Origin of the sequence: Pseudomonas sp. PvP089 (genome assembly GCF_017875165.1) — a bacterium.
Lineage (GTDB): Bacteria > Pseudomonadota > Gammaproteobacteria > Pseudomonadales > Pseudomonadaceae > Aquipseudomonas > Aquipseudomonas fortuita.
Map to the genome: position 1 here is coordinate 56,383 of NZ_JAGGME010000001.1, position 112,578 is coordinate 168,960.

General features: G+C 63.0%; 105 protein-coding genes and 3 pseudogenes (2 of these 108 cut by a window edge). 53 read left to right on the forward strand and 55 right to left on the reverse strand.

Going from position 1 to position 112,578, the window contains the following annotated elements:
- The 3 genes in view from J3A71_RS00270 to J3A71_RS00280 are tightly spaced (at most 12 nt apart) and all read right to left on the reverse strand, a layout consistent with a single transcriptional unit that may run on beyond the window.
- On the reverse strand, window positions 1-91 hold the start of the coding sequence (locus tag J3A71_RS00270) for a GNAT family protein (protein ID WP_016489865.1). Its footprint begins 581 nt before the window's first position; the window shows 91 of its 672 coding nt (coding positions 1-91); the start codon lies at window positions 89-91; the stop codon falls past the left edge of the window.
- A gap of 7 nt (window positions 92-98) precedes the next feature.
- A complete protein-coding gene (locus tag J3A71_RS00275; protein ID WP_016489864.1) occupies window positions 99-545 on the reverse strand; it encodes a GNAT family N-acetyltransferase in 447 nt (148 codons plus the stop codon).
- 12 nt (window positions 546-557) lie between these two features.
- Entirely contained in the window at window positions 558-1,187 is a 630-nt protein-coding gene (locus J3A71_RS00280; protein WP_060519721.1) for an FMN-binding negative transcriptional regulator, read from the reverse strand.
- 90 nt (window positions 1,188-1,277) lie between these two features.
- On the opposite strand from J3A71_RS00280, the gene J3A71_RS00285 reads away from it, so the two are divergent.
- Complete coding sequence (locus J3A71_RS00285) at window positions 1,278-2,027, forward strand: GntR family transcriptional regulator (RefSeq protein WP_209953606.1); 750 nt, start codon at window positions 1,278-1,280, stop codon at window positions 2,025-2,027.
- Window positions 1,919-2,977, forward strand: a pseudogene (locus J3A71_RS00290) (PLP-dependent aminotransferase family protein); the annotation flags it as partial. The gene J3A71_RS00285 and the pseudogene J3A71_RS00290, both read left to right, overlap by 109 nt.
- 31 nt (window positions 2,978-3,008) lie before the next feature.
- On the opposite strand, the gene J3A71_RS00295 reads toward J3A71_RS00290, so the two are convergent.
- The 4 genes from J3A71_RS00295 to aspA form a co-directional block, all read right to left on the reverse strand.
- Entirely contained in the window at window positions 3,009-4,112 is a 1,104-nt protein-coding gene (locus tag J3A71_RS00295) for a polyamine ABC transporter substrate-binding protein (RefSeq protein WP_016489861.1), read from the reverse strand.
- Window positions 4,112-5,155 carry a histone deacetylase family protein gene (locus tag J3A71_RS00300; RefSeq protein ID WP_096426917.1) on the reverse strand — a complete coding sequence of 348 codons (1,044 nt, stop codon included), beginning with the start codon at window positions 5,153-5,155 and terminating at the stop codon, window positions 4,112-4,114. The genes J3A71_RS00295 and J3A71_RS00300 overlap by 1 nt, the downstream gene beginning before the upstream one ends.
- 163 nt (window positions 5,156-5,318) lie before the next feature.
- The gene (locus tag J3A71_RS00305; protein WP_095116253.1) at window positions 5,319-6,311 is read right to left on the reverse strand and encodes an AraC family transcriptional regulator; all 993 of its coding nucleotides are present in this window, start codon (window positions 6,309-6,311) and stop codon (window positions 5,319-5,321) included.
- A gap of 171 nt (window positions 6,312-6,482) precedes the next feature.
- The gene (gene aspA / locus J3A71_RS00310; protein ID WP_024717848.1) at window positions 6,483-7,907 is read right to left on the reverse strand and encodes an aspartate ammonia-lyase; all 1,425 of its coding nucleotides are present in this window, start codon (window positions 7,905-7,907) and stop codon (window positions 6,483-6,485) included.
- A 182-nt stretch (window positions 7,908-8,089) separates the two neighbouring features.
- Between aspA and J3A71_RS00315 the strand changes: the two genes are divergently transcribed.
- From J3A71_RS00315 to J3A71_RS00335, 5 genes are all read left to right on the forward strand, one after another.
- Complete coding sequence (locus J3A71_RS00315; protein ID WP_161775561.1) at window positions 8,090-9,022, forward strand: LysR substrate-binding domain-containing protein; 933 nt, start codon at window positions 8,090-8,092, stop codon at window positions 9,020-9,022.
- Window positions 9,023-9,193: 171 nt separating this feature from the next.
- Window positions 9,194-9,685, forward strand: a complete 492-nt coding sequence (purE, locus tag J3A71_RS00320) for a 5-(carboxyamino)imidazole ribonucleotide mutase (RefSeq protein ID WP_016489856.1) — start codon at window positions 9,194-9,196, stop codon at window positions 9,683-9,685.
- A 10-nt stretch (window positions 9,686-9,695) separates the two neighbouring features.
- Window positions 9,696-10,778 (forward strand): 5-(carboxyamino)imidazole ribonucleotide synthase, encoded by a 1,083-nt coding sequence (locus tag J3A71_RS00325; RefSeq protein ID WP_060519719.1) that lies wholly within the window; start codon window positions 9,696-9,698, stop codon window positions 10,776-10,778.
- Window positions 10,779-10,886: 108 nt separating this feature from the next.
- Window positions 10,887-11,132, forward strand: coding sequence for a GlsB/YeaQ/YmgE family stress response membrane protein (locus J3A71_RS00330; RefSeq protein WP_010955824.1), 246 nt, complete (start codon window positions 10,887-10,889; stop codon window positions 11,130-11,132).
- A 48-nt stretch (window positions 11,133-11,180) separates the two neighbouring features.
- Window positions 11,181-11,714, forward strand: coding sequence for a DUF3299 domain-containing protein (locus J3A71_RS00335; protein WP_161775560.1), 534 nt, complete (start codon window positions 11,181-11,183; stop codon window positions 11,712-11,714).
- Window positions 11,715-11,775: 61 nt separating this feature from the next.
- On the opposite strand, the gene J3A71_RS00340 is transcribed toward J3A71_RS00335, so the two are convergent.
- Window positions 11,776-12,672, reverse strand: a complete 897-nt coding sequence (locus tag J3A71_RS00340) for a D-hexose-6-phosphate mutarotase (RefSeq protein WP_096426916.1) — start codon at window positions 12,670-12,672, stop codon at window positions 11,776-11,778.
- Window positions 12,673-12,743: 71 nt separating this feature from the next.
- Entirely contained in the window at window positions 12,744-13,142 is a 399-nt protein-coding gene (locus J3A71_RS00345; RefSeq protein ID WP_016489852.1) for an acyl-CoA thioesterase, read from the reverse strand.
- Window positions 13,143-13,502: 360 nt separating this feature from the next.
- Here J3A71_RS00345 and J3A71_RS00350 point away from each other — a divergent pair, with 360 nt between their 5' ends.
- The 8 genes from J3A71_RS00350 (at window position 13,503) to J3A71_RS00385 (ending at window position 24,011) form a co-directional block, all read left to right on the forward strand.
- A complete protein-coding gene (locus tag J3A71_RS00350; RefSeq protein WP_060519715.1) occupies window positions 13,503-14,792 on the forward strand; it encodes an MFS transporter in 1,290 nt (429 codons plus the stop codon).
- A gap of 218 nt (window positions 14,793-15,010) precedes the next feature.
- Entirely contained in the window at window positions 15,011-16,009 is a 999-nt protein-coding gene (locus J3A71_RS00355) for a phosphate ABC transporter substrate-binding protein PstS (protein ID WP_016489850.1), read from the forward strand.
- A gap of 139 nt (window positions 16,010-16,148) precedes the next feature.
- On the forward strand, window positions 16,149-18,437 hold the full coding sequence (locus J3A71_RS00360; protein ID WP_096426915.1) for an ABC transporter permease subunit: 2,289 nt from the start codon (window positions 16,149-16,151) through the stop codon (window positions 18,435-18,437).
- A 71-nt stretch (window positions 18,438-18,508) separates the two neighbouring features.
- A complete protein-coding gene (gene pstA / locus J3A71_RS00365; RefSeq protein ID WP_172455922.1) occupies window positions 18,509-20,125 on the forward strand; it encodes a phosphate ABC transporter permease PstA in 1,617 nt (538 codons plus the stop codon).
- A gap of 72 nt (window positions 20,126-20,197) precedes the next feature.
- Window positions 20,198-21,031: a phosphate ABC transporter ATP-binding protein PstB gene (gene pstB, locus J3A71_RS00370; RefSeq protein WP_016489847.1), complete on the forward strand. Its 834-nt coding sequence runs from the start codon at window positions 20,198-20,200 to the stop codon at window positions 21,029-21,031.
- A gap of 73 nt (window positions 21,032-21,104) precedes the next feature.
- Window positions 21,105-21,875 (forward strand): phosphate signaling complex protein PhoU, encoded by a 771-nt coding sequence (phoU, locus tag J3A71_RS00375; protein WP_016489846.1) that lies wholly within the window; start codon window positions 21,105-21,107, stop codon window positions 21,873-21,875.
- 164 nt (window positions 21,876-22,039) lie between these two features.
- Window positions 22,040-22,936 carry a response regulator gene (locus J3A71_RS00380; protein ID WP_095116246.1) on the forward strand — a complete coding sequence of 299 codons (897 nt, stop codon included), beginning with the start codon at window positions 22,040-22,042 and terminating at the stop codon, window positions 22,934-22,936.
- A gap of 178 nt (window positions 22,937-23,114) precedes the next feature.
- Window positions 23,115-24,011: a peptidoglycan DD-metalloendopeptidase family protein gene (locus tag J3A71_RS00385; RefSeq protein WP_016489844.1), complete on the forward strand. Its 897-nt coding sequence runs from the start codon at window positions 23,115-23,117 to the stop codon at window positions 24,009-24,011.
- 117 nt (window positions 24,012-24,128) lie between these two features.
- Here J3A71_RS00385 and J3A71_RS00390 read toward each other — a convergent pair whose 3' ends face one another.
- From J3A71_RS00390 to phoB, 3 genes are all read right to left on the reverse strand, one after another.
- Window positions 24,129-25,469 carry a hemolysin family protein gene (locus J3A71_RS00390; protein ID WP_016489843.1) on the reverse strand — a complete coding sequence of 447 codons (1,341 nt, stop codon included), beginning with the start codon at window positions 25,467-25,469 and terminating at the stop codon, window positions 24,129-24,131.
- A gap of 172 nt (window positions 25,470-25,641) precedes the next feature.
- A complete protein-coding gene (gene phoR / locus J3A71_RS00395) occupies window positions 25,642-26,949 on the reverse strand; it encodes a phosphate regulon sensor histidine kinase PhoR (RefSeq protein ID WP_023046971.1) in 1,308 nt (435 codons plus the stop codon).
- Window positions 26,950-26,997: 48 nt separating this feature from the next.
- Window positions 26,998-27,687 carry a phosphate regulon transcriptional regulator PhoB gene (phoB, locus tag J3A71_RS00400; RefSeq protein ID WP_003253341.1) on the reverse strand — a complete coding sequence of 230 codons (690 nt, stop codon included), beginning with the start codon at window positions 27,685-27,687 and terminating at the stop codon, window positions 26,998-27,000.
- 173 nt (window positions 27,688-27,860) lie between these two features.
- Here phoB and J3A71_RS00405 point away from each other — a divergent pair, with 173 nt between their 5' ends.
- Window positions 27,861-28,232: a hypothetical protein gene (locus J3A71_RS00405; RefSeq protein WP_016489841.1), complete on the forward strand. Its 372-nt coding sequence runs from the start codon at window positions 27,861-27,863 to the stop codon at window positions 28,230-28,232.
- Between the two features lie 113 nt (window positions 28,233-28,345).
- Here J3A71_RS00405 and ubiA read toward each other — a convergent pair whose 3' ends face one another.
- Together ubiA and J3A71_RS00415 are read right to left on the reverse strand one after the other, a co-directional pair.
- On the reverse strand, window positions 28,346-29,242 hold the full coding sequence (ubiA, locus tag J3A71_RS00410; RefSeq protein WP_016489840.1) for a 4-hydroxybenzoate octaprenyltransferase: 897 nt from the start codon (window positions 29,240-29,242) through the stop codon (window positions 28,346-28,348).
- On the reverse strand, window positions 29,242-29,799 hold the full coding sequence (locus tag J3A71_RS00415; RefSeq protein WP_096426914.1) for a chorismate lyase: 558 nt from the start codon (window positions 29,797-29,799) through the stop codon (window positions 29,242-29,244). The genes ubiA and J3A71_RS00415 overlap by 1 nt, the downstream gene beginning before the upstream one ends.
- Before the next feature lie 129 nt (window positions 29,800-29,928).
- Between J3A71_RS00415 and J3A71_RS00420 the strand changes: the two genes are divergently transcribed.
- From J3A71_RS00420 to J3A71_RS00435, 4 genes are all read left to right on the forward strand, one after another.
- Window positions 29,929-30,096, forward strand: coding sequence for a rubredoxin (locus tag J3A71_RS00420; RefSeq protein ID WP_016489838.1), 168 nt, complete (start codon window positions 29,929-29,931; stop codon window positions 30,094-30,096).
- A gap of 16 nt (window positions 30,097-30,112) precedes the next feature.
- The gene (locus J3A71_RS00425; RefSeq protein ID WP_023046968.1) at window positions 30,113-31,261 is read left to right on the forward strand and encodes an FAD-dependent oxidoreductase; all 1,149 of its coding nucleotides are present in this window, start codon (window positions 30,113-30,115) and stop codon (window positions 31,259-31,261) included.
- Between the two features lie 187 nt (window positions 31,262-31,448).
- Window positions 31,449-31,754, forward strand: a complete 306-nt coding sequence (locus J3A71_RS00430) for an HU family DNA-binding protein (protein ID WP_096426913.1) — start codon at window positions 31,449-31,451, stop codon at window positions 31,752-31,754.
- 147 nt (window positions 31,755-31,901) lie between these two features.
- Entirely contained in the window at window positions 31,902-32,276 is a 375-nt protein-coding gene (locus J3A71_RS00435; protein WP_016502241.1) for an SCP2 sterol-binding domain-containing protein, read from the forward strand.
- A gap of 33 nt (window positions 32,277-32,309) precedes the next feature.
- Here J3A71_RS00435 and J3A71_RS00440 read toward each other — a convergent pair whose 3' ends face one another.
- From J3A71_RS00440 to exbB, 6 genes are all read right to left on the reverse strand, one after another.
- On the reverse strand, window positions 32,310-33,713 hold the full coding sequence (locus tag J3A71_RS00440) for an aminoacyl-tRNA deacylase and HDOD domain-containing protein (protein WP_096426912.1): 1,404 nt from the start codon (window positions 33,711-33,713) through the stop codon (window positions 32,310-32,312).
- A gap of 78 nt (window positions 33,714-33,791) precedes the next feature.
- Window positions 33,792-35,870, reverse strand: a complete 2,079-nt coding sequence (recG, locus tag J3A71_RS00445; protein ID WP_016489833.1) for an ATP-dependent DNA helicase RecG — start codon at window positions 35,868-35,870, stop codon at window positions 33,792-33,794.
- A gap of 3 nt (window positions 35,871-35,873) precedes the next feature.
- Window positions 35,874-36,800 carry a hydrogen peroxide-inducible genes activator gene (locus tag J3A71_RS00450; RefSeq protein WP_016489832.1) on the reverse strand — a complete coding sequence of 309 codons (927 nt, stop codon included), beginning with the start codon at window positions 36,798-36,800 and terminating at the stop codon, window positions 35,874-35,876.
- 94 nt (window positions 36,801-36,894) lie between these two features.
- Complete coding sequence (locus J3A71_RS00455; RefSeq protein WP_016489831.1) at window positions 36,895-37,626, reverse strand: energy transducer TonB; 732 nt, start codon at window positions 37,624-37,626, stop codon at window positions 36,895-36,897.
- A complete protein-coding gene (gene exbD / locus J3A71_RS00460; protein WP_003253367.1) occupies window positions 37,623-38,051 on the reverse strand; it encodes a TonB system transport protein ExbD in 429 nt (142 codons plus the stop codon). Before exbD ends, J3A71_RS00455 begins: the two co-directional genes overlap by 4 nt.
- 3 nt (window positions 38,052-38,054) lie before the next feature.
- The gene (gene exbB / locus J3A71_RS00465; RefSeq protein WP_209953608.1) at window positions 38,055-39,023 is read right to left on the reverse strand and encodes a tonB-system energizer ExbB; all 969 of its coding nucleotides are present in this window, start codon (window positions 39,021-39,023) and stop codon (window positions 38,055-38,057) included.
- Between the two features lie 191 nt (window positions 39,024-39,214).
- Between exbB and J3A71_RS00470 the strand changes: the two genes are divergently transcribed.
- Window positions 39,215-40,072 (forward strand): SDR family oxidoreductase, encoded by an 858-nt coding sequence (locus J3A71_RS00470; protein ID WP_016489829.1) that lies wholly within the window; start codon window positions 39,215-39,217, stop codon window positions 40,070-40,072.
- A 110-nt stretch (window positions 40,073-40,182) separates the two neighbouring features.
- On the opposite strand, the gene J3A71_RS00475 is transcribed toward J3A71_RS00470, so the two are convergent.
- From J3A71_RS00475 to J3A71_RS00495, 5 genes are all read right to left on the reverse strand, one after another.
- Entirely contained in the window at window positions 40,183-40,914 is a 732-nt protein-coding gene (locus J3A71_RS00475) for a hypothetical protein (protein WP_016489828.1), read from the reverse strand.
- Between the two features lie 56 nt (window positions 40,915-40,970).
- The gene (locus J3A71_RS00480; RefSeq protein ID WP_016489827.1) at window positions 40,971-41,351 is read right to left on the reverse strand and encodes a RidA family protein; all 381 of its coding nucleotides are present in this window, start codon (window positions 41,349-41,351) and stop codon (window positions 40,971-40,973) included.
- A gap of 23 nt (window positions 41,352-41,374) precedes the next feature.
- Window positions 41,375-43,483 carry a bifunctional GTP diphosphokinase/guanosine-3',5'-bis pyrophosphate 3'-pyrophosphohydrolase gene (spoT, locus tag J3A71_RS00485; RefSeq protein WP_016489826.1) on the reverse strand — a complete coding sequence of 703 codons (2,109 nt, stop codon included), beginning with the start codon at window positions 43,481-43,483 and terminating at the stop codon, window positions 41,375-41,377.
- A 59-nt stretch (window positions 43,484-43,542) separates the two neighbouring features.
- Window positions 43,543-43,806: a DNA-directed RNA polymerase subunit omega gene (rpoZ, locus tag J3A71_RS00490; RefSeq protein WP_003253383.1), complete on the reverse strand. Its 264-nt coding sequence runs from the start codon at window positions 43,804-43,806 to the stop codon at window positions 43,543-43,545.
- A gap of 241 nt (window positions 43,807-44,047) precedes the next feature.
- Complete coding sequence (locus J3A71_RS00495) at window positions 44,048-44,920, reverse strand: LysR family transcriptional regulator (RefSeq protein WP_016489825.1); 873 nt, start codon at window positions 44,918-44,920, stop codon at window positions 44,048-44,050.
- A gap of 205 nt (window positions 44,921-45,125) precedes the next feature.
- Between J3A71_RS00495 and J3A71_RS00500 the strand changes: the two genes are divergently transcribed.
- The 3 genes from J3A71_RS00500 to J3A71_RS00510 all read left to right on the forward strand — a co-directional run bounded on the left by J3A71_RS00500 (window position 45,126) and on the right by J3A71_RS00510 (window position 48,941).
- Window positions 45,126-46,508, forward strand: coding sequence for a glutamine synthetase family protein (locus J3A71_RS00500; RefSeq protein WP_016489824.1), 1,383 nt, complete (start codon window positions 45,126-45,128; stop codon window positions 46,506-46,508).
- 4 nt (window positions 46,509-46,512) lie between these two features.
- A complete protein-coding gene (locus tag J3A71_RS00505) occupies window positions 46,513-47,286 on the forward strand; it encodes a gamma-glutamyl-gamma-aminobutyrate hydrolase family protein (RefSeq protein ID WP_023046965.1) in 774 nt (257 codons plus the stop codon).
- A 113-nt stretch (window positions 47,287-47,399) separates the two neighbouring features.
- Window positions 47,400-48,941, forward strand: a complete 1,542-nt coding sequence (locus J3A71_RS00510; RefSeq protein WP_016489822.1) for an APC family permease — start codon at window positions 47,400-47,402, stop codon at window positions 48,939-48,941.
- Between the two features lie 135 nt (window positions 48,942-49,076).
- Here J3A71_RS00510 and gmk read toward each other — a convergent pair whose 3' ends face one another.
- Window positions 49,077-49,697 carry a guanylate kinase gene (gene gmk, locus J3A71_RS00515; RefSeq protein ID WP_016489821.1) on the reverse strand — a complete coding sequence of 207 codons (621 nt, stop codon included), beginning with the start codon at window positions 49,695-49,697 and terminating at the stop codon, window positions 49,077-49,079.
- A 13-nt stretch (window positions 49,698-49,710) separates the two neighbouring features.
- Window positions 49,711-50,574, reverse strand: coding sequence for a YicC/YloC family endoribonuclease (locus J3A71_RS00520; protein ID WP_095116238.1), 864 nt, complete (start codon window positions 50,572-50,574; stop codon window positions 49,711-49,713).
- Between the two features lie 228 nt (window positions 50,575-50,802).
- Here J3A71_RS00520 and rph point away from each other — a divergent pair, with 228 nt between their 5' ends.
- Window positions 50,803-51,525, forward strand: coding sequence for a ribonuclease PH (rph, locus tag J3A71_RS00525; RefSeq protein WP_016489819.1), 723 nt, complete (start codon window positions 50,803-50,805; stop codon window positions 51,523-51,525).
- Between the two features lie 409 nt (window positions 51,526-51,934).
- Here the strand turns inward: rph and J3A71_RS00530 are convergent, their stop codons facing one another.
- A complete protein-coding gene (locus J3A71_RS00530; protein WP_003253401.1) occupies window positions 51,935-52,714 on the reverse strand; it encodes an exodeoxyribonuclease III in 780 nt (259 codons plus the stop codon).
- A gap of 80 nt (window positions 52,715-52,794) precedes the next feature.
- Here J3A71_RS00530 and pyrE point away from each other — a divergent pair, with 80 nt between their 5' ends.
- A complete protein-coding gene (gene pyrE / locus J3A71_RS00535) occupies window positions 52,795-53,436 on the forward strand; it encodes an orotate phosphoribosyltransferase (protein WP_003253405.1) in 642 nt (213 codons plus the stop codon).
- A gap of 180 nt (window positions 53,437-53,616) precedes the next feature.
- Here the strand turns inward: pyrE and argB are convergent, their stop codons facing one another.
- The 4 genes and pseudogenes from argB to coaBC all read right to left on the reverse strand — a co-directional run bounded on the left by argB (window position 53,617) and on the right by coaBC (window position 57,733).
- The gene (gene argB, locus J3A71_RS00540) at window positions 53,617-54,522 is read right to left on the reverse strand and encodes an acetylglutamate kinase (RefSeq protein ID WP_004575216.1); all 906 of its coding nucleotides are present in this window, start codon (window positions 54,520-54,522) and stop codon (window positions 53,617-53,619) included.
- A gap of 30 nt (window positions 54,523-54,552) precedes the next feature.
- Window positions 54,553-55,920: pseudogene (locus J3A71_RS00545) on the reverse strand (phosphomannomutase/phosphoglucomutase); the annotation flags it as partial.
- Window positions 55,921-56,060: 140 nt separating this feature from the next.
- Window positions 56,061-56,516, reverse strand: coding sequence for a dUTP diphosphatase (gene dut / locus J3A71_RS00550; RefSeq protein WP_016712700.1), 456 nt, complete (start codon window positions 56,514-56,516; stop codon window positions 56,061-56,063).
- A 5-nt stretch (window positions 56,517-56,521) separates the two neighbouring features.
- Window positions 56,522-57,733, reverse strand: coding sequence for a bifunctional phosphopantothenoylcysteine decarboxylase/phosphopantothenate--cysteine ligase CoaBC (coaBC, locus tag J3A71_RS00555; protein WP_016489816.1), 1,212 nt, complete (start codon window positions 57,731-57,733; stop codon window positions 56,522-56,524).
- Between the two features lie 128 nt (window positions 57,734-57,861).
- Here coaBC and radC point away from each other — a divergent pair, with 128 nt between their 5' ends.
- The gene (radC, locus tag J3A71_RS00560) at window positions 57,862-58,542 is read left to right on the forward strand and encodes a DNA repair protein RadC (RefSeq protein WP_023048208.1); all 681 of its coding nucleotides are present in this window, start codon (window positions 57,862-57,864) and stop codon (window positions 58,540-58,542) included.
- A gap of 120 nt (window positions 58,543-58,662) precedes the next feature.
- Here radC and J3A71_RS00565 read toward each other — a convergent pair whose 3' ends face one another.
- Entirely contained in the window at window positions 58,663-60,270 is a 1,608-nt protein-coding gene (locus J3A71_RS00565; protein WP_016489814.1) for an ABC transporter substrate-binding protein, read from the reverse strand.
- A 361-nt stretch (window positions 60,271-60,631) separates the two neighbouring features.
- Here J3A71_RS00565 and rpmB point away from each other — a divergent pair, with 361 nt between their 5' ends.
- Window positions 60,632-60,868: a 50S ribosomal protein L28 gene (gene rpmB / locus J3A71_RS00570; protein ID WP_003253504.1), complete on the forward strand. Its 237-nt coding sequence runs from the start codon at window positions 60,632-60,634 to the stop codon at window positions 60,866-60,868.
- Window positions 60,869-60,879: 11 nt separating this feature from the next.
- Complete coding sequence (rpmG, locus tag J3A71_RS00575; protein ID WP_003253507.1) at window positions 60,880-61,035, forward strand: 50S ribosomal protein L33; 156 nt, start codon at window positions 60,880-60,882, stop codon at window positions 61,033-61,035.
- A gap of 67 nt (window positions 61,036-61,102) precedes the next feature.
- Here rpmG and J3A71_RS00580 read toward each other — a convergent pair whose 3' ends face one another.
- Window positions 61,103-61,462 (reverse strand): cupin domain-containing protein, encoded by a 360-nt coding sequence (locus J3A71_RS00580; RefSeq protein WP_016489813.1) that lies wholly within the window; start codon window positions 61,460-61,462, stop codon window positions 61,103-61,105.
- A 196-nt stretch (window positions 61,463-61,658) separates the two neighbouring features.
- Between J3A71_RS00580 and J3A71_RS00585 the strand changes: the two genes are divergently transcribed.
- Entirely contained in the window at window positions 61,659-63,152 is a 1,494-nt protein-coding gene (locus J3A71_RS00585) for an aldehyde dehydrogenase (RefSeq protein WP_016489812.1), read from the forward strand.
- Between the two features lie 202 nt (window positions 63,153-63,354).
- Complete coding sequence (locus tag J3A71_RS00590; RefSeq protein ID WP_209953610.1) at window positions 63,355-64,494, forward strand: MFS transporter; 1,140 nt, start codon at window positions 63,355-63,357, stop codon at window positions 64,492-64,494.
- 129 nt (window positions 64,495-64,623) lie between these two features.
- Here the strand turns inward: J3A71_RS00590 and J3A71_RS00595 are convergent, their stop codons facing one another.
- Both J3A71_RS00595 and J3A71_RS00600 read right to left on the reverse strand, forming a co-directional pair.
- Entirely contained in the window at window positions 64,624-66,177 is a 1,554-nt protein-coding gene (locus J3A71_RS00595; protein WP_016489810.1) for a phospholipase D family protein, read from the reverse strand.
- Between the two features lie 59 nt (window positions 66,178-66,236).
- Window positions 66,237-67,667 carry a PLP-dependent aminotransferase family protein gene (locus J3A71_RS00600; protein WP_161775551.1) on the reverse strand — a complete coding sequence of 477 codons (1,431 nt, stop codon included), beginning with the start codon at window positions 67,665-67,667 and terminating at the stop codon, window positions 66,237-66,239.
- 178 nt (window positions 67,668-67,845) lie between these two features.
- On the opposite strand from J3A71_RS00600, the gene J3A71_RS00605 reads away from it, so the two are divergent.
- Window positions 67,846-68,076, forward strand: coding sequence for a DUF1127 domain-containing protein (locus J3A71_RS00605; RefSeq protein ID WP_016489808.1), 231 nt, complete (start codon window positions 67,846-67,848; stop codon window positions 68,074-68,076).
- Window positions 68,077-68,121: 45 nt separating this feature from the next.
- Here the strand turns inward: J3A71_RS00605 and J3A71_RS00610 are convergent, their stop codons facing one another.
- Entirely contained in the window at window positions 68,122-69,414 is a 1,293-nt protein-coding gene (locus J3A71_RS00610) for an FAD-binding oxidoreductase (protein WP_096426911.1), read from the reverse strand.
- Between the two features lie 147 nt (window positions 69,415-69,561).
- On the opposite strand from J3A71_RS00610, the gene J3A71_RS00615 reads away from it, so the two are divergent.
- Window positions 69,562-69,915 carry a YkgJ family cysteine cluster protein gene (locus J3A71_RS00615; protein WP_016489806.1) on the forward strand — a complete coding sequence of 118 codons (354 nt, stop codon included), beginning with the start codon at window positions 69,562-69,564 and terminating at the stop codon, window positions 69,913-69,915.
- A 2-nt stretch (window positions 69,916-69,917) separates the two neighbouring features.
- Here J3A71_RS00615 and dadR read toward each other — a convergent pair whose 3' ends face one another.
- Window positions 69,918-70,406, reverse strand: coding sequence for a transcriptional regulator DadR (gene dadR / locus J3A71_RS00620; protein WP_003258963.1), 489 nt, complete (start codon window positions 70,404-70,406; stop codon window positions 69,918-69,920).
- A 156-nt stretch (window positions 70,407-70,562) separates the two neighbouring features.
- Here dadR and dadA point away from each other — a divergent pair, with 156 nt between their 5' ends.
- The 5 genes from dadA to J3A71_RS00645 all read left to right on the forward strand — a co-directional run bounded on the left by dadA (window position 70,563) and on the right by J3A71_RS00645 (window position 76,390).
- Window positions 70,563-71,867, forward strand: a complete 1,305-nt coding sequence (gene dadA, locus J3A71_RS00625; RefSeq protein ID WP_016489805.1) for a D-amino acid dehydrogenase — start codon at window positions 70,563-70,565, stop codon at window positions 71,865-71,867.
- Window positions 71,868-72,013: 146 nt separating this feature from the next.
- The gene (gene alr / locus J3A71_RS00630) at window positions 72,014-73,087 is read left to right on the forward strand and encodes an alanine racemase (protein WP_016489804.1); all 1,074 of its coding nucleotides are present in this window, start codon (window positions 72,014-72,016) and stop codon (window positions 73,085-73,087) included.
- Between the two features lie 109 nt (window positions 73,088-73,196).
- The gene (locus J3A71_RS00635) at window positions 73,197-73,745 is read left to right on the forward strand and encodes a cupin domain-containing protein (RefSeq protein WP_016489803.1); all 549 of its coding nucleotides are present in this window, start codon (window positions 73,197-73,199) and stop codon (window positions 73,743-73,745) included.
- Between the two features lie 154 nt (window positions 73,746-73,899).
- The gene (locus tag J3A71_RS00640) at window positions 73,900-74,304 is read left to right on the forward strand and encodes a c-type cytochrome (protein WP_033731233.1); all 405 of its coding nucleotides are present in this window, start codon (window positions 73,900-73,902) and stop codon (window positions 74,302-74,304) included.
- A gap of 229 nt (window positions 74,305-74,533) precedes the next feature.
- Complete coding sequence (locus J3A71_RS00645) at window positions 74,534-76,390, forward strand: acetyl-CoA hydrolase/transferase C-terminal domain-containing protein (RefSeq protein ID WP_016489801.1); 1,857 nt, start codon at window positions 74,534-74,536, stop codon at window positions 76,388-76,390.
- Window positions 76,391-76,513: 123 nt separating this feature from the next.
- On the opposite strand, the gene J3A71_RS00650 is transcribed toward J3A71_RS00645, so the two are convergent.
- The gene (locus J3A71_RS00650) at window positions 76,514-77,086 is read right to left on the reverse strand and encodes a xanthine phosphoribosyltransferase (RefSeq protein WP_003253535.1); all 573 of its coding nucleotides are present in this window, start codon (window positions 77,084-77,086) and stop codon (window positions 76,514-76,516) included.
- 64 nt (window positions 77,087-77,150) lie between these two features.
- Entirely contained in the window at window positions 77,151-79,160 is a 2,010-nt protein-coding gene (rep, locus tag J3A71_RS00655; protein ID WP_016489800.1) for a DNA helicase Rep, read from the reverse strand.
- A 294-nt stretch (window positions 79,161-79,454) separates the two neighbouring features.
- Between rep and J3A71_RS00660 the strand changes: the two genes are divergently transcribed.
- Window positions 79,455-81,122 (forward strand): bifunctional diguanylate cyclase/phosphodiesterase, encoded by a 1,668-nt coding sequence (locus tag J3A71_RS00660; protein WP_016489799.1) that lies wholly within the window; start codon window positions 79,455-79,457, stop codon window positions 81,120-81,122.
- 81 nt (window positions 81,123-81,203) lie between these two features.
- Here J3A71_RS00660 and J3A71_RS00665 read toward each other — a convergent pair whose 3' ends face one another.
- A complete protein-coding gene (locus J3A71_RS00665) occupies window positions 81,204-82,592 on the reverse strand; it encodes a NorM family multidrug efflux MATE transporter (protein ID WP_016489798.1) in 1,389 nt (462 codons plus the stop codon).
- A 154-nt stretch (window positions 82,593-82,746) separates the two neighbouring features.
- On the opposite strand from J3A71_RS00665, the gene J3A71_RS00670 reads away from it, so the two are divergent.
- On the forward strand, window positions 82,747-83,673 hold the full coding sequence (locus J3A71_RS00670) for a LysR substrate-binding domain-containing protein (protein WP_016489797.1): 927 nt from the start codon (window positions 82,747-82,749) through the stop codon (window positions 83,671-83,673).
- A 52-nt stretch (window positions 83,674-83,725) separates the two neighbouring features.
- On the opposite strand, the gene J3A71_RS00675 is transcribed toward J3A71_RS00670, so the two are convergent.
- Together J3A71_RS00675 and J3A71_RS00680 are read right to left on the reverse strand one after the other, a co-directional pair.
- A complete protein-coding gene (locus tag J3A71_RS00675) occupies window positions 83,726-85,120 on the reverse strand; it encodes a VOC family protein (RefSeq protein ID WP_096426909.1) in 1,395 nt (464 codons plus the stop codon).
- A gap of 226 nt (window positions 85,121-85,346) precedes the next feature.
- A complete protein-coding gene (locus J3A71_RS00680; RefSeq protein WP_096426908.1) occupies window positions 85,347-86,237 on the reverse strand; it encodes a LysR family transcriptional regulator in 891 nt (296 codons plus the stop codon).
- Window positions 86,238-86,372: 135 nt separating this feature from the next.
- On the opposite strand from J3A71_RS00680, the gene J3A71_RS00685 reads away from it, so the two are divergent.
- Together J3A71_RS00685 and J3A71_RS00690 are read left to right on the forward strand one after the other, a co-directional pair.
- Window positions 86,373-87,863 (forward strand): aldehyde dehydrogenase family protein, encoded by a 1,491-nt coding sequence (locus J3A71_RS00685; protein WP_016489794.1) that lies wholly within the window; start codon window positions 86,373-86,375, stop codon window positions 87,861-87,863.
- 162 nt (window positions 87,864-88,025) lie between these two features.
- Entirely contained in the window at window positions 88,026-89,312 is a 1,287-nt protein-coding gene (locus J3A71_RS00690) for an FAD-binding oxidoreductase (protein ID WP_023047191.1), read from the forward strand.
- Between the two features lie 108 nt (window positions 89,313-89,420).
- Here J3A71_RS00690 and J3A71_RS00695 read toward each other — a convergent pair whose 3' ends face one another.
- Window positions 89,421-90,848: a mechanosensitive ion channel family protein gene (locus tag J3A71_RS00695; protein WP_209953612.1), complete on the reverse strand. Its 1,428-nt coding sequence runs from the start codon at window positions 90,846-90,848 to the stop codon at window positions 89,421-89,423.
- Window positions 90,849-91,168: 320 nt separating this feature from the next.
- Between J3A71_RS00695 and ycaC the strand changes: the two genes are divergently transcribed.
- The 3 genes from ycaC (at window position 91,169) to J3A71_RS00710 (ending at window position 94,322) form a co-directional block, all read left to right on the forward strand.
- Entirely contained in the window at window positions 91,169-91,798 is a 630-nt protein-coding gene (gene ycaC, locus J3A71_RS00700) for an isochorismate family cysteine hydrolase YcaC (protein WP_209953614.1), read from the forward strand.
- A 116-nt stretch (window positions 91,799-91,914) separates the two neighbouring features.
- On the forward strand, window positions 91,915-92,235 hold the full coding sequence (locus J3A71_RS00705; protein ID WP_016489790.1) for a hypothetical protein: 321 nt from the start codon (window positions 91,915-91,917) through the stop codon (window positions 92,233-92,235).
- 245 nt (window positions 92,236-92,480) lie between these two features.
- Window positions 92,481-94,322 carry an amidohydrolase gene (locus J3A71_RS00710; protein ID WP_161775552.1) on the forward strand — a complete coding sequence of 614 codons (1,842 nt, stop codon included), beginning with the start codon at window positions 92,481-92,483 and terminating at the stop codon, window positions 94,320-94,322.
- Window positions 94,323-94,461: 139 nt separating this feature from the next.
- Here the strand turns inward: J3A71_RS00710 and J3A71_RS00715 are convergent, their stop codons facing one another.
- Entirely contained in the window at window positions 94,462-95,373 is a 912-nt protein-coding gene (locus J3A71_RS00715; protein WP_016489788.1) for a LysR substrate-binding domain-containing protein, read from the reverse strand.
- 122 nt (window positions 95,374-95,495) lie between these two features.
- On the opposite strand from J3A71_RS00715, the pseudogene J3A71_RS00720 reads away from it, so the two are divergent.
- The 3 genes and pseudogenes from J3A71_RS00720 to J3A71_RS00730 form a co-directional block, all read left to right on the forward strand.
- Window positions 95,496-95,654 (forward strand): annotated as a pseudogene (locus J3A71_RS00720) (hydrolase); the annotation flags it as partial.
- Between the two features lie 494 nt (window positions 95,655-96,148).
- Window positions 96,149-96,427 carry a type II toxin-antitoxin system RelE/ParE family toxin gene (locus tag J3A71_RS00725; protein ID WP_080642829.1) on the forward strand — a complete coding sequence of 93 codons (279 nt, stop codon included), beginning with the start codon at window positions 96,149-96,151 and terminating at the stop codon, window positions 96,425-96,427.
- Between the two features lie 11 nt (window positions 96,428-96,438).
- The gene (locus J3A71_RS00730) at window positions 96,439-96,723 is read left to right on the forward strand and encodes a HigA family addiction module antitoxin (RefSeq protein WP_024717670.1); all 285 of its coding nucleotides are present in this window, start codon (window positions 96,439-96,441) and stop codon (window positions 96,721-96,723) included.
- 4 nt (window positions 96,724-96,727) lie between these two features.
- On the opposite strand, the gene J3A71_RS00735 is transcribed toward J3A71_RS00730, so the two are convergent.
- Both J3A71_RS00735 and J3A71_RS00740 read right to left on the reverse strand, forming a co-directional pair.
- Window positions 96,728-98,515 (reverse strand): monovalent cation:proton antiporter-2 (CPA2) family protein, encoded by a 1,788-nt coding sequence (locus J3A71_RS00735; protein ID WP_096426907.1) that lies wholly within the window; start codon window positions 98,513-98,515, stop codon window positions 96,728-96,730.
- Between the two features lie 199 nt (window positions 98,516-98,714).
- Window positions 98,715-100,205, reverse strand: a complete 1,491-nt coding sequence (locus J3A71_RS00740) for a YifB family Mg chelatase-like AAA ATPase (RefSeq protein ID WP_024717669.1) — start codon at window positions 100,203-100,205, stop codon at window positions 98,715-98,717.
- Window positions 100,206-100,462: 257 nt separating this feature from the next.
- On the opposite strand from J3A71_RS00740, the gene J3A71_RS00745 reads away from it, so the two are divergent.
- On the forward strand, window positions 100,463-102,481 hold the full coding sequence (locus tag J3A71_RS00745; RefSeq protein WP_096426906.1) for a DUF4034 domain-containing protein: 2,019 nt from the start codon (window positions 100,463-100,465) through the stop codon (window positions 102,479-102,481).
- Window positions 102,482-102,486: 5 nt separating this feature from the next.
- On the opposite strand, the gene J3A71_RS00750 is transcribed toward J3A71_RS00745, so the two are convergent.
- From J3A71_RS00750 to J3A71_RS00760, 3 genes are read right to left on the reverse strand one after another with little or no spacing between them, the layout of a single operon-like run.
- Window positions 102,487-102,915 (reverse strand): TOBE domain-containing protein, encoded by a 429-nt coding sequence (locus J3A71_RS00750; RefSeq protein ID WP_016489777.1) that lies wholly within the window; start codon window positions 102,913-102,915, stop codon window positions 102,487-102,489.
- 37 nt (window positions 102,916-102,952) lie between these two features.
- Window positions 102,953-103,306 carry a gamma-glutamylcyclotransferase family protein gene (locus J3A71_RS00755; protein WP_016489776.1) on the reverse strand — a complete coding sequence of 118 codons (354 nt, stop codon included), beginning with the start codon at window positions 103,304-103,306 and terminating at the stop codon, window positions 102,953-102,955.
- Window positions 103,307-103,573, reverse strand: a complete 267-nt coding sequence (locus tag J3A71_RS00760) for an accessory factor UbiK family protein (protein ID WP_024717668.1) — start codon at window positions 103,571-103,573, stop codon at window positions 103,307-103,309.
- A 361-nt stretch (window positions 103,574-103,934) separates the two neighbouring features.
- Between J3A71_RS00760 and glnK the strand changes: the two genes are divergently transcribed.
- The 4 genes from glnK (at window position 103,935) to sutA (ending at window position 108,288) form a co-directional block, all read left to right on the forward strand.
- Window positions 103,935-104,273, forward strand: a complete 339-nt coding sequence (glnK, locus tag J3A71_RS00765) for a P-II family nitrogen regulator (RefSeq protein ID WP_002555808.1) — start codon at window positions 103,935-103,937, stop codon at window positions 104,271-104,273.
- A gap of 46 nt (window positions 104,274-104,319) precedes the next feature.
- Entirely contained in the window at window positions 104,320-105,651 is a 1,332-nt protein-coding gene (locus tag J3A71_RS00770) for an ammonium transporter (protein WP_016489775.1), read from the forward strand.
- A 589-nt stretch (window positions 105,652-106,240) separates the two neighbouring features.
- The gene (ltrA, locus tag J3A71_RS00775) at window positions 106,241-107,500 is read left to right on the forward strand and encodes a group II intron reverse transcriptase/maturase (RefSeq protein ID WP_020190400.1); all 1,260 of its coding nucleotides are present in this window, start codon (window positions 106,241-106,243) and stop codon (window positions 107,498-107,500) included.
- A 458-nt stretch (window positions 107,501-107,958) separates the two neighbouring features.
- The gene (gene sutA / locus J3A71_RS00780; RefSeq protein WP_016489774.1) at window positions 107,959-108,288 is read left to right on the forward strand and encodes a transcriptional regulator SutA; all 330 of its coding nucleotides are present in this window, start codon (window positions 107,959-107,961) and stop codon (window positions 108,286-108,288) included.
- Between the two features lie 157 nt (window positions 108,289-108,445).
- Here sutA and J3A71_RS00785 read toward each other — a convergent pair whose 3' ends face one another.
- The 5 genes in view from J3A71_RS00785 to lysA are tightly spaced (at most 13 nt apart) and all read right to left on the reverse strand, a layout consistent with a single transcriptional unit that may run on beyond the window.
- Entirely contained in the window at window positions 108,446-109,141 is a 696-nt protein-coding gene (locus J3A71_RS00785; protein ID WP_096426905.1) for an HAD-IA family hydrolase, read from the reverse strand.
- The gene (gene xerC / locus J3A71_RS00790) at window positions 109,138-110,037 is read right to left on the reverse strand and encodes a tyrosine recombinase XerC (RefSeq protein WP_016489772.1); all 900 of its coding nucleotides are present in this window, start codon (window positions 110,035-110,037) and stop codon (window positions 109,138-109,140) included. The genes J3A71_RS00785 and xerC overlap by 4 nt, the downstream gene beginning before the upstream one ends.
- A complete protein-coding gene (locus tag J3A71_RS00795) occupies window positions 110,037-110,747 on the reverse strand; it encodes a DUF484 family protein (protein WP_060519688.1) in 711 nt (236 codons plus the stop codon). Before J3A71_RS00795 ends, xerC begins: the two co-directional genes overlap by 1 nt.
- Before the next feature lie 13 nt (window positions 110,748-110,760).
- The gene (dapF, locus tag J3A71_RS00800) at window positions 110,761-111,591 is read right to left on the reverse strand and encodes a diaminopimelate epimerase (protein ID WP_096426904.1); all 831 of its coding nucleotides are present in this window, start codon (window positions 111,589-111,591) and stop codon (window positions 110,761-110,763) included.
- A 4-nt stretch (window positions 111,592-111,595) separates the two neighbouring features.
- On the reverse strand, window positions 111,596-112,578 hold the 3' portion of the coding sequence (gene lysA, locus J3A71_RS00805) for a diaminopimelate decarboxylase (RefSeq protein ID WP_209953616.1). It continues 265 nt past the right edge of the window; 983 of the gene's 1,248 nt are visible here — the last part of the coding sequence; the start codon falls outside the window, past its right edge — the gene reads right to left on this strand; its stop codon occupies window positions 111,596-111,598.

A 112,578-nucleotide genomic window follows, 5' to 3' on the forward strand; every position in this document is an offset into this window, starting at 1 on the left:
CCGGGTCGAGCTTTTCCAGGCGGATGAAGCGGCCTTCAATTGGCTCGGCCTGGGGCGTTGCGGCGGGTTTCCAGTTCAATGCGTCTGTCATGTTCGGCCTACAAGCCTTTGCGGAATTGGATGAAGCCCGACCGCTCGGCAACCTGCTGATACAGGCTGATGGCGGTGGCATTGGTTTCGTGGGTCAGCCAGTGCACCTTGATGCAGTTGTCGGCCTTGGCTGTGGTGTAGACGTGCTCGATCAGCTGGCGACCAATGCCCAGGCCGCGCTGCGAGCTGTCCACGTACAGGTCCTGCAGGTAACAAGAGTTTTCGATGCTCCAGTTGGAACGATGGTAGATGAAGTTGACCATCCCCACCGCCTTGCCATCGACCCAGGCCAATGCCGCATGGGTTGGCTCGCTCGGGTCGAGCAGGCGCTGCCAGGTGCTGAGGCTGACTTCATCGGCCAACTCGGTTTCATAGAAGTGCAGGTAGGCCTGCCACAGGGCGAGCCAGGCGGCATGGTCTTGGGCGCCGACAGGGCGCAGGGTAACGCTGGGCATGGGGCTATTCCTTCAGGGTTGGCGCATGTGCGCTGCGAGTTGGTTGTCCAGTTGATCGGGGCTGGCGGCCAGCCCGTCACGCACGCCGGCGATATCTTGCGCGGAGCGGTTCTGGCTGAGCTTGCGCGCACCTTGCAGGCGGGCGATGGGCAGGCGGATACCGACGATGGCGCGCAGCATGCCCTCGATGTAGTCGGCAGGGGCGTCGGTGACTTTCCACGGTTCGCTGCGACCGTGTTCGTGGCGATCGGTCAGGCGGCTCACGATGGCGAGCAGGGGCTCGGCTTCATGGATGACTTCGGCCGGGCCATACGCGTGGACGGCCAGGTAGTTCCAGGTCGGCACCACTTTGGGGTTATCGGCTTTGCTCGGGTAGTAGCTGGGGCTGACATAGGCGTCGGCACCGGGGAAGACCAGCAGGGCTTCGCTACCTTGTGCCAGGTCCTGCCATTGGCGGTTGGCCCGTGCCAGGTGGGCATAGACGGTGCCGAACTCGCCCTCGGTGATATCCACCAGTACCGGCAGGTGTGTGGCCAACAGGCCTTGGTCACCTTGGCTGACCAGCACGGCCAGGCGGGTGTCGAGCATGTGCTGGTGCAGGCGGCCGAGTTCGTGTTCCTGATGGGGTTTGCTGGTGTACATGCTCGGTTTCCTTGTGCAGTGGAGCCATCCTAGGCAGGCTATTGGTTCTGGGTAAGAGCCATTAATGCCTGTTTTCATAGGTCCAATGCCATGAATGATAGCCCCCTCGTTTTGCCTTTCGACCCTTCCGGGATCGCCCTGGACCGCCGCCGCGGGCTCAGCCAGCAGCTGTACCAGGCGCTGCGCGCGCGGGTGCTGGACGGGCGCTTGAGCAGCGGCACCCGGCTGCCGGCCACCCGCGAGTTGGCCACCATGCTGGTGTTGTCACGCAACAGCGTGGTGCGGGCTTACGACCAGTTGTACGCCGAGGGTTACATCGAAAGCCGTGTCGGCGATGGCACCTATGTAAGCCGGCTACCAAAACTATCCACACAAGTATCCACAGGGTTATCCCATGGGTTATCAACAGGGTTATCCACAATTTCAGAAGAATATACTGAGGATTTATCCAGCCACCGACGTTCAAGCGAAGCTTTGCGGCGTCTGAAAACCCATCACTTGTCGCCACCAAGGAGCGGTCAGCCGCGTGCTTTTCGCGTTGGCATTCCAGCATTCGACCTGTTCCCGTTTGACGTCTGGGCCAAGCTGCAGGCGGGTTTCTGGCGTAACCCGACCCCCGCTCAACTCGGTTATGGCAACCCGGCGGGCGAGCCGATGCTGCGCGAACTGATCGCTGCCTACTTGCGTCGCTCGCGCGGGCTGAATTGCATGGCTGAACAAATTGTGATCAGTTCCCGTTTGACGTCTGGGCCAAGCTGCAGGCGGGTTTCTGGCGTAACCCGACCCCCGCTCAACTCGGTTATGGCAACCCGGCGGGCGAGCCGATGCTGCGCGAACTGATCGCTGCCTACTTGCGTCGCTCGCGCGGGCTGAATTGCATGGCTGAACAAATTGTGATCACCAGTGGCGCGCAGCAGGCCATCAGTCTTTGTGCACAGTTGCTATTAGAGCCGGGCGACGGCGTAGCTGTGGAAAACCCGGGCTATCGGGCGGCCGGTCACGCCTTTGCACTGGCGGGTGGCCAGTTGTGCGGCGTACCGGTGGATGGGGAGGGGATGGATTGCAGCCGGCTTGGGCAACTGAGGGATTGTCGGATGGCCTATGTGACGCCTGCCCACCAGTACCCGACCGGGGTGACCATGAGCTTGGCGCGCCGCCTGGAATTGCTGGCCTGGGCTGACCGAAACGATGGCTGGATCATCGAGGACGACTACGACGGTGAGTACCGATACAGCGGCGCGCCCTTGGCCCCGTTGGCGGCCCTCGACCGGCACGGGCGCGTGCTGTACGTCGGCACCTTCGGCAAGATTGCCTTCCCGGCGCTGCGCCTGGGCTACCTGGTACTCCCGCCGCAGTTGGCGCAAGCGTTCAGCCAGGGCAAGGCGCTGGCGGTGCGGCATTCAGAGGTCAGCAGCCAATGTGTGATGGCCGAGTTCATGGCCCGCGGGCACTTTCAGCGGCACATCCGGCGCATGCGCAAGGCGGCGCTAAGCCGGCGCAATGTACTCAAGGCAGGCTGGCCTGAGGATATTCCCGGTTTGGGCGCCATGCCGGCAGTGGCGGCCGGGCTGCATGTGAAGGTTGATGTGGATAACTTTGCGCGGGAACAGGAACTGGTGGCCAAGGCGGAAGCGGTGGGAGTGGAGGTTACGCCGCTGAGTAATTTCTGGTTGACGGACAGCGAGGTGCCTGTGGATAAGCGAGCGGGGCTGGTGCTGGGGTTTGCGGCGGTGCCGGAGGGAGAGATTGCCGAGGCACTGATGAAACTGCGAAAGGCCTGGAGAAGGTGAATGGGGCCGCTGTGCGGCCCACGGCGCTATATCAGGTGCCGGACTTGATCCGCGTCCAGGCCCTGGTCCTGGCCCGTTCGGCATCCCGCGCAAGTGGCTTGAGGGTATACAGCTTGGCCATCGCCTCCGCAGTCGGGTACAGGTTGGGGTTGTTGCGAATCGCCGGGCTTACCTTGTCGGTCGCATCCTTGTTCGGGTTGGGGTACCCGACAAAGTCGCTGATCGGCGCAATCACCTCCGGCCGCAGCAGGTAGTTGATGAACGTATGGGCGTCTTCCGGGTTGGCCGCGTTTTTCGGAATCGCCAGCATGTCGAACCAGATCGGCGCGCCTTCCTTGGGCAGGCGCATGTCCACCACCACGTCGTTCTTCGCCTCGCGGGCGCGGTTTGCGGCCTGCGAGAAGCTGCCGCTGTAGCCCACTGCCACGCAGATGTCGCCATTGGCGATGTCTGCCATGTACTTCGAGGAATGGAAGTAGGTGATGTAGGGGCGAATCTTCAGCATCAGCGCCTCAGCCTTCTTGTAGTCGGCCGGTTTGTCACTGTTCGGTGGCAAGCCCAGGTACTGCAGGGCCAGTGGCAGAATCTCCGAAGGCGAGTCGAGCAGGGCCACGCCGCACTGCTTGAGCTTGGCAATGTTCTCTTCCTTGAAGATCAGGTCCCAGCTGTCGACCGGCGCGTTGTCGCCGAGTGCAGCCTTGACCTTGGCCGGGTTGAAGCCGATCAGCACGGTGCCGTACATGTACGGCACGGCAAACTTGTTACCCGGGTCGTTGGCCTCGATCAGTTTCATCAGCGCCGGGTCCAGGTGTTGCCAGTTCGGCAGCTTGCTGCGGTCTAGCGGCTGGAATACCCCGGCCTCGATCTGCTTGGCGAGAAACACATTGGAAGGCACCACCACGTCATAGCCGGAGTTGCCGGTGAGCAGCTTGGCCTCCAGTGCTTCGTTGGTGTCGAAGATGTCGTAGATCAGTTTGACGCCGCTGTCCTTCTGGAAGTCGGTCAAGGTCTGCGGGGTGATGTAATCGAACCAGTTATACACACGCAGGGTGCGCTGCTCGGCTTGGGCGTGCAGGGCACCGGTGAACAGGGTGGCAGCGATGAACGGGGCGAGCAGACGCTTGAGTCGGACCATTACCGGGCTCCTGGCTGGGCGCGCTGGAAGCCTTCCAGCACATTGACCGCGTTGATACCGATTTCTTCCACAGCGTAGCCGCCTTCCATCACGAACAGGGTCGGCTTGCCGAGCTGGCCGATGCGCTTGCCCATTTCCAGGTAGTCCGGGCTGTCGAGCTTGAACTGCGAGATGGGGTCGTCCTTGAAGGTGTCCACACCCAAGGAGATGACCAGCACGTCGGCGTCATAGCTGGCGATGCGCTGGCAGGCGTCTTCCAGCGCGGCGCTCCAGGCGGCCCAGTCGCTGCCGGCCGGCAAAGGGTAATTGACGTTGCAGCCCTCGCCGGCACCTTGGCCGGTTTCGTCGGCATAGCCGAGGAAGAACGGGAATTCGTCCTGCGGGTCGCCGTGGATCGAGGCGAAGAACACGTCGTCGCGGCTGTAGAAGATGTCTTGGGTGCCGTTGCCGTGATGGTAGTCAACGTCGAGGATGGCGACTTTGCGCTTGCCCTGGTCGAGGAACGCCTGGGCAGCGATGGCGGCGTTGTTCAGGTAGCAGTAGCCGCCCATCACTTCACCGGCGGCGTGGTGCCCTGGCGGGCGGCACAGTGCGAAGGCCGAATGGGCGCCTTGCTGGATCGCTGCCTGGGCGGTAAGGGCGACCTGGGCGGCGCTGTAGGCCGCTTGCCAGGTGCCGGCGGTGATCGGCGCACCGGCATCGAAGCTGTAGTAGCCCAGTTCACCGTGCAGGCCGGTGGGCTTTACCTGGCGCAGCGTGCGTGCAGGCCAGGTGAAAGGCAGCAGGTCGCCTTCCTGGCCCAATGCTGCCCAGCGTGCCCAGGCGCCTTCGAAGAAGTCCAGGTAATCGGCGCTGTGGACGCGCAGCAATGGCGCCCGGCCGAAGTCGGTCGGGCCCTGGATATCGCCGAGGTCGCGCTTTTTCACCTGGTCGAGTACATGGTCGGCACGCGAAGGCATTTCGAAACAGGGCATCAGCTTGCCGTCGATCAGCTCGCAGCGGCCATGGTGCAGGCGGTGGTCATCGGAATAGATCGTCAGCATTGTTGTTCTCCGGTGGGTACTGGCGTGGGTCCATTGTCATGGGCGGGTCAGTAGCGGAGAACGACGCAAGTGGCCAAAAGGGGATCGATCTGGCCAAGCTCTCTGGTCGTGCTTTCCTGTGCCGGCCTCTTCGCGGGCAAGCCCGCGAAGAGGCCGGTACAGGTCAACCGCGGAAGTGGCTGGGCGCCACACCACTCCAGCGCTGGAAGGCATGGCGGAAACTGGCCGTCTCGCTGAACCCCAAGGTCTCGGCAATACGGTAGATGGGCATCTGCTCATCGGCCAGCAACTGCTTGGCCCGCTCGAACCTGAGCTCGTCCAGCAGCTGTTGATAACTGCTGCCCAGCGCCTGTAGGTGCCGGCGCAAGGTGCGCGACGAGCAGTTCATTTGCCGTGCCAGGCCTTCCAGCCCAGGCGCGGCATCCAGTTGCTGGGTCAGCAGCTGACGAATACGCCCCAGCCAGGCCTGGCGGCCGGTGAACTCAAGGTTCAGGCGCCGGCAGCGCTCGCTCATGGCTTTGTGGGTAATCGGGTCGGCCAGCGGCAGCGGCGTATCCAGCCAGCGTCGTTCGAAGGCAAAGGCATTGTCTTCGGCGGCAAAACCGACCGGGCACTGGAATGCATCGGCATAGCGCACGTGGTAGCCGGGCCGAGTGTGCTCGAAACGGGCCCCCAGCAACGGCAACGGGCGGCCAAGCAGGTCATCGCAGATGACTTTCAGCGACACCAGGCAGAACTCGGCGTTGAAAGCGCTCAGTGCCGGGCTGTCGTGGTAGTCGCTGGCGCTGAACCAGACCCGCTGGCCATCGTCGAGCAAGCGCAGCTTGAAGACTGTTCCCAGCAGTGCCGGATACTGCAGCGCCAGGCGCAAGGCGTCACCCAAAGTGGCACTGGAGAGCAGGGCGTAACCCAGCATGCCGTAGCACGACACATGCATGCGCCGGCCCAGTTCCAGGCCGATGTCCTCGCGCCGGGCCACGGCGTTGGCGCACACCTGCAATTCCTGCTGGGTGGTGATGCGCGCATCCGCGTGCCCCAGGTCTGCCGGGCCAATGCCGCTGCCGGCCAGCAGCGCCGAAGCCTCGCAACCTTCTGCCTGAAAGACGTTGAGGATCAGCGAAACGGCATTGAGGGTAGTCAGATGGCTGTGCAGCATGCTGGGTAATCCCGTGGGGCTGGGACGCATTATGGAGCAAGTTGTGTGCCGATATCCGGGCGTTCGGGCAAATCCATCAGACAAAAAAAGGCCCGAAGCATTGGCTCGGGCCTTGAAAGGTTGAGAGGTGTCTAGTCCCTTAACCTGGTGAGACTGTTTGCAGCGGTCGGGTTACGCCTTCAGCGGAACCAGACGTGGAGCGATCATGTTTTCCGGACGCAGGATGTCGTTCAGCATCTCTTCGTCCAGCAGCTTCTCTTCGCGCACCAGTTCCAGCACGCCGCGGCCGGTTTCCAGGGCAACGCGGGCGATACGGGTGGCGTTTTCGTAGCCGATGTACGGGTTCAGGGCGGTGACCAGGCCGATCGAGTGCTCAACCAGTTCACGGCAGCGCTGTTCGTTGGCAGTGATGCCGACGATGCAGTGCTCGCGCAGCATGTCCATGGCACGTTGCAGCAGGCGGATCGAGTCGAAGATCTTGTAGGCGATCAGCGGTTCCATCACGTTTAGCTGCAGTTGGCCACCTTCGGCGGCGACGGTCAGGGCCAGGTCGTTGCCCATGATGGCGAAGGCGACTTGGTTGACGGCTTCCGGGATAACCGGGTTGACCTTGCCTGGCATGATCGAGCTGCCTGGCTGACGCGCTGGCAGGTTGATTTCGTTGATGCCGGTGCGAGGGCCGCTGGACAGCAGGCGCAGGTCGTTGCAGATCTTCGACAGCTTGACGGCAGTACGCTTGAGCATGCCGGAGAACAGCACGAAGGCGCCCATGTCGGAGGTGGCTTCGATCAGGTCGGCAGCCGGTACCAGCGGCTGACCGCTGATGATTGCCAGGCGTTGCACCGCGAGCATCTGGTAGCCCGGGTCGGCGTTGATGCCGGTACCGATGGCAGTACCACCCAGGTTGATTTCGGTCAGCAGCTCAGGCGCCAGCGAACGCAGACGGTTGAGGTCTTCGGTCATGGTGGTGGCGAAGGCGCGGAATTCCTGGCCCAGGGTCATCGGCACGGCGTCCTGCAGCTGGGTACGGCCCATCTTCAGTACGTGGTCGAACTCTTTACCTTTGGCTGCGAAGGCCTGGATCAGGCTGTCGAGGCTGGCCAGCAGGGCATCGTGACCCAGCAGCAGGCCCAGACGGATAGCGGTCGGGTAGGCGTCGTTGGTCGACTGCGCCATGTTCACATCGTTGTTCGGGTGCAGGTACTGGTACTCACCCTTCTGGTGACCCATGGCCTCCAGCGCGATGTTGGCGATGACTTCGTTGGCGTTCATGTTGGTAGAAGTACCAGCACCGCCTTGAATCATGTCTACCACGAACTGTTCGTGGTAGTCGCCCTTGATCAGTCGTGCGCAGGCTGCGCTGATCGCAGCGTGCTTGGCATCGCTCAGGTGCCCCAGCTCACGGTTCGCGTCAGCAGCTGCCTGCTTGACCATCGCCAGGCCGACTACCAGTTTCGGGTAGTGCGACAGTGGAACGCCGGAGAGGTGGAAGTTGTTGGCAGCGCGCAGTGTCTGGATGCCGTAGTAGGCATCAGCAGGAACTTCAAGGGTACCCAACAGATCTTTTTCGACGCGGAACGATGCAGCGGAGGACATGATGTATATCATCTCGATGTTGACCCGGCACATGCCGGAATGGCGCCAATCCTAGGCCTTAAGGTGATTTTGCGGCCAATGCTGTTGCACGCTAACCTATGCACAAACGGCATAGTGTTTCATGTGACGCCAATTGACATTCGAGCGTGTTCCATTTTGGTGCGCGCCGGGAGATGTGCTTCGTGAACCTTGAAAGCAAATGGCTGGAAGATTTCAGCGCACTCGCCGCTACCCGCAGTTTTTCACAGGCGGCAGAGCGGCGTTTTGTCACCCAACCGGCCTTCAGCCGGCGCATTCGCAGCCTGGAAGCGGCATTGGGCCTGCAACTGGTGAACCGTTCCCGCACGCCCATCGAACTGACTGAAGCCGGCCAGCTGTTTCTGGTCACGGCACGCACGGTTGTCGACCAGTTGAGCGAAATTCTGCGCCATTTGCATCATCTTGAGGGCGGGCAGGGCGAGGTGGTGCAGGTGGCTGCGGCACACTCCCTGGCGTCGGGTTTTTTCCCCCGTTGGGTTGCCCAATTGCGCAACGACGGTTTGAACATCGCCACTCGCCTGGTTGCGACCAACGTCGGAGATGCCGTGCATGCATTACGCGAAGGTGGCTGCGACCTGATGCTGGCTTTCTATGACCCGGACGCGGCCCTGCAGATGGATGCCGAGATCTTCCCCTCACTGCACATGGGCACCACCGAAATGTTGCCGGTGTGTGCCGTGGATGCCGAGGGCAAGCCGTTGTTCGACCTGGAAGGTGAGGGCAGTGTGCCGTTGCTGGCCTATACCGCTGGCGCATTTCTGGGCCGCTCGGTCAATTTGCTGCTGCGCCAGCGCAACCTGCGCTATACCACCGTCTATGAAACCGCCATGGCCGACAGCCTCAAGAGCATGGCGCTGGAGGGTATGGGTATCGCCTGGGTACCGCGCCTGTCGATGCGTGGCGAGCTGGAGCGCGGCGAACTGGCCGTCTGCGGCGGCAGCCAGTGGCATGTGCCACTGGAAATACGCCTGTACCGCTGCGCCCTGGTGCGCAAGGCCAACGTCAGGCTGTTGTGGCGCAAGCTCGAGGGTGCGGCGGCGGTTGACCCAAAAGTCAGCCAAAGCCCCGAAAAATAAGGCCCGACAGTTGGTCGCCGGGGTGCCTTAAACGCACCACCTTACGGTATACTGCGCGGCCTTTCGACCGGATGCGTCCGGTCCTGATCAGCAAACAAGCCACGCCGGTCGTCCCGCGTGGCTTGTTGTTTTTTGACGCGCCCGCGGGCGCACAAGCGAAGAGGCTCGACGATGAGTGCACTGGTTGGCGTGATCATGGGCTCCAAGTCCGATTGGTCCACCCTTAGCCACACCGCCGATATGCTGGAAAAACTCGGCATTCCTTACGAAGTGAAGGTGGTTTCTGCCCACCGCACCCCGGATCTGCTGTTCCAGTATGCCGAGGAGGCCGAAGGCCGCGGCATCGAGGTGATCATCGCCGGTGCCGGTGGCGCAGCCCACCTGCCAGGCATGTGCGCCGCCAAGACCCACCTGCCAGTGCTGGGTGTGCCGGTGCAGTCGTCGATGCTGTCGGGCGTCGACTCGCTGCTGTCGATCGTGCAGATGCCAGCCGGCGTGCCGGTTGCCACGCTGGCCATCGGCCGCGCCGGTGCGATCAACGCTGCGCTGCTGTCGGCCAGCATCCTGGGCGCCAAGTACCCGCAGTACCACGCGGCACTGAAGCAGTTCCGCACGGAACAGACCGACACTGTGCTGGACAACCCAGACCCGCGCCAGGCTTGAGGCTCAACCCATGAAGATCGGTGTAATCGGTGGCGGCCAGCTGGGCCGCATGCTGGCCCTGGCGGGTACCCCGCTGGGCATGAACTTCGCCTTCCTCGACCCGGCACCGGACGCCTGTGCCGCGCCGTTGGGCGAGCATCTACGTGCCGACTATGGCGACCAGGACCACCTGCGCCAGCTGGCCGACGAAGTCGACCTGGTCACCTTCGAGTTCGAAAGCGTACCGGCCGAGACCGTGGCTTTCCTCTCGCAGTTCGTGCCGGTCTACCCCAGTGCCGAAGCGCTGCGCATCGCCCGTGACCGCTTGTTCGAAAAGAGCATGTTCCGCGACCTGGGTATTCCTACCCCGGCCTTCGCCGACATCCTTTCCCAGGCAGACCTGGACGCCGCAGTGGCCAGCATCGGCCTGCCTGCCGTGCTGAAAACTCGCACCCTGGGCTACGACGGCAAGGGTCAGAAGGTGCTGCGCACGCCAGAAGACGTGGCAGGCACCTTCGTCGAGCTGGGTAGCGTGCCGTGCCTGCTGGAAGGCTTCGTGCCGTTCACTGGCGAAGTGTCGCTGGTGGCCGTGCGTGCCCGTGATGGCGAAACCCGCTTCTACCCGCTGGTGCACAACACCCACGAAAGCGGCATCCTGCGCCTGTCGGTGGCCAGCCAGGCGCACCCGCTGCAGGCATTGGCCGAAGACTACGTTGGTCGTGTGCTGCAGAAGCTGGACTACGTTGGCGTCATGGCCTTCGAGTTCTTCGAAGTTGACGGTGGCCTGAAGGCCAACGAAATCGCCCCGCGCGTGCACAACTCCGGGCACTGGACCATCGAAGGCGCCGAGTGCAGCCAGTTCGAGAACCACCTGCGAGCCGTCGCTGGCCTGCCGCTGGGCTCGACGGCCAAGGTGGGCGAGAGCGCAATGCTCAACTTCATCGGTGAAGTGCCGGCCGTGGACAAGGTCGTCGCCATCGGCGACTGCCACCTGCACCACTACGGCAAGGCCTTCAAGGTCGGCCGCAAGGTTGGCCACGCCACGTTGCGCTGCCATGACATGGCCACCCTTGAGCGCAAGATTGCCGAAGTAGAGGCTCTGATCAGCAACTGATCGGGCTACAAATCGAACTTCTGCAAGCGGCTTGCCCTCTGAACATGGCAACAAGCCAAAGCCCGTCTAGGCTTTGGCTTGCTCCATATTCACTGCAGAGGGATTGCCATGGGCATCATTGGAACCATTTTTATCGGCCTCATCGTCGGCCTGCTGGCCCGCTTCATCAAGCCGGGCGACGACAGCATGGGCTGGATCATGACCATCCTGCTGGGTATTGCCGGCTCCTTGCTGGCGACCTATGGCGGCCAGGCACTGGGCATCTACCAGGCCGGTCAGGCGGCGGGCTTCTTTGGCGCGCTGGTCGGTGCCGTGGTCCTTCTGGTGATCTACGGATTCATCAAGAAACGCTGAATACTGGTTAGAATGCCCGGCAATTCATTCGAGTTGCCGAGCATTGCCATGCGAGCCTTTTTTCTCGTCCCCCTGTTGTTGGCCAGTACCCTGGCCCATGCCGAACTGCCTGAAACCGACTGGCTGGAGCTTATGCCCAAGTCGGACCAGAAAGCGCTCGAGCAAATGCCCGAAATCGATCACAACTCGCCGGAAGCCATGGGCACCTTTACCGACAAGGGTGGGCTCAAGCAGAGCAAGGGCCTGCCAGCGGTGATGTATTCGACCAAGACCGTGGCTGCCATGAACGGCAAGGACATTCGCCTGGGTGGCTACCCGGTGCCGCTGGAAAGCGATGCCAAGGGCAACAGCACGCTGTTCTTCCTGGTGCCGTACCCGGGCGCGTGCATCCATGTGCCGCCACCGCCGCCGAACCAGCTGGTGCTGGTGCGCTACCCGAAAGGGTTGAAGATCGATGACATCTACACACCGCTGTGGGTCAGCGGCAAGCTGAAGGTGGAAAAGGTCAGCAATGACCTGGCCGATGCGGCCTATGCGCTGGATGCGGGGAAGGTGAGGGTGGTGGAAGACGCAGACCTCTGATACCTGGCCCGGCCTCTTCGCGGGCAAGCCCGCGAAGAGGCCGGCAAAACCATCGCAGGCCTCAGATCATTTCACAACCGATCTGTACACCCAGCGAATGACTCGCCCCAGGCTTCAATTCCACCAGATCATTCCACACATTCGCCGTCTCGATGCACAGCATCCGCTGCCAGCCATCATCAACCATGTCCGCCAGCTCCTTGGCCCGCTCGGTCCAGGGGTTCCAGATCACCGCCGAGCGCGAGCCACTGCTGGTCAAGGTAATCCGCCGGTTCCAGTGCGGGTCGACAATGCTCAGGGTCTGTGGGGTAGCGAGGTAGATCCGGTCAGTTTCCCCGGCAAACGCCAGTGCGCCCTGCTGCTCCCGCTGTTCCCAGTCGGCAAGGGTTTCGATATAGCCCAGGCCCTCGACGCCTTCGACCCGCGCCTGGCGCACATCGCTGACCGCGAAGTAGCTGTGCAAGGCCTGGCTGATGGTAACGGGGGTATTGCCCATATTGCGGCTGGTCAGGTTCAGCTTTAGCGCCTCATCCAGCTCCACCACCAGCTTCAGCTCGACCTCATGAGGCCAGCCGGGTAGATCGCCCTGCGCTTCAGGCAATTGGAATTCAATGCGCAGGCCGTTGCCCGCTTCCTCGATACCCAGCAGCTGCCAGTCACGCGAGCGCGCAAGCCCGTGAGCAGGCGCCTGCTCGCCGTGGTACATGGCCTGAACGGCCTGGGGGTTGCGCTGCAGGTTGCCGAACCACGGCCAGCACACCGGCACACCGGCGCGTACCGACTTGCCGTGGCGGAAGATGGCCTGGTCGCTCAGCCACAGCAGCGGCGGCTCGCCGACCCGCTGGTAGCTGAGGATCTGTGCGCCCTGCTGGGCGATCAGGAGTTCGGCGCGATCGCTGCTGATACGCCAGCAATTGAGTTCGCCATGTTGCTCGGTTACGACCTGAAAGGTAGCCATTGCGTTCATCTCATTGATAGCCAGTGGGCCTTGGACCCGGGCACATGCAATGAGTTTACCGCCCGCGTGGCTCAGCGACGAGGCACGGAACGGGTGCGGCCACTGCCGTCGATGGCGACGAAGACGAATGCCGCTTCGGTAACCTTGCGCCATTCACTGGACAGCGGGTCGTCGCTCCACACTTCGACCATCATCTGAATCGAGCTGCGGCCGATTTCCAGGGTCTGGGTATAGAACGACAGCTGTGCGCCCACTGCGACGGGTACCAGGAAGGCCATGCGTTCAATGGCCACGGTCGCCACGCGGCCACCGGCGACGCGGCTGGCCATGGCGGTGCCGGCCAAGTCCATCTGGGCAACCAGCCAGCCGCCGAAGATGTCGCCAAACCCGTTGGTTTCGCGCGGGAGTGCGGTGATTTGCAAGGCCAGGTCGCCTTGCGGGATTGGATCTTCTTGTTCGAGCTCAATCATGCGATGGGGCCTCTGACCCGTGACGCTTTTCGTTGGTGTGGCGCGAAGGCCGGGTAAACGATTCAGCTTGAAACATACTACGCCGATTTCGTTTCACTGGACGGCCGTAGAGAAACTCTGCGAAACCGTCTGACATAAAGACCGGCGTTTTCGCACAACATCCCACGCGGGCAACAACCTTTTCCTACGAATCAGCAGTATATAGGGCATAACTGCCAGCGACGACCGCGCATTCATGAATATCTGTATGGATTTTGTATCGCTTTCGGCGCGGCTCGGCAATTTGCTATCTTCGCCTGTCTCCCAATCCAGAAGCCGCGTGCCAAGCGGCCTGCATGCCCTACAAGAGAACAACGATCGATGACTTCCGTGCCGAGCAGTATCGAGCAGCCTCCGCGGCCGCTGACCCGCAGTGACTACAAAACACTCTCGCTGTCCGCCCTGGGTGGCGCACTGGAGTTCTACGACTTCATCATCTTCGTGTTCTTCGCCACGGTGGTTGGCAAGCTGTTCTTCCCGGCCGACATGCCCGAGTGGCTGCGCCTGATGCAAACGTTCGGCATCTTCGCCGCTGGCTACCTGGCGCGGCCGCTGGGGGGCATCATCATGGCCCACTTTGGTGACCTGCTTGGACGCAAGAAGATGTTTACCCTGAGCATCTTCATGATGGCCCTGCCGACCCTGATCATGGGCCTGCTGCCAACATACGCACAAATCGGCATGTGGGCGCCGATCCTGCTGCTGCTGATGCGGGTGATCCAGGGCGCGGCGATTGGTGGCGAGGTGCCGGGCGCCTGGGTGTTCGTCTCTGAGCACGTACCGGCGCGCAACACCGGCTACGCATGCGGTACCCTGACCGCAGGCCTGACGGCGGGCATTCTGCTGGGCTCGCTGGTGGCGACCTTGATCAACAGCGTGTACAGCGCCGACGAAGTGGCCGATTACGCTTGGCGTATCCCGTTCCTGCTCGGCGGTGTGTTCGGCCTGTTCTCGGTGTACCTGCGCCGCTGGCTGCACGAAACCCCGGTGTTTGCCGAAATGCAGCAACGCAAGGCGCTGGCCGAGGAGCTGCCGCTGCGCGCCGTGCTGCGCGACCACCGCGGCCCGATCATCCTGTCGATGCTGCTGACCTGGATGCTGTCGGCCGGTATCGTGGTGGTTATCCTGATGACCCCTGCGCTGCTGCAGAGCTTCTACCACATCAGCCCGATCGACTCGCTCAAGGCCAACAGCATGGCCATCGTGCTGCTCAGCTTTGGCTGCATCGGCGCCGGCAGCCTGGCCGACCGCTTTGGGGCGGGGCGGGTGTTCGTGATCGGCAGCCTGCTGCTGCTGGCCAGTTCCTGGACCTTCTACCATAGCCTGCCAACCCGGCCCGAGCTGCTGTTCCCGCTGTATGCGCTGACCGGCCTGTGCGTGGGTGTGATCGGCGCGGTGCCTTATGTGATGGTCAAGGCATTCCCGGCGGCGGTGCGCTTCAGTGGGCTGTCGTTCTCGTACAACGTGGCCTACGCGATTTTCGGTGGCTTGACGCCAATGGTGGTGACCGCGCTGCTGAAAGTAAGCCCGATGGCGCCTGCCTATTATGTAGCAGGCCTGTGCGCCGTGGGTCTGGCCGTAGGCCTGTACCTGCTCGCCAACAAGCGCTGATCTGTTTCGGGGCTGCTGGCCTCTTCGCGGGCACGCCCGCTCCCACAGGGCTCAGCACAACCCCTGTGGGAGCGGGCGTGCCCGCGAAGAGGCCAGACCTGCTATCAGTGATGGCCTTTCATCCAATTGTCACAATGAAGTCATATCGTGTTCATGCGGCCTGCCGATACTTGGGCCCGTTCCATCCAACACCCCAATATTCCTGCTAGGAGCAAGGCATGAAACTGAAGCGTTTGATGGCGGCCCTTACCTTTGCCGCCGCTGGCGTTGCAACCGCCAACGCGGTAGCCGCTGTCGATCCTGCAATCCCGACCTACACCAAAACCACCGGTGTTTCGGGCAACCTCTCCAGCGTCGGTTCCGATACCCTCGCGAACCTTATGACCCTGTGGGCCGAGGCCTACAAGAAGGAATATCCGAACGTAAACATCCAGATCCAGGCTGCCGGCTCTTCCACCGCGCCACCCGCGCTGACCGAAGGCACCGCCAACCTCGGCCCGATGAGCCGCAAGATGAAGGACGTCGAGCTGCAGGCCTTCGAGCAGAAGTACGGCTACAAGCCTACCGCCATCCCGGTTGCCGTCGACGCCCTGGCCGTGTTCGTGCACAAGGACAACCCGATCAAAGGCCTGACCATGGCCCAGGTCGACGCCATCTTCTCCTCCACCCGCCTGTGCGGTGGCAAGGCTGATATCAAGACCTGGGGCGACGTTGGTGTGACCGGTGACCTGGCCAACAAGCCAATCCAGCTGTTCGGCCGCAACTCGGTATCGGGCACCTACGGTTACTTCAAGGAAGAAGCCCTGTGCAAAGGCGACTTCAAGCCTAACGTGAACGAACAGCCTGGCTCGGCGTCGGTCGTGCAGTCGATCAGCTCCTCGCTGAACGGCATCGGCTACTCGGGTATCGGCTACAAGACCGCCAGCGTCAAGACCGTAGCCCTGGCCAAGAAAGAAGGCGGCGAGTTCGTTGAAGACAACGAAGCCAATGCCCTGAACGGCACCTACCCGCTGTCGCGCTTCCTGTACGTGTACGTCAACAAGGCCCCGAACAAGCCTTTGGCGCCGCTGGAAGCCGAGTTCGTCAAGCTGGTACTGTCGCAAGCTGGCCAGCAGGTCGTGGTGAAAGATGGCTACATCCCGCTGCCGGCCAAAGTCGTCGACAAGACCCTGGCTGACCTGGGCCTGTCCCACGCCGGTAACGTCGCAAAGAAGTAAGTAACTGAAGAGGGGGCCGGTGCTGATGCCCGGCCTCTTCCACGAATTTCCAGTCCGAAGCCAGGTTCACTGTGCGGCGGGCTTTCGCGCGTCACCACTTTGTAATGTTTTTGTCACACGGGACCGCTAGGGTGTGCGCATGAATGATCTGGCCAATTCCAACATGACCCAAAACTCCCAGCCCGTGCGCATTGATTTCAATACGCCCGAGTTGCAACGCAAGCGCCGCATGCGTGCGCTCAAGGACCGCCTGACCCGCTGGTACGTCCTGGTGGGCGGGCTTGCCGTGTTGGCGGCAATCACCCTGATCTTCTTCTACCTGGCCTATGTGGTGTTGCCACTGTTCCAGGGCGCCGAGCTGACCAGCAAAAAAGCCCTGGAGCCTACCTGGCTGCAACAGGATGCCGGTAAGCCGCTGCTGATCGCGCTTGAAGAACAGAACCTGGTGGGGATGCGAGTTTCGGACAAGGGCCAGGCACTGTTCTTCGATACCAAGACCGGTAACGAGCTCAAGCGGGTCGATCTGCCAGTGCCGGCAGACACCCAGGTCACCTCGATCAGTACCGACCAGCCGGGCAGCCCGTTGGTGGTGCTGGGTTTGTCCAATGGTCAGGCGCTGGTGTTCCACCACACCTACAAGATCACCTACCCGGACAACAAGAAAACCATCACCCCCGGCATCGACTACCCGTACGGTGAGCAGCCGTTCGTGCTCGACGAACAGGGCCGTGCGCTGGAACACGTCAACGTCAACGTCAATGGCGACACCCTGGTACTGGCCGGGTCTACCGGCGCGCACCTGCAGGTGGTGCAGCTGACGCGCACCGAAAACATGATGACCGAAGAGGTCACCACCGAGCAGAACCGTATCGTGCTGCCGCAGATGACCGAAGCGGTGAAGAACATCTTCATCGACCCGCGTCAGCAGTGGCTCTACGTGATCAACGGCCGCGCCACCGCCGACGTGTTCAGCCTGCGTGACAAGAGCCTCAACGGCCGCTACAAACTGGCCGAAAGCGCTGACACTGAAATTACCGCCAGCGCCCAGTTGGTCGGCGGCATTTCGCTGATCATTGGTGATTCCAAAGGTGGCCTGGCCCAATGGTTCATGGCCCGTGACCCGGACGGCGAATCGCGCTTCAAGCAGATCCGTACCTTCCAGATGGGCAAGGCCCCGGTGGTGCAGATCGACGCCGAAGAGCGCCGCAAAGGCTTCATCGCCCTGGACGCCGACGGCAAGCTGGGCGTGTTCCACAGCACGGCGCACCGCACCCTGCTGGTGGAGCCTGCTGCCGAAGGCCCGGGCACCTTGGCCCTGTCGCCGCGCGCCAACCGTATCATCATCGAAGAGGGCGGCAAGCTGCTGCCGCTGAGCCTGCGCAACCCGCACCCTGAAGTTTCCTTCAGCGCACTGTGGGGCAAGGTGTGGTACGAGAACTACGACGAGCCGAAATACGTCTGGCAATCGACTGCTTCCAATACCGACTTCGAGCCCAAGCTGAGCCTCTCGCCGCTGACCTTCGGTACGCTGAAGGCCGCGTTCTACGCGATGATCCTGGCCGCCCCGCTGGCCATTGCCGCCGCCATCTACACCGCCTACTTCATGGCCCCGGGCATGCGCCGCAAGGTCAAACCGGTGATCGAGCTAATGGAAGCCATGCCGACGGTAATCCTCGGCTTCTTCGCCGGCCTGTTCCTGGCGCCGTACCTCGAAGGCCACCTGCCTGGCGTGTTCAGCCTGTTCCTGCTGATGCCGTTCGGCATCCTGCTGGCCGGCTTCACCTGGAGCCGCCTGCCGGAGTCGATCCGCCTGCGTGTGCCGGATGGTTGGGAAGCTGCGATCCTGATACCGGTCATCCTGTTCACCGGCTGGTTCGCCCTGACCATGAGCGCGCACCTGGAAAACTGGTTCTTCGGCGGTGACATGCGCCTGTGGATCACCAACGACCTGGGCATCACCTACGACCAGCGCAACGCCCTGGTAGTGGGTATCGCCATGGGCTTTGCGGTCATCCCGAACATCTACTCCATTGCCGAGGATGCCGTATTCAGCGTGCCGCGCAGCCTGACCCTGGGCTCTTTGGCCCTGGGTGCGACGCCTTGGCAGACCCTGACCCGCGTGGTCATCCTCACCGCCAGCCCGGGTATCTTCTCGGCGCTGATGATCGGCATGGGCCGTGCGGTGGGTGAGACCATGATCGTGCTGATGGCCACCGGCAACACCCCGGTGATGGAGATGAACCTGTTCGAGGGCATGCGCACCCTGGCCGCCAACGTGGCCGTGGAAATGCCGGAATCGGAAGTCGGTGGCAGCCACTATCGCGTGCTGTTCCTGGCCGCCCTGGTGCTGCTGATGTTCACGTTCGTCATGAACACCTTGGCCGAGCTGATTCGCCAGCGTCTGCGCAAGAAATACTCGTCGCTTTGATAGAAAGGTAGCGATCCGTGAAAAAGGATTCCCTCAAAGGCTGGTTCAAGAGCGGCGCCCCTGGCGTCTGGATGAGCGGCGGCGCCGTGGCCATGGCGGTGATCATGACCGTCGGCCTGCTGGCGGTGATTGCCGTGCGCGGCCTGGGCCACTTCTGGCCGGCCGATCTTGTCCAGGCCACCTACAAGGTGCCGGGCCAGGCTGACCATGTCGTCATCGGCGAAGTGGTGCAAAAGGAAGAGGTACCCCGTGCCCGCCTGAAGGGGGCCGGCCTGCCGGTACCGGACCAGGGCCCGGAGTTCATGACCCGCGAGCTGATAAAGGTGGGTAACCGCGACCTCAACGGCAGCGACTTCACCTGGGTGGTCGGCGACTGGCTGGTCGATGAACAGCGCCCGGCCGACCTGATCGCCCTGGAGCGCCGCGAGTGGGGCAACTTCTATGGCTACCTGGTCAGCGTCAAGGAAGAGGGCCGCGTAGTTGCCGAAGGCCCTGCTGCGTGGAACGAACTGCAGGCCCGCCTAAAGCGCGCCAACCAGCTCAACGGTGAGCTGCAGCAGTTGGAGAAGAAGGACATCGGTGCCATCAACCATGGCCTTGAGCGCCTGCGCCTGCAGGCACGCAAGCTGGAACTGGACGGCAAGCTGGACGCCGCCGCCCAGGCCGACATGGACGCCGACCGCGCCGAGCTGAACAGCCGCTACAAAGCCATCGAAGACCGCTTGAGCGGCCTGCACCAGGCGTTCGCCCGCGACAGCCTGGTGGCCCGTGACGCCAACGGCCGTGAAGTGGAGATCAACCTGAGCAAGGTGGTGCACGCCATCCAGCCGAACGGCATGTCCGGTTTCAACAAGCTGGGTACTTACTTTGCCAAAGTTTGGGAGTTCCTCAGCGATGACCCGCGTGAGGCCAACACCGAAGGCGGTATCTTCCCGGCCATTTTCGGTACCGTGATGATGACCCTGATCATGGCCGTAATCGTCACCCCGTTTGGCGTGCTGGCTGCTGTGTACCTGCGCGAGTACGCACGGCAAGGCCCGGTGACCCGCCTGATCCGTATTGCAGTGAACAACCTGGCTGGCGTGCCGGCGATCGTCTACGGTGTGTTCGGCCTGGGCTTCTTCGTCTACGTGCTGGGTGGCTCGATAGACCGCTTGTTCTTCCCCGAAGCCCTGCCGGCGCCGACCTTGGGTACCCCCGGCCTGCTGTGGGCATCGTTGACCCTGGCACTGCTGGCTGTTCCGGTGGTGATCGTGGCCACCGAAGAAGGTTTGGCGCGTATTCCGCGTACCGTGCGCGAGGGCTCGCTGGCCTTGGGCGCGACCAAGGCCGAGACGCTGTGGAAGATCGTCTTGCCCATGGCAAGCCCGGCCATGATGACCGGCATGATCCTCGCCGTGGCCCGCGCTGCCGGTGAAGTGGCGCCGCTGATGCTGGTGGGTGTGGTGAAGCTGGCGCCGTCGCTGCCAGTGGACGGGAACTACCCCTACCTGCACCTGGACCAGAAGATCATGCACTTGGGCTTCCACATCTATGACGTCGGCTTCCAGAGCCCGAACGTCGAGGCCGCGCGGCCGCTGGTGTACGCCACGGCACTGTTGCTGGTGCTGGTGATCGCTTCCCTCAACCTGTCGGCCGTGTGGATCCGCAACCACCTGCGCGAGAAGTACAAGGCGCTGGACAGCTGAGCCTGATTGCAAGCGTGCCCCCGGTGAGCCGGGCGGCCCTTTGAAACGAATTGACAGCGTATGGAGTTGACCATGCAGCAAGATTCTCATACCCACGGCATCGACATGTCTGCCCTGGGCCGCAACAAGCAGAGCCTGCACCTGGCCGAAGAAACCGTGGCCATCGAAGTGCCGGGCCTGAGCCTGTTCTACGGCGACAAGCAGGCGCTGTTCGACGTCAGTATGAACATTCCCAAGCAGCGCGTAACCGCCTTCATCGGCCCCTCCGGCTGCGGCAAGTCGACCCTGCTGCGCACCTTCAACCGGATGAACGACCTGGTTGATGGCTGCCGTGTGGAAGGCGCCATCAACCTGTACGGTAACAACATTTACCGCAAGGGCGAAGACGTGGCCGAGCTGCGCCGCCGTGTGGGCATGGTGTTCCAGAAGCCCAACCCGTTCCCCAAGACCATCTACGAGAACGTGGTCTACGGCCTGCGTATCCAGGGCATCAACAAAAAGCGTGTGCTTGACGAAGCCGTGGAGTGGGCGCTCAAGGGAGCGGCCCTGTGGGACGAGGTCAAGGACCGCCTGCACGAGTCGGCGCTAGGCCTTTCCGGTGGCCAGCAGCAGCGTCTGGTCATCGCCCGCACCATTGCCGTAGAGCCGGAAGTGCTGTTGCTCGACGAACCGTGCTCGGCACTGGACCCGATCTCGACCCTGAAGGTCGAAGAACTGATCTACGAATTGAAAGCCAAGTACACCATCGTCATCGTGACCCACAACATGCAGCAGGCGGCCCGGGTTTCGGACTACACCGCATTCATGTACATGGGCAAACTGGTCGAATTCGGTGACACCGATACCCTGTTCACCAACCCGGCGAAGAAGCAGACCGAAGACTACATCACCGGTCGCTACGGCTAGCAGCCACGCGGCCCGCTCCCACAGGGAATGACACGAACTACTTGAAGCTTGAAGCCTCTTCGCGGAGCGAACGATGATCAACAAAGAAAGCCTTACTCACCATATTTCCCAGCAGTTCAACGCCGAGCTCGAAGAGGTGCGCAGCCACCTGCTGGCCATGGGTGGTCTGGTGGAAAAACAAGTCAATGACGCGGTTACAGCGCTGATCGAGGCCGACTCGGGTCTGGCCCAGCAAGTGCGCGAAGTCGACGAACAGATCAACCAGATGGAGCGCAACATCGACGAGGAATGCGTGCGCATCCTCGCCCGTCGCCAGCCGGCGGCCTCCGACCTGCGCCTGATCATCAGCATCTCCAAGTCGGTGATCGACCTTGAGCGCATTGGTGACGAGGCCACCAAAATTGCTCGCCGCGCCATCCAGCTGTGCGAAGAAGGCGAGTCGCCGCGCGGCTACGTCGAGGTGCGCCACATTGGCGACCAGGTGCGCAACATGGTCCGCGATGCGCTTGATGCTTTTGCCCGCTTCGATGCCGACCTGGCATTGTCGGTAGCCCAGTACGACAAGACCATCGACCGCGAGTACAAGACTGCCCTGCGCGAGCTGGTGACCTACATGATGGAAGACCCGCGCTCTATCTCGCGGGTACTGAGCGTGATCTGGGCGCTGCGCTCGCTGGAGCGTATCGGTGACCATGCCCGCAACATCTCCGAGTTGGTGATTTACCTGGTGCGCGGCACCGACGTGCGCCACATGGGCCTCAAGCGGATGACGGCAGAAGTGCAGGGTACCGCTGTCGCCGACGGCGAAAAGGCTAATGTTCCGGGCGAATCTGACGATAAGTAAGGTTGCTCCCGAGCTTCGACGCCCGGCCTTGGCCGGGCGTTTTCGTTTGCGGTCGAGGAGCCGGCAGGCACCCGCGAACGATGTGAAGAAGTCCCGGCGTGACCAGGTTGTAGCAAATGGCCATTATTTGGCAGTAGGCTAGTCGGGATTCAGAAGGAGTATTGATGAGTAAAGTGAATGTGCTGGTCGTGGATGACGCCCCGTTTATCCGTGACCTGGTCCGCAAGTGCCTGCGCAATGCCTTCCCGGGCATGGCCATCGACGACGCCATCAATGGTCGCAAGGCCATGGCCATGCTGGGCAAGGAAGCCTTCGACCTGGTCCTGTGTGACTGGGAAATGCCGGAAATGTCCGGCCTGGAATTGCTCACCTGGTGCCGTCAGCAGCCAGCGCTGAAGAACCTGCAGTTCATCATGGTGACCAGCCGTGGCGACAAGGAAAACGTCATTCAGGCGATCCAGGCGGGCGTTTCCGACTTTGTTGGCAAGCCGTTCACCAATGAACAACTGCTGACCAAGGTGAAAAAAGCGCTGACCAGGATCGGTAAGCTCGACAGCCTGATGGCCATCGGCCCGGCGCGGGCCAACCCGGCATTCGCCAACGATTCTTTGAGTGCCCTGACAGGTGGCAAGCCAGAGGCAGCCAAGGTGACGGCCCCCCCATCGGCGCCAGTGGCTGCCAAGCCATTGGTCACTGCACCTACGCCTCCAGCCCCCGCGCCGACGGGGCGGGGCCAAGGCCAGTTGCGCCTGGCCAGCGGCATGCAACCGTGCGTGATCAAGGCGCTGAGCCTGAAAGAGGCGCTGTTGGTGGTACGCCGCAGCGAAGCGCTGCCGCAGGTGCTGGAGGGCGCCGTGCTGGACCTGGAGCAGGGCGAGAACGCCGAAGTCGCCCGCCTGAACGGCTACCTGCACGCCGTTGCTGCATTGGAGCCCAAGCCCGACAGCGACTGGCTGCAGTTGACCTTCAAGTTTGTTGACCAGGACGCCCAGAAGCTTGATTACCTGTCGCGCCTGATTGCCCGCGGCACCGCGCAGAAACACTTCACACCCGGCGCCTGAGCCCGGCAATTCATGCGGCGAAGCTGAAATCCTGGGGCTGCTGCCGCAGCCCTATCGCGACACAAGGCCGCTCCTACAAAAAGCCCGCGCAGCCCTGAGCCATCCGACCAACTGCAATACCTGCCTCAAAACGCGCTGCTAGGCTTCGACAGATCATAACTGTCAAAAAGCCACTATCATGCCCGCCCGCCTGCTGCTGTTCTGTGCATTGCTCATGGCCTCGGCGTCGAGCCTGGGTGTGACGCTTTATAAAATCACCGACGATTTCGGTGTCGTGTCCTATACCGACCGGCCAGGCCCTGGCGCCAAACCCTTGGTGCTGCGCGAGCCCATGGTCGAAACACTCGAAGGCCAAGTGCTGCTGAACGCGAAAACCTTCGACGGCGGCGTGAGCTTTTCGGCACGCAACGAGCTGCATGTGCCGGTAGAGGTCGAATTACGCCTGGACAACCTGGTGAACGCCCAAGGCGGCGATGCCCCGCGTATCGTGCGCCGGCTCCTGCCGCCGCGCACCACGCAAATGCTCAGCGTGCTCAGGGGGCGCCCCGGGCTGCTGCTGAACTACCGCTCGACCCTGCTCCAGGCCATGGGGGACCCTGGCAAGCGGCCTCAGGGCTTCCGGTATGCGTTCCCCTGGGTCGGCGGGCCGTTCCGCGTCACCCAAGGCCCCAACGGCCGTGTCAGCCATTTTGGGCCCAAAGGGCGCTACGCCATGGATTTCGCCATGCCTGAAGGCACTACCATCATCGCGGCGCGGGAAGGCGTGGTGGTGAAGACGCAGAACAGCCAGAGCGGGCGCGAGCCCAACCCCTCGGGCAACTTTGTCAGGATCCTGCACCCGGACGGCACCATGGGCGTTTATCTGCACCTGATGCGTGGTTCGGTGGTGGTGGCGGAGGGGCAGCGGGTACGCCAGGGGCAGATGCTGGCCAAGTCGGGCAATACTGGCAACAGCACAGGCCCGCACCTGCATTTTGTGGTGCAGCGCAATGTGGGGTTGGCGCTGGAGTCGATACCTTACCGGTTCGACCGGCCGATCAGCGGGTTGCCCGACTTTACTGCGGGTAACCCTTGAGATTTTTGGGGCCGCTTTGCGGCCCTTTCGCGGCACAAGGCCGCTCCTACAGGATTACGCGAACCCCTGTAGGAGCGGCCTTGTGCCGCGATGGGCTGCGCAGCAGCCCCGTACCCCTCAATCGAGCTTGAGCACCTTGGCCAGCACGATCTTGGGCCCTTTCATCTTCTTGATGATGATGCGCAGCCCTTCGACCTCCAGCACTTCCTCTTCTTCCGGTACGCGCTTGAGCGTCTCGTAGATCAGCCCCGCCAAGGTTTCCGCCTCGATGTGATCGAGGTCGATGCCCAGCAGGCGCTCCACCTTGAACAGCGGGGTGTCACCGCGTACCAGCAGCTTGCCTGGCTGGTACGCAAGGATGCCGCGCTCGGTCTTGCGGTGTTCGTCCTGGATATCGCCCACCAGCACTTCCAGCACGTCTTCCATGGTCAGGTAGCCGATTACCTTGCCGTCGGCTTCTTCCACCAGCACGAAGTGCGCGCCGCCCTTGCGGAACTGCTCCAGCAGTTGCGACAGCGGCATGTGCCGCGATACGCGCTCCAGCGGCCGGGCAAGGTCGTCCAGGTCGATGGTCTCGGGCAAGTGCTCCAGTTCGGCAAGCTCCAGCAGCAGGTCCTTGATGTGCAGCAGCCCGGTGAACTCTTCACGCTCGGCGTCATACACCGGGTAGCGGCTGAATTTGTGGCGACGTATCAAAGCCAGGATCTGCTTCAGCGGTGCATTGGCATCGATGCTGACCATGTCTTCACGCGAGTTGGCCCAGTCGACCACTTCCAGCTCGCCCATTTCCACGGCCGAGGCGAGCACACGCATGCCTTGGTCGCTCGGGTCCTGGCCACGGCTGGAGTGCAGGATCAGCTTCAGCTCTTCACGGCTGTAGTGGTGTTCGTGGTGCGGGCCCGGTTCGCCCTGGCCGGCAATGCGCAGGATGGTGTTGGCGCTGGCATTGAGCAGGTAGATGGCCGGGTACATCGCCCAGTAGAACAGGTACAGCGGCACGGCCGTCCACAGCGACAGCAGCTCGGGCTTGCGGATGGCCCAGGATTTGGGCGCCAGCTCACCGACCACGATGTGCAGGTAGGAAATGACAAAGAATGCGACGAAGAACGACACGCCCTTGATCAGTTCGGGCGAGTCGACACCGAAGTACGCGAGCAGCGGCTCGAGCAAGTGGGCAAAGGCCGGTTCGCCGACCCAGCCCAGGCCCAGGGAGGCGAGGGTGATGCCCAGCTGGCACGCTGACAGGTAGGCGTCGAGCTGGTTGTGGACCTTGCGCAGGATATTGCCGCGCCAGCCATGCTGTTCGGCGATGGACTCCACGCGGGTGGCGCGCAGCTTGACCATGGCGAACTCGGCGGCAACGAAGAAGCCGTTGAGCAGCACCAGCAGCAAGGCAAAGATGATCATGCCGAAATCGGCGAATAACGAGGTGAGGCTGATACCAGGGGAAGGGTCCATGATGGAGTTTTTACGGGGTCCGTCTTGAGATTGGGAGAAAAAAAGTGCCAGCTCTTGCTGGCACAGGGGATCCAATGTAGCGGCTGGGGCCGTAAAAGCAAAGGGTGGCTGGCTTATTGCGGTCCGTGTGGAAGCGGGCCTGCCCGCGAAGGGCTGCGCAGCCGCGCCGATCTCAAGCCTTTTCGTTGACCAGTTGTGCCGGCGCAAAGTGACAGGTAAAGGTGCTGCCGTGGCCCGGCACGCTGCTGATGTCCAGTTTGCCGCGGTGGCGCATCAGCACATGCTTGACGATCGCCAGCCCCAGCCCTGTGCCACCGGTATTCGATGCACGGCTGGAGTCCACCCGGTAGAAGCGTTCGGTCAGGCGGGGCAAATGCTTGGCGTCGATGCCCACCCCCGAGTCCTGCACCGACAAGTGGGCACCCTGGGCATCGGCCCACCAGCGGATGCGGATGTTGCCCTCGTCCTGGGTGTACTTGACCGCGTTGAACACCAGGTTGGAAAAGGCACTGCGCAGCTCTGACTCGCTGCCCTTCAGCTTCACACCGGGCGCGGCTTCGAGGGTGATGCGCTGGTTACGTGGCCCAGACAGGGCCTGAGCGTCGTTCTTGATCGCGGCGAGCAGGGCTTCGACCGCCACCGGCTGGTTGTCCGACGGGTAATCGGTGGCTTCCAGCTTGGCCAGCAGCAACAGGTCGTTGAGCAGCGTCTGCATGCGCGAGCCTTGCTGGCTCATCTGCTGCAGGGCGCGGCCCCAGCGCGGGTTCACATCCTCTACGTTGTCCAGCAGGGTTTCCAGATACCCCGTGATCACCGTCAGTGGCGTGCGCAATTCGTGCGACACGTTGGCGACGAAGTCCTTGCGCATCTGTTCCAGCTGGTGAATGCGCGTGACATCGCGCACCAGCATCAGGTGTTCGTTGTTGCCGTAGCGGGTGATGTGCAACTGCAGGCGCATCCGGTCGTTGATGGGCGAGGGTATTTCCAGCGGTTCGAGGTAGTTCTCCGTCTCGAAGTACTCCTTGAAGCGCGGATGGCGCACCAGGTTGGTTACCTGCTGGCCACCGTCCTGCGGGGTCTTGAACCCCAGCAGGGTTTCGGCGGCACGGTTCCACCACTCCAGGTTGCCGTCGCTGTCGAGCATGATCACCGCGTCGCGCAGCGCGGCGGTGGACTCCTGCACCCGGTCGATCACTGCCTGCAGGCGGCCACGCACGCGCTGGTCGCGGCGCTGCAGGTGGTAGATGCTGTCGAACACCTCGCCCCATAGGCCGTAACCATCGGGCGGTGCTTCATCGGGTTGGTGGTTGCGCAGCCAGTCGTGCAGGCGCAGCAGCTGCTTGAGGGTCCAGCCCAGGTAAAGCGCCAGGCCAATGGCCAGGCTCCAGCCATAGTAGCCGCTGACCAGCCCGCCAATCAGGCAGACGGTAATCAGCAACAACAGATGGCGAATCAGGGTTGCGTGCCAGTTCTGGTTCAATTGACGGTCCTTGTACAACGACGTGCAGCTTGGCGCTTTTGAACTCGATCAGCTCTTGGTCGAGAAGCGGTAGCCAGTGCCCCGCACGGTTTGTACCAGATTTTCGTAGGCCTCACCCAGCGCCTTGCGCAGACGACGGATGTGTACGTCGACGGTGCGTTCTTCGACATAGACGTTGCCGCCCCACACCTGGTCCAGCAACTGGCCACGGGTGTAGGCGCGCTCCTGGTGGGTCATGAAGAACTGCAGCAGGCGGTATTCGGTGGGGCCCATCTCGGCGGGCTTGCCGTCGATGGTGACGCGGTGGCTGATCGGGTCGAGCAGCAGGCCGCCGACTTCGATCGGTGCTTCGCTGTCGCTCGGGCCGGTGCGACGCAGCACGGCTTTCAGGCGCGCTACCAGTTCGCGCGGCGAGAACGGCTTGGTGATGTAGTCGTCAGCACCCACTTCAAGGCCCTGGATCTTGTTGTCCTCTTCACCCTTGGCGGTAAGCATGATGATCGGGATGTCGCCGGTCAGCTCATCGCGCTTGAGGCGGCGGGCCAGCTCGATGCCAGAGGTGCCGGGCAACATCCAGTCGAGCAGGATCAGGTCCGGTTTGCGGTCGACGATGATCGCGTGGGCCTGTTGGGAGTTTTCCGCTTCCAGGCAGTCATAGCCGGCCATTTCCAGGGCAACGGCGATCATCTCGCGAATGGGTGCTTCGTCGTCGACGATCAGAATGTTCCTGCCAACCATGCTCAAAACCTCTCCTGGATTCGGTGTCTTGGCCCGCATTAGATAACGGAATTATTGCAGCTGTGTGACAGGGTGTTGGCCGTTATGGCGACATTGCGTGACTGAACTAGGCTTGAAAGGGCCGCTGCGGCGGCAACCCGAACCTAATTCCCCCAGAAACAATGGTGAATCCAATGACACGACAAACGCTGAGCTGGATGGCCCTTTTCACTGCGCTGGCGCTCCCGGGGGTGGCGTCGGCCCACCATGCCATGGAGAAGGACGGCATGTGGGTCGATCATGCCGGCATGACGCTGTACACCTTTGACAAGGATGCGGGCGGCAAGTCGATGTGCAATGACGCGTGCGCCAAAAACTGGCCACCGTTGCTGGTCAAGAAAGAAGACGAAGCACCGAAGGACAAATGGACCCACGTAACGCGTGACGATGGTGCAATGCAGTGGGCCTACGACGGCAAGCCGCTGTATACCTTCATCAAGGACACGAAGGCCGGTGACAAGACCGGTGATGGCGTGAAAGACGTCTGGCATATCGCCAAGCCTTGATATTGCCGGGGCCGCTGTGCGGCCCATGGCCGGCAAGCCAGCTCCCACGGTTTTTGTACAGCCTCGCAGGCAGCGCTGTACCTGTGGAAGCTGGCCTGCCGGCGATAGGGCCATCAGCCTTGACGCAGTGTGTAGTCCAGCACTACCCCGATGAACACCAGCAACCCCGCCCAGTGGTTGTGCAAAAACGCTTTGAAGCACGACTCGCGGTCCAGCTTGCGCGTCGACCAGTACTCCCACGCAAAGCACGCCGCCGCACCCAGCAACCCCAGGTGGAACCAGCCCCCCAGTTCGAAGCGGCTACCCGCAAGCAACAGGCAACCTAGCGACAGCATCTGCAAGGTGAGGATGATCGCCCGGTCGGCTTCGCCGAACAGGATCGCGGTCGACTTTACGCCAATCTTCAGGTCGTCATCGCGGTCGACCATGGCGTAATAGGTGTCGTAACCCACCGTCCACAGCAGGTTGGCGATGTACAGCAGCCAGGCGCTGGCCGGCAACTCGCTCCCTGCGGCGGTGAAGGCCATGGGAATGCCCCAGGAATACGCCGCGCCCAGCACCACCTGCGGGTAATAGGTGTAGCGCTTCATGAATGGGTAGCAGGACGCCAGCGCCACCGCGCCAAACGACAGCCACACCGTGCGGCTGTTGGTGCATAGCACCAGCAGGAAGCTTACCCCGACCAGGATCGCAAACAGGGCCAGCGCCTCGCGCGGCTTGACCCGGCCGCTGGCCAGCGGCCGGTCGGCGGTGCGTTTGACGTGGCCGTCCACCTTGCGGTCGGCAAAGTCGTTGATGCAGCAGCCCGCGGCCCGCATCAGCACTACGCCAAGGCCGAAGATCAGCACGTTGGCCAGGGTGGGAGCACCGTTGCCGGCAATCCACACCGCCGACAGGGTCGGCCACAGCAGCAGGTAGATACCGATCGGCCGGTCCATGCGGCTGAGCTGGACGAAGTCCCAGGCCCGTGGGTGCAGGCGGTTCAGTGACTTCAGCAGTTGCATGTACATCAGCGGTTTTCCTCCCTGGCCGCTTGCCACAAGGCCGGCAGGAACACTTCTGCCACCAGCAGGTCCAGGCCGTCTCGTTCAAAGCGCGAGCGGCGCCCCCAAAGTGCTGCATGGGCGGCGCCGGCCGGCAGCCACGCCTGTGGGTAGCTGCACACTTCGATCGGGTGGCGGATGAACGCCTGGTCGCAGAACAGCAGCTCGCCCAGCGAGCGGCTGCCGAGGGTTTCCAGGTCCAGCCCGCCGCGCTCCAGGGCGCTGCGGCTGGCGACACTGCGGGCGAACACCCAAGGCTGGCCATGGCCGCGCAGGTACACCTCGCGCACCCAGCCTTCGGCGCCGGCGGCAATGCCCAGCGCTTGGCATTCATCGTCGCGCAGCGGTTGCCAGCCCTCGAACAGCGGGGTGACGGAGAAGTGATCAAAGGACAGGTGGGTCAGGCGGCGGGTCAGCGAACCCTCGTCGAACAACCAGTCAAGGGTAGGCTGGTCGAAGTCGGTCGCCAGCTGTGAATACGGCAGCCACGCGACAGCGGCTGCTTGCGGGGATTCGTACGACACGTCGGTCTGCTTGTTACAACCAATGAGGCGGCGAGCTTAGCATGATTGCCCCGACTGCTTGCATAATGGCTGAAGCAGGGCCAAAGACCCGCCAGATAAAGCCTGAGTTCTAACGAGGAAAAAGACCTGATGAAAAAGTGGCAATGTATTGTCTGTGGCCTGGTCTACGACGAAGCCGAAGGCTGGCCCGACGACGGCATCGCCCCCGGCACCCGTTGGGAAGATGTGCCTGAAGACTGGCTGTGCCCCGACTGTGGCGTGGGCAAAAGCGACTTTGAAATGATCTCCATCGGCTAATCGAGGAAAGCACGACATGACGTCCCCTGTGGTAATCATCGGCACCGGCCTGGCGGGCTACAACCTGGCCCGTGAATTTCGCAAGCTCGATGCGCAGACGCCGCTGCTGCTGATCACCGCTGACGATGGTCGCTCCTACTCCAAGCCCATGCTCTCCATGGGCTTTGCCAAGCAGAAAGACGCTGACGGCCTGTGCATGGCCGAGCCGGGTGCCATGGCCGAGCAACTGAATGCCGAGGTTCGTACCCATACCCGCATCAGCGGCATCGACCCAGGCCACAAGCGCCTGTGGATCGGCGAAGAGGCTGTGGAGTACCGCGACCTGGTGCTGGCCTGGGGGGCGCAGACCGTGCAGGTGCCGATAGAAGGCGATGGCAGCCATCTGGTGTTCCCGATCAACGACCTGGAAGACTACGCACGCTTCCGTACCGCCGCCGTCGGCAAACAACGTGTGCTGATCCTCGGTGCCGGCCTGATCGGCTGCGAATTCGCCAACGACATGAGCTTGGGGGGCTTCCAGGTCGACGTGGTGGCGCCGTGCGAACAGATCATGCCGACCCTGCTGCACCCGGCCGCTGCGGCGGCGGTGCAGGGCGGGCTCGAAGGCCTGGGTGTACGCTTCCACCTGGGGCCCGTGCTGACCCGCTTGCACCAGGTGGACCACGGCCTGGAGGCACACCTGTCGGATGGCAGCGTGATTGCCTGCGACCTGGTCGTTTCGGCCATTGGCCTGCGCCCCCGCATCGACCTGGCCGCCGCGGCCGGCTTGCAGACCCATCGTGGCGTCAGCGTAGACCGCGAATTACGTACATCCCACGCCAACATCTTCGCCCTTGGCGATTGTGCCGAGGTCGATGGCATCAACCTGCTCTACGTGATGCCGCTGATGAGCTGTGCCCGGGCGCTGGCGCAAACCCTGGCCGGCAAGCTGACAGCGGTGGCCTACGGGCCGATGCCTATCACCGTCAAGACCCCGGCCTGCCCTTTGGTGGTATCGCCGCCGCCCTTGGGGCACGATGGTACTTGGCAGGTGGAGGGGCAGGGCAGTGACCTCAAGGTGCTCTGCCACGGGGCTGACGGCGAATTGCTGGGTTATGCCCTGACCGGGACAGCCGTCATGGACAAGCTGGCACTGAATCGCCAGTTGCCACCGGTAATGGCGTAAATAGAGGGCGTTCTGTCGGATTTATCCTGTTGTTGCCTGCACAATGGCCGGCCTGATACTGGCGCGGCCCCTGAGCACGTGCCATTCTCACTTCCGTCTGCCGCAGATTAGAGCCTGCGGTGCCTTGAGCGCTGCTCCCAAAGGCAGCACGGCATAACAACAAGAATTCCGTCAAAGAGGCTTCACTATGCGCAAACCAGAACTCGCCGCCGTCATCGCCGATAAGGCTGATCTGACCAAGGAAAAGGCCAATCAGGTGTTGAACGCGATTCTCGACAGCATCACCGGTGCCCTGGACAAGGACACGGTGACCCTGGTCGGTTTCGGCACCTTCGAAAAACGTCATCGCGGCGCGCGTACCGGCAAAAACCCGCAAACCGGTGAGCCGGTCAAGATCAAAGCCAGTAACACCGTGGCCTTCAAGCCAGGCAAGAACCTCAAGGACAGCGTCAATCCACCGGCCGCGCCAGGCAAGGCCGCCAAGAAAAAGTAAGCTTGCGCTGACGAATCGTTGATCCCGAACGGGCGCCTTCATGGCGCCCGTTGTGCTTTACACGCAGTAACTGCGGTGAACTTGCATAAAATGGTCGTTAAGAGGATAAAGTGCGAAACTTAGTCACTTTTACATCGAGGCGTGTCGATGAAGTTCCGCTTTCTTCTCTGGGCCATGGGGCTTTTGATGGCCAGGGCCAGCCGTAACAACCCGGCATTCCAGCAGCAGCTCAAGGGCAAGGACCTGGTGTTCCAGATGCAGACCCTGGACGGCAAGGTTGCCCGGCACTTTGTCGTCAACAACGAGCGCATCAGCAGCAAGGGCGGCGCACATCCGCAGCCGGCATTCGCCATCGCCTTCAAGGACGCTGCCTACGGCTACGCCACGATGCAGGCAGGCAACAAGCAGTTGGCGTTCATGCAGGGGATTCAGGACAAGAACATCCAGATCAAGGGCAACCCGGCGCTGGTGATGTGGTTCCAAGGCTTGATGAAATACCTGAAACCGAAGAAGAAAGGCTGAAATTGCCGGGGCCGCAAAGCGGCCCTCGCGATATCAGTGCGGTGCTTGAAACTGCGAAGCCAGCTCGCGCAGCAGGTTCTCGGCCTCGAGTACCTTGTTCACCACATCCTCGGCCTTGTCCCGGGTAATCCCCAGGCGCTCCAGCAACTCGTCAGGAATCTCTTCCTGCGGCCCGGAGCCAATCCCTCGTGTACGCAACAGGCGGGTCGCCAGGCACACCAGGTTGGGGAACGCCGAATACTCGCCGTCGTACGCCGGGTCGTGCTGGAAGCGCAGCGCGGTCGACAGCTCTTCGGGCATGTCCCACAGCTTCATCAGCCAGGCACCGATCTGTTCGCGGCTGATGCCTAGCAGGTGCTGTTCCACATAGGTGTGGTTCAGGTGCGGGTTCACCTCCAGGTGGCGGCAAATCAGCGAGAAGTGCGGCGGGAACACGTGCGCCAGCAGCAGGTAACCGAAGTTGTGCAGCAGCCCGGCCAGGTAGGTCAGCCCGGCTTCGGGGCGTTCTGCCCGAGGCATGGCGCGGGTCAGGCCTTCGATGATCGCGGCAGTGTAGATCGACTGCTGCCAGTAGGGTGTGGCCTGTTGCGGCTGGTCTTTCGGCAGGCTCAAGGTCTTGCCCAAGGCCAGGCCCAAGGCCAGGTTGATCACCAGGTCGAAACCCAGCACGCGCACGATGGCGTCCTCCACCGAGCGGATCTTGCCCGGCGAAGCGTAGTAGGGCGACGCCGCCCAGCTGACTACCTGCGCCGCCAGCGCCGGGTCGGTTTCGACCACGCCGGTGATGTCATCGATGCTCGCGTTGGGGTCTACCCGCAGCTTGATGATCTTCTGCGCGGTATCGGCCAGCGGCGGAATCTCGATGGTTTCTTCCAGACGCTTCTGGATGCGTCGGGCGGTGAACGCCTGAACGGCATTGGTGATTTCCAGGGTGTCGTCATGGGGGCGGTCGAGGTTGGGGCTGATGGCCTCGACCTCCTGGCCGAAGCTGCTGGCGCTGGCCTTGGCCAGCATGCGCTTGAAGTGGGCGTGCTCAATCTCTAGCAGCAGGCCGACTTCACCAGACTGGATGTACACAGTCTCGGCGTCGAGCAGGCTCTTTTCGTACTGGCACGGTGAGCTGGTCAGCGCAGGAATGGCGGGCAGGGCCTTCAGCTGGTGCTTGTCGAGCATTTGCTTGAGGCGCGGCACCGACACGGCGGTGAGCTTGCGCCCGGTCAGCTCGGCCAGGCGGTTGAGGTCCAGCAGTTGGCTCTGCGGGAACAGCACCATGAGTGCGCCGACCTCGTCGTCGAGAAGCACCGCCTGGACCCGGGAGGCCGCAGGCAGGTGCGGGTGTTCGACCACCTCACGGTAGACGACGCCGACCTTGTCGAGCAGCAGCCTGATAACAGAGGGGGCGTGTGGGGTTGCGGTGTCCAGGGCAACTTCAGTCATGGTCCGTATCCACTGATTCTTTTAAACGCGAAGTATAACCAGCCTGCGAGCAAATCTGGATCCATTCTGGGACTAGCGTCACACTTGGCCATATTGCTGGCCATGGCGCAGCCAGCGGTCGAGCAGCGGGCTGACATGGTCCGGCCAGCGGGCCACCAGGGCCTGGGCGGCATCGCGCACAGCCGGTAACAGGTCGGCATCGCGCATCAGGTCGGCGACCTTGAATTGCAGCAGGCCGGTTTGGCGTGTACCCAGCATTTCGCCGGGGCCGCGCAGTTCGAGGTCTTTCTCGGCAATGATGAAGCCGTCGTTGGTCTCGCGCATGATCCCTAAGCGTTCGCGGCCAATCTGCGACAGTGGCGGGTGGTACAACAGCACGCAATGGCTGACGGCACTGCCCCGGCCAACCCGGCCGCGCAGCTGGTGCAACTGGGCCAGGCCCAGACGTTCTGGGTTTTCGATGATCATCAGGCTGGCGTTGGGGACGTCCACGCCGACTTCGATGACCGTGGTCGCGACCAGCAGCTGCAATTCGCCGGCCTTGAACTGGGCCATGATTTCGGCTTTTTCCGCAGGCTTCATGCGGCCGTGGATCAGGCCCACACGCAATTCGCCCAAGGCGCTGCCGAGTTCTTCATAGGTGCTTTCGGCGGCCTGGCAGGTCAGCTCTTCGGATTCTTCGATCAGGGTGCACACCCAGTAGGCCTGACGCCCCTCGGCGCAGGCGGCGCGAACCCGTTCGACCACCTCAAAGCGGCGGCTGTCGGCTACCAGCACGGTGTTTACCGGCGTGCGTCCAGGGGGTAATTCGTCGAGCACCGAGGTGTCCAGGTCGGCGTAGGCGCTCATGGCCAAGGTGCGCGGAATAGGGGTGGCGGTCATGATCAGCTGGTGCGGGCACAATTCGCCTGCCACGCCTTTCTTGCGCAGGGCCAGGCGTTGCTGCACGCCAAAACGGTGCTGCTCGTCGATGATCGCCAGGGCCAGATGCTTGAACTTCACTTCTTCCTGGAACAGCGCGTGGGTGCCGACCACCATGGGCGCACCGTTGGCGATCTGCTCCAGGGCGCTGGCCCGGGCCTTGCCTTTGAGCTTGCCGGCCAGCCAGGCCACTTCGATGCCCAGCGGTTCGAGCCAGCGCTTGAAGGTGATGAAGTGCTGTTCGGCGAGGATCTCGGTGGGCGCCATCAGTGCCACCTGATAGCCCGCTTCCAGCCCTTGCAGTGCTGCCAGGGCGGCAACCACGGTCTTGCCGGCACCGACATCGCCCTGTACCAGGCGCATCATTGGCTCGTGCTGGCTGAGGTCGTAGGCAATTTCGTTGGCCACGCGCTGCTGTGCGCCGGTAGGCTGAAAGCCCAGGTTTGCCAGGTACTGCGCCTGCAGGCGCGTGGCCTTGGGCAGCACCGGCGCCCGCAGGCTGCGCAGGCTCTCGCGCAGGCGTTGCTGCGACAACTGGTGGGTCAGCAGCTCTTCAAAGGCCAGGCGGTGCTGGGCCCAGTGCTGGCCTTCGGCAAGTTCATCAAGGTCGGCGTCGGCCGGCGGGTTGTGCAGGTAACGGATGGCATCGTCCAGCGGCGCCAATTGGTAGTCCCGGGCCAGCTCGTCAGGCAGCCAGTCGGGCAGGCTGCGCGGGCCAAGCAGGCCCAGGCTCTGCTGGCACAACAGGCGCAGGCGTTGCTGGGTGAGGCCTTCGGTGGACGGGTAGATCGGCGTCAGGGTCTGTTCCACCGGTGGCGGCGGCTCGTCACCATTCAGTGCGCGGTACTCCGGGTGGTAGATTTCCAGGCCCGAGGCACCGGGGCGGGCTTCGCCGTAGCAGCGCAGGTGGGTGCCACGTTTCAGGCCTTCCTTCTGCGCGTTGCTGAAGTGGTAAAAGCGCAGGCTCAGCACGCCGGTGCCGTCACCCAGGCGCACCACCAGGCTGCGTCGCTTGCCCATGGTCACGTCGGCGCCGCTGACCACGCCCTCGATCACGGCATCCTGCCCTGGGCGCAATTGGCCGATCGGCACCACACGGGTGCGGTCCTGGTAGCGCAGGGGCAGGTGGAACAGCACATCCTGCAGGTTCTCCAGGCCGACCTTGGCGAGTTTTTCCGCCATGGCCTCGCCAACGCCCTTGAGTACCGTGACCGGGACCTTCGACAGCTCACTCATGACTCAGGCCGTTTGTTCCGCAGGGGCTTTGGCGACCGAGCACAGGCGGATCGAGTCGGCGAGGATCTCGATGGCCTTTGGCCGCGGGAAGCTGGCGCGCCAGGCGATGGCCACGGTACGGAACGGTGCCGGTGCCGTCAGTGGGCGAACTTCGATGACCCCAGGTGCATAGTGGTGGCTGTGCACCGCCGACAGCGGCAGGATCGACACGCCAAGGCCCGAGGCCACCATGTGGCGGATGGTTTCCAGCGAGCTGGACTCGACGGTGGTGTGCCTGGCGCCTTCGCCCCCCTTGTTCAGGGTAGGGCAGGCTTCCAGTACCTGGTCGCGGAAGCAGTGGCCCTCACCAAGCAACAGCAGGCTCTTGTCGTTGAGCATGGCGGTGTCGATGGTCTTTTTCGCCGTCCATGGGTGGTCGGCGGGCATCAGGGCGCAGAACGGCTCATCGTACAGCGGCAGGGTCAGCACATCGGCTTCGTTGAACGGCAGGGCGATGATCACCGCGTCCAGCTCGCCGTTACGCAGCTTTTCACGCAGTACGTGGGTGAAGTTTTCTTCGATGTACAGCGGCATCTGCGGCGCTACGCGATGCAGTTGCGGAATCAGGTGCGGGAACAGGTACGGGCCGACGGTATAGATGGCACCGACCTTGAGCGGGGCAGTCAGCTGGTTCTTGCCGGCCTGGGCCAGCTCGCGGATGCCCTGGGCCTGCTCCAGTACCTTCTGTGCCTGGGCGACAATGCTCTCGCCGACGGGGGTCAGGCGTACCGCGCTTTTGCTGCGCTCGAAGATCAGAACGCCAAGCTCATCCTCGAGCTTCTTCACACCGACCGACAGGGTCGGCTGGCTCACATGGCAGCGTTCGGCGGCATGGCCGAAATGCTGTTCCTGGGCGAGTGTGACGATGTAGCGTAATTCTGTGAGGGTCATAACGTGCGTCCATGAAGTTGCGGGCCCAGCATAGCGGCTGCAATCGATAGACGCACGTTATCAGACTTGCCGATTTGTGACAGAAGCAAAAGTCTTAGCGGCGGTCCAGCGAGTAGACGAACGGTGCCACGACTTCGATCGTGCCATTGTTCAGCAACTCGGGTGGCGGCTTGGGTACCGTGCCGGCCCGACGGATCATTTCAAGGGTTGCCCGGTCCAGTGCGGCACTGCCCGACCCACCTGCCATGGAGTACGACACGACCTTGCCTTCGGCGTCGACCACGAAGCGCAGGCGGTTGATGCCTTGCAAGCCGCGACGGCGCGCGTCTTCCGGGTAGCGCTTGTACTTGGCCAGGTGGCGCAGCAGGTCGCTCTGCCAGGTTGGCAAGGCGTTGCTGTTGGACGCAATGCTCGGCGCCGGTGCCGCGGACTTCTGCGGTGGCGTATTGCTGGGCGGTGCGTCTACCGTTTGCTCGGTAGGTGGCGCTTCCTTAGGCGGCTCAGGCTTTTTCTCGGGCTTCGGCGGCTGGGGCTTGGCCTTCGGCTTGGGCGGCTTGGGGATGGCGATCTTGGGCTTGGGTGCTTCCGCCAGCTTGGGCAACGGCGGTTCTTCGACCGGTGCCGGTGGCTGCGGAGCCGCTTTCGGTGGTGGTGGTGGCGCAGGCTCCGGTAACGGTGCCAGCTCCACCATCATCGCTGCCGGGGGCAGCTCGATGGCCTGAGGCACCGACCAGTTGAGCGTCAGCAGCACGGCGACCACGTGCACGCCCAGCACGATCGCCAGGCTGCCACCGTAGCGCGCCATGTTTGAGCGCGTTTTCGTCATTTCTTGGCTGCCGTCTCGAGACCTACCAGACCGACCTTGAGGTAGCCGGCCGCCCGCATGTTGTTCATCACTTCCATCAGGTCGCCGTAATCCACGCCTTTGTCAGCCTGGAAGAAGATGGTGGTTTCCTTGTCACCCTTGGTCTTGGCGTCGAGCATCGGGCCAAGCTGGTCGGGCGCCGCAACCTGATCGTCGCCGACGTACAGCTTCTGGTCGGCCTTGACGCTGACGAACACCGGTTTCTCGGGCCTGGGCGCCGGCTTGGCGGTTGAAGCCGGCAGGTCGACCTTGATGTCGACCGTGGCCAAGGGGGCAGCGACCATGAAGATGATCAGCAGCACCAACATCACGTCGATGAACGGCGTAACGTTGATTTCGTGGTTTTCGGCGAGGTCGTCGCCACCTTCGTTGAGATGCAGGCCCATGGCTTACCCCACTTTCACCATGTGCGGGGCGGCGCGCTCGCTGCCCTGGTGGTCCAGGTCACGGCTGACCAGCAGCAGTACCTGAGCGGAGGCGTCGGACACCTGGGCCTTGTAGCCAGCGATGGAGCGGGCGAAGACGTTGTAGATGACCACAGCCGGGATTGCAGCGACCAGGCCCAGGGCGGTGGCCAGCAGGGCTTCGGCGATACCTGGAGCAACCACCGCCAGGTTGGTGGTCTGGGTCTTGGCGATGCCGATGAAGCTGTTCATGATGCCCCACACGGTACCGAACAGACCGACGAAGGGCGCGGTGGAGCCGATGGTGGCGAGCACGCCGGTGCCGCTGCTCATGGTGCGGCCGCTGGCGTGCACCAGGCGCTCCAGACGGAAGCTGACGCGTTCCTTGATACCTTCTTTTTCGCGGGCGTTGGCCGACAGGCGCATCTCTTCGAGGGCATCGTGGACCAGGGTATGGGCCAGGGTACCTTCCTTGTTGGAGACTTCGCTCGCGTCTTTCAGGGTGGTGGATTTCTTCAGCTGGGCGATTTCGCCACGCAGGCGACGTTTGGCGCCCATCAGCTCGAAGCCTTTGGCGATCCAGATGGTCCAGGTCATGATGGAGGCGATGGCCAGGCCGATCATGACGATCTTGACCACGATATCGGCGTTTTTGTACATGCCCCATGGGGACAGGTCGTGGGCCATGCCCAGCGAGGTGTCTTCAACCAGCGCCTCAACGTTCGGGTCTACCGCAGCCGGTGAAGCAGCAGCGTTGGCAGCAGGAGCCTGCGCATCGGCAGCCGGGGCAGCAGCAGGTGCGGCCGGGGCAGTGGCAGCAGCAGGCGCGGCGGCGTTGGCGGTTGGCTCATCGGCCATGGCCACCGGGGCCAGCACCAGGCTGAGTGTCAGCGCGGCGATGGCGCGCCAGGCGCGCGACGGGGTTGGCGAAGCGGAAGGTTGAATACGTGTCATGCTGGCCGGACCTGATGAAGAAATAAAGTGAGCGTTCTCCAAGGCCTCGAGGTAGGCCGAGAACAAATTGGCGGCCATTATTGCAAGTAATTCTTGTTAACAAAAGTAATCTTGTTGCTTTTTTCGCCTATGGTCTAGCCATCCATCGTGTAGCGTGGGTGGGCTGATCAATTGGTCTAGGGAGTTCAGAGATGTCAGACCTTTCCGTGATGGTGGTGGGTTGTGGTGATGTAGGTGGGCGTCTGGCCCTGCAAATGCTGGGTAAAGGCTGGCAGGTAAGCGGCTTGCGCCGCGCTGTCGGGCAGCTGCCTGCGGGCGTTCAACCGGTTGCCGCGGACCTGGCCGAACCGTCGATCCCGCAAGCCTGGCCACAGGGCACGCTGGATTATCTGGTGTACTGCGTGGCGGCCAGCCAGCACGACGAGGCCGGTTACCAGGCGGCTTATGTGGATGGCTTGCGCCATGTGCTGGCCTGGCTGGCCGAGCGAGGCCAGCGCCCCCGTCGCCTGTTGTTCGTCTCCAGCAGCAGCGTGTATGCGCAGAAGGACGGCGAGTGGGTCGAGGAAGGCGCAGCCACAGAGCCCGAAGGTTATTCCGGGCGTGTGATGCTGGAGGCTGAACGGCTGGCGCTCGCCAGTGGTATCCCGGCGAGCGTGGTGCGCCTGACCGGCATCTATGGCCCAGGCCGCGAGTGGCTGTTGAGCCAGGTGCGCCAGGGTTACCGTGTGGCCGAAGAGCCGCCGCTGTATGGCAACCGCATTCATGCCGAAGATGCCGCCAGCCTGTTGGCGTTTCTGCTGCAGGCCGATGCGGATGGCAAGGTGCTGGACGACTACTACATTGGCGTTGATGACGACCCGGCGCCCCTGGCCGACGTGGTGGCCTGGCTGCGGGCATACATGGGGGTTACCGAGTGGTCCGATGAGCAGCGGGTACGGCGTACTGGCAGCAAGCGCTGCAGCAACGCCCGGGCCCGGGCGCTGGGCTGGGCACCGGTGTACCCAAGCTACAAGGAAGGGTATGCAGCCATCCTGAAAGGAGGGCGTTGAATTTACCGGCCTCTTCGCGGGTAAACCCGCTCCCACAGGGGTATCACAAGGCCTGAAGACAGTGATTACCCGCGAAGAGGCCAGTGCATTCAGTGCAAATGCAGCAGGATTCAGTTCTGCTCCAGCACCCACTGGCGCTTGCCCGCCGCCAGCTCCGGCATTTCATCCGGTTGCGCACGGTTCACTGCCTGGAAAATCTCCAGCTTGTCGCCAGTTCGCTTGATGATGAACGGTGCACCACGCTGGTTACGCTCCAGCCACAGGCTGTCATTGCTGCCGCCCATGGTCGCGCAGTCACCTGCCAGGCACAGGGCAAAACGGTCCGGCCCCGGCAGGCCGGTGACGTTGCCGGTGTCGCTGAAGCGCACGCTGGCACCTTTGCCCTCACCTTCGACCACCTTCCAGTTGCCGCCCAGATAGGCCTGGTACAGCGCTTTCTCGAAGCTGCTGCCCAGCGGCGCATTGGCAGTTGCCGGCGCCTTGGCACGCACGAAGGTCTGCTTGGCGCCACGCTGGTCGACGGCTTGCAGCTCGTCACCGTCGAGCGACAGCTGCTCGGTCTGGCCGCCCTCGAAGCTGGCCTGCCATTGCTTTTCGTTGCTGCTCAGCTGGCCGTCAGCGGCCTCGAAGCCATTGCTGTAGCTGGCCTGCTGGCTGGCAACGTCGAGCTTCCATTCGAACACGGGGCCGTGTTCATTCAGCGCTTGGCGCAGGCTGCCGCCCTTGACCGCTGCAGTGATGGCCTCCTGGTTGATCCAGGTGCCGTTGAAATCTTCGGGTTTGTGGCTGGCGCAGCCGCCCAGTAGCAGGGCTGCCAGCGCGATGGGCAGTGCTTGACGCATGACGGGGTAACCTTGCAAAAGGAGGAGTGACGGGCAGGGCGCCCGTCACCGGGGCATCACTCGATGACCAGGATGGCGTCCATTTCGACCTGGGCACCTTTCGGCAGCGCGGCAACGCCGATGGCGGCACGGGCCGGGTAGGGTTGCTCGAAGTAGCGGCCCATCACCTCGTTGACCTTGGCGAAGTGGCTCAGGTCGGTGAGGAAGATGTTCAGCTTGACGATGTCCTTGAACGAACCGCCAGCGGCTTCAGCCACGGACTTGAGGTTCTCGAATACCTGCACGGTCTGGGCTTCAAAGCCTTCGACCAGTTCCATGGTCTTCGGGTCCAGCGGGATCTGGCCCGACATGTACACCGTGTTGCCGGCCTTGATCGCCTGCGAGTAGGTGCCGATGGCGGCAGGGGCCTTGTCGCTCGTGATGACGGTCTTGCTCATGATGACTCCTTGCGGTTGGCGGACTACGTACGCATGCGGGTGATGCGGACCACGCCGGTCAGGGTACGCAGCTTCTTGATCACACGCGCCAGGTGCACACGGTCGTGCACGCTGACCACCAGTTGGACCACGCTGATACGGCCATCGCGTTCGTCCATGCTGATCTTCTCGATGTTGCCGTCGGCGGCGTTGACGCTGCTGGCCAGCAGGGCAATAAGGCCGCGCTGGTGCTCCAGTTCGACACGCAGTTCGACATTGAACTCACCGGTGATGTCCTTGGCCCAGGAAAGCTGCACGCATTTTTCCGGGTTGTGGCGGATTTCACTGATGTTGCGGCAATTTTCCAGGTGCACGACCATGCCCTTGCCGGCCGACAGGTGGCCGACGATCGGGTCGCCAGGGATTGGCGTGCAGCATTTGGCGTAGCTCAGCACCAGGCCTTCGGTGCCACGGATCGCCAACGGGCCTTCCGGCGCAGGCAACTGCTCGCCGTCAGCCGACAGCAGGCGGCGTGCGACCACGTAGGCCATGCGGTTGCCCAGGCCGATGTCTTCGAGCAGGTCTTCGATCAGTTCCAGGCGGTACTCGGCGAGAATCGCCTGGATGCGCTCCTGGGGGATTTTATCCAGGCTGCTGTCAAAGCCGGTGAGTACCTTGTTCAGCAGGCGCTCGCCCAGGCTGATGGACTCGGAGCGGCGCTGTTGCTTCAGGGCGTGACGGATGTGCGTACGCGCCTTGCCGGTCACCACGAAATTGAGCCAGGCCGGGTTCGGCCGAGCGCCGGGGGCGCTGACGATTTCCACCGTCGAGCCGCTTTGCAGCGGTTCGGACAGCGGCGCCAGGCGGCGGTTGATGCGGCAGGCGATGCAGCTGTTGCCGACGTCGGTGTGTACCGCGTAGGCGAAGTCCACCGCCGTGGAGCCTTTGGGCAGCTCCATGATGCGGCCTTTGGGCGTGAACACGTAGACCTCGTCCGGGAACAGGTCGATCTTCACGCTCTCGATGAATTCCAGTGAGTTGCCGGCACGTTGCTGCAACTCGAGGATACCCTTGACCCACTGCCGCGCGCGGGCATGGCTGCCCTTGGGCTGCTCGTCGTCGTTGGACTTGTACAGCCAGTGCGCGGCGATGCCGTTGTTGGCCATCTCTTCCATTTCGCGGGTGCGGATCTGGATTTCGATGGGCACGCCGTGCATGCCGAACAACGTGGTGTGCAACGACTGGTAGCCGTTGGCCTTGGGGATCGCGATGTAATCCTTGAAGCGACCAGGCAGCGGCTTGTACAGGTTATGCACGGCGCCGAGCACGCGGTAGCAGGTGTCGACCTTGTCGACGATGATGCGGAAGGCATACACGTCCATGATCTCGTTGAAGGCACGGCGCTTGCCGCGCATCTTCTTGTAGATGCCATAGAGGTGTTTCTGCCGGCCGCTGACCTCGCCTTCGATGCCGTCGGCAGCGAGGCAGTTGGCCAGCGAGTGTTCGATCTTGGCGACGATCTCTTTACGGTTGCCGCGTGCGCTTTTCACCGCCCGGTGAATCAGCGACGAGCGCATTGGGTGCATGGCCTTGAAACCCAGGTCCTCGAACTCCACGCGCACGGTGTGCATCCCCAGGCGATTGGCGATAGGGGCGTAGATTTCGAGTGTTTCCTTGGCAATGCGCCGGCGTTTTTCGCCGGACAGCACTTCCAGGGTGCGCATGTTGTGCAGGCGGTCGGCCAGCTTGACCAGAATCACGCGAATGTCGCGGGCCATGGCCATGGCCATTTTCTGGAAGTTTTCGGCCTGCGCCTCGGCCTTGGTCTCGAAGTTCATCTGGGTCAGCTTGCTGACCCCATCGACCAGTTCGGCCACCGTCTCGCCAAACTGCTGGCTGAGGGCTTCCTTGGCGATACCGGTGTCTTCGATCACGTCGTGCAGCATGGCCGCCATCAGGCTTTGATGGTCCATGTGCATGTCGGCGAGGATGCTGGCCACGGCCAGCGGGTGGGTCACGTAGGGCTCGCCGCTGCGGCGGCGCTGCCCATCGTGGGCCTGTTCGGCGTAGAAATAGGCGCGCCGGACCAGGTTGACCTGTTCGGGGCCAAGGTAGGTCGACAGCCGTTCGGCCAAGGCTTCTATACCCGGCATGGGTTGACCTCCTGCGGAGGAAGAGGGCCTTGCGCCGTGCGACGTCGACCTGGCATCAATCAGACAGCCTCGTTGTTCTCGTCCTCGAAGGCGGCGAAGACCGGATCCTCGGTGACGATCTCTTCAGCGGCGATAAACTCGTTGGTGACGATGCCTTCGGCGATTTCACGCAGGGCAACAACGGTCGGCTTGTCGTTTTCCCACGCAACGCGTGGTTCTTTGCCGCCGGTCGCCAGCTGGCGAGCGCGCTTGGTCGAGAGCATGACCAGCTCGAAGCGGTTATCCACGTGTTCCAGGCAGTCTTCAACAGTTACGCGGGCCATGGTCTTCCTCAGTAGCAAATGCGGTGGGCGTGCAGCCCAGTAATGGGCAGGCGGACTCGATAGTATAAAAATTCACCAGCCAATAGGGAAGCGCTGTTTTGCCGGGCGGTCACCTTGAAGCACTGTGTTTGCTTCTTCGCGGGTAAACCTGCTTCCACAGGCACCGCCTACCCTGTGGGAGCAGGTTTTGCCGCGAAAGTGCCGGACCAGACAGCCGCAATACTTGAGCCCGACGATAACCTCAGAGCATCGCGCCACGCAACCGCGGCGTCAGCTCTTCGAACAAGGTCTGCACCGAGCGCAGCGCCCGGCAATCCGGCCGGGTCAGTAGCCAAAGCTGAGTGTCGCAACCCGGTAGCGGTCCGCTCAGCGCTTCCACGCCGGGCAGGGCGTGCACCATGTAATCCGGCAGCGCCGCCACGCCCAGGCCGGCGGTTACCAGCTGGGCGATGGTCGACATCCCGCTGCACTGGTAGCGCGGGCTCAACCCAGGGTGCTGCTGGTTGCGCCAGACCACCGTGGGGTGGTCCTGCATCGAGTCGTCGGGGGCGATCCATGGCACGCTGACGGCCGATTCTGCCAGGCGCTCGCGCCACTGCGGCTGGCCGCAAACCACATAGGATGTTGACCCAAGGTTGCGACCTACCAGGTGCTCCGGTGGTGTATTGGTCAGGCGCAGGGCAATGTCGGCGTCACGCCGGCTGAGGTTGGCGAAGGTATTCGAGGTGCCCATCTCCAGCGACAGGGCCGGGTAGTTGGGCATGAACTCGGCCAGCGCCGGCAGCAGCAGGCTATGCATCACCGCCTCGGTGCAGGTCACCCGCACCGTGCCGCTGACCACCTGCTCGCCACTGGTCATGGCAATGCGTGCCGCCTCCAGCGCCTGCTCGGCGCGCTCGGCCTGCTCGGCCAGGGCCTGCGCGGTGTCGGTCGGCAGGTAGCCCTTGCGGCTCTTGACGAACAAGGCGGTGCCCAGCGCCGACTCCAGCCGGCGGATCGAGCGGAACACCGTCGAAACGTCGACTTTGAGGAGCTCGGCGGCCTTGGCCAGCGAGCGGCCACGCTCCAGTGCCAGGACCAGGGAGAGGTCGGCGTGGGTGATCTGATATTGCATTGGTGCACGCTCTGCTTGCCGAATTGCCAATGTCTGTTGCGTCGGGGCCATTTTATAGTGAAACCGCCCCCCGGAATCAATTCGTCCGGTCGGGTAACCAATCCCCACGATGGGAAAGTGAAAAAAACAACAGCTGCAACCATCGTCGCCCGTGAGGCGCCAGCCGTATCCCCACATCGCCGCAGCACATCAAAGGATGTACACCATGACGTCGGTAACCCCGTGCGCCAGTTCTTCCAGCGAGATGAATGACTTCCTCCAGGCCCATCCGGACACACAGTACGTCGACCTGCTGATCTCCGACATGAATGGCGTGGTACGTGGCAAGCGCATCGAGCGGGCCAGCCTGCACAAGGTGTACGAGAAAGGCATCAACCTGCCGGCTTCGCTGTTCGCCCTGGACATCAACGGTTCCACGGTCGAAAGCACCGGCCTTGGCCTGGACATTGGCGATGCCGACCGCATCTGCTTCCCGATCCCCGGCACACTGTCGGACGAGCCATGGCAGAAACGCCCCACCGCCCAGCTGCTGATGACCATGCACGAGATCGAAGGCGCGCCGTTCTTTGCCGACCCGCGTGAAGTGCTGCGTCAGGTGGTGAGCAAGTTCGACGACCTGGGCCTTACGATTTGTGCTGCGTTCGAGCTGGAGTTCTACCTGATTGATCAGGACAACCTCAACGGCCGCCCGCAGCCGCCGCGCTCGCCCATTTCCGGCAAGCGTCCGCAGTCGACCCAGGTGTACCTGATCGACGACCTCGACGAATACGCCGACTGCCTGCAGGACATGCTCGAAGCGGCCAAGGAGCAGGGCCTGCCTGCCGATGCCATCGTCAAGGAAAGCGCCCCGGCGCAGTTCGAGGTCAACCTGCACCACGTGGCTGACCCGCTGAAGGCCTGCGACTACGCGATCCTGCTCAAGCGGCTGATCAAGAACGTGGCCTACGACCATGAAATGGACACCACCTTCATGGCCAAGCCCTACCCGGGCCAGGCAGGCAACGGCCTGCACGTGCATATTTCGTTGCTGGACAAGAAAACCGGCAAGAACATCTTCTCAAGCGATGACCCGCTGCAAAGCGACACGTTGCGCCACGCCATTGGTGGTGTGCTGGAGACGATGCCGGCATCGATGGCCTTCCTCTGCCCGAACATCAACTCCTACCGCCGCTTCGGTGCGCAGTTCTATGTGCCCAATGCGCCGAGCTGGGGCCTGGACAACCGCACCGTGGCCGTGCGCGTACCTACCGACAGCAGCGACAACGTGCGCCTGGAACACCGCGTGGCCGGCGCCGACGCCAACCCGTACCTGATGCTTGCGGCAGTCCTTGCCGGCGTGCACCACGGCCTGACCAACAAGGTCGAGCCGGATGCGCCGATCGAAGGCAACTCCTACGAGCAACTGGAACAGAGCCTGCCGAACAACCTGCGTGATGCCCTGCGCGCGCTGGACGACAGCGAAGTCCTCAACCAATACATCAGCCCGGACTACATCGATATCTTCGTGGCCTGCAAGGAAAGCGAACTGGCCGAGTTCGAAGTGTCGATCTCCGACCTTGAGTACAACTGGTACCTGCACACGGTGTAAGCCCATGAGCGCAAATGCGGTCCCCCTGATCGGTGTCAGCGCCTGCCGCCAGCAGGTGGGGAAGAACTCGTCGCATACAGTAGGCGACAAGTATGTCGAGGCGGCCGGCTTTGCCGGTTTGCCGCTGATCTTGCCGGCCCGTGACGGCGGCAGTGACACGCAGGCGCTGCTGGCCCGTCTGCACGGCATTGTTTTTACCGGCTCGCCTTCAAATATCGAACCGCATCATTACAATGGCGCCCCTAGCGCGGCGGGTACCCGGCACGATCTGGCGCGCGATCGCCTGACCCTGCCGCTGCTGCAGGCGGCAATTGCCGCTGGTGTGCCGGTGTTCTGCATCTGCCGTGGTTATCAGGAACTGAATGTGGCGTTGGGTGGCAGCCTGCACCAGCGCGTGCAGGAATTGCCCGGTTACCTTGACCACCGCGAACCTGAGGACGCACCCCTGGAGGTGCAATACGGCGCTCGTCACCTTGTCGGCATCGAGCCAGGCGGGTTGTTCGAGCGCCTGGGGCTGGCTGAGCAGTTCGAGGTCAACTCGCTGCACAGTCAAGGCATCGAACGCCTGGCGCCCGGCCTGCGTGTCGAGGCGCGGGCCCCGGATGGCCTGATCGAAGCGGTGTCCATGCCCGCAGCGCCGGGCTTTGTGCTCGGCGTGCAGTGGCACCCGGAATGGCGCTTCACCGAAAACCCGGTTTCGCTGCGCCTGTTTCAGGCGTTTCGCGAGGCCTGCATTGCCTACGCAGCACGGGAGGGCGCACGGCAGGAAACAGTCTGACGTCAGCCGAAGGTCTCGGATGACCGGTCCCCGGCAGCAAGCTTTCAATGAGTGAAAGCAGGCCTTGTGCGCAAGGCCTGCGAAAACAATTCCAAAATTTACGGCAAATACTCATGAGCAATTATACAGAAGCCGGCCGCCCACCCGATGTGGCGGCCGACGCAGGCAACACCCAGCGCGGCAAGGGCTTGGCCAAAGGCCGCTTGGGCCTGCTGGCCAGCGTGGTGCTGGGCATTTCCACCATCGCCCCGGTCTACACCCTGACGGGCGCCCTCGGCCCGACCGTGCGCGAGGTGGGTGCCCACCTGCCAGCGGTGTTCATCGTCGGCTTCCTGCCGATGCTGCTGGTGGCCCTGGGCTACCGCGAGCTGAACTCGGCAGAGCCGGACAGCGGTACTTCGTTTACCTGGTCGGCGCGTGCCTTTGGCCCGATGATCGGGTGGATCGGCGGCTGGGGGCTGGTGGTCGCCACCACCATCGTGCTGTCGAACCTGGCGGGTGTAGCCGTCGACTTCTTTTACCTGTTCCTTGGCCAGATCACCGGCAAGCATGAGCTGGCAGCATTGGCCGACAATCTGTTGATCAACATCAGCACCTGTTGCGTGTTCATCGGCCTGGCCGTGTGGATCTGCTGTCGTGGCATCGCCACCACCATGACCGTGCAGTACGGCCTGGTGGCCCTGCAGTTGCTGGTGCTGATCGGCTTTGCCTTCGCCGCCTTCGGCGGCACCACTGCGCCGCCACCGCTGGCGTTCGATTTCGCCTGGTTCAACCCGTTCGGTGTCGAGTCGTTCTCGGCCTTTGCTGCCGGGCTGTCGCTGTCTATCTTCATTTTCTGGGGCTGGGACACGTGCCTGACCGTCAGCGAAGAGTCGGTGGGCAGCGAAGAGGTGCCGGGCAAGGCTGCCACCTGGACCGTTATGTTGATCCTCGGGCTGTACCTGTTCACCGCTATCGCCACTCTGCAGTTTGCCGGTATCAGCGAAACCGGGCTGGGCCTTAACAACCCACGCATCCAGGAGAACGTCTTCGCCCACCTGGCCGGCCCGGTCATGGGGCCGCTGGCAATCCTGATGTCCATCGCCGTGCTGGCCAGCACCGCGGCGTCGCTGCAGTCCACCTTCGTGGCGCCGGCGCGGACTCTGTTGGCCATGGGTTACTACGGTGCGGTACCGCAGAAGTTTGCCAGCGTCTGCCCGCGTTCGCAGACCCCACGCTACGCCACCATTTGCGCTGGCCTGGCAGCAGGCCTGTTCTACGTGACCATGCGTACCCTGAGCGAGAACGTGCTGGCGGATACCATCACCGCGTTGGGCATGATGATCTGCTTCTACTATTCCCTGACCGCGTTCGCCTGCGTCTGGTATTTCCGCGACAGCCTGTTTGACAGCCTGCGCCACTTCATCATGCGCGGCCTGTGCCCGTTGACAGGTGGGGTGATCTTGTCGGTGATTTTCGCGCGCACCGCCATCGACAGCGCCTCGCCGGACTTCGGCAGTGGCTCGCATGTGGGCGGGCTGGGGCTGGTGTTCGTGATTGCCGCGATCATCTCGGTGCTCGGCATCGGGCTGATGATGCTGTCGCGCATGCGCGCGCCGGCTTACTTCCTGGGGGCTACCCTGCGTCAGCAGGCTACCCTGCCGCTGCAGGAATGACTGGAAGGGGCTGCTCTGCAGCCCATTCGCGGGACAAGCCCGCTCCCACAAATACTGCGCCGACATTGAAGGCAGCGATTGTCCTGTGGGAGCGGGCTTGTCCCGCGAATGGGCCGCAAAGCGGCCCCATCGTTTTCAGCCAACCAACTGTTTCAGCAAGGCCCCGTGGCGCTGCTGCTGTTTCTTCAGCACCAGGCGATTAGAACGGAACACCGACTTCAAATCTTCCAGCGCGACGTCGAAATCATCGTTGATGATCACGTAGTCATACTCGTCGTAGTGCACCATCTCGCTCACCGCTTCCTTCATGCGCCCAGCGATGATCTCTTCGCTGTCCTGCCCACGGCCGTCCAGGCGCTGACGAAGGGCTTCCTGGCTTGGCGGCAGGATGAACACCGACAATGCCTGCGGCATCAACTTGCGCACCTGCTGGGCGCCTTGCCAGTCGATTTCCAGGATCAGGTCATAGCCCTGGTCCAGGGTGTGCTGCAGTGCACTGCGCGAGGTGCCATAGAAGTTGCCGAACACTTCTGCATGCTCCAGGAAGTCGCCTTGCTGGATCAGCGCCTTGAACTCCTCATGGACAACGAAGTGGTAGTTCACTCCGTGCTCCTCGCCCGGGCGCATGGCGCGGGTGGTGTGCGAGACCGAGACGCGGATTTGCTGGTCGTCCTTGGTCAGGGCCGTTACCAGGCTGGTCTTGCCGGCGCCCGAAGGGGCCGAAACGATGTAGAGGGTGCCGCTGCTGTGGTTCATGGTCGGGGTGGCCTTACTCGATGTTCTGTACTTGTTCACGCATCTGTTCGATCAATACCTTCAGGTTGACCGCCGCTTGCGTACTGCGTGGGTCGAAGGCCTTGGAGCCGAGGGTGTTGGCTTCGCGGTTGAGTTCCTGCATCAGGAAGTCCAGGCGCCGGCCGGCGGCGCCGCCACCCTTGAGCACCCGACGCACTTCGGTGACGTGGGTGCTGAGGCGGTCGAGCTCCTCGGCCACGTCGCTCTTCTGGGCCAGCAGCACCATCTCCTGCTCCAGGCGCTGCGGGTCGAGTTCGGCCTGCATGTCGCCGAAACGGTCGAGAATCTTCTGCCGCTGCGCCGCCAGCATCTGCGGCACCAGGGCGCGCAGGGTGGTGACTTCGCTGGTCATGTTGTCCAGGCGCTCGTTGATCAGCCGGGCCAGTTCCTGGCCTTCGCGCTGGCGTCCGGCCTTGAGTTCGGCCAGGGCTTCGTCGAACAGTGCCATGGCCTCGGCGTTCAGCGCCTGTGGGTCGCTGGTGTCTGCCACCAGCACGCCTGGCCACGACAGCACTTCCAGCGGGTTCAGCGGTGCCGGCTGCTTGATCAGGCCGGCCACTTCCTCGGCGGCGGCGACAAGCTGTGCGGCGCGCTCGTGGTCTACCTTCAGCGGCTTGCCGTTGCTGTCTTCATTGAGGCGCAGGGTGCATTCCACCTTGCCCCGTGAAAGGCCCTGGCGCAGGCCTTCGCGCACGGCGCCTTCGAGGTCGCGCAGGGCCTCGGGCAAGCGCAGGTGGGGTTCCAGGTAACGGTGGTTGACCGAGCGCAGCTCCCAGATCAGGGTGCCTTGGCTGCCGGCGCGCTCGACACGAGCAAAAGCGGTCATGCTGTGCACCATGGGGAGTACCTCGCGTAGATGTATGAACGGTGGGAGCCTCTCGGCTGCAAGGCGCAGGATTGTAGCGCAGTGGGGCCTCGGCGCCCAATCCACCCATGTTACAGAGGGGTGGCCACGGCAGTCGGAAAAGGCGACGGGCTGTGTCGGGCGCGACAATAGGCATGTCTTCCCCGCGCTGCGGGCTCTATAATGCTCGGCAGATTCAAAGTCCCAGTACAGGTATCCCAGATGAAACGTCCAAGTGGTCGCGCCGCCGATCAGCTCCGCTCGATCCGCATCACCCGCAACTACACCAAGCACGCCGAAGGGTCGGTACTGGTCGAGTTCGGTGACACCAAGGTCATTTGCACGGTCAGCGTGGAAAACGGTGTGCCGCGCTTCCTCAAAGGCCAGGGCCAAGGCTGGCTCACCGCAGAGTACGGCATGCTGCCGCGTTCCACCGGCGAGCGTAACCAGCGCGAAGCCAGCCGTGGCAAGCAGGGTGGCCGCACCCTGGAAATCCAGCGCCTGATCGGCCGTTCGCTGCGCGCTGCGCTGGACATGAGCAAGCTGGGTGACATCACCCTGTATGTCGACTGCGACGTGATCCAGGCCGATGGCGGCACCCGTACCGCGTCCATCACCGGTGCCATGGTCGCCCTGTGCGACGCCCTGGCGGTAATCAAGAAGCGCGGTGGCCTTAAGGGCGGCAACCCGCTCAAGCACATGATTGCTGCCGTGTCGGTAGGCATGTACCAGGGCGAAGCCGTGCTCGACCTGGATTACCCGGAAGACTCCGCTGCCGAAACCGACCTGAACGTGGTGATGACCAGCGCCGGTGGCTTCATCGAAGTGCAGGGCACCGCTGAAGGCGCGCCGTTCCAGCCGGAAGACTTCAACGCCATGCTGGCGCTGGCGCAGAAGGGCATGAACGATATCTTTGAGCTGCAGCAGGCGGCTCTGGCTGACTGACTGTTTGGGGCCGCTGCGCGGCCCATTCGCGGGACAAGCCCGCTCCCACAAGATTTGTGCAGCTTTCCAGCCATGCATGAATCCTGTGGGAGCGGGCTTGCCCCGCAAATGGGCTGCGCAGCAGCCCTGGCATGCTCCCACAAGATTTTTACAGCTTTCCAGCCATGCATGAATCCTGTGGGAGCGGGCTTGCCCCGCGAATGGGCTGCGCAGCAGCCCTGGCATGCTCCCACAAGCTTTGTACAGCTTTCCAGCCATGCATGAATCCTGTGGGAGCGGGCTTGTCCCGCGAATGGGCTGCGCAGCAGCCGTAGCCCGCTCCCACAAGCTTTGTGCAGCTTTCCAGCCATGCATGAATCCTGTGGGAGCGGGCTTGTCCCGCGAATGGGCTGCGCAGCAGCCCTGGCACTCAGATGGTCAACGTCCAGTCATAATCCACGATAAGCGGCGCATGCTGGGAGAAGCGCGGCTGACGCGGCAGGCGGGCGTTGCGCACGAAGCGGCGCAGGCCCGGGGTGAGGATCTGGTAGTCGAACCGATAGCCCAGGTTGAGCATCTCGGCCTGCTCGTTGTCTGGCCACCAGCTGTACTGGTCACCTTCACGGCTGACTTCACGCAGGGCATCGACGTAACCCATCTCGCCGGTGATCGCATCCATCCAGGCGCGTTCCGGCGCCAGGAAGCCCGGCGACTGCTGGCTGTCACGCCAGTTTTTGATGTCGAGCTTCTGCTGCGCCACGTAGAACGAGCCGCAATAGATGTATTCGCGACGCTTGCGACGCTGTTTGTCCAGGTACTTGGCGAAGTCGTCCATCAACTTGAACTTCTGGTTCAAGTCTTCGTCGCCGTTCATGCCCGAAGGCAGCAGCAGGCTGGCAATACTGACTTTGTCGAAATCTGCTTGCAGGTAACGCCCGTAGCGGTCGGCTGTCTCGAAGCCCAGGCCGGTGATGACTGCCTTGGGCTGCATGCGCGAGTAAAGGGCCACACCACCTTGGGCAGGCACCTCCGCGTCGCAGGCATAAAGGAAATAGCCATCGAGCTGGAAAGCTGGGTCATCGAGTTCAAAGGCCGAGGCGCGGGTATCCTGAAGGCAGATGACGTCGGCATTCTGGGCTTGTAGCCAGCTGAGCAAACCACGCTCGGCCGCAGCCTGAATGCCATTAACGTTCACACTGATGATCCGCATAAATGGCCCCAAAAATCTCGTGCGTGTATGATACCCGAGCTCAACCCATTTAGCTAAATCCGTGGTGTCCGGGACTATTCATGCAGCCGTATCAGCGCGACTTTATCCGTTTTGCCATCGATCGCGGGGTACTGCGTTTCGGTGAATTCACCCTGAAATCGGGGCGTACCAGCCCGTATTTCTTCAATGCCGGCCTGTTCAACACCGGTTCTGCATTGGCCGAGCTGGGGCGGTGCTATGCCGCAGCCATCGTCGACAGCAAGATCCCGTTCGATGTGCTGTTCGGCCCGGCCTACAAGGGTATCCCTTTGGCGGCGACCACCGCCGTGGCCCTCGCTGATCAGCATCAGCTCGATGTGCCATGGTGCTTCAACCGCAAGGAAGCCAAGGACCACGGCGAAGGCGGCAGCCTGGTTGGTGCGCCGCTGGCCGGTGATGTACTGATCATCGACGACGTGATCACCGCCGGTACCGCCATCCGCGAGGTCATGCAGATCATCAACGCCCAGCAGGCCAAGGCCGCTGGCGTGCTGATCGCGCTGAACCGCGAAGAGCGTGGCAATGGCGAACTGTCGGCGATCCAGGAAGTGGAACGCGACTTCGGTATCCCGGTGGTCAGCATCGTTTCGCTGACCCAGGTGCTGGAGTTCTTGGCCGATGACCCGCAGCTCAAGCAGCACCTGCCGGCTGTCGAGGCTTACCGGGCGCAGTACGGGATCTGATCCTGGCCTGGAAATGAAAAAGGCGACCTTCACATGAAGGTCGCCTTTTTTGTGTCACCTGTTCCGGCCCTTTCGCGGGTGAACCCGCTCCCACAGGATCTCCACAGCCCTCAAAGGCGGTGCTATCCCCTGTGGGAGCGGGTTTACCCGCGAAGAGGCCGGTGCAGGCTAGCCAATCACTCAGCGCGGCTTGCGGTTGGTAATGAGGGTACCCACGCCGCTGTCGGTGAAGATTTCCAGCAGCACCGCGTTCGGTACGCGGCCGTCGATGATGTGCGAGCTGTTCACGCCACCCTGCACCGCATCCAGCGCGCACTTGATCTTCGGCAGCATGCCGCCGTAGATGGTGCCGTCGGCGATCAGTTCGTTGACCTGCTCGGTGGTCAGGCCGGTCAGTACCTGGCCCTGTTTGTCCATCAGGCCGGCGATGTTGGTCAGCAGCATCAGCTTCTCGGCCTTCAGCGCCTCGGCTACCTTGCCAGCCACCAGGTCGGCGTTGATGTTGTACGACTCACCGTTGGCGCCCACGCCGATCGGCGCGATCACCGGGATGAAGTCACCCTTCACCAGCATGTTCAGCAGGTCGGTGTTCACGCTTACCACTTCGCCCACGTGGCCGATGTCGATGATTTCCGGGGTGGTCATCTCGGGCGTCTGGCGGCTGACGGTCAGCTTGCGGGCGCGGATCAGTTCCGCGTCCTTGCCGGTCAGGCCGATGGCGCTGCCGCCGTGGCGGTTGATCAGGTTGACGATGTCCTTGTTGACCTGGCCACCCAGCACCATCTCCACCACGTCCATGGTCGCCGAGTCGGTGACGCGCATGCCGTCGATGAAGTGGCTTTCGATCGACAGGCGCTTGAGCAGGTCGCCGATCTGCGGGCCACCACCGTGGACCACCACCGGGTTGATGCCCACAGCCTTCATCAGCACGATGTCACGGGCGAAGCCTGTTTTCAGCTCCTCGCTTTCCATCGCGTTGCCGCCGTACTTGATCACCAGGGTCTTGCCGACAAAGCGGCGGATGTAAGGCAGTGCTTCGGACAAAACCTCGGCTACATGGGAAGCGGCATCGCGATCGAGGGTCATGCAGGGCTCCTGTAAGGAACAGATAGTCGGTCAGAACGGCAGTTGCAGCTCAGGCTCAACCCGCAGCAACTGGGTACGGAATACATCCTTGATACGTTGCAATTCGGCGTCGCTGTCGGCCTCGAAGCGCAGCACCAGCACCGGGGTGGTGTTGGAGGCGCGGACCAGGCCCCAGCCGTGGGTATAGTCAACCCGCACACCATCGATGGTGGTCAGGCTGGCTTCGCCCCAATCGGCGTCGCGTTGCAGTGCATCAATGATGCTGAATTTACCCTCGTCGGTCACATCAATATTGATTTCCGGCGTGGAAATATCGTTAGGGAAGGCGGCAAACAGGTTTTCGGCGCTCTGTCCGGCCTTGCTGAGGATCTCCAGCAGGCGCGCAGCGCTGTAGATGCCGTCGTCAAAACCGTACCAGCGTTCCTTGATGAAGATGTGACCGCTCATTTCGCCGGCCAGCAGCGAGCCGGTCTGTTTCATCTTCTTCTTGATCAACGAATGGCCGGTCTTCCACATCAGTGCGCGGCCGCCATGCTGTTCGATCAGCGGGGTCAGGCGACGGGTGCATTTGACGTCGAAGATGATTTCGGCGCCGGGGTTGCGCGCCAGCACGTCCTGGGCAAACAGCATCAGCAGGCGGTCCGGGTAGACGATGCTGCCGGTGTTGGTCACCACGCCGACGCGGTCGCCGTCACCGTCGAAGGCCAGGCCGATGTCGGCGCCGGTTTCCTTGACCTTGGCGATCAGGTCTTCGAGGTTTTCCGGCTTGCCCGGGTCCGGGTGGTGGTTGGGGAAGTTGCCGTCGACCTCGCAGAACAACGGGATCACTTCGCAGCCCAGGGCTTCGATCAGCTGCGGTGCGACCACGCCGGCGGCGCCGTTGCCACAGTCCACCACCACTTTGAGCTTCCTGGCCAGCTTCACGTCGCTGACGATTTGCTGGAAATAGCGGTCCAGGATCTCAACCTTTTCCACGCGGCCTTCGGCCAGGGTCAGGTCGTTGGTTTTAAGGCGGGTCAGCAGGGCCTGGATCTGTTCGTTGGCCAGGGTGTCGCCGGCAATGACGATCTTGAAACCGTTGTAGTCCGACGGGTTGTGGCTGCCGGTCAGCATCACGCCCGACTTGCCGGCCAGCACATTGGCCGCGTAGTACAGCGCCGGGGTGGGCACCAGGCCGATGTCGCTGACCTGGCACCCGGCATCGACCAGGCCTTTGATCAGCTGTTCGACCAGCATCGGGCCCGACAGGCGGCCATCGCGGCCTACCGAAACCTGCGGTTCGCCCTGGGCCAGGCTTTGCGCGCCGATGGCGCGGCCGATCCAGTAGGCGGTTTCGGCGTGAAGGGTTTTGCCGACCACGCCACGAATGTCATAGGCGCGGAAAATGCTGTCTGGTAGCGCGGCGGGGACCAGGTGGGCCATGTCGTTCATCTCTGGTAGCTCCAATAATCAAAGGTCTGGGCAGGCGCAAACTGACGCTTGGACGGTGCTTTCGCCAGAGAGTTCGCCATCCTTGGCCTGAACGGTCATCTGCCGGCTCAGTGGCTGCCGGAGTGACCAAAGCCACCAGCGCCACGCTGGCTTTCATCGAACGCTTCGACGATGTCGAAATGGGCCTGCACCACCGGCACCAACACCAGCTGGGCGATACGTTCGCCAACGGCGATGGTGAACGGCGTGTTGCCACGGTTCCAGCACGACACCATCAGCTCGCCCTGGTAGTCCGAGTCGATCAGGCCGACCAGGTTGCCCAGCACGATGCCGTGCTTATGGCCCAGGCCCGAGCGCGGCAGGATCACCGCGGCCAGCCCCGGGTCGCCAATGTAGATCGACAGGCCGGTAGGAATCAGCAGGGTCTGGCCTGGCTCGAGGACGGTGTCCTCCTTGAGCAGGGCGCGCAGGTCCAGGCCGGCGGAGCCGGGGGTGGCGTAGGTCGGCAGCGGGAATTCGCTGCCCAGGCGTGGGTCGAGAATCTTGGCTTGAAGAGCGTGCATGTAACTTATTGAACCTGGTTGAGCCGATCGGCGATGAAGGCGACCAGTTGCCGGGCGATCTTGCCTTTGCTGGTCTGCGCGAAGAGGGTCTGGTGCTGCTGGCGGTCGATCACGGTCAAGGCGTTTTCTTCGCTGTTGAAGCCGATGCTGGGGTTGGCCACATCATTGGCGACGATCAGGTCGAGGTTCTTGTCCTTGAGCTTGCGCGTGGCGTAATCGAGCAGGTGTTCGGTTTCGGCGGCGAAGCCGACGCTGAACGGGCGGTCGCTGCGGCCAGCAATGGTGGCAAGGATATCGGGATTGCGCACCATCTGCAGCAGCATGCCGTCGCCGGTCGTAGGATCTTTCTTCAGCTTTTGCGTGGCAACGACTTCCGGGCGGTAGTCCGCGACCGCGGCCGAGGCGATGAACAGGTCACACGGCATGGCCGCTTCACAGGCCGCGAGCATGTCCCGCGCGCTGACCACGTCGATGCGGCTGACCCGGTCGGGCGTTGGCAGGTGCACAGGGCCCGTGACGAGGGTGACCCGAGCCCCGGCTTCGGCGGCTGCTTCGGCCAGGGCGAAGCCCATCTTGCCGGAGCTATGATTGGTGATGTAGCGCACCGGGTCGATGTTTTCCTGGGTCGGGCCGGCGGTGATCAGCACGTGCTTGCCGGTCAGTGCCTGGCGCTTGAAGCTTTCTGCGGCGCACCAGGCCAGGTCGGTGGCTTCGAGCATGCGGCCCAGGCCCACGTCGCCACAGGCCTGGCTGCCGGACGCCGGGCCGAACACCTGGATGCCACGGCTCTTGAGCAGTTCGAGGTTGGCCTGGGTAGCCGGGTCGCGCCACATCGCCTGGTTCATGGCCGGGGCGACGGCGACGGTGGCGTCGGTGGCCAGCACCAAGGTGGTCAGCAGGTCGTCGGCCATGCCTTGGGCCATGCGCGCCATGAGGTCGGCCGTGGCCGGGGCGATCAGTACCAGGTCGGCCCACTTGGCCAGTTCGATATGGCCCATTGCCGCTTCGGCGGCAGGGTCGAGCAGGTCCATGTGCACCGGGTGGCCCGACAGCGCCTGCAGGGTCAGCGGGGTGATGAACTCGGCACCACCACGGGTCATGACGACGCGCACCTGCGCGCCGTGCTCCAGGAGACGGCGAATCAGCTCGGCGCTTTTGTAGGCGGCAATGCCGCCACCCACGCCGAGAACGATGCGCTTGCGATACAGCCGCTGCATAGGCTTGCCTTTTTCCAGTGAGAGCGGGCGGCGACGTTTGAGATTGCCTGCGGCAGTACGTCGCATGTACGAGGCGAAATAGATTAACACAGGGTCGAAATGGGCCGCAGCAAGGGCAGGGGGCGGGTATGAATATCAGGGAATGGCCAGCTGAAGAAAGGCCGCGGGAGAAGTTGCTGCAGCGTGGCGCTGGCAGCCTGACCGATACGGAGTTGCTGGCTGTATTTCTCGGTTCAGGTGTGCGCGGGCGTAATGTGGTGGAGCTGTCGCGAGGCCTGCTGGTGAAGTTCGGGAGCTTGCGCCGGTTGTTGGAGGCCGACCGCGAGGCCTTCGTCGGCGAGCTTGGGCTGGGCCCGGTGAGGTACAGCCAGTTGCAGGCGCTGCTGGAAATAGGGCGCAGACACCTGGCGACATCGATTGAGCGGGAATCTGCCATGGACAGCCCGGAAACGGTGCGGCGCTATTTGAAAGCGATGCTGCGACATGAGGCCAGTGAGGTGTTCGGGTGCCTGTTTCTGGATACCAAGCACAGGCCGCTGGCGTTTGAAATCCTGTTCAGGGGCACGATAGATCGGGCGAGTGTCTACCCGCGGGAGGTGGTGCGGCGGGCGTTGCTGCATAACGCGGCGGCTTTGATCCTGTGTCACAACCATCCTTCGGGGAACAGTGAGCCGAGCCAGGATGACGTGCATTTGACCCTGTCGTTGAAGCGGGGGCTGGGGCTGATCGATGTGCGGGTGCTGGATCACATCATCATCGGTGACGGGGAGCCCTTATCGATGGTTGAGCAGGGGTGGATTGTCGCTTAGAGGTGTGCATGTGCCGGCCTCTTCGCGGGACAAGCCCGCTCCCACAGATTCGCCGCCATATTGGAGGGCAGCGCAGACCTTGTGGGAGCGGGCTTGTCCCGCGAAGAGGTCGGTGCAGGCTTACTTGGTAACCGACACCTTGCTGAAATCCAGCCGCCCGAACGGGCTCACCTGGTACCCCTCAACCCCTTGGCGCAACAGCGTCGCCGCCGTCGGGTGCGCCAGTGGTACCCACAGCGCCTGCTGCTGAATCAAGGTCTGCGCCTGCTGATACAACCGGCTACGCACGCTCTGGTCGTTGGTGGTGCGCCCGGCGCTGATCAGCTGGTCCAGGCGGTTGTCGCAGAAGCGGGCAAAGTTGGTCCCCGACTCGACCGCAGCACAGGAAAACTGCGGGCTGAGGAAGTTGTCCGGGTCGCCGTTGTCACCCGCCCAGCCCATGAACAGCAGGTCATGCTCACCGGCTTTGGCGCGGCGGATCAGCTCGCCCCATTCGATCACGCGGATCTCTGCCTTGACCCCGATCTTGGCCAGGTCGGCCTGCAGCATCTGCGCGCCAAGGCTGGGGTTTGGGTTGAGCAGGCTGCCCGACGGGCGGGTCCAGATGGTGGTGCTGAAACCATCGCTCAGGCCGACCTTGGTCAGCAGGGCCTTGGCTTTCTTCACGTCCAGCGGGTAGCCAGGCAGGTCCTTGGCATAGCTCCAGGTGTTGGGCGGGTAGGGGCCATTGGCGGCCACTGCGGAGCCTTCGAACACGGCCTTGAGGTAGGCCTGTTTGTCGAAGGCCAGGTTGATGGCCTGGCGTACTTCCGGCTTGTCCAGCGGTGGGTGCTGGCTGTTGATGGCGACGAAGGCTGTCATGAACGCCGGGGTAGTGGCCACCTTGAGGCTGCCGTCCTTGCCGGCCTCGGCAATGTCCAGGGGCTTGGGTGACAAGGCCACCTGGCACTCGCCACGCTTGAGCTTTTGCAGGCGCACGTTGGCATCGGTGGTAATGGCGAAGATCAGCGGGTCGACCGCGGGCTTGCCGGCGAAGTAGTCAGGGTTGGCGCGGTAACGTACCACGGCGTCCTTCTGGAAACGCTGGAACACGAACGGCCCGGTGCCGATCGGCTGGTTGTTGAGCTTCTCGGGCGTGCCCGCCTTCAGCAGCTTGTCTGCATATTCGGCAGAGTAGATCGAGGCGAAGCCCATGCTCAGCGTGGCCAGGAACGTGGCGTCCGGGTGGCTGAGGGTAAAACGCACGGTGTTCGGCGCTGGCGCCTCGATAGCCTTGATCAGGCTGCCCAGCTGCAGCGACTGGGCATGTGGGTAGCCACCCGGTGCAGTCTTGTGCCAGGCATGGGCGGGGTAGAGCATGCGCTGGAAGCTGAACAGCACATCGTCGGCGTTCAGCGCGCGGCTTGGCTTGAAATAGGCGGTGGTGTGGAATTTCACGTCATCGCGCAGGGTAAAGTCATACACCAGGCCGTCGGCTGACACCGTCCAGCTGGTTGCCAGGCTCGGCACCACCTTGCCTTGCGCGGCGTCGAACTCCACCAGGCGGTTCATCAGCACGTCGGCCGTGGCGTTGGTGGTGGTCAGTGAGTTGTACTGCACCACGTCGAAGCCCTCAGGGCTGGCTTCGCTGCAAACGCTCAGCGGCGCGGCCTGGGCTGCACCGGCAGCGAACAGCGCGCCGGCGGCGAACAGGGAGTTGAACAATAAGGAAAGGGCGGCAGCACGCATGGTGGCTCCTTGGCTGTCAGTGGCCCATCTGCCAGTGCAGTCTGGAAAAAGCCTACCCTAGTGCGCCCGTCGGTAAATGACCACACCCTTTTTTACAAATGTGGCGACGAGTGGTCGACGGCCGACGGGGCCTGCCGCTATGCTGGCCCGGCGCGTTCTGGCGTGCGGCAATGTGTATCTACTGTTGTTGCAGCCAAGTCTTTCTGGTATAAAGCAGCGCTCTTTTCTAGGGGCTCGGCCTGTCGCATAAGCGGATCCGGTCGATAAGACCTCCAGAATCACGGCGCCCAGGCGCCAAAGACTGAGAGATTAAGCGGCCAACCCATGCCGGGTTGGGCATGTGGTTTTAGAGGGCTGAGTCATGTCGAGAGTCTGTCAAGTTACTGGTAAGGGTCCAGTAACCGGGAACAACATTTCCCACGCAAACAACAAAACCCGTCGTCGTTTCCTGCCGAACCTGCAGCACCACCGTTTCTGGGTTGAATCCGAGAAGCGTTTCGTGCGTCTGCGCGTTTCCGCCAAGGGCATGCGTATCATCGACAAGCGCGGCATCGACGCCGTTCTGGTTGACATCCGTAAAGCTGGCGCCAAGGTTTAAGGGAGAGCATCATGCGTGAATTGATCCGTCTGGTTTCGAGTGCCGGTACCGGCCACTTCTACACCACCGACAAGAACAAGCGCACCACCCCGGACAAAATCGAGATCAAGAAATATGATCCGGTTGTTCGCAAGCACGTGGTGTACAAGGAAGCCAAGATCAAGTAATTGATCGGCGACCTGAAAAAAACCCGCATCCGAGAGGACGCGGGTTTTTTTATGCCTGTCCGGTGCCTTACTTCTGCTCGAACATCACATAGATCTTGCGGCAAGGCTCGAGCACTTCCCAAGTGCCCTTGAACCCGGCAGGGATGACAAACCGATCACCGGCCCGCAGGGTCTTGGCCCCGCCGTCCTGGTCGCGCAGCACCGAAACGCCCTGGACGATCTCGCAGTACTCGTGCTCGGTGTAGTTCACCGTCCACTGCCCCACCTCACCTTCCCAAACGCCTGCGGCAAACTGCCCGCAAGGGCTGGAGTAGTGGTTATAGACCGCTTGGTCTGGCTCGCCCTTGAGGATTTTTTCCGCCGCCGGGCGGTAGCGTTCGGCCTCGGTGATGATCTGCGCGAAGTCGATGATGCTGTCGATTCTCATGGTGCGGCTCCTGTTTTTGTTTAATAAAATGAACATCAGTAGGCGTTTGAGCCTTTCGTGTCAAATATATTGATAGTTTACACCGGCTGGTTTAGGGTATCGCTTGCCAGTGTGCGCTCGTCGCCCGGCCAGAATTCTGACAACGCCTGTGAGTCCTCAGTGCGGCGTTGCACCTAAACAAGAGGAGGAGTTTCGTATGACTACCCTGACCCGTGCGGACTGGGAACAGCGTGCCCAGCAACTGAAGATTGAAGGCCGCGCCTTCATCAACGGCGAATACACCGATGCCGCATCCGGTGAAACCTTCGAGTGCCTGAGCCCGGTCGACGGACGCTTCCTGGCCAAGGTTGCCAGCTGCGACCTGGCCGATGCCAACCGCGCTGTGGAAAACGCCCGCGCCACCTTCAACGCCGGCGTGTGGTCGCAACTGGCCCCGGCCAAGCGCAAGGCCAAGCTGATCCGCTTTGCCGACCTGCTTCGCAAGAACGTTGAAGAGCTGGCGCTGCTGGAAACCCTGGACATGGGCAAGCCGATCGGCGACTCCTCCAGCATCGACATCCCGGGTGCGGCCCAGGCCATTCACTGGACTGCCGAAGCCATCGACAAGGTCTACGACGAAGTTGCCCCGACCCCGCACGACCAGCTCGGCCTGGTGACCCGCGAACCCGTGGGTGTGGTGGGTGCAATCGTACCGTGGAACTTCCCGCTGCTGATGGCCTGCTGGAAACTCGGCCCGGCGTTGGCCACCGGTAACTCGGTGGTGCTCAAGCCGTCCGAAAAATCCCCGCTGACCGCCATCCGCATCGCTCAGCTGGCCATTGAAGCCGGTATCCCGGCTGGCGTGCTGAACGTGCTGCCAGGCTACGGCCACACCGTAGGCAAGGCCCTGGCCCTGCACATGGACGTTGATACCCTGGTGTTCACCGGCTCGACCAAGATCGCCAAGCAGCTGATGGTGTACGCGGGCGAATCGAACATGAAACGCATCTGGCTGGAAGCCGGCGGCAAGAGCCCGAACATCGTCTTTGCCGACGCGCCGGACCTGCAAGCTGCCGCCGAGGCCGCTGCCAGCGCCATCGCCTTCAACCAAGGCGAAGTGTGCACCGCAGGCTCGCGCCTGCTGGTCGAGCGTTCGATCAAGGACAAGTTCCTGCCAATGGTGGTCGAAGCCCTGAAAGGCTGGAAGCCAGGCAACCCGCTGGACCCACAGACCACGGTCGGTGCCCTGGTCGACACCCAGCAGATGAACACCGTGCTGTCGTACATCGAGGCTGGCCACAAGGACGGCGCCAAGCTGCTGGCCGGCGGCAAGCGCACCCTGGAAGAGACTGGCGGCACGTATGTCGAGCCGACCATCTTCGACGGCGTGACCAACGCCATGCGCATCGCCCAGGAAGAGATCTTCGGCCCAGTGCTGTCGGTGATTGCCTTCGACACTGCCGAAGAAGCCATCGCCATTGCCAACGACACGCCCTATGGCCTGGCGGCTGGCATCTGGACGTCGGACATTTCCAAGGCCCACAAGACCGCCCGTGCCGTGCGCGCTGGCAGCGTCTGGGTCAACCAGTACGACGGTGGCGACATGACCGCACCGTTCGGTGGCTTCAAGCAGTCGGGCAACGGCCGTGACAAGTCGCTGCATGCGCTGGAGAAATACACCGAGCTGAAGGCGACCTGGATCAAGCTGTAACTCCAGGGGGCCGCGTTGCGGCCCAATCGCCGGCAAGCCAGCTCCCACAGGTTCTTCGCAGCCCTCAAGGCCTCCGTTATACCTGTGGGAGCCCGGCTTGCCGGCGATGGGCTGCACAGCAGCCCTAACAATAGCCGGGTCGGCTCACGCTGACCCGGCTTCGTCGTTTTTGCTGTTCACGAATTCTGCCTGGGAGGCTGCAATGCGTTGGGGTACCTACTTCGCCGTACTGGCATCGGTGCTGAGTGTCGGGCTGGCGCTCGGCGTGAGCATGCCGCTGGTGTCCCTGCGCCTGGAGGCTTGGGGCTACGGCAGCTTTGCCATCGGCGTGATGGCGGCGATGCCGGCGCTGGGTGTGCTGGCCGGTGCCAGCCTGGCCAGCCGCCTGGCCGGCTGGGTTGGCGTACCTTCTGCGATGCGCCTGTGCCTGTGGGGTGGGGCGCTATCGATGGGCCTGCTGGCCCTGTTGCCTAGCTACCCGCTGTGGCTGCTGCTGCGGCTGATGATCGGCATGTCCCTGACCGTGGTGTTCATCCTGGGCGAAAGCTGGATCAACCAGCTGGTGGTCGAGCAATGGCGTGGTCGCCTGGTGGCGCTGTACGGTAGCAGCTACGCGTTGAGCCAACTGGCCGGGCCACTGGTACTGGGCTTTCTCGGCTCTGATGACGATTTCGGTTTCTGGGCTGCGACGGGCCTGCTGCTGGTCGCGCCGCTGATCCTGCTGGGGCGAGGCGGTGCACCGAGCACGGAAGCGTGCAACGTGACCTTCGGCGACCTGTTTCGTTTTTGCCGTCGTTTGCCGGTGATCGCCTGGGCCATTGCCCTGTTCGCTTCGTTCGAGGCGATGATCCTGACTTTGCTGCCGGTGTATTGCCTGCAGCAGGGCTTTACCACCGAGATTGCCCTGTTCATGGTCAGTACCGTGGTGGTGGGTGATGCGGTGTTGCAACTGCCCATCGGGGCGTTGGCCGACCATATGTCGCGCCGCACCCTGTTCACCGGCTGCGCGGTGACCCTGCTGGTGTCCAGCCTGGCGATTCCACTCATGCTGCATACCCCGGTGATCTGGCCGTTGTGGGTATTGTTCGGGGCCAGCGCAGGGGGCTTGTTCACCTTGTCGCTGGTACTGATTGGCGAGCGCTACCGGGATGACGCGCTGGTGCGGGCCAACGCCCATGTTGCGCAGCTGTGGGGTATTGGTTGCCTGCTCGGGCCACTGTTGGCGGGGGCGGGGAGCCAGTGGGTCAGCGGGCACGCGCTGCTGTGGCTGATGGCGGCGGGGGCTGCGGGGCTGGTGGTGTTGACCCAGCGGCGTGGGGCGTTTGAACCGGTTTCTGCCTGATGGATTTTGGGGCCGCTTTGCGGCCCTTTCGCGACGCAAGGCCGCTCCCACATTGATCGGTGTACACCGTACCGTTGTGGGAGCGGCCTTGTGTCGCGATGGGCTGCGAAGCAGCCCCAACGATAGCGGCTACAACATCTTCTCCAAGCCAACCGCCTTGCTGATCCACGCGTTGAACCGCCGCCACATCCCACCCGGTTCAGACGTCAGCACGTGCCGCTTGCCATTGTCCTCGGTCGCCCACACCAGCTTGCCCCCCACCAGCTTCACCTGGTAACTCAACGCAGGCGCCATACCCTGTTGGGCCAGCTCGCGGGTGTACTCCGCCAGCTCCGGGCTGTCCACCAGCACTCCAACCTCGGTGTTCCACAGCACTGAACGCGGGTCGAAGTTGAACGAGCCGATGAAGGTCTTGCGCCGGTCGAATACGATCGCCTTGGTGTGCAGGCTCGAATCCGAACTGCCACGAAAACTCAACCGCCCCGCGCTTGGGTCGCCTGGCTGCCGGCGAAGCTCAAAAAGCTGCACCCCGTGCTCCAGCAAGGCCCGGCGATAGGGCGCGTAGCCGCCATGCACGGCCGGCACGTCGGTGGCTTCCAGCGAGTTGGTCAGCAGCTTCACCGAAACGCCAGCGTCGGCGCGGCCGGTCAGGTACAGCAGGCCCGGTTCGCCCGGCACAAAGTAGGCCGATGCCAGGATCAGTTCGCGGTGCACGTTGGCCAGGTCCGGTGCCAGTTGCTGGCTCAACAGCAGCTGTGGGTCCGGTTCGTTGTCGGCCAGCACCTTGTTGGGTGCATCCCACAGCACTTGGGCGTGGGCCCAGATCAGCTCGTTGCGCCACACGTCCAGGCGAGGCTGCGACTGGTAGGCCATCAGGCGGTCGTACAGGGCTTTGCGTTGGGTCCTGGCTTCGGCCAGCGACACTTCCAGGCGATGGCGGCTGGCACGCAGGTCGTTGGCATTCGGGTCGCGCCAGAGGAAGTCGGCGATCGGCCGGCTGAGGGCGCTGTTCCAGTACTGGTCGAAACTGTGCCCCAGCTGCTCGGCCACCGGGCCAATACCTAGCAGGTCGATGTCGGTGAAGTTGAGGTTGGGCTCGGCATCGAAATACTCGTCGCCCAGGTTACGCCCGCCGACAATCGCCATGCTGTTGTCCACCAGGAACAGCTTGTTGTGCATGCGCCGGTGCTGGCGCGACAGGTTGAACAGCCGGCCCATGGCGCGGGTCACGCCAGTGCTGCGGCCCAGGTGCAGCGGGTTGAACACGCGGATCTGGATGTTGGGATGGGCATCGAGGGTGCCCATGATGGTGTCCAGGCCGTCGCTGGTGGTGTCGTCCAGCAGGATGCGCACACGCACGCCACGGTCGGCTGCACGCAGCAATTCATGCACCAGGGCGCGGGTGCTGAGGCCGTCGTGGACGATGTAGTACTGCAGGTCGATGCTCGCCTGGGCGTTACGGATCAGTTCGGCACGGGCGCGGAACGCTTCATTGCTGTTGGGCAGCAGGCGAAAGCCCGAGCGGCCGCCGTAAGGCGCGGCCTGGCGCAGCACCGAGCGGCCAAAGGCGGAGTCATGGGCGGGCAGCGCCTGGCTGGTTTCGCGGGGCGCGCTGACGCTGGTGCAGCCGGCAAGGCCGAGCAGCAGCACCAGCAGCAGGGGCAAGGCGTGCTGGAGTCTCAAGGGTGGACCGTCCTGTGCAGCAAGGGCTTTGGGGTTGGACCGTGGCGGGCGGCGCAAAGTTACGCGTCGGCGCTTTCTTCATCCAGTAGACGAAGGGCGGTTTCACCTACCTTACGCACAGCGGCCTCGATCTGAGGCGTCGGCCGCGCGGCGAAGTTCATACGCAGGCAGTGGCGAAACTTGCCCGAGGCCGAGAAGATGCTGCCCACGGCAACTTGCACACCTTGCTCCAGTAAAGCCCGGTTCAAGCGCAGCGTATCGAAATGTTCGGGTAATTCTACCCACAGCATGAAGCCACCTTGGGGGCGGCTGACCCGGGTGCCTGTTGGAAAGTAGCGGGTTACCCATTCGCTCATCAGGTCGCGGCCACGCTGGTACTGGCTACGCATGCGCCGCACGTGGGGCTGGTAGTGGCCGCCGGCGATGAAGTCGGCGATGGCCAGCTGCGGCTGGCTGGCGCTGCTGCCGGTGCTGATGTACTTCATGTGCAGCACCCGCTCCAGGTAGCGCCCGGGCGCCACCCAGCCCACCCGCAGGCCGGGGGCGAGGGTCTTGGAAAATGAGCTGCAGAACAGCACGCGTCCATCGTCGTCGAACGACTTGATAGTCCGCGGACGCGGGTAGGTGTAGGCCAGGTCGCCGTACACATCGTCCTCCAGAATCGCCACGTCGTAGCGCTGCGCCAAGCTAAGGAGGGCCTTCTTTCGGGCCTCGGGCATGATGTAGCCGAGCGGGTTGTTGCAGTTGGGGGTGATCTGGATGAGCTTGATCGGCCACTGCTCCAGGGCCAGTTCGAGCGCCTCCAGGCTGATGCCGGTCAGCGGGTCGGTGGGAATTTCCAGCGCCTTCATGCCTAGGCCCTTGAGGGTTTGCATGGCGCCGTGGAAGCTGGGCGAGTCGACTGCGACGATGTCGCCTGGCTCGCAGACCGCGCGAATGCTGCACGACAGCGCCTCGTGGCAGCCGGTGGTCACGACCAGGTCGGCCGGGCTCAGGCGGCAGCCGGAGTCCAGCATCAACCGCGCAACCTGCTCACGCAGGGCCAGGTTACCGTGGATGTTGTCGTAATACAGGCCGGGCATGTCCTGCCGCCGACTTAACTGAGCCAGGCTGCGCAGCAGGGGCTTCAGGGTAGGGGTGTTGATGTCGGGCATGCCACGGCCGAGCTGGACCACATCCTGGCGCGGCGTGCTGCGGATGAGCTCCAGCACCTGCTCCCATTGCGAAATATCCACCGGGCGCTGGGCCGGGCGGCTGACGGCGGGCAGCGCTGGCAGCTGGCGGTGGTCGCTGACGAAGTAGCCGGATTTGGGCCGGGGCGAGACCATGCCGCTGTCTTCCAGCATGCGATAGGCCTGTTGCACGGTGCTCAGGCTGACCCCGTGTTCCACGCTCAGGGCGCGCACAGAGGGCAGGCGCTGGCCAGGGCGATACAGGCCTTGCTCGATACGGGCGCCGAGCAGTTCGGCCAGGTTCAGGTAGAGGGTCACGGCATACTCCTGCGCTGCATTGGCATAGCGACCGGTACAGTTGGGCTGAAAATACAGCATTCAGTCGGCCAACGGCCAATTCTGTATGGGAATAATAAGGCTGTATTGGCTCTGTATTGTCGATGGTGCCGACGCGCATCCTTTCTCCACGGTATCAACTGAACGAGAGGGTGCGGTGATGGGCGGCATGAGCGATGTGCGCTTGCAACTGATGGCCAGTGAACTGGAAGCCGGGCAGCAGGCCAAGGTATTCAACGCGCCGCAAGGGCTTGGGCGTTGGGGGCTGATGCTGCATCGCTGGCATACCCGCAGGGCGCTGTTGCAGCTGACGGATGACGAGTTGCGCGATGTCGGGCTGAGCTGGGAGCAGGCCCGTACAGAGGGACGTAAACCCTTCTGGAAAGACTAACAACGAGACGCTGCGCGGCCGCTCCTACACCGACCGCGTCAGTTTTCAGATCAACTCTTTAAGCCTGTGCCACAGCATGCCCAGCGCCAGCAGTGGCGAGCGCAGGTGCTTGCCGCCGGGGAAGGTGATATGCGGCACGTTGGCGAACAGGTCGAAACGCCCGCTTGCCTGGCCACTGATTGCCTCGCCCAGCAGGCGCGCGGCCAGGTGGGTGGCGTTGAGCCCATGGCCTGAATAGGCCTGGGCGTAATACACGTTCGGCTGGCTGGCCAGGCGGCCAACCTGCGGCAGGCGGTTGGCGCCGATGCCGATCATGCCGCCCCACTGATAGTCGATGCGCACGTCGGCCAGCTGCGGGAACACCTTGAGCATCTTCGGCCGCATGTAGGCGGCGATATCTTTCGGGTCGCGGCCTGAATAGTGGCAGGCACCGCCAAACAGCAGGCGGTGGTCGGCAGACAGCCGGTAGTAATCCAGCGCCACGCGCTGGTCACACACCGCCATGTTCTGCGGCAGTAAAGCGCGGGCGCGTTCTTCGCCTAGCGGTTCGGTGGCGATGATGTAGCTGCCGGCCGGCAGCACCTTGCCGCCCAGCTCGCGGTTGAGGCCGTTGAGGTAGGCGTTGCAGCACAGCACCAAGGTCTTGGCGCGTACCCGGCCCTGGGCGGTATGCACTTGCACCTCGGGGCCATAGTCGACGCGGGTAACCTCGGACTGCTCGAACAGCTTCACGCCCAAGCGGCTGGCCACGGCCGCTTCACCCAAGGCCAGGTTGAGCGGGTGCAGGTGGCCGGAGCCCATGTCGACCAGGCCGCCCACATAGCAGTCGGCGCCGACCACGCTGTGGATATCGTCCTTGCCGACCAGCCGCAGCTCATGCGCATAGCCCAGGCTGCGCAGTTCTTCGGCGTCTTCGGCAAAGCCCAGCAGCTCGGCCGGCTTGTTGGCCAGGTCGCAGTAGCCCCAGGTCAGGTCGCAGGCGATGGCATGTTTCTCTACCCGCTCGCGCACGATCTGCACGGCCTCCAGGCCCATCAGCCTCATGCTGCGCACGCCTTCCTCGCCAATCACCGGCAGAAACTGTTCCAGGCCGTGGCCGACGCCGCGGATCAACTGCCCGCCATTCCGCCCGCTGGCGCCCCAGCCAAGTTTGCGCGCTTCCAGCAGGATGACCGAAAAGCCGCGTTCGGCCAGCTCGATGGCGGTGTTCAGCCCCGAGTAGCCGCCGCCGACGATGCAGACATCGGCGCTGTGCTCGCCTTGCAGGAAGGAGTAGTCAGGGTGTGGCGCGCTGCTGGCGGCGTAATAGGAGGCGGCGTGCTGCGCGCTGTGGATCATGGGCTTGGTCCTGAGGCTGGTGGGCTAGGGGAGGAGGATAAGTCGGGGTGGGGTAGTGGGCAACAAGGCGAGGGCTGCGCCCTCGTTCGCGGGCAAGCCCGCGAATGGGCTTATAATCCAACTTATCAATCAGCTTTGTACTTGCCCATGTCCTGCAACCGTCACAAGATCCACTTCCTGCGCGAACTCATCCCCTCGTTCGAGTGCGAGCCCGGCTGCCACGACTGCTGCGGCCCGGTCACCACGTCGACGGAAGAAATGGCCCGCCTGCCGCGCAAGTCCCAGGCCGAGCAGGAAGCCGCTCTCGAGCGCCTGGACTGCGTGCACCTGGGCCCCAACGGTTGCACGGTGTATGAAGAGCGCCCCATGATCTGCCGTCTGTTTGGCACCACACCACGCATGGCCTGCCCGCGTGGCCGTGGCCCTGAGCCGATGATCGAGCCCGCAGCCGAGCAACTCGTGCACCAGTTCATCGCCACCACCCGGCAGGTGCTGGTCTAGTCTCAGTCCGGGATCGGCAGGCAGAGGCTTTCTTTCACCTCTTCCATCACGATGTAGCTCTTCGATTCGCGCACATGCGGCAGCTTCAGCAGAATGTCGCCAAGCAGCTTGCGGTACGACGCCATTTCCGAAATGCGCGCCTTCACCAGGTAGTCGAAGTCACCTGACACCAGGTGGCATTCCAGCACGTGGGGCAGCTTCAACACCGCGCGGCGGAACTCTTCGAAGGTGTCGCCCGACTTGTAGTCCAGGCTGATTTCCACGAACACCAGCAGGCTGCCCTTGAGGTGCTGCGGGTTCAGGCGGGCGTTGTAGCCCATGATGATGCCCTCGCGCTCCAGACGGCGAACCCGCTCGGTGCAAGGGGTGGTGGACAGCCCAACTTTCTCGCCCAGTTCGGTGAAGGAAATACGCCCGTCATTCTGCAGGATCCGCAGGATGTTACGGTCGATCTTGTCCAGTTCACGCTTGCTCTGGTGCTGGGTTCTCATAGGGGATGCCCCTCCGTGAAAGGCGATTTTGCCGAGAATTCTCGCCAATAATAGGCTTTTATATAGTGAATTGCACTGGTCTCAAATTCCTATACTGCGCCCATTCATGCCATATCAATAAAAGTCTGCGGCGTGCCGCGTGTGAGGGATATAACGATGCGAGTTCTGGTACTTGGTAGCGGTGTAATCGGAACCGCCAGTGCCTATTACCTGGCCCGGCAAGGTTTTGAAGTGACGGTGGTCGACCGCCAGCCGGCGGTGGCCATGGAAACCAGTTTTGCCAACGCAGGCCAGATCTCGCCCGGCTATGCCTCGCCCTGGGCCGCCCCAGGCGTGCCGCTGAAGGCCATCAAGTGGCTGCTCGAGCGCCACGCCCCCTTGGCCATCAAGCTCACCGGCGACGTCGACCAGTACCTGTGGATGGCGCAGATGCTGCGCAACTGCACCGCCAGCCGTTACGCGGTAAACAAGGAGCGCATGGTGCGCCTGTCCGAGTACAGCCGCGACTGCCTTGACGAACTGCGCGCCGAAACCGGCATTGCCTACGAAAGCCGCTCCCTGGGTACCACCCAGCTGTTCCGCACCCAGGCCCAAGTGGATGCCGCGGCCAAGGACATTGCCGTGCTCGAGCAGTCTGGCGTGCCTTACGAACTGCTGGACCGCGACGGTATTGCCCGCGTCGAACCGGCCCTGGCTGGCGTGAAGGACATTCTGGCCGGTGCCCTGCGCCTGCCTAACGACCAGACCGGTGACTGCCAGATGTTCACCACCAAGCTCGCCGACATGGCCATCAAGCTGGGTGTGGAGTTCCGTTTTGGCCAGGACATCCAACGCCTGGACTTCGCGGGCGATCGCATCAATGGCGTGTGGATCGACGGCAAGCTGGAAACCGCCGACCGCTACGTGCTGGCGCTGGGCAGCTACTCGCCGCAGATGCTCAAGCCGCTGGGTATCAAGGCCCCGGTTTACCCGCTGAAGGGTTACTCGCTGACCGTGCCGATCACCAACGGCGACATGGCCCCGACCTCGACCATTCTGGACGAGACCTACAAGGTCGCGATCACCCGTTTCGACAACCGTATCCGTGTTGGCGGCATGGCTGAAATCGCCGGTTTTGACCTGTCGCTGAACCCGCGTCGGCGCGAAACGCTGGAGATGATCGTCAACGACCTTTATCCTCGCGGCGGTGACCTGAGCCAGGCCAGCTTCTGGACCGGGCTGCGTCCGGCGACCCCGGACGGCACACCGATTGTTGGTGCCACGGCGTTCCGCAACCTGTTCCTGAACACCGGTCACGGTACCCTGGGCTGGACCATGGCGTGCGGTTCTGGTCGCCTGCTGGCCGACCTGATTGCGCGCAAGAAACCGCAGATCAGTGCCGAAGGCCTGGACATTTCCCGTTATGGCAACAGCCGGGAAGCGACCAAGCACGGGCAGGGCGCGCCGATTCACCAGCAGTAATCGCCTGCACCGGCCCATTCGCGGCTAAAGCCGCTCCCACAGGGATCGCATGGCCTTGGCCATTGTGCGGTCCCTTGTGGGAGCGGCTTTAGCCGCGAAGAACCCAACACCGTTTTCAACCTGTGAACCACCATAAGGCAGCCGCCATGCGTCCCGCCCGCGCCCTGATCGACCTCCAGGCCCTGCGCCACAACTACCGTCTGGCCCGTGAACTGACCGGTGCCAAAGCCCTCGCCGTAATCAAGGCCGACGCCTATGGCCATGGTGCCGTACGCTGCGCCCTGGCCCTGGAGGCCGAAGCCGACGGCTTTGCCGTTGCCTGCATCGAAGAGGCGCTGGAGTTGCGCGCCGCCGGTATCAAGGCCCCGGTGCTGTTGCTGGAAGGCTTCTTCGAAGCCAGCGAGCTGGCGCTGATTGCCGAGCACGACCTGTGGTGTGTGGTGCATTCGCTTTGGCAACTTGAAGCCATCGAGAAAACCCAGCTGCACAAGCCGCTCACCGTCTGGCTGAAGCTGGACAGCGGCATGCACCGCGTCGGCCTGCACCCCAAGGATTACCATGAGGCCTACCAACGCCTGCTGGCCAGCGGCAAGGTTGCGCGCATCGTGCTCATGAGCCACTTCGCCCGCGCCGACGAGCTGGATGCCGACGCGACCGCCCAGCAGATTGCCGTGTTCGAGGCCGCCCGCCAGGGCCTGGCCGCCGAGTGCAGCCTGCGCAACTCGCCTGGCGTGCTGGGCTGGCCGCAAGCGCCTGGCGACTGGGTACGCCCGGGCCTGATGCTGTACGGCGCCACGCCGTTCGAAGTGCCCCAGGCCCAAGCCTCACGGCTGCAACCGGTAATGACCCTGCAATCGCGGGTGATCAGTGTGCGCGAGCTGCCTGCCGGTGAGCCCGTGGGCTACGGCGCCAAGTTTGTCAGCCCACGGCCAACCCGTGTAGGCGTGGTCGCCATGGGCTATGCCGATGGCTACCCGCGCCAGGCGCCCAATGGCACCCCGGTACTGGTCGCTGGCCAGCGCACCCAGCTGATCGGCAGGGTGTCGATGGACATGCTCAGCGTCGACCTCACCGACGTGCCGCAAGCCACTGTCGGCAGCCCGGTCGAACTGTGGGGCAAGCAGATACTGGCCAGCGAAGTGGCCGCCCATGCGGGTACTATCCCTTACCAGATTTTCTGCAACCTGAAGCGTGTACCGCGGGACTACATCGGCGAATGACACGCTGAAGCGGACAGGTTGAGGGGTGGTGTGTTGTAAATACTGAACGGCATTGCCATGATATCGTTCACATCCATCCCCCTTTCCACCGTTTCAGGAGGCTCCAGCTTTGGACGTCGGCGAACGACTGCAAGCCATCCGCAAGCTCAAGGGCCTGTCCCAGCGCGAACTCGCCAAGCGTGCCGGTGTGACCAACAGCACCATCTCGATGATCGAGAAGAACAGCGTGAGCCCCTCCATCAGCTCGCTGCGCAAGGTGCTGAGCGGCATTCCCATGTCCATGGTCGAGTTCTTTTCGGTCGAGCTGGAACCTGAAAGCCCCACTCAGATCGTCTACAAGGCCCACGAGCTGATCGACATCTCGGACGGTGCGGTGACCATGAAGCTGGTCGGCAAGTCGCACCCCAACCGTGCCATCGCGTTTCTCACCGAGGTATACCCGCCAGGTGCCGACACCGGTGCCGAAATGCTCACCCACGACGGCGAAGAAACCGGCATCCTGCTCGAAGGCCGGCTGGAGCTGGTGGTCGGCAACGAGATCTTCATTCTCGAAGAAGGCGACAGCTACTACTTCGAAAGCACGCGCCCGCACCGCTTTCGCAATCCGTTCAACCAGCCCGCACGCCTGATCAGTGCAGCGACGCCATCAAACTTTTGATCCAGCGCAGTGCATTGATTCGGCAATACCCCTTTCCTGTGTAGGGTCGTTTCACGGCCTCTGGGTTCCCGCTATACTTTTCAACGCTCGCCGTTCCGTGGCCGCGAGCGTGATTAGCCACCATGAGGGTGTTCGCGTGAACCAAATCAAGAAGATGCTGGCCGTACCAGCAGCCGTATTCGCCCTCTGGGCAATGAGCGCAACCGCTGCAACCAATGACGACATTGCCAAACGCCTCGAGCCGGTTGGCCAGGTGTGCGTCCAGGGCCAGGAATGCAAAGGCATGGAAGTGGCTGCTGCAGCGGGGGGCGGGGGAGCCAAGACGCCAGATGACATCATCGCCAAGCACTGCAATGCCTGCCATGGCAGCGGCCTGCTCGGTGCACCGAAGATTGGCGATACCGCCGCGTGGAAAGAACGCGCCGACCACCAGGGCGGGCTGGATGGCATCCTGGCCAAGGCCATTACCGGCATCAACGCCATGCCGCCCAAGGGCACCTGCGCGGACTGCTCGGATGACGACCTGAAAGGGGCGATCAAGAAAATGTCCGGTCTGTAAGACACAGCTGAATTGCATGAGGCCCGCCTTTGATGGCGGGCTTTGTTTTTTGTGGTGGCTGCACTGGCCCTTTCGCGGGGCAAGCCCGCTCCCACAAAAACACCACTGCCTTCAGGTGCTGTGAGGTGCCAGTGGGAGCGGGCTTGTCCCGCGAAGAGGCCGGTACAGGCAACCAACCCGCCAGTGCCATGTCCAACCCCTGAACCCATGGATGTCTCAGGAGGCCCTGATGCACCTCTGCTCCATCGACCAGGCTGTCGAGCAGGTCTTGTCCCGGCTGCCAGCCCATATTCACATGGGCCTGCCTTTGGGCCTGGGGAAGCCTAATGCTTTCGTTAACGCCCTCTACGCCCGCGTGCGCGAGCTGCCCGAGCGGCAGCTGACTATCTACACCGCGCTCTCCCTGGGCCGCCCGCCATTGGGCGATGGCCTGCAGCGGCGGTTTCTCGAACCCTTCGTCGAGCGCGTCTTCGCCGACTACCAAGAGCTCGACTACCTCGCTGACCTGCGCAACGACAGCCTGCCGGCGAACATCCGCGTCGAGCAGTTCTTCATGCAGCCCGGTAGCCTGCTGCACAGCGAGGCTGCCCAGCAGGACTACATCAGCAGCAACTACAGCCACGCCGCACGCGATATCAACGCCAAGGGCCTGAACCTGGTCGCGCAACTGGTGGCCGCCACACCTGAAAGGCCTGTTCACCTGAGCCTGGCCTGCAACCCCGACATCACCCTCGACCTGCTGCCGATGATCGCCAAGCGCCGCGCGGCCGGCGAAACCATCCTCATGCTGGGCCAGGTGCATGCCGAGCTGCCTTACATGCCGGGCGATGCGGAACTGCCCATTGATGCGTTCGACCTGCTGCTCGATGAAGCCGAGCAACGTCGCCTGTTCTCCACCCCGAACATGCCGGTCGGCACCCAGGACCACTGCATCGGCTTGCACGCCAGCACGCTGGTACGCGATGGCGGCACCCTGCAGATCGGCATCGGTGCCATGGGCGATGCAGTCGCCGCCGCGTTGCTGGCGCGTCAGGGTGACAACGCAGGCTACCGCACCTTGCTCGACGAGCTGGATACGGGCCCGTGGCATGCGCTGATCGAGCGCGAAGGGGGGCTGGGGACGTTTGCCCAAGGCCTGTACGGCTGCAGCGAGATGTTCGCCAATGGCCTGTTGGTGCTTGCCGAAGCAGGCCTGCTGCGGCGCCCGGCCGATGAGCAGGGGCCCGTGGTGCATGGTGGCTTTTTCCTCGGCCCTCAGGCGTTCTACCAGCGGTTGAGGGAGATGCCACTCGAAGCGCGTGCGCGGTTTGCCATGACCCGCATCAGCTTTATCAACGAGTTGTACGGGCAGGAAGAACTCAAGCGGCGCCAGCGCCGCGATGCGCGCTTCATCAACACTGCGTTCGCCATGACCTTGCTCGGTGCCGGGGTGGCCGATCAGCTGGAGGACGGCCGCGTGCTCAGCGGCGTTGGCGGGCAGTACAACTTCGTCGCCCAGGGCCACGCGCTGGAAGGCGGGCGTTCGATTCTGCTTTTGCGCAGCTGGCGCGAGGCAGGCGGGGAGGTGACCTCAAACCTGCTCTGGACCTACGGCCACTGCACCATCCCCCGGCACCTGCGCGATATCGTGGTGACCGAATACGGCATTGCCGACTTGCGTGGGCAGACCGACAGCGAGGTGATTGCGCGGTTGCTGGCGGTGAGCGATTCGCGGTTCCAGCAGGGGCTCATCGAGCAGGCAAAAGAGGCCGGCAAGCTGCCCAAGGGTTTTGAGCTGGACGCTCGTTTTACCGACAATACGCCGCAGCGGTTGGAAGCGATCAGGGCGCGGCATGCGCGGCTGTTCCCGGAGTATCCGATGGGGACGGACTTTACAGCTGAGGAGCGGGACCTGTTGCGGGCACTGAACTGGTTGAAGAGCAAGTTCAAGCTGAGCGAGGTGCTGGAGCTGGGCAAGGCAGCGTTGGATGCGCCGGGGCCGGAGGGGTATCAAGGGCACCTGGAGCGGATGGGGCTGGACGCTCCGCAGGGATTGAAGGAAGAGCTGTACCAGCGCCTTTTGCTGGCAGGGTTGGCGGCGACCTGAAAATTGCCGGGGCTGCTTTGCAGCCCATCGCCGGCAAGCCAGCTCCCACAGGAGTTTCACAAAGGCCGAGCCTTGTGCAGTACCTGGGGGAGCTGGCTTGCCGGCGATGGGGCCGGTACAGGCTTACTCGATGAAGCTGACCACACCACCTTCCAGCGACTTCACCCGGGCCAGCGACTCAACGCGGTAGCCCTGGCTGTCCAGCTCGGCACGGCCGCCCTGGAACGACTTCTCGATCACGATACCCAGGCCAGCCACGGTGGCGCCGGCCTGTTTGATGATCGAGATCAGCGCCTGCGACGCCTTGCCGTTGGCCAGGAAGTCGTCGATCACCAGCACGCGGTCGCTGCTGTTGAGGTGGCGTGGCGAGATGGCCACGGTGTTCTCGGTCTGCTTGGTGAAGGAGTACACCGAGGCAGTCAGCAGGTTCTCGGTCAGGGTCAGCGACTGGTGCTTGCGCGCAAAGATCACCGGTACGCCCAGCTTCAGGCCAGTCATCACGGCCGGGGCAATGCCCGAGGCTTCGATGGTGACGATCTTGGTCACGCCGGCGTCGGCGAACAGGCGGGCGAACTCGTCACCGATCAGCTGCATCAGCGCCGGGTCGATCTGGTGGTTGAGAAACGCGTCGACTTTAAGAACCTGGTCGGAAAGCACGATGCCTTCTTCGCGAATCTTCTGATGCAGTGCTTCCACTTTGTTTTCCTCGATGTAGCAAAGGTCGCCGCAAATAGCGGCAAAGTTAAAGAGTAATGGTTGATCAGCGTTTGAGCATTGCCCGGATATCGGCCAGGGCGTTGTTGCCGCGTGCGGCCTTTACCTCGACCGGCGCATCGTCCAGGCCCTCCCAGGCCAGGTCGTCCGGAGGCAGTTCGTCAAGGAACCGGCTGGGCGTGCAGTCGATGATTTCACCGTACTGCTTGCGCTTGGCAGCGAAGGTGAAGGCCAGGGTCTGGCGCGCGCGGGTGATGCCCACGTAGGCCAGGCGGCGTTCCTCTTCGATGGTGTCGGCCTCGATGCTGGAGCGGTGCGGGAGGATTTCCTCTTCCATGCCCATGATGAACACGTACGGGAACTCCAGGCCCTTGGAGGCGTGCAAGGTCATCATCTGCACACCTTCGGCGTTTTCTTCCTCTTCCTGCTGGCGCTCGAGCATGTCGCGCAGCACCAGCTTGCCGATGGCATCCTCGATGGTCATGTCACCCTCTTCGTCCTTCTCAAGGGTGTTTTTCAGCGCTTCGACCAGGAACCAGACGTTGCTGATACGGAACTCCGCCGCTTTGTCGCTGGCGGTCTGCTGGCGGATCCAGTTCTCGTAGTCGATGTCGCGGATCATCTCGTGCAGCGCGGCGATCGGGTCTTCCAGGGCAACCTTTTGGCGTACCCCGTCCAGCCAGTGCTTGAAGCGCTGCAAACGCTCGGTGTAGCGGGCGTCCAGGTGCTCGCCAAGGCCCAGCTCTTCGCTGGCGGCGTACATCGAAATGCCCCGCTCGGTGGAATAGTTGCCAAGCTTTTCCAAGGTGGTGGAGCCGATTTCGCGACGCGGTACGTTGATCACCCGCAGGTAGGCGTTGTCATCATCCGGGTTCACCAGCAGGCGCAGGTAGGCCATCAGGTCCTTGACCTCCTGGCGGCCGAAGAAGCTGTTGCCGCCCGACAGGCGATATGGCACCTGGTGGTGCTGCAGCTTCAGTTCGATCAGCTTGGCCTGGTAGTTGCCACGGTAGAGGATGGCGAAGTCGCTATAGGGGCGGTTGGTGCGCAGGTGCAGGGTGAGGATTTCCATGGCCACGCGCTCGGCCTCGGCTTCCTCGTTCTTGCAGCGGATCACGCGGATCTCGTCGCCCACGCCCATCTCGCTCCACAACTGCTTCTCGAACGCGTGCGGGTTGTTGGCGATCAGCACGTTGGCACAGCGCAGGATGCGGCTGGTGGAGCGGTAGTTCTGCTCGAGCATGACGATTTTCAAGGAAGGGTAGTCCTCCTTGAGCAGCATCAGGTTTTCGGGGCGCGCACCGCGCCAGGCGTAGATCGACTGGTCGTCGTCGCCCACCACGGTGAACTGGTTGCGCATGCCGATCAGCATTTTCACCAGCAGGTACTGGCTGGCGTTGGTGTCCTGGTATTCGTCCACCAGCAGGTAGCGCACCCGGTTCTGCCAGCGTTCGAGCACCTCGGGGTGCTCCTGGAACAGCTTGACCGGCTGCAGGATCAGGTCGTCGAAGTCCACCGCGTTGAACGCCTTGAGCGTGCGCTGGTAGTGGGTATAGACGATGGCGGCCGTCTGCTCGCGCGGGTTGCGCGCCTTTTCCAAAGCCTCGGGCGGCAGCACCAGGTCGTTCTTCCAGGCACCGATCATGTTCTTGATCTCGTCGATGCCGTCGTCGCCGGAGTACTCCTTCTGCATGATGTCCGACAGCAACGCCTTGATGTCGGACTCATCGAAGATCGAGAAGCCCGGCTTATAGCCAAGGCGTTCGTGCTCCTTGCGGATGATGTTCAGGCCCAGGTTATGGAAGGTACATACCGTCAGGCCACGGCCTTCCCCCGGACGCAGCAACGTAGCGACCCGCTCCTTCATCTCGCGTGCGGCCTTGTTGGTGAAGGTCATCGCCACGATGTACTGGGCACGGATGCCGCAGTTCTGGATGAGGTGGGCAATCTTGCGCGTGATCACGCTGGTCTTGCCCGAACCTGCACCGGCGAGCACCAAAAGAGGGCCGCCGACGTAGTCACGGGCTTCCTGCTGCCGGGGATTGAGTCGGGACATGCTAGAAACCGGGGGTCGCCAGAAAATAGCCGCGCATTCTAACAGGCATGGGGCGGTTGTGGCGCGACCGTCTGACGTCTGAGTCAGACTTTTGTCTGTCCCATTATTAGTGCGGCTAATGCTACTAGAGGAAAAAATCATATTTGCCGCTTCCCCTCGTTTCGAGCAGGATGCACGACAAAATACGTCGGAATGCTACGGTCGCAAATGCATGTATAAAAGTGAAAATCATTTTCATTAATGCAGTAGCATAATGGCTGATACCGTTGCACCGTGAAGTCCTAAGGAGCCCGCTTGTCCACGCCTGTCGAACCTTTGCGTTTGCTGCTGTTGGCTGATGAGCCGCAATGGGCCGCCTTGTTGCACGCATGCATGCCTGCCCTGAACGGCAGTGCAGTGCTGCTGACCGCGCCTGACTGGGACGCGGTGGATAGCCTGTTCAGCCATGATCGCCAGGCCGTGGTGCTGGCAACCCCAGCCCTGCAGCCGGCACCTGGGCGCTGCGAGCTACCGACCATCCTGCTGCTCGATCACGAGCCTGAGGTGGCGCCCGGCGCGGTCAGCGACTGGCTGGTACGCGACCAGCTCAATGCCGACGCCCTGCGCCGCTCGCTGCGCCATGTGCGCGAACGTGGAGTGCTGGTGGCCACCTTGCAGCGCCTGGCCGAACAGGACCCATTGACCGGCATCGCCAACCGCCAGGGCTTTCAGGCCTTGCTGACCGCGCGGCTGGCCGAAAACGATGGCCGTGGCATTGCCTTGGGCCACCTGGACCTGGACAACTTCCGCCACGTCAACGATGCGCTCGGCCACCAGAGCGGTGACCGCCTGATTCTGCAAGTGGTGGCGCGGATGCAAAACCAGCTGGAGGCTGGCGACCAGCTGGCGCGCCTGGGCAGCGACGAGTTTGCCTTGCTGATCGACACCCGACGCGACGCCAACCGCGCCGAATGGATCGCCGAACGCATCATAGAGGCCTTGGCCGAACCCTACTGGATCGACGGCGAAAGCCTGCTGCTGGGGTGCAGCCTGGGCTTGGCCCATGCCCGCGCGCAGAGCGGCGCCGACCCGCTGATGTGGCATGCGCACATTGCCATGCGCCAGGCCAAGGGCAGCCAGGGCTGTACCTTCCATGTGTTCAACGAGCGCATCAATCGCAACGCCCGCAGCCTTGCCGACCTGGAAAGCGAACTGCGCCGCGCGCTGCGCCGTGACGAGCTGGAGCTGCACTATCAGCCGCGGCTCGACCTGGCCGATGGGCGCATCGTCGGCCTGGAGGCGCTGGTGCGCTGGCGCCATGCCGAACGCGGGCTGTTACCGCCCAGCGAGTTCGTGCCCCTGGCCGAGCAGAGCGGCCTGATCGTGCCGCTGGGCTACTGGGTCATCTCCCGCGCCTTGCGCGACATGCAGGCGCTGTGCGAGCGCGGTCTGGAGCCGTTGCACATGGCGGTAAACCTGAGTTTCCGTCAGTTCCAGGACAGCCAGCTGCTGGCCACCCTGAGTCGGCTGATCCTTGAGCATGGGGTGGACGCGCGCTGGCTGGAGTTCGAACTGACCGAAACGGCGGTGATGCGCCGCAACGAGCTGGTGCGCCAGACCATGGACGCCCTCGGCCGCCTGGGCGTGCGCTTCTCCCTAGACGATTTCGGCACCGGGTTTTCTTCGTTCGTGCACCTCAACAGCCTGCCGATCACCTTGCTCAAGGTGGACCGCAGCTTTGTTGCAGAAATGGAAATGCGCGAGGAGAACCGCAAGCTGGTGCACGCCATGATCAACCTGGCGCACAACCTCAACCTCGAGGTGGTGGCCGAAGGGGTGGAGAGTGAAGAGCAGCTGGCCTTGTTGCGCGGGTTTGGCTGTGACCAGGTGCAGGGCTTTTTGGTCAGCAAGCCGCTGCCGGTCGGGGAGCTGATCGATTTTTTGCTGAAGGTGCCTGGCCGTCAGCTGAATGTTGTCCCTTAGGGCCCTTTCGCGGGCACGCCCGCTTCCACAGGGACCACGCAATCCTGTGGGAGCGGGCGTGCCCGCGAAGAGGCCCCGAAGTCAGGCCGAAGCAGCAGCCTCTGCACGCGCTTGCGCCTTCCCCAATAACCGTTTCATTCGCCACTCAAAGCCAAATGTCAGCGCCACTGCCGCACATGCCAGGCCCAGCGCCAGCCCCCACCAGATCCCCACGGCACCACCGCCCAGGGTAAAGGTGAACAACCAGGCGCTCGGCGCACCCACCAGCCAGTAGCACACCAGCCCGATCAGGAAGGTGGTCTTGGCATCTTTCAGCCCACGGATCGAACCCATGGCAATCGTCTGCATGCCGTCGAACAGTTCGAACCATGCCGCCACCATCAATAACTGCACAGCCACCCGGAAGATCGCGGCAAAGGCCGGATCATTGCGGTCGATAAACAGTCCTACCAGCGCTTCGGGCAGCAGCAGGAACAGTGCGGCGAAGGCAAACATGATCATTGCCCCAAAGCCGATGCCCACGCGCCCGGCGCTGCGCGCCGCCAGCAGGTTGCCAGCGCCGTAGTACAAGCCCACGCGCATCGTCACCGCATAGGACAAGCCCGTCGGCACCATGAACGCGGTGGACACGATCTGCAGGGCGATCTGGTGCGCCGCCAGTTCGGTGCTGCCCAGCACACCCATGCACAGCGCAGCGAAGGCGAACAGGCCCACTTCCACCATGTAGGTGCCGCCAATCGGCAAGCCCAGCCGCCACAGCTCGCGCAGGGCCGGCAGCGACGGGCGCGACAGGCCTTTGCGTAGCGGGTAGGCGGCATAGGCCGAATGCCAGCGGATGTACAGCGCCAGGGCGATGGCCATGCCCAGCGATACCACTGCGGTGACCAGGCCGATGCCCATCAGGCCCAGTTTTGGCAGGCCGAACATGCCTTCGATCAACGCCACGTTGAACAGGTAGTTGAGCACCGTGCCGACCACGCTGATCACCATCACCGGGGTCGAGCGGCCCAGCGCGCTGGTAAAGCCACGCAAGGCCATGAAGGTCAGGTAGCTGGGCAGCGCCAGTGGCAGCAGGGTGAGGAATTCGGCGGCCGAGGCAACGTTTTCAGGCTGTTGCCCGAACAGCAGCAGTACTGGCTCGAGGTTCCACAGGGCCAGCGCGGCGATCAGCGCCAGGCCCCAGGCCAGCCACACGCCGTTCTGTGCCAGGCGGGTGGCACCTTCGATGTCGTTGGCGCCCTTGCGGATCGCCACCAAGGTGCCGACCGCAGCGATCACGCCCAGGCAAAAGATCGACACGAACGAGTAGCTGGCCGCACCCAGGCCGCCACCGGCCAGTGCCTGTGGGCTGATACGGGCCATCATCAGGGTATCGGTCAGCACCATCAGCATATGCGCCAACTGCGAGGCGATCAGCGGCCCGGCCAGGCGCAGCAAAGCCTTGAGTTCTGTGGTGGGCGCGACATGCATGGGGGCGGTCCTTTCCTGGGAAAACAACGAAGGGCGATTCTGAGGCTTTGGTCAACTTTGTACAAAAGGATAAAAGCGATCATTGGCATGAGTCTGACTCATGTATATATGCTTATTGATGATTAGTTTCACAGCCCGGTATGGCAGGTGCCTCATGTCCCGACAGCTCCCTCCGTTGTATGCCCTGCGCGCATTCGAAGCTGCCGCGCGGCATTGCTCCTTCACCCGTGCCGGCGAAGAATTGTCGATTACCCAAAGTGCTGTCAGCCGGCATGTCCGCACGCTGGAAGAGCACTTTGCCTGTCGCCTGTTCGTGCGCAGCGGCCGCAGCCTGCAATTGACCGAAGCGGCGCGGGTGCTGTTGCCGGGGGTGCGCGAAGGCTTCGCGGCGCTGGAGCGGGCCTGCGATAATTTGCGCGGTGAAGATGACATCCTGCGCATGAAAGCCCCATCGACATTGACCATGCGCTGGTTGCTGGCGTGCCTGAGCCGGTTCCGGCACTTGCAACCGGGTAACGAAGTGCAGCTGACCAGCGCCTGGATGGACGTCGACCACGTGGACTTCAACCAGGAGCCATTCGATTGTGCGGTGCTGCTCAGTGATGGCGTGTTCCCGGCGGAGTGGGAGGTGCGCAAGCTGTTTCCAGAGTTGCTGATCCCGGTCGGCGCGCCCGACCTGCTCGACGAAGAACCCTGGGACGTGTGCCGGCTGGCCTCTATCGAACTGCTGCACCCCACGGTGGACAAGCGTGACTGGCGGGAATGGCTGGAGCGCATGGGGCTTGGCGACAAGGTTTCGCTCAAGGGCGGGCAGGTGTTCGACACCCTGGAGTTGGGCATGATTGCCGCAGCGCGGGGCTACGGGATTTCCATGGGTGATTTGCTGATGGTGGCCGAAGATGTGGCGCAGGGGCGGTTGAGCCTGCCTTGGCCGACAGCAGTGCCCAGTGGGATGGACTACTACCTGGTATGGCCGCGCACCCGGCCGGGTGGCGAGCGGTTGCGGCGCTTGAGTGACTTTCTGGCAGACGAGGTGGCGGCGATGGATCTACCGGATGTGGAAATCCTGCCGCCTCTCTGATCGCCTGTACCGGCCTCTTCGCGGGCAAGCCCGCGAAGAGGCCGAGACGGTTTTACATCGAGCCCAGGTTCAACGCTTGTGCGCAAGCCTGCAGCGAGCGGCGCTCGCTCTGCGCATACAGTGCCAGCTCATCCTGCACCGGCAGCCCCAGCGCGGCTTCGAATGCATCCCGGTTGGCATTGCTGCCGTACTCGGCCTGCGCATCGTCGCCCAGGTTGGACTGGAAGATCCCCGCTGCGCTCACCGGCAGGAAGTCCTCGTACACCAATGCCTCGAAATGCACATGGCCAGCATCGATCAGCCCCTGCAGGGTGGTTGGGCGGCCTTCCTGGTCACGCGCAGCCCGGCCTTTCTCGGTGGCAAAGTAGCGGAAGTACGCCAGGCCTTGTTCACGCATCTGCGCCAGGTCATCCGGGAACTCGGCAAAGGTATCTTTGAGCAAGGCCATGTAGCGCTCGGCATTGGCTTCGGCCGGTGCGCCACCCAGGGCGGCGCGGGTGGCGTCGAGCAGCTTGTCGTACAGCTGGCGACCTTTCGGCGTCAGGGCTGCACCGCGTTGCTCGATTTCGCCAAAGCGCGCGGTGTGGCTGCCTTCGCTCCCCTGCTGGTCGCTGAACGCGACCTTTTCCTGCAAGGCCTTGAAGCTGGTCTGGCGCAGCAGGATCGGGTGGCGGCGGGTGGGCGGGCCTTCGACCACGGCTTTCGGCGGGATGCCCTTGGCCGGCATGCCGAGCTGGATCGCATCGATGTCCAGGGTGCGTGGGGTCAAGTGGTTGATGTGCGGGCCCTTGAAGGCCACCACATCGGCAATCAGGCGGTGCTGGTCGTGCAGTTGCTGGTACTGCTCGGCGGTGACGGTGGCGTCATGGTGCCAGCGGAAGGTGTGTAGCGCTTCTTGCACGAACGCTTCGGCATCGGCTGCGTTCAGACCGCCATCGCGCTCGCACTTGGCGATCAGTTCGAGGGCGCGGGGGGTGAAGATCTGGCGCTTGGCCAAGATGCTCTGTGCCAGCTCACGCAGCTGCGGGTTGTCGATCAGCTCCAGGCGCAGCAGCGAGGTGAACACACGGAACGGGCTGACGTGCAGCGACTGCTCGTGTACCGCGCGGAAGGCGGTGGAGTGCACCGGCACACCGGCGGAGCTGAGGTCGTAGTAGCCGACCGGCTGCATGCCCATGACGGCAAACAGGCGGGCGATGGTGGCCAGTTCTTCGGCGGTGCCGACGCGGATGGCGCCGTGGCGCTCGTGGTCCAGGCGCTCGATTTCGCCGGTCCAGCGCAGGGCCTGGGCAACCTCGGGTTGCTGGGCCATGACCTGCTGGTTGATTTCGCTCACCAGCTCCAGCAGCGTGCCGTACAACGGCACTTCCTGTTTGTACATGAGCGACATGGCAGCAGAGAACTGCGCGCGAATGCTGTCTGGGCTGACGAAATCGTGGGCGGGCATCGCTAGCTTCCTGGTTGGGTTCGGACGCTTACATGAAAGCTGGGAATGCACTTGGCTCACAAGCGAAAAAAAGTGAGTGTGTCATTCCTTTTTTGATCGACCTTCAGGGCCATTGGGGCTGCTTTGCAGCCCATTCGCGGCACAAGGCCGCTCCTACAGGGGACCGCGTGCTGTTTGCAGGCGTGGCCTTGTGCCGCGAATGGGCCGCAACGCTGCCCCGGCAATCTCAAGCCTGAAGTTGCTCCTGAATCCATTCCACCAGCGCCCGCACCTTGGGCACCTCCGCCGCATGCTCGGCATATGCCAGGTAATGCGCCCCGGCACTGCGCATCGCATGGTTCCACGGCACCACCAGGCTACCCTCGGCCAACTCCTTCGCCGCCAGGTAACGCGGCACCAACGCCACCCCGCACCCCGCCTGCGCCGCGCTCAAGGCCATATAGAACGTATCGAAGCGTGGCCCGTGGTAGGCGCTGACGCTTTGCAAACCCAGCTCCTGGAACCACTCATGCCAGGCCTCGGGCCGTGAGGTGCTTTGCAGCAGCACCAGGTCGGCCAGTTCTGCAGCATCGCCCAGCGTGCGCCCGGCCAGCAGCTCCGGCGCGCACACCGGCACCACCTCTTCGCGGAACAGCTCCACGCAGGTGGCACCAGGCCAGGTGCCCTGGCCATAAAAGAACACCACGTCTGCCGAGCCCTGCAGCAGGGCGAACGGCTCCATCTCGTTGCGGATGTCCAGGTGGATGTTGGTGTGGCGTTTGCCAAAACCCTTGAGGTGCGGGATCAACCAGCGCACGCCAAAACTCGGTTGAGTGGCTACTTTCAATATCTCGGTCTGCTCGCCGTAAGTGAGCACGTAGCGGCTGGACATGTCCACCTGGGTGAGGATCTTGTTGACCTCGGCCAGGTACAGGCTGCCGGCCGGGGTCAGTTGCAGGCGCCGGCGGATGCGCAGGAACAGGTGATGGCGCAGCATGTCTTCAAGTTGCGCTACCTGCTTGCTGACGGCGCTCTGGGTCAGGTGCAGTTCTTCGGCGGCACGGGTAAAGCTCAAATGACGGGCTGCAGCTTCAAAGCACTGCAGGGCGGTCATGGAAGGCACCAGGCGTTTGGACATAGTGGTCTCTGCGGCTCAAATCATTACCTGACGGAATGATATGCGGAATAAAGGTCGTTTGTTGTACCTATGTGATCGGATTAATACTGATCCACATCATTTTTCCACCCCATCACCCGATGTAGGAGAAACACAATGGTTGCTGGATTGCTCGAGCGCCTTGGCGTTGCCGCCGAGGCTTACACCCAGGGCGACTACCCTGTTCACACGCCGATCGACGGCAGCCAGATCGCCTCGGTGAAACTGCTTGGCAAGGCCGAGACCATCGCCCGCATCGATCAGGCCCAGAGCGCCTTCGAGGCCTGGCGCACTGTGCCAGCCCCGCGCCGTGGTGAACTGGTGCGCCTGTTTGGCGAAGTGCTGCGTGAGCACAAGGCCGACCTTGGCGAGCTGGTCTCGATCGAAGCCGGCAAGATCACCCAGGAAGGCCTGGGCGAAGTGCAGGAAATGATCGACATCTGCGACTTCGCCGTGGGCCTGTCGCGCCAGCTGTACGGCCTGACCATCGCCTCCGAGCGCCCGGGCCACCACATGCGTGAAACCTGGCACCCGCTGGGCGTGGTTGGCGTCATCAGCGCCTTCAACTTCCCGGTTGCCGTATGGGCCTGGAACACCGCCCTGGCCTTGGTGGCCGGTAACTCGGTGGTGTGGAAACCGTCTGAAAAGACCCCGCTGACTGCTCTGGCTTGCCAGGCGCTGTTCGACAAAGCCCTGAAAGCCTTCGGCGATGCCCCGGCTGGCCTGGCACAACTGGTGATCGGCGGCCGTGAAGCTGGCGAAGCCATGGTCGATGACCCGCGCGTACCGCTGGTCAGCGCCACCGGCAGCACCCGCATGGGGCGCGAAGTCGGCCCACGTGTAGCTGCCCGATTCGGCCGTAGCATCCTCGAGCTGGGTGGCAACAACGCCATGATCCTGGCGCCGAGCGCCGACCTGGACCTGGCCGTGCGGGGCATCCTGTTCTCGGCGGTGGGCACCGCCGGCCAGCGTTGCACCACCCTGCGCCGCCTGATCGTGCACCGCTCGATCAAGGACGAAGTGGTTGCCCGCGTCAAAGCCGCCTACGGCAAAGTGCGTATTGGCGACCCACGCAAAGACAACCTGGTGGGCCCGCTGATCGACAAGCTGTCGTTCGACGCCATGCAGGGTGCGCTGGCCAAGGCCCGCGACGAAGGTGGCCAGGTGTTTGGTGGCGAGCGTCAGCTGGCCGACCAGTACCCGAACGCCTACTACGTATCGCCTGCCATCGCCGAAATGCCGGCGCAGAGCGACGTGGTGCGCCACGAAACGTTCGCCCCGATTCTTTACGTGCTGGCTTACGACGACTTCGAAGAGGCCCTGCGCCTGAACAACGAAGTGCCACAAGGCCTGTCGTCGTGCATCTTCACGACCGACATCCGTGAGGCGGAGCGCTTCCAGAGTGCTTCGGGCAGCGACTGTGGTATCGCCAACGTCAACATCGGCACCAGCGGTGCCGAGATCGGCGGTGCGTTTGGTGGCGAGAAGGAAACCGGCGGTGGTCGTGAGTCGGGTTCGGATGCGTGGAAAGGCTACATGCGTCGCCAGACCAACACCGTGAACTACTCGCGCGAACTGCCGCTGGCGCAGGGTATCGTGTTCGACTGATCCATGCTGCAAGGCCGGGGGCATAGCCCCCGGTTCGCGGGGCAAGCCCGCTCCCACAGGGATCGTGCAGGTGGCACTGATCATTGTGGGAGCGGGCTTGTCCCGCGAATGGGCGGCAGCGCCGCCCCAACGCTATAAGAACAACACTGCTGGAGCCGGGCCATGTCCGAACTGCGTCAACAATGCTTGTGGGAACACGTCAGCAAACCGACCGTTGCCGCCCAGGCCCTGGCCGGTGAGCACAAGGCTGATGTCTGCGTGATCGGCGGCGGCATTACCGGCCTGTCGGCGGCCATCCATCTGCTCGAACAGGGCAAGTCGGTGATCCTGCTGGAGGCCTGGAAGATTGGCCACGGTGGTTCCGGGCGCAACGTCGGCCTGGTCAACGCCGGCACCTGGATCCGCCCCGACGACGTCGAGGCCACCCTCGGCCAGAAGCAGGGCAGCCGCCTGAACAAGGTGCTCGGCGAAGCCCCTGGCGAAGTGTTCGCCATGATCGAGCGTCTGGGCATCGACTGTCAGGCCCAGCACAAAGGCACGCTGCACATGGCGCACAACGCCACCGGCATTGCCGACCTCGAAGCCCGCCACGAACAATGGCGCCGCCGCGGTGCCGACGTGGAGCTGCTGACCGGCGCCCAATGCCAGGAATACTGCGGTACCAACAAGATTTCCGCCGCGCTGCTCGACCGCCGCGCCGGCACCATCAACCCCATGGGTTACACCCAGGGCCTGGCGGCTGCCGTGGCGCGCCTGGGTGGCAAGCTGTTCCAGCAGTCTTCGGTTGAAGGCCTGGAGCGTGATGGCGATGGCTGGCGGGTGAAGACTGCGCGTGGCTCGGTGCGCGCCGACAAGGTTGTGATTTCCACGGGCGCCTACACCGAAGGCGACTGGAGCAACCTGCAAAAGCAGTTCTTCCGCGGTTACTACTATCAGGTGGCGTCCAAGCCGCTGCAGGGCGCCGCAGCCGATAAAGTGCTGCCACACGGCCAAGGCTCGTGGGACACCCGTACCGTGCTCAGCAGCATCCGCCGCGACGATCAGGGCCGCCTGCTGCTCGGCAGCCTGGGCCGGGTCGACAACAAGCCGTCGTGGTTTGTGCGCAGCTGGGCGGACCGTATCCAGAGCCACTACTACCCGGAGCTGGGCAAGGTCGAGTGGGAAATGCACTGGACCGGCTGTATCGACTTTACCCCCGACCACCTGATGCGCCTGTTCGAGCCTGCGCCGGGGTTGGTGGCGGTTACGGGTTACAACGGGCGGGGCAACACCACAGGTACCGTGATCGGCCGTGCCTTTGCCGAGTTTCTGCTCAAGGGTGACGCGGACAGCCTGCCGATTCCGTTCTCGCCGATGAGCGGCGTGAGTGCGCCTTCGCTGCGGACTGCGTTCTACGAATCCGGCTTCTCGCTGTACCACGCGGGGCAGTGCCTGAGGGTTGTGTTGTAACAACTGGCCCCTTCGCGGGTAAACCCGCTCCCACAGGGACCGCGCAGCATTCCGGAATTGCGCGGGCACTGTGGGAGCGGGCATGCCCGCGAAGAGGCCGGCGCAGGCTTACTTGTGCAGCCAGCTGAGGAAGCCGCCTTTCTTGATCAGGGCCGGCTTCTGCAGCAACAACGATTCCCGGCTCTGCCGCCGGAACCGCTGCAACTTGCTCAACGCCGTCTGCACTTCGCCACGCTGCTGCAAACAGCTCTTCACCTGTTCCTTTTCGATGCGGTACAGCACGCAACTGGTCAGCGTGCGGAACTCGGCGAACGAGTCATCCTCATCAATGATGCCCTCGATTCCCAGCACCTCTCCCGGCCCCATGCGCCCGGCTTCGATCCGCTTGTCGCCCTCGCGCACCGACGCCGAAACCACACCGCTGCCAATCACCAGCAAATGCTCGGAAAGCTCGCCAACTCCCAGTATCACCTGGTCCGCCAGGTACTCCACCGCCGTCATGCGCTGGCTCAGCGCGTCGCGCTCCTCATCGCTTAGCGAGCGGAACACCCGCACTTCGTCCAGCACCTCGCGCTGGCGGCTGCGCGGCGGCAGGGCCAGGTCCACGTTCCACATCACCCCGCTGGCCTCCAGGTGCCGGTGGGCAAGGTCGAACAGCTGATTGCGTGCGTCGCCCTTGGTGCCCGCGTCGGCCACGAAGCCGCTGGCCTCGTACTCCACGGACTCCAGCGTCGAGGCCTTCACCGTCACCTTCGGCTTTGGGGTCGCAAGAATGGCACTGACGCCCTGCAGGGCCTTTTCCAGCGCATCGAATACCCGCTTGGGCCGCACCTTGGCCGGCACCACCACGCTGATCGACACCCCATGCACATCGGCCGGGCGGCTGTGGTTGAGCAGCCGCGCCTTGGCCGCGACCGAGTTGGGGATCACCGCCAGGCTGCCGCTGCCGGTCAGCAAGCGCGTGGCGCGCCAGTCGATGTCCAGCACCTTGCCTTCGGTACCGTCGATGGAGATTGAATCGCCAATCTGATAGGGCCGCGTGGTGTTCAGCACGATGCCGCTGAATACGTCGGCCAGGGTGCTCTGCAGCGCCAGACCGATGACGATGGCCATCACCCCGGACGTGGCCAGCAAGCCCTTCACCGGCAGCTGCATCACATAGCCCGCGGCAGCCACGACGGCGGCCAGAAAGATCAAAGCCCCCAGCACATCCTGTAGCAACCGGCCGCCATGGCTGCCACGGGCGACCAGCAGCTGGCCGAACACCACCGTGACCGTGCGCGCACCAAACAGCCACCAGCCGATGGCCAGTACCGTGGCCATGAGGTTGCGCGAGACATCGTCGGGCCAGGGTGGCGGTTGCAGCGGGCTCATGCCGGCAGCCACCAGCACCGAGCTGAATAGCAGGAATATCACCAGCCGCGTGCCAATGCGCCAGGCACGGCGCTGCATGGGGATGACTTGCCAGAGCGTGAGGTCGAGCAAGATCAGGGCAGTACCGAGCAACAACGGGAAGGACTGGATGAACGCCAGCATGGTGGTCTCGGGGGTGAGGGTAGGGCTGTGGGTAGTAATAGAGCAGGTTGCTGCTGCAGGCAATGGGGCCTGCACCGGCCTCTTCGCGGGTAAACCCGCTCCCACAGGGGCTGCGCATGACTTGCAGGATGCGCGATCCCTGTGGGAGCGGGTTTACCCGCGAAGAGGCCAGCAAATAAAACGCCAATCTATCGTTCATAAAACAGAACGCTAAAGCCAAAAACCACTATCTACCGCTCCAAAGGTGATGGTTTTAATCTTCTCCCATCAACGCGAAACACCCAACTTACTGAAAACAGAAACCCTTAGGAGCAACGACCATGACCAACTTCAAATACAACCGCCTGAACAAAGACGACGCCGCCGGACTGCTGGTCGATCACCAGGCTGGCCTGCTGTCCCTGGTCCGTGACATCGAACCAGACGCGTTCAAGAACAATGTGCTGGCGTTGGCTGACCTGGCCAAGTTCTTCAACCTGCCGACCATCCTCACCACCAGCTTCGAGCAAGGCCCCAACGGCCCGCTGGTGCCAGAGCTGAAAGCCCTGTTCCCGGACGCCCCGTACATCGCCCGCCCAGGCCAGATCAACGCCTGGGACAACGAAGATTTCGTCAGGGCGGTAAAGGCCACCGGTAAGAAGCAGCTGATCATCGCCGGCGTCGTGACAGAAGTGTGTGTGGCCTTCCCGGCCCTGGCGGCCCTGGAAGAAGAGTTCGATGTGTTCGTGGTGACCGACGCCTCCGGCACCTTCAACGCCATGACCCGCGACGCCGCCCACAACCGCATGAGCCAGGCCGGTGCGCAACTGATGACCTGGTTCGGCGTGGCGTGTGAGCTGCACCGCGACTGGCGCAACGACGTCGAAGGCCTGGCCGCGCTGTGCTCCAACCACATCCCGGACTACCGCAACCTGATGACCAGCTACAACGCCTTCAACGCCGGCAAGTAAGCCGACCGCCCCGGGCACCGCCAGTCGGTGCCCGCCAAGGGCAGCACACCCATCCAATCCACCGCCCGTTCGCCGTTGCACAGTGAATGCGGGCACGCTCATCTCAAGGAACGCCGATGAACACCGCACTCCAACACAACCGCGAAGTGGTGACCGTATGCCTGCAACACCAGGTTCTCGCTAGCCCGACGAACTCCACGCCGGCCCAACCGCCACGCTGGAAGCAGGCGTTGCTGACCTACCTGGTGATCTGCCCCATGACCATGATCATTCCGCAGCTGCTAGCGCCGCTGTTCGCACGCTTCCCGCAGCTGGGCGGCCCGATCACCGGCAACCTGATCGTCAACCTGTTCGTCATCCTGCCCGTGGTGTTCTACATCATGCCTTGGGTAACCCGCCGCTGCGCCAACTGGCTGCGCGGGCAGCAAAAGGTTTGAACACGGCTAACCTTCTTCAACCCACCGCACATCCAGCCAAGCCCTGACCTTGCGTCAACCGGCATGCTTCGCAGTCGCCCTGCCGGCCCCAGTCGGAGAAGCCTATGTCCCAGGACCGCAACGACAAGACCCGTCGCCAGTTCCTCGCTACCAGCACCGTGCTCGGTGCGGCCGGCGCGCTCTGGTCCGCATTGCCCTTCGCCGGCCAGGCCGGTTCCGCTCACGCATCCATCCAAGGAGGTTCCATGACCGCTGACCTGATTCTGTTCAATGGCAAACTGCACACCGTTGACCGCGAAAAACCTACCGCGACTGCTGTCGCGATCAAGGATGGGCGCTTCATCGCCGTGGGCAACGATGCCGAGGCCATGGCCCACAAGGGCACTACCACGCAGATCATCGACCTCAAGCAGCGCACGGTCATCCCCGGCCTGAACGACTCGCACCTGCACCTGATCCGCGGTGGCCTGAACTACAACCTGGAGCTGCGCTGGGAAGGCGTGCCGTCGGTGGCCGATGCCCTGCGCATGCTCAAGGACCAGGCTGCGCGCACGCCCACCCCGCAGTGGGTACGCGTGGTGGGCGGCTGGAACGAATTCCAGTTTGCCGAAAAACGCATGCCAACCCTTGAGGAGATCAACCAGGCTGCGCCCGACACCCCGGTGTTCCTGTTGCACCTGTATGACCGCGCGCTGCTCAACCGCGCTGCGCTCAAGGCGGTCGGCTACGACAAGGCCACCCCGAACCCGCCGGGTGGCGAAATCCAGCGCGACAAGTTCGGCAACCCGACCGGCATGCTGATCGCCCGCCCGAACGCAATGATTCTCTACGCTACCTTGGCCAAAGGGCCGAAGCTGCCACTGGAGTATCAGGTCAATTCGACCCGCCAGTTCATGCGTGAACTGAACCGCCTGGGCCTGACCAGTGCCATTGACGCCGGCGGCGGCTACCAGAACTTCCCCGACGACTATTCGGTTATCCAGGAGCTGGCCGACAATAACCAGCTGACCGTGCGCATCGCCTATAACCTGTTTACCCAGAAGCCCAAGGAAGAGCTGGACGACTTCAAGAAGTGGACCTCCAGCGTCAAGCTGCACAGCGGCACCGACTTCCTGCGCCATAACGGCGCCGGCGAAATGCTGGTGTTCTCCGCCGCCGACTTCGAGGACTTCCTCGAGCCACGCCCGGACCTGCCACAGACCATGGAAGAGGAGCTGGAACCGGTGGTGCGGCACTTGGTCGAGCAGCGCTGGCCGTTCCGCCTGCACGCCACCTACAACGAATCGATCACGCGCATGCTCGACGTGTTCGAGAAGGTCAACCGCGACATCCCGTTCAACGGCCTGCCGTGGTTCTTCGACCACGCCGAAACCATCACCCCACAGAACATCGAGCGCGTGCGCGCCTTGGGCGGTGGTATCGCCGTCCAGGACCGCATGGCCTTCCAGGGTGAGTACTTCGTCGACCGCTACGGCGCCAAGGCTGCCGAGCAGACCCCGCCCATCAAGCGCATGCTCGACATGGGCGTGCCTGTGGGGGCCGGCACCGATGCCACCCGCGTGTCCAGCTACAACCCGTGGACCTCGCTGTACTGGCTGGTCAGCGGCAAGACCGTCGGCGGCATGGAGTTGTACCCGGAAGGCCTGGACCGCGACACCGCACTGCAACTGTTCACCCAAGGCAGCGCGTGGTTCTCCAGCGAGCAGGGCAAGAAGGGCCAGATCAAGGTGGGCCAGCTGGCCGACCTGGCGGCGCTGTCGCTGGACTTTTTCAGTGTTGAGGAAGAGGCGATCAAGGGCATCGAGTCGGTGCTGACCATCGTCGATGGCAAGGTGGTGTACGGCGCTGGCGAGTTCGACAAGCTTGGCCCTGCGCAGGTGCCGGTACTGCCGGAGTGGTCGCCGGTGGCCAAGGTGCCGGGGCACTGGCGCGTGGGTACGCCATCTTTGGTAGCCGCCGTGCACCAGTGCAGCGGGCCATGCGGGGTGCATGCGCACAGCCATGAGAAGGCACGGCATTCGAGTGTCCCGGTGAGTGACTTCCAGGGCTTCTGGGGTTCGCTGGGTTGTTCCTGCTTTGCTTTCTGAGCTGCTTTGCCTGGATAAATGACGGCCGCTTCGCCGGACTAGGCCGCTCCCACAGGTTCACCACCCATCCCGAGGGCAGTGGGGTAACTTGTGGGAGCGGGCTTGTCCCGCGAAAGGGCCGTGACTGACAGCCACCGACTCACGCCATGTCGCTGATCGCAAATTCCTCAGCCAGATGATCGATCAGCGCCCGCACCGACGGCAGTAACCCCCGCCGCGACGGGAAGATCGCATGCACGATGCCGCATCGCGGGTGCCACTCAGGCAGCAATTCCACCAAGCGCCCCGAAGCCAGGTCCTCGCGAACCGCCACCCTCGGCAAGTGCGCGATCCCCACCCCGGCCACCACGAAATGGCGCAGTGCAAACAGGTCATCGGTCACCATGCGCGGTGTGTGCGGGATGACGATGCTGCGGCTGTTGTCCTCACCCTGGAACAGTTCCCACTGGTACTCGCGCTGGGCACTGCCCCAATGCACGCTGGGTAGCGTGCCCAGCAGCTGCGGGTCAAACCCTTTGGGCAGTTGCGCCAGGTAGTGCGGCTGGCCGACCAGGCACTGGGTGCTGTTGCTCAGCACCTTCATCACCATGTCGGTGTTCTCCAGCGGCGGAAAGCGCACGCGCAGGGCGATATCGAAGCCCTCGTGCAGCAGGTCGACACGGCGGTTGGTACTTTCGATGAACAACTCCACCTGCGGGTACTTGAGCATGTAGCGGGTCAGCATCGGCCCGACCCAGGAGTTGAGCAGGGTGGTCGGGCAACTGATGCGCACCAGCCCGCGCGGCTCGCTGCGGTTGCGTTCGATGATTTCCGCCGCGCCCTCGGCCTCCACGCGCATGGCCAGGCAACGGTTGTAGTAGGCCTGGCCGATCTCGGTCAGCGAGCAGTGCCGGCTGGTGCGGTGCAGCAGCCGCACGCCCAGGCGGTCTTCAAGGTCGGCGATGCGCCGGCTGAGTTTCGACTTGGGCATGTCCAGCGCCCGCCCGGCCGGGGCGAAGCCGCCGTGCTCCACGACTTGGGTGAAGTAGTAGAGGGAGTTGAGGTCTTCCAATGATCGTTCTCCAAACGGAACGCTAAGGGCGGTTTTCGCAGTCTAGTGCAGCAAAGGTGATGATTTTAATCTGTGCCCATCAACGCGAAACACACCGGATTGCTGAAAGATTCATAACCCTTCAGGCCGGTGCGCAGCTGATGACTTGGTTCGGCGTGGCCTGCGAGCTGCACCGCGACTGGCGCAACGATGTCGAAGGGCTGGCTGCGCTGTGCTCCAACCACATTCCGGATTATCGCAATTTGATGACCAGCTATAACGCGCTGACTGCGGGTAAGTAAGCAAACCAGTAGCAGTACGCACAAAGGCCGGCTCCCTCTGCAGGGAGCCGGCTTTTTTTGTTTGCTGTACCGGCCTCTTCGCGGGCACGCACGCTCCCACAGGTACTGCACAGTTTCAGAACCAGTGGTGATCCTGTGGGAGCGGGTTCACCCGCGAAGAGGGCGGTACAGGCAGCATCAATTCATGGGCTGTGGCTCAATCCCTTTCCGCAACGACTCAAGCAACCTTCTGCCGTTTCGAGCGCATTCAGGTTGCTCCGGAACAGGCTTTTGCCTGTGTCATCTGTTCACGCAGGAGGGGGTGGGCACGACGTGGCCCCACGCTATAAACCTTTCTCGGAAATCTCCTACATGAAAGAGCGGAAGGCATAACGGCGCTAAACGGGCACGCCGAGAGCAAACTGAGCACCCGGAAATTTTTCAAGGAGTGACTCCATGCGCAGCGCCAACGCTAGCTTGAAAAGTGTAAGGCATGACCTTACACTCAACCATCGGTGATAAGAAGTTTCAGGCACAAAGGCCTGAGGCTGCTCCATCAGCATCGTGACACGTCTGGAGTGCGTGCAGATCATGTGAATCGCTTGCGGCGTTTACTGGCTTCTCTTGAAGTTGCACAAACCGCAGCAGACATGAACCGGCCGGGTTACCGTCTTCATCCTCTGCACGGAAAGCTGGAAAGCTATTGGGCAGTAAATGTCTCGGGTAACTGGCGAGTGGTGTTCCGCTTCGTGGGTACCGATGTGGAGCTTGTTGACTATCTGGATTATCACTAGGAGCTTGAGTCATGCCTATGTTCGATCCTCCCCATCCTGGGGAGTCTTTGCGAGAAGATGTGTTGCCCGCAATTGGCATGAACGTTTCTGAGTTAGCTCGCCACCTCGGCTATTCGCGGGGGCAGTTGTCCACGGTACTCAATGGGCGCGCCGCCATTTCTGCCGATCTTGCTTATCGGCTTGAGCTGGCAGGCCTTGGGCCTGCCCGGCAATACCTTGCCGAACAGGCAGCTTACGATCTTTGGCAAGCCGCTCAGCGTGAGCATCCTCAAATAGAGCGGTTGGTGTTCGCCTGACTACTCAAACCGCATCCGAATCAAACAACCGCTCCAGCTCCACCCGCGCCTCCTTGGCCGTCTGCATCACCTTGGCCCGGTCATCGCGTACCTGCCCCTGGGCCACCAGCACTTCTTCGTCATGCTGGGTAAACCGTGCGATACGGTCCGCCGCCTGTTCATCGCTCAAGCCCAACCCCACCAGCGCGCGGCGGGTCATTTCCAGGCTGGAGTAGAACGTCTCGCGAATCGGCTCGGCGCCTGCATCCACCAACTTGTGCACATGCTGGCGGTTACGTGCCCGGGCCAGCACCTTCAGGTGCGGGTACAGGCGTTTCACCCGTTCAGCGGTATGAATGGCGGCTTCTGGGTCATCGATGGTGATGATGAAGTACTCCGCTTCACCCACCTTGGCGGCGTGCAGCACCTCGGGGCGCAGCGGGTCGCCGTAGAACACCGGCACCTGTTCGAACATGCGGGTCATCTCGATGGCGTCCACTGAGGTTTCCAGGGCTATGAACGGGATTTTTTGTGCCCGCAGGATGCGCGCGACGATCTGGCCCATGCGACCCATGCCGACAATCACCACCCGCGGCGTATCAGCCTGGATCTGCTTGTACTGCTCGGGCACTTCACGGGCCGGTTGCGGGCGTTTGAGGGCACGGGCGCAACCCAGCATCAGCAGCGGGGTGATGGCCATCGACAGGGTAATGGTCATCAGCAGCAGGTCGTAGGTCTGGGTGTCGAACAGGCCTTGGTCCTTGCCCAGCTTGAAGACCACGAAGGCGAACTCGCCACCGGCCGCCAGTACCATGCCCAGGCGCAGGGCGCTGGCGCTGTTCAGGCCACCGACCAGCCGCCCGACGCCGATCAGCAGCACCAGCTTTACTGCCACCAGCAGCAGGGTCAGGCCCAGCACCACCAGCGGCATGTCCAGCAGCAGGCGAAGGTTGGCGCCCATGCCCACGCTGATGAAAAACAAACCCAGCAGCAGGCCCTTGAACGGCTCGATCTGCGATTCCAGCTCGTGGCGGTATTCCGAGTCGGCCAGCAGCAGGCCGGCGAGGAAGGCGCCCAGGGCCATGGATATACCCGCTTCTTCCATCAGCCAGGCGGTGCCGATCACTACCAGCAGTGCGGTGGCAGTAGACACTTCCGGCAGGCCGGTGCGGGCCACGGTGCGGAACACCGGGCGCAACAGATAGCGACCACCGATGATCACCACGGCGATGCTGGCAAATACCTTCAGGCCGTGTTGCAGGCTATCGCCGTGGCTGGCGTCCGGCCCACTGGCGGCCAGTAGCGGTACCAGGGCAATCAGCGGGATCGCAGCGATGTCCTGAAACAGCAGGATGGCGAACGCCAGGCGGCCGTGCGGGGCGTTGAGCTGCTTGCTCTCGGCCAGGCTTTGCAGGCCAAGGGCGGTGGACGACAGCGCCAGGCCCAGGCCGAGGACGATGGCTGCCGGCAGCGTCTGGCTGAAGCCGAACAGGGCAATGGCACCGAGCAGCGCGCCGGTCAGCAGCACCTGCGCGGTACCCACGCCGAACACCGACTTGCGCATCAGCCACAGGCGCTTGGGCGACAGCTCCAGGCCAATGATGAACAGCAGCAGGACCACGCCCAGCTCGGAAATGTGCGCCACGCTTTCGGTGTCGCGGATCAGGCCAAGTGCCTGCGGGCCGATGGCTACACCGGCCAGCAGGTAGCCGAGCACGGCACCCAGTTGCAGGCGCTTGGCCAGGGGGACGGCGACGACGGCCGCGAGCAGAAAGATCACCGCGGTTTGCAGAAGGCTGCCTTCGTGTGGCATTGGCTCTTACTCCATGAGCTGCCGGGGCAGCATTTGAACAGTTTGGCCGACGATTTTGAGGGGTGGAGGGGGGGCAGACAATCAGCTGTCCGGGAGAAACATTGTCCCGTAAAGAAGGACAGTTGCCGCAGGGCGCTGTCAAATGCAGGTTCTGCTGCTGGGGCTGAAATTTCCAGGGCCGCTTTGCAGCCACGGCAATTTAACTGCTCCCCGGCCGGTACTGCAGGGCCTCGGCCAGATGTGGCCGGCCGATTGCCTCACAACCCTCGAGGTCCGCCAGTGTCCGCGCCACTTTCAACAACCGGTGCGCTGCCCGCAACGACAAGGTCAACCGTTCGCAGGCCCCTTCCAGCCAAGCTTGGTCCGCCGCCGTCAATCCGCAATGGCGACGCAACCCGTCGAGGTCGAGAAACGCATTCACGCACCCTTGGCGGCGCTGCTGTACCTCCCGCGCCTGCGCTACCCTGGCTGCCACATCGGCACTGGCTTCACCACAGGGCTGATTGTTCAGCGTGGTGCTTTCGCGAGCCACGGTCAGGTGCAGGTCGATGCGGTCCAGCAGCGGCCCTGATAGCTTGTTGCGGTACCGCGCGATCTGCTCGGTGCTGCAGCGGCAGCGGCCAGTAGGGTCGCCCAAGTAGCCGCAAGGGCATGGGTTCATCGCCGCCACCAGCTGAAAGCGCGCCGGAAAGCGCACTTTGTCGCGTGCCCGGGCAATCACGATCTCGCCCGACTCCAGCGGCTCGCGCAGCACCTCCAGCACACGCCGCTCGAACTCTGGCAGTTCATCGAGAAACAGCACGCCATGGTGGGCGAGGGTGATTTCGCCCGGTTGCGGCCGGCTGCTGCCTCCAACCAGTGCCGGGCCGGATGCGGAGTGGTGGGGATGGCGAAACGGTCGCTGCGGCCAACTGCTCAGCGGTGTATGCCCGCTGACCGACTGAATGGCAGCCACCTCGAGCGCCTCGTGCTCGTCCAACGGTGGCAGCAGCCCTGGCAGGCGGCTGGCGAGCAAGGTCTTGCCGGTGCCGGGTGGCCCGGTGAACAGCAGGTTGTGCGCCCCAGCCGCCGCCAGCATCAACGCGCGCTTGGCCGCCAGTTGGCCCTGCACCTCGCTCAGGTCAGGGTAGGGACGTTGATTCAGGATCAAGCCATTGGCCGCGTACGGCGGCAATGGCACCTGGCCGTTCAGGTGGGCGACCAACTCCAGCAGGTGGCCCACCGCATACACCACCAGCCCGCCTGCCAGGCTGGCTTCCTCGGCATTTTCCCGTGGCACCACCAGCGCCCGGCCTGCTTCGCGTGCCGCCAGGGCCGCAGGTAGCACGCCCTGGACAGGGCGCAATTTCCCCGAAAGCGCCAGTTCGCCCAGGCATTCCATATCGGCCAGGGTGGCAGTCGGCACCTGGCCATCTGCGGCGAGGATACCCAGGGCAATGGCCAAGTCATAGCGCCCGCCATCCTTGGGCAGGTCGGCGGGGGCGAGGTTCTGGGTAATGCGCCGCTGCGGGTAGCTAAGCCCGGAGTTGACGATGGCGCTGCGTACCCGGTCCTTGCTTTCCTTGACCGTGGTTTCTGGCAGGCCGACCAGAGTGAGATGGGGCAGGCCGTTGGCCAGGTGGGTTTCGACGCTGACCGCGGGTGCCTGCACACCCACCTGGGCGCGGCTGTGGACGAGGGCTAGTGACATGGACGCTCCGTTGTCGCTGAAAAGGGCCGCTTCCTGCGGCTGGGTCAAGGATAGCGATGGTGGCCACGACAGGCGCAACAAGTGTGCGTCGTGGTTTTGCAGAGCAGGTTTTTTCCCTGTGTTTTCTTTAAAATCGGCAAAAAATGGATCCAATAATCTTTGCGCAGGTGGGTGGTATGGCTTAGTGTTGTTGGGCAAATGCCGTTGCCATGGGATGGCACCGCGTCTTCTTTCAAATGGACTTGAGGTATTGCGCCGTGCAAACGCTCGCCCAAACGCGCCAGGTGATTCGCGAACTGGTGCAGGCCAATTCATTCATTGAACTCACCCGGTGTTTCGACAGCCTTGAGGCGCAATGGCGCCAAGCCGCGCCCGGCGAGTTCCCGGCCTACCTGGCGGCCATCGAAGGGCACATGCTGGTGGACCTGGAAAACCAGGGTGACAGGGCCCTGAGCCAAGTGCTCAAAGCCTGGATTGATGCCTGCCCCAAGGCTTACCACCCGCAAGTGGTAATGGGCATGCACTGTTTCCACCGGGCCTGCCAGGTGCAGGATGGTGGCCAACGCAACGCTGCCCGCTTGCTGGCCGTCGAGCAAATTTGTGAAACCGCGACCGCGCACCTGTTGCGTGCAATGGACCGCTCTGCACAACCCGTGGCAGCGGCCATTGGCATGCTGCGTGTCAGTGCGCAACTGCGCGAACCTGGCTGGTTGATCGAACTGTTTCAGGGGCAGCCTGCGCGGTACAGGCCCAGTGCCCATGCCGATGTGGAAGCGCAGGAAGCCGCAGCCCCCTTGCTCGTGAAGTACGGGCTGTTGCCCTTGGCCGAGCTGCCCCAAGCATTACCGGCGTGCCTGAGCAGGCGGGCCGATCACGAAAACGAAGCACCACGCTATTACTGGTTGCGCCATGCGCTGGTGGCCCGCCCTGGTTGTTTCGAAGCGATCCAGGCGCTGGCCGTTTACCTGTTGCCCCGTTGGGGGGCCAGTTTTGATGCGCTGGACCTGTTGGCCAATGGGCCGTTGTGCGATGGGTGGGACGAAGCGCTGCGCAATGCGTTGCGCTGGATGGCCGTCGAAGAACGGCTGAAGCTGCCACATGCCGAGCAGTTGCAGGCCGTCGCGGATTGGCAGCAACTGTTCGATAGCTGGCTGCAACGCCCGCTAAGGCCCAGGGAAAGCGCCGTCGTGCTGGCCTGGCGAGGCGCGCTGCGCAGCAGTGCCTTGCAAGACCATGCAGGCGGTATGCGTGATTTCGCCGCGAGCTTGGCATGCAACGCCAGTCATGGCGCCATCCCTGCGATGGGCGAGCCATTTCGCTGTTTTGTCGGGCTGATACTGTGTGATGGCATGGCAGATGAGCATCAGCTGTTGCGCACCGCCATCGAGCGCCTGTGTGAAGGCCGCTCGCATGCTGGCGCTTGTGCAATGCGCGCTGCCGGGCATCGCTTCGGCCTGTGGGGGCTGCCGCGTTCGGCCGAGCAGGCAAGGTTCTGGTCACAGGTGGCGGTGACCCGCCAGCGCGCGGGCCATGCGCCAGGCTTCGATGTGCTCGCTGTGGCGCGGCTGCTGTGGGCTGCCAACCGGCACGAGGTGGCTTGTTACCTGTACGAGCGCTTTGCGGAGCTGAGCTTGCCGGGTGCTGCCCTTGGCCTGTACGAGCTGCACAGCGGCGGCCTGGGCAACACCCCGGCGCACTATCTGGACGACGAGACGGCTGAGTATTGGCTGCAGCGTGCGGTAGAGGCGGGCAGCAGGCAGGCCAAGTACAACCTCGCCTGCCTGCGTATGGAGGGTGATGAGGACCTGAGTGAGCGAAGTGCCATGCTGGCTGTCAGGCGCCTGCTGGTCGATGCGCTGGGTAATCCGCACACCAATGCGCGTGCGCGCTTGCACCTGGGTATCCTGTTGCGCCAGTTTGGCGAAGTCCAGGAACGGGCCGAGGCCGTCGCCTACCTGTCGAGCCTGGTCGAGCACCCGGACCCGTGGGTTGCCGGACGGGCCAGCGCCGAACTGGGGCTGGCCTGGATGCAGGGGCGCGGCACTCGCAAGCAGAGCCGTTTTGCCGCCATCGAATGGGCCAACCGTGCGGTTGCCTTGCAGCCTGGGGATTCAGCCATCGAAAACATCCAGGCCGAGATCCTCAACTCGCACAACCGGGTGAAGACCCTGGTTACCCAGTGTGGTGCGACCCTGTTTCGCGGCACCTTGCACGCCAGCGAGTTGCCGCCGAAACAGGCAGTATCCGAGCCGGGCCGGCTACGGGCGTCGGCCTGATACCCTCAGGGCTTGGCGCCGAGGATGATGTGCGAGGCCTTGATCAGCGCAGTGGCCTTCACACCCGGTGCCAGGCCCAGCTCCTGCACGGCTTCGCGGGTCACGATGGCAAACACCTCGGTGCCGCCGGCCAGCTTCAGCACCACTTCGGCATTCACTGCACCATCACCCACCCGCACCACTTCGCCTTCCAGTGCGTTACGGGCCGATAGCTTGTAGCCGGCGGCGTCGGTCAGCAGTACCACCCACGGCGCCTTGACCAGCGCCACGGCGTCTTTGCCGACGTTGATGCTGAGGTTATGCAGGCTGGCCATGGTGACCACCGCTACCAGCTTTTCGCCGCCACCCAGGGTCAGCTCGACTTCGGCATTGACCGCGCCGGGCTGAACGTTGGTGACTTTGCCTTCAAAAACATTGCGTGCGCTGACTTTCATGGGGAACGCTCCGTGTAACAACCCGCGCCAGAGGGATTCAGGCGCGCACATAAACCCAGGCAGTCAGGCCCGACGCGAGCGTGACGGCGACGCGCTTGTAGTCGGCAACTTCATAGCGGTCCGCCGCCGCCAGCTCTTCTTCGCTGATCTGGAAGACCGTGCCGGCCACGCTGTCGTCGGCCTGGCTGCTGGGGGAAACGATGGGGTGATGGGACTTGCCGCTAGCCGCCAGCACAGCCGGGTCGGTGATCTCGACCCAGTCCTGTCGGTAGCCCGGCATGCGGTCGGCCTGGCCGCTCAGCTCACGGCCGAAGTTGGCCCGTTGCACGGCCTTGTCCTGCAGCGTGCCGTAGGAAAACAGCAGTACCGGGTATGCGCTGGAGGGCTGCATTCACTGATCCTGTGGGGTCGGGTTCAGCCGTGCTTCCAGCTCGGCTACTTGTTTTTCCAAAGCCTCGAGGCGAGCGCGGGTGCGCGCCAGCACGACCATCTGGCTGTCGAATTCGTCACGGCTGACCAGGTCCAGCTTGCTGAAGGCACCTTGCATCAGCACCTTGAACTGGCTTTCGAGTTCTGCACGGGGCTGGGCGGTATCGCTGCTGAACAGGCGCGAGGCCTGGTCGCTCAGGGCATCGAGAAGGGCTTTGGGCGCAAGCATGGGGCAGTCCACTGAAACTTAGAATGGCCGGCAGTGTAGCACGCACAAACTGGACGTTTGGGTGCACGTTTTTCGCGCAATGCGCCCTGCCGGTGCGCACCGAAACTGTGCATGTTTCCCATGCTGGCGACTGGCCAATCCCGACCCTTTCGCATAACTCGCTGTTTTCCGGTGATTTGCCGGAACTGGCAAGGTTTCTGCAAAGACCTGTACGAGCCATGCACTGATGCAGTTCCTTGTGACCAAGCAGTGCGCACGCGGAGCCGGATGCCGACGACGCGTTACAAAGCCAACCGCTGCGCTTAGACTTGAGACGGGTTTGTTTTCCTGGGGCAAGTCCACCAAATCGGGAGAGAGTTTCATGAAGCTAGTCACAGCCATCATCAAGCCGTTCAAGCTGGACGACGTGCGCGAGTCGCTGTCGGAAATCGGCGTGCAGGGCATCACTGTTACTGAAGTCAAAGGCTTCGGCCGGCAGAAGGGCCACACCGAGCTGTATCGCGGTGCTGAATATGTGGTCGATTTTCTGCCCAAGGTGAAGATCGATGTTGCCATCGATGACAAGGACCTTGATCGGGTAATCGAAGCCATCACCAAGGCAGCCAACACCGGCAAGATCGGTGACGGCAAGATTTTCGTGGTGAATCTGGAGCAGGCGATCCGCATCCGTACCGGCGAAACCGATACCGACGCGATCTAAGCAGCAACAACGCCTCACCAAACCCAACGCCCCAGGAGAAAACAACATGACTCTGCGTAAGATCGCAGGGCTAGGAGCCCTATTGTCCCTCGTAATGCCCGGGCTTGCCTTGGCCGAGGAAGCCGCCCCAGCGCTGAACTCCGGCGACACCGCCTGGATGTTGACCGCAACGGCGCTGGTGCTGTTCATGACTATCCCGGGCCTGGCCCTGTTCTATGGCGGCATGGTGCGTTCCAAGAACGTGCTGTCGGTGATGATGCAATGCTTTGCAATCACCGGCCTGATGAGCATTCTCTGGGTCGTTTACGGCTACAGCATGGCCTTCGATACCACCGGTATGGAAAAGGGCGTGCTCAACTTCAACTCCTTCGTCGGCGGCTTCTCCAAGGCCTTCCTCAGCGGCGTCACGCCCGAGAACCTGACGTCGGCCACTGCACTCTTCCCTGAGGCGGTATTCATCACCTTCCAGATGACCTTCGCCATCATCACCCCGGCACTGATCGTGGGTGCCTTCGCCGAGCGCATGAAGTTCTCTGCGATGCTGGTGTTCATGGGCATCTGGTTCACCCTGGTGTATGCGCCGATCGCCCACATGGTGTGGAGCGGTGACGGTGCACTGATGTGGGACTGGGGCGTACTGGACTTCGCTGGCGGCACCGTGGTGCACATCAACGCCGGTATCGCAGGCCTGGTCTGCTGCCTGGTGCTGGGTAAGCGCAAGGGCTACCCGACCACCCCGATGGCCCCGCACAACCTGGGCTACACCCTGATGGGCGCGGCCATGCTGTGGATCGGCTGGTTCGGCTTCAACGCAGGCTCCGCCGCCGCCGCCAACGGCACCGCTGGCATGGCCATGCTGGTCACCCAGATCGCCACCGCTGCTGCTGCGCTGGGCTGGATGTTCGCCGAGTGGATTGGTCACGGTAAACCCAGCGCCCTGGGCATCGCTTCGGGTGTGGTTGCCGGCCTGGTTGCCATCACCCCGGCTGCAGGCACCGTGGGGCCGATGGGCGCCTTGGTGATCGGCCTGGCTTCGGGTGTGATCTGCTACTTCTGCGCCACCACCCTCAAGCGCAGGCTCGGCTATGACGATTCGCTGGATGCCTTCGGTGTACATGGTGTCGGCGGCATCATCGGGGCAATCCTTACCGGTGTGTTCGCAGCGCCGGCGCTGGGCGGCTTCGGCACCGTCACCGACATTGGCATGCAGGTCTGGATCCAGGCCAAAGGCGTGATCTTCACCGTGGTCTACACCGCCATCGTCACTTACGTGATCCTCAAGGTGCTGGATCTGGTAATGGGCCTGCGGGTCAACGAAGAAGAAGAGTCGGTCGGCCTCGACCTGGCTCAGCACAACGAACGCGGCTACAACCTGTAACTGCGACGCGGTAAAAACTTGCCCGGCTTGCCGGGCATTTTTTTGGTGCGCCCGGCAGGGCGCGCTCACTCAGGGGTGGAAGTCCCCCGCACACCCGGCAAGGGGAAGTGCTAGCTAGAGGCAAGGGTTTCGCGGGCGACTGCGAGTCTGAAGGAAGCCCGAGGCAAATCGCTGGCCTGACGAACAGGAAGCGGATACGAGGCGGCATGGCGGGGTAAGCAGTCCGAAATCTGCGAAACCCAATACTTGCACAGAACGCCATGACGTAGATCCGACAGGCATAAGCGTGAAAGTGGGTGCGCAATACCCGGGGAGATCTGCACGGTTGCCCGTCAGGGCTACCGGCACCGCGAGGTGCTGGAATGACTGTGCAGAAGTCAGCAGAGGGCATAGTAGGTCGCGAGACTGAAGGCCTGAACGATTAATACCGAGAGTAGAACAGCTGATCTCGACAACCCACGATGACGCAGAAGCTCCCGACACGGGAGGCCTGCCTGCCATGGCCGGACGGAATCCGGAAAGAAGCCCGCAAGGTGCTGAGGGGGTTGCGGCGACGGCTGGGCGAACGAAATCGGAGGACTACCGGCTCATGGAGCAGGTGGTCGAACCCAGCAACATGCGACGAGCGTACAAGCGCGTCCTGAAGAACCGAGGCGCGCCAGGCGTTGATCGCTTGACGGTTGAGGAACTGAAGGACTGGCTGTTGGTGCACTGGCCAAGTGTGAAGGCGGCACTGCTGGAGGATCGGTACCTGCCACGGGCGGTGCGCCGAGTGGACATTCCCAAGCCTAATGGCGGGGTTAGAACACTCGGCGTACCCACGGTGGTGGATCGGCTTATCCAGCAGGCGCTCCATCAAGTACTGCAACCGATCTTCGAGCCAACCTTCTCCGATGGCAGCTACGGCTTTCGTCCGCAGAGAAGTGCGCTCGATGCGGTCGTCAAGGCGAAAGAGTATGTGGCCGAAGGAAAGCACTGGGTAGTGGACATCGACCTGGAGAAATTCTTCGACCGGGTCAACCACGACGTGTTGATGGCTCGACTCGCCTATCGAGTGAGGGATGGTCGCGTACTCAAGCTGATCCGGCGCTTCTTAGAGGCGGGGATGATGGCTAATGGCGTGATTCAACCCCGCAGCGAGGGTACGCCTCAGGGTGGGCCGCTGTCCCCATTACTGTCGAATATCCTGCTGACCGATCTTGATCGAGAGCTGGAAAGGCGGCAGTTGAAGTTCTGCCGATATGCTGACGACTGCAATATCTACATCGGCAGTGAAGGCGCAGGGCAACGGGCGATGGCGAACATCAGAGCCTTCCTGGAGGGTCATCTGAAGCTACGTATCAACGAGCAGAAAAGCGCAGTAGCACGGCCTTGGAAGCGAAAGTTTCTGGGCTACGCGATTACGATCTATCGCCAAGAGACACGGGTGCGACCTGCCCCCGAAAGCCTGCGAAGACTGATGGATCGAGTTCGTGAGTTGCTGCGCAAGGGGCGAGGACGGTCCTTGTCTCACACTATAGAGATGCTAAATCCCGTGTTGCGGGGTTGGGCAAACTACTTTCGGCTTACCGCGAACATGCGGATGCTGGAGGAACTCGATTGGTGGCTGCGTCGAAAACTACGTTGCCTGCTCTGGCGACAGTGGAAAACCCCGAAGACCCGCGAACGACGACTCATCTTGCTTGGGCTTAGGCCTGAGCGGGCGTGGAAGTCGAGTGTAAACGGGCGAGGGCCTTGGTGGAACTCGGCATCCAAACACATGAATCAGGCAGTACCGACGTTGTACTTCGCCAAAATGGGGCTGGTCTCGCTGCGCAGCACTGTGCAGGGACTCCAGCGTATTAGTTGAACCGCCGTATGCGGAACCGCACGTACGGTGGTGTGAGAGGGCTGAGGGAAAAAAAATCCCTCACCCTACTCGATCCAGATTTTCAGCATTTCGCGCTTGGCAAACGGTTTATCCGGCACGTTCGCGACGTAGGTAAAAAACTTACAAGTCGCAGGGCGTTTATGGAGCTTTGCTTTTTCCACGGGCGCGCTAGAATGCGCGCCGAAGGGTGTTTGACGTGTAGTCCACACACTTCGCCAGCCTTTGCTAGGCTTGCCAATAGCGTGTGGCCAGCAGGGGCTAGATGGATTTGTCAGGTCCTGCCAGGAGCAGGGCCTGCTGGGTGCCGCCTCCCATCAGGAGCGCCGACCCAAGGGCAGTGGCCTAACCCACGGCCAGTTGAATTTTCACTGGTGGCTGCCGGTCTACGGCTGCACTGGTCTATAACTAACCTGCTTTCGCAAGTCATGAGGTAGAACATGAGCGACGACGATCTGGAAAACGACGACCTCGAAGTAGGCGATGAAGACGAGGTTGATGAAGGCCTCGAAGCGGCAGCTGACGATGTCGCCGAAGATGCGGGCGATGACGACAGCAGCCCGGCACCCGCTGCCAAGGGCAAGTCCAAGGCGGCTGTTTCGGTAGACGAACTGCCGAGCATGGAAGCCAAGCAGAAAGAGCGTGATGCACTGGCCAAGGCGATGGAAGAATTCCTTTCGCGCGGTGGCAAGGTGCAGGAAGTCGAGGCCAACGTGGTCGCCGACCCGCCCAAAAAGCCGGACAACAAGTACGGCAGCCGCCCTATCTGAGTGGCTGACCGCAAAAAAAGCCCGCCGTCGCTGCGGGCTTTTTTGTGGGCGTTTGCCGGTATATTTTCATTGCCAGTGAGATCGAGCGCAGCTCGCGATGCGCCGCGCGGGCGGCGCTCGATATACGCACCAACGCAAATTTCGAGGCGGTCTCTTGTCAGCGCCAGCGGGAAAGGAGGTCGGGCAGCTGCGACAGGCGCTGGATTTCGGCATCCGGTGCCTGCTCACCCGTCCAGGCCTTGCCCTGGGGGTTGAACCAGACGGCCCGTAGCCCTGCTCGCTGGGCGCCTGCGATGTCATCGCCGGGGTGGTCGCCGATGTGAACGGCGGCGCTGGCATCCGCCTCGCCGCGGCGCAGGGCTTCCAGGAACGGTGCCGGGTCCGGCTTGCCAATGCCGAGGTCCTCGGCGCACAGGGCAAAGCGGAAGTAGTCCGCCAGCCCCAACCGGCTCACGTCGGCGTTGCCGTTGGTGACCACGCCCAGGGTGTAATGGTGACGCAGGACCTCCAGTACCGGCTGCACCTCGGGGAAGATCTCCACCTGGTGGCGAGCATGCAGGAACACTTCAAAGCCTTCGTTGGCCAGCGCCTGCGCTTGCTTCTCGCTGTAGCCGACCTCTTCCAGGGCATGGAACAGCACCCGTCGGCGCAGGGCGCTGATGCGGTGCTTGAGGCCGGGGTCGGCCTGTACCAGCCGCTCGCGAATGGCAAACAGGTGCTCCACCGGCACCCCGCCCAGGATCGGGGCGTTGGCTTCGAGCCAGTCGCGCAGCACGACTTCTGCGCTGGCGATGACCGGCGCGGTGTCCCACAGGGTGTCGTCGAGGTCGAACGTGATCAGCTTGATGCTCATGAGTCTGTGCCTTTGCTGCGTTTGGCCCGAGGGTGGGCGCTGTCGTACACCGCGGCCAGGTGCTGGAAGTCCAGGTGGGTGTAGATCTGCGTGGTGCTGATGTCGGCATGGCCGAGCATTTCCTGCACCGCCCGCAGGTCCTGGGACGATTCCAGCACATGGCTGGCGAAGGAATGGCGAAGCATGTGTGGGTGCAGGTGCTGGCCCAGCTCGCGCTCACCCGCCTTCTGCACACGTTGCTGCACAGCCCGTGGAGTGATGCGGTTGCCCTGGCGGGTGATGAACACCGCGCGGTCACGCGGGTTGCCGATGCCGCGCAGGCGGTACCAGGCGTGCAGCGCCTCGCGGGCTTTGCGGCCAACGGGCAGCACGCGGGCTTTGCCACCCTTGCCCAGCACCTGCACCAGCCCGGCGGCAAGGTCGATGTGATCGAGGTCGAGGTTGGTCAGCTCGGACAGGCGCAGGCCCGACGAGTAGAACAGTTCAAGGATCGCCTGGTCACGACGGGCAATAAAATCGTCATCGACGCCGCCATCAAGCAGCTGCAGGGCGCGGTCGGTGTCCAGCACCTTGGGCAACCGGCGCTCACCCTTGGGCGCGCTCAGGCCAGTGGCCGGGTCGTGCTGGCACAGGCCTTCGCGGTTGAGGTAGCGGTACAGGCCGCGCACCGCCGACAGCAGCCGTGCCAGGCTGCGGGAGGACTGGCCGTGGTGGTGCAGGCGGGCGATCAGTTGGCGCAGTTGCTGGATTTGCAGCGCTTGCCACCCGGCAATACCGTGTTCCTTGCAGTAGGCGGTGACCTTATCCAGGTCGCGACGGTAGCCCAGCAAGGTGTGCTCCGACACCTGGCGCTCGTTGCGCAGGTGTGCGCAATAAGCCTCCAGTTGGCGTTCCATCAGCGTACCGAGCGCAGGGTCTGGGTAACGCGCGGTACAACGCGGCCGAGCACTTCGGCGATGTAGCCAAGGAACAGGGTGCCGACGCTGCTCTTGTAGTGTTGCGGGTCGCGGCTGCCGATCGCCAGCACCCCGTGCAGCCCTTGGTATTCGAGGGTGGCCACGGCACTGGAGCCCACCTCCCGGCGCTGTTCCTCACCGAACAGAAAGGCCAGCTCATGCTCACGCAGGTTGCCACTGACCGTCTTGCCACCGCCCAGCAGAGCACCGATGGCCTGTTGCGCCTCGGTGTTGCTGACCCAGCGCCCGACCGGCGCGCCGTTGTCGCCGAACAGGATGAGGCTGACGAACGGCACCTGGAACTCCTGGCGCAGGCTGTCTTCGACCGCCATTACCACTTCTTCCAGGGTGCCGGCATCGAGCAGGTCGAGGATCAGCCGCCGGGTCTTGTCGAACAGCCGGTCGTTGTCGCGAGCCACATCCATCAATTGCGACAGGCGATGGCGCATCTCGATGTTACGGTCACGCAGCAGCTTGAGCTGACGTTCCACCAGCGACACGCTGTCGCCACGCTGATGCGGTATGCGCTGTTCGATCAGCAGCTCGTCGTGCTCGGCAAAGAAGGTGGGGTGGGCGCGCAGGTAGGCGACCACCGCTTCGGCATCGAGCTCGGCGGACTGCTGGGGTACAACCTGGGGCTGATCGGTCATGGCGGTTACTCGCTTAGAGACGAACCTGTCCTTCGTAGACGCGTACGGCCGGGCCGGTCATCACCACGGGCTTGCCGGGGCCGGCCCATTCGATGTGCAGGCGCCCACCGGGCAGGTCGAGGGATACCGGGGAATCCATCCAGCCTTGGCTGATGGCTGCCACGGCGGCGGCACAAGCACCGGTGCCGCAGGCCTGGGTTTCGCCCGCGCCGCGTTCCCACACGCGCAGGTTGGCGCGGTGGCGGTCGATGACCTGGAGGAAGCCGGCATTCACCCGCTGCGGGAAGCGTGGGTGGTTTTCGATCTTCGGGCCCAGCTCATGCACGGGGGCAGTATGCACGTCATCGACGCGCAGCACGGCATGCGGGTTACCCATGGACACGGCGGCAATCGAATGCAGCTGGCCGTCGACTTCCAGTGAGTAGTTCAGCGCCTGCTCGTCAGCGACAAAGGGAATGTCGGCAGGGATGAAGCGCGGTGGGCCCATGTCGACACTCACCTGGCCGTCGTTCTGCACGTCCAGCACGATGATGCCGCTTTTGGTTTCCACGCGGATGCGCTTTTTCGCGGTCAGGCGCTTGTCCAGCACGAAGCGGGCGAAGCAGCGCGCACCGTTGCCGCACTGCTCCACTTCGGAGCCGTCGGCGTTGAAGATGCGGTAGCGGAAGTCCACTTCCGGGTTGTTCGGGGCCTCGACGATCAGCAACTGGTCGAAGCCGATGCCGGTATGCCGGTCACCCCATTGCTTGGCGTGCTTGGGCTGGATATGCGCGTGCTGGCTGACCAGGTCGAGGACCATGAAGTCGTTGCCCAGGCCATGCATCTTGGTAAAACGCAGCAGCATGGGCTTACTCCGGCAGCAGGCTTTCGCCAGCGTACAGTTCGGCGATGGTTTCGCGGCGGCGTACTTCGAACGCCTGGTCGCCGTCGACCAGGATTTCAGCGCAACGGCCACGGGTGTTGTAGTTGGAGCTCATGACAAAACCATAGGCGCCCGCGGACTGCACGGCCAGCAGGTCGCCTTCGGCCAGGTTCAGCACACGGTCCTTGCCGAGGAAGTCGCCGGTCTCGCAGATCGGGCCGACCAGGTCGTAGGCACGGCCTTCACCCTCGCGTGGCACGACCGGGCTTACACCCATCCAGGCCTGGTAAAGCGTAGGGCGAATCAGGTCGTTCATCGCCGCATCGATGATGGCGAAGTCTTTGTGTTCGGTGTGCTTGAGGTATTCCACGCGGGTCAGCAGCACGCCAGCGTTGGCCACGATGTAGCGGCCCGGCTCGAACACCAAAGCCAGGTCGCGCGTGCCTACGCGTTCGCGAATAGCCTTGATGTAGTCGGCCACCAGCGGTGGTTCTTCGTCGCGGTAGCGCACGCCAACGCCGCCACCCAGGTCCAGATGGCGCAGGTGGATGCCGCAGTCGGCAAGGCGGTCGACCAGGTCCAGCAGGCGGTCCAGGGCATCGAGGAACGGCTCAACGGTGGTCAACTGGGAGCCGATGTGGCAGTCGACGCCAACCACTTCCAGGTTCGGCAACTGCGCGGCACGCACGTAGATGGCCTCGGCGTCGGCAATGGCGATGCCGAACTTGTTTTCTTTAAGGCCGGTGGAGATGTACGGGTGGGTACCGGCGTCAACGTCCGGGTTGACCCGCAGCGACACCGGGGCAACCTTGCCCATCTCGGCTGCCACGACTTGCAGACGCTCCAGTTCGTCGGTGGATTCGACGTTGAAGCAGTGCACACCCACTTCCAGGGCGCGGCGCATGTCTTCGCGGGTTTTGCCGACGCCAGAGAACACCACGCGGTCGGCGCGCCCGCCAGCGGCCAGCA

Coding starts and splice junctions, on each gene's coding strand:
- J3A71_RS00770 (WP_016489775.1), top strand. CDS start 104,320: ATGACTCTGCGTAAGATCGCAGGGCTAGGAGCCCTATTGTCCCTCGTA.
- J3A71_RS00510 (WP_016489822.1), top strand. CDS start 47,400: ATGAGCAATTATACAGAAGCCGGCCGCCCACCCGATGTGGCGGCCGAC.
- J3A71_RS00420 (WP_016489838.1), top strand. CDS start 29,929: ATGAAAAAGTGGCAATGTATTGTCTGTGGCCTGGTCTACGACGAAGCC.
- J3A71_RS00585 (WP_016489812.1), top strand. CDS start 61,659: ATGACTACCCTGACCCGTGCGGACTGGGAACAGCGTGCCCAGCAACTG.
- J3A71_RS00645 (WP_016489801.1), top strand. CDS start 74,534: ATGCACCTCTGCTCCATCGACCAGGCTGTCGAGCAGGTCTTGTCCCGG.
- J3A71_RS00530 (WP_003253401.1), bottom strand. CDS start 52,714: ATGCGGATCATCAGTGTGAACGTTAATGGCATTCAGGCTGCGGCCGAG.
- J3A71_RS00430 (WP_096426913.1), top strand. CDS start 31,449: ATGCGCAAACCAGAACTCGCCGCCGTCATCGCCGATAAGGCTGATCTG.
- dut (WP_016712700.1), bottom strand. CDS start 56,516: ATGCACGCTCTTCAAGCCAAGATTCTCGACCCACGCCTGGGCAGCGAA.
- xerC (WP_016489772.1), bottom strand. CDS start 110,037: ATGGAACGCCAACTGGAGGCTTATTGCGCACACCTGCGCAACGAGCGC.
- ltrA (WP_020190400.1), top strand. CDS start 106,241: ATGGAGCAGGTGGTCGAACCCAGCAACATGCGACGAGCGTACAAGCGC.
- J3A71_RS00760 (WP_024717668.1), bottom strand. CDS start 103,573: ATGCTTGCGCCCAAAGCCCTTCTCGATGCCCTGAGCGACCAGGCCTCG.
- J3A71_RS00380 (WP_095116246.1), top strand. CDS start 22,040: ATGAGTAAAGTGAATGTGCTGGTCGTGGATGACGCCCCGTTTATCCGT.
- J3A71_RS00505 (WP_023046965.1), top strand. CDS start 46,513: ATGAGCGCAAATGCGGTCCCCCTGATCGGTGTCAGCGCCTGCCGCCAG.
- exbD (WP_003253367.1), bottom strand. CDS start 38,051: ATGGGCCTGCATCTCAACGAAGGTGGCGACGACCTCGCCGAAAACCAC.
- dadA (WP_016489805.1), top strand. CDS start 70,563: ATGCGAGTTCTGGTACTTGGTAGCGGTGTAATCGGAACCGCCAGTGCC.
- coaBC (WP_016489816.1), bottom strand. CDS start 57,733: ATGCAGCGGCTGTATCGCAAGCGCATCGTTCTCGGCGTGGGTGGCGGC.
- J3A71_RS00345 (WP_016489852.1), bottom strand. CDS start 13,142: ATGATTGAGCTCGAACAAGAAGATCCAATCCCGCAAGGCGACCTGGCC.
- J3A71_RS00425 (WP_023046968.1), top strand. CDS start 30,113: ATGACGTCCCCTGTGGTAATCATCGGCACCGGCCTGGCGGGCTACAAC.
- J3A71_RS00640 (WP_033731233.1), top strand. CDS start 73,900: ATGCTGGCCGTACCAGCAGCCGTATTCGCCCTCTGGGCAATGAGCGCA.
- J3A71_RS00300 (WP_096426917.1), bottom strand. CDS start 5,155: ATGCTGACGATCTATTCCGATGACCACCGCCTGCACCATGGCCGCTGC.
- glnK (WP_002555808.1), top strand. CDS start 103,935: ATGAAGCTAGTCACAGCCATCATCAAGCCGTTCAAGCTGGACGACGTG.
- J3A71_RS00500 (WP_016489824.1), top strand. CDS start 45,126: ATGACGTCGGTAACCCCGTGCGCCAGTTCTTCCAGCGAGATGAATGAC.
- J3A71_RS00295 (WP_016489861.1), bottom strand. CDS start 4,112: ATGGTCCGACTCAAGCGTCTGCTCGCCCCGTTCATCGCTGCCACCCTG.
- exbB (WP_209953608.1), bottom strand. CDS start 39,023: ATGACACGTATTCAACCTTCCGCTTCGCCAACCCCGTCGCGCGCCTGG.
- J3A71_RS00740 (WP_024717669.1), bottom strand. CDS start 100,205: ATGTCACTAGCCCTCGTCCACAGCCGCGCCCAGGTGGGTGTGCAGGCA.
- J3A71_RS00735 (WP_096426907.1), bottom strand. CDS start 98,515: ATGCCACACGAAGGCAGCCTTCTGCAAACCGCGGTGATCTTTCTGCTC.
- dapF (WP_096426904.1), bottom strand. CDS start 111,591: ATGCTGCTGCGTTTTACCAAGATGCATGGCCTGGGCAACGACTTCATG.
- pstA (WP_172455922.1), top strand. CDS start 18,509: ATGAGCGGCGGCGCCGTGGCCATGGCGGTGATCATGACCGTCGGCCTG.
- J3A71_RS00440 (WP_096426912.1), bottom strand. CDS start 33,713: ATGACTGAAGTTGCCCTGGACACCGCAACCCCACACGCCCCCTCTGTT.
- J3A71_RS00675 (WP_096426909.1), bottom strand. CDS start 85,120: ATGCCCGCCCACGATTTCGTCAGCCCAGACAGCATTCGCGCGCAGTTC.
- J3A71_RS00340 (WP_096426916.1), bottom strand. CDS start 12,672: ATGGCTACCTTTCAGGTCGTAACCGAGCAACATGGCGAACTCAATTGC.
- argB (WP_004575216.1), bottom strand. CDS start 54,522: ATGACCCTCGATCGCGATGCCGCTTCCCATGTAGCCGAGGTTTTGTCC.
- J3A71_RS00475 (WP_016489828.1), bottom strand. CDS start 40,914: ATGCGTCAAGCACTGCCCATCGCGCTGGCAGCCCTGCTACTGGGCGGC.
- J3A71_RS00280 (WP_060519721.1), bottom strand. CDS start 1,187: ATGTACACCAGCAAACCCCATCAGGAACACGAACTCGGCCGCCTGCAC.
- rph (WP_016489819.1), top strand. CDS start 50,803: ATGAAACGTCCAAGTGGTCGCGCCGCCGATCAGCTCCGCTCGATCCGC.
- J3A71_RS00705 (WP_016489790.1), top strand. CDS start 91,915: ATGAACACCGCACTCCAACACAACCGCGAAGTGGTGACCGTATGCCTG.
- radC (WP_023048208.1), top strand. CDS start 57,862: ATGAATATCAGGGAATGGCCAGCTGAAGAAAGGCCGCGGGAGAAGTTG.
- J3A71_RS00275 (WP_016489864.1), bottom strand. CDS start 545: ATGCCCAGCGTTACCCTGCGCCCTGTCGGCGCCCAAGACCATGCCGCC.
- J3A71_RS00580 (WP_016489813.1), bottom strand. CDS start 61,462: ATGAGAATCGACAGCATCATCGACTTCGCGCAGATCATCACCGAGGCC.
- J3A71_RS00455 (WP_016489831.1), bottom strand. CDS start 37,626: ATGACGAAAACGCGCTCAAACATGGCGCGCTACGGTGGCAGCCTGGCG.
- dadR (WP_003258963.1), bottom strand. CDS start 70,406: ATGAGAACCCAGCACCAGAGCAAGCGTGAACTGGACAAGATCGACCGT.
- J3A71_RS00795 (WP_060519688.1), bottom strand. CDS start 110,747: ATGACCGATCAGCCCCAGGTTGTACCCCAGCAGTCCGCCGAGCTCGAT.
- J3A71_RS00710 (WP_161775552.1), top strand. CDS start 92,481: ATGACCGCTGACCTGATTCTGTTCAATGGCAAACTGCACACCGTTGAC.
- ubiA (WP_016489840.1), bottom strand. CDS start 29,242: ATGTACATGCAACTGCTGAAGTCACTGAACCGCCTGCACCCACGGGCC.
- sutA (WP_016489774.1), top strand. CDS start 107,959: ATGAGCGACGACGATCTGGAAAACGACGACCTCGAAGTAGGCGATGAA.
- J3A71_RS00355 (WP_016489850.1), top strand. CDS start 15,011: ATGAAACTGAAGCGTTTGATGGCGGCCCTTACCTTTGCCGCCGCTGGC.
- J3A71_RS00670 (WP_016489797.1), top strand. CDS start 82,747: ATGTCCCGACAGCTCCCTCCGTTGTATGCCCTGCGCGCATTCGAAGCT.
- J3A71_RS00285 (WP_209953606.1), top strand. CDS start 1,278: ATGAATGATAGCCCCCTCGTTTTGCCTTTCGACCCTTCCGGGATCGCC.
- J3A71_RS00495 (WP_016489825.1), bottom strand. CDS start 44,920: ATGCAATATCAGATCACCCACGCCGACCTCTCCCTGGTCCTGGCACTG.
- J3A71_RS00665 (WP_016489798.1), bottom strand. CDS start 82,592: ATGCATGTCGCGCCCACCACAGAACTCAAGGCTTTGCTGCGCCTGGCC.
- J3A71_RS00730 (WP_024717670.1), top strand. CDS start 96,439: ATGCCTATGTTCGATCCTCCCCATCCTGGGGAGTCTTTGCGAGAAGAT.
- J3A71_RS00330 (WP_010955824.1), top strand. CDS start 10,887: ATGGGCATCATTGGAACCATTTTTATCGGCCTCATCGTCGGCCTGCTG.
- pyrE (WP_003253405.1), top strand. CDS start 52,795: ATGCAGCCGTATCAGCGCGACTTTATCCGTTTTGCCATCGATCGCGGG.
- rpoZ (WP_003253383.1), bottom strand. CDS start 43,806: ATGGCCCGCGTAACTGTTGAAGACTGCCTGGAACACGTGGATAACCGC.
- J3A71_RS00610 (WP_096426911.1), bottom strand. CDS start 69,414: ATGATCCACAGCGCGCAGCACGCCGCCTCCTATTACGCCGCCAGCAGC.
- rpmG (WP_003253507.1), top strand. CDS start 60,880: ATGCGTGAATTGATCCGTCTGGTTTCGAGTGCCGGTACCGGCCACTTC.
- J3A71_RS00615 (WP_016489806.1), top strand. CDS start 69,562: ATGTCCTGCAACCGTCACAAGATCCACTTCCTGCGCGAACTCATCCCC.
- alr (WP_016489804.1), top strand. CDS start 72,014: ATGCGTCCCGCCCGCGCCCTGATCGACCTCCAGGCCCTGCGCCACAAC.
- J3A71_RS00590 (WP_209953610.1), top strand. CDS start 63,355: ATGCGTTGGGGTACCTACTTCGCCGTACTGGCATCGGTGCTGAGTGTC.
- J3A71_RS00750 (WP_016489777.1), bottom strand. CDS start 102,915: ATGAAAGTCAGCGCACGCAATGTTTTTGAAGGCAAAGTCACCAACGTT.
- J3A71_RS00405 (WP_016489841.1), top strand. CDS start 27,861: ATGACACGACAAACGCTGAGCTGGATGGCCCTTTTCACTGCGCTGGCG.
- J3A71_RS00755 (WP_016489776.1), bottom strand. CDS start 103,306: ATGCAGCCCTCCAGCGCATACCCGGTACTGCTGTTTTCCTACGGCACG.
- spoT (WP_016489826.1), bottom strand. CDS start 43,483: ATGCCGGGTATAGAAGCCTTGGCCGAACGGCTGTCGACCTACCTTGGC.
- J3A71_RS00680 (WP_096426908.1), bottom strand. CDS start 86,237: ATGTCCAAACGCCTGGTGCCTTCCATGACCGCCCTGCAGTGCTTTGAA.
- J3A71_RS00565 (WP_016489814.1), bottom strand. CDS start 60,270: ATGCGTGCTGCCGCCCTTTCCTTATTGTTCAACTCCCTGTTCGCCGCC.
- J3A71_RS00520 (WP_095116238.1), bottom strand. CDS start 50,574: ATGGTGCACAGCATGACCGCTTTTGCTCGTGTCGAGCGCGCCGGCAGC.
- J3A71_RS00350 (WP_060519715.1), top strand. CDS start 13,503: ATGACTTCCGTGCCGAGCAGTATCGAGCAGCCTCCGCGGCCGCTGACC.
- J3A71_RS00305 (WP_095116253.1), bottom strand. CDS start 6,311: ATGCTGCACAGCCATCTGACTACCCTCAATGCCGTTTCGCTGATCCTC.
- J3A71_RS00785 (WP_096426905.1), bottom strand. CDS start 109,141: ATGAGCATCAAGCTGATCACGTTCGACCTCGACGACACCCTGTGGGAC.
- purE (WP_016489856.1), top strand. CDS start 9,194: ATGAGTGCACTGGTTGGCGTGATCATGGGCTCCAAGTCCGATTGGTCC.
- ycaC (WP_209953614.1), top strand. CDS start 91,169: ATGACCAACTTCAAATACAACCGCCTGAACAAAGACGACGCCGCCGGA.
- J3A71_RS00695 (WP_209953612.1), bottom strand. CDS start 90,848: ATGCTGGCGTTCATCCAGTCCTTCCCGTTGTTGCTCGGTACTGCCCTG.
- J3A71_RS00360 (WP_096426915.1), top strand. CDS start 16,149: ATGAATGATCTGGCCAATTCCAACATGACCCAAAACTCCCAGCCCGTG.
- J3A71_RS00390 (WP_016489843.1), bottom strand. CDS start 25,469: ATGGACCCTTCCCCTGGTATCAGCCTCACCTCGTTATTCGCCGATTTC.
- J3A71_RS00325 (WP_060519719.1), top strand. CDS start 9,696: ATGAAGATCGGTGTAATCGGTGGCGGCCAGCTGGGCCGCATGCTGGCC.
- pstB (WP_016489847.1), top strand. CDS start 20,198: ATGCAGCAAGATTCTCATACCCACGGCATCGACATGTCTGCCCTGGGC.
- aspA (WP_024717848.1), bottom strand. CDS start 7,907: ATGTCCTCCGCTGCATCGTTCCGCGTCGAAAAAGATCTGTTGGGTACC.
- rep (WP_016489800.1), bottom strand. CDS start 79,160: ATGTCCCGACTCAATCCCCGGCAGCAGGAAGCCCGTGACTACGTCGGC.
- J3A71_RS00605 (WP_016489808.1), top strand. CDS start 67,846: ATGGGCGGCATGAGCGATGTGCGCTTGCAACTGATGGCCAGTGAACTG.
- gmk (WP_016489821.1), bottom strand. CDS start 49,697: ATGAACCACAGCAGCGGCACCCTCTACATCGTTTCGGCCCCTTCGGGC.
- J3A71_RS00470 (WP_016489829.1), top strand. CDS start 39,215: ATGTCAGACCTTTCCGTGATGGTGGTGGGTTGTGGTGATGTAGGTGGG.
- phoU (WP_016489846.1), top strand. CDS start 21,105: ATGATCAACAAAGAAAGCCTTACTCACCATATTTCCCAGCAGTTCAAC.
- recG (WP_016489833.1), bottom strand. CDS start 35,870: ATGAGTGAGCTGTCGAAGGTCCCGGTCACGGTACTCAAGGGCGTTGGC.
- rpmB (WP_003253504.1), top strand. CDS start 60,632: ATGTCGAGAGTCTGTCAAGTTACTGGTAAGGGTCCAGTAACCGGGAAC.
- J3A71_RS00385 (WP_016489844.1), top strand. CDS start 23,115: ATGCCCGCCCGCCTGCTGCTGTTCTGTGCATTGCTCATGGCCTCGGCG.
- J3A71_RS00690 (WP_023047191.1), top strand. CDS start 88,026: ATGTCCGAACTGCGTCAACAATGCTTGTGGGAACACGTCAGCAAACCG.
- phoB (WP_003253341.1), bottom strand. CDS start 27,687: ATGGTTGGCAGGAACATTCTGATCGTCGACGACGAAGCACCCATTCGC.
- J3A71_RS00450 (WP_016489832.1), bottom strand. CDS start 36,800: ATGACCCTCACAGAATTACGCTACATCGTCACACTCGCCCAGGAACAG.
- J3A71_RS00480 (WP_016489827.1), bottom strand. CDS start 41,351: ATGAGCAAGACCGTCATCACGAGCGACAAGGCCCCTGCCGCCATCGGC.
- J3A71_RS00685 (WP_016489794.1), top strand. CDS start 86,373: ATGGTTGCTGGATTGCTCGAGCGCCTTGGCGTTGCCGCCGAGGCTTAC.
- J3A71_RS00435 (WP_016502241.1), top strand. CDS start 31,902: ATGAAGTTCCGCTTTCTTCTCTGGGCCATGGGGCTTTTGATGGCCAGG.
- J3A71_RS00335 (WP_161775560.1), top strand. CDS start 11,181: ATGCGAGCCTTTTTTCTCGTCCCCCTGTTGTTGGCCAGTACCCTGGCC.